This window comes from Pikeienuella sp., assembly GCF_046290545.1.
Lineage (GTDB): Bacteria > Pseudomonadota > Alphaproteobacteria > Rhodobacterales > Rhodobacteraceae > Pikeienuella.
In genome coordinates, this window is record NZ_JBKAGV010000001.1 from 1 (window position 1) to 88,707 (window position 88,707).

90 protein-coding genes, 2 tRNA genes and 2 pseudogenes are annotated in these 88,707 nt (G+C 69.5%); 49 read left to right on the forward strand and 45 right to left on the reverse strand.

Annotation, left to right across the window (positions count from 1 at the left end; all coding sequences use genetic code 11):
- The 4 genes and pseudogenes from ACE37J_RS00005 to ACE37J_RS00020 all read left to right on the forward strand — a co-directional run.
- On the forward strand, positions 1 to 355 hold a 355-nt coding region (locus ACE37J_RS00005; RefSeq protein ID WP_409705053.1), incomplete at its 5' end, for a hypothetical protein.
- Between the two features lie 233 nt (positions 356 to 588).
- A pseudogene (locus tag ACE37J_RS00010) lies at positions 589 to 1,161 on the forward strand (HupE/UreJ family protein); the annotation flags it as partial.
- A gap of 1 nt (position 1,162) precedes the next feature.
- Positions 1,163 to 2,101 (forward strand): GNAT family N-acetyltransferase, encoded by a 939-nt coding sequence (locus ACE37J_RS00015; RefSeq protein WP_409705056.1) that lies wholly within the window; start codon positions 1,163 to 1,165, stop codon positions 2,099 to 2,101.
- 40 nt (positions 2,102 to 2,141) lie between these two features.
- The gene (locus tag ACE37J_RS00020) at positions 2,142 to 2,516 is read left to right on the forward strand and encodes a hypothetical protein (RefSeq protein WP_409705059.1); all 375 of its coding nucleotides are present in this window, start codon (positions 2,142 to 2,144) and stop codon (positions 2,514 to 2,516) included.
- Positions 2,517 to 2,523: 7 nt separating this feature from the next.
- Here the strand turns inward: ACE37J_RS00020 and ACE37J_RS00025 are convergent, their stop codons facing one another.
- Both ACE37J_RS00025 and ACE37J_RS00030 read right to left on the reverse strand, forming a co-directional pair.
- Complete coding sequence (locus ACE37J_RS00025; protein ID WP_409705062.1) at positions 2,524 to 2,682, reverse strand: hypothetical protein; 159 nt, start codon at positions 2,680 to 2,682, stop codon at positions 2,524 to 2,526.
- Positions 2,679 to 2,936, reverse strand: coding sequence for a BolA family protein (locus tag ACE37J_RS00030; RefSeq protein WP_409705065.1), 258 nt, complete (start codon positions 2,934 to 2,936; stop codon positions 2,679 to 2,681). The genes ACE37J_RS00025 and ACE37J_RS00030 overlap by 4 nt, the downstream gene beginning before the upstream one ends.
- Before the next feature lie 80 nt (positions 2,937 to 3,016).
- Here ACE37J_RS00030 and ACE37J_RS00035 point away from each other — a divergent pair, with 80 nt between their 5' ends.
- Together ACE37J_RS00035 and ACE37J_RS00040 are read left to right on the forward strand one after the other, a co-directional pair.
- A complete protein-coding gene (locus ACE37J_RS00035; protein WP_409705068.1) occupies positions 3,017 to 3,664 on the forward strand; it encodes a molecular chaperone DnaJ in 648 nt (215 codons plus the stop codon).
- 27 nt (positions 3,665 to 3,691) lie between these two features.
- Positions 3,692 to 4,144: a low molecular weight protein-tyrosine-phosphatase gene (locus ACE37J_RS00040; RefSeq protein WP_409705070.1), complete on the forward strand. Its 453-nt coding sequence runs from the start codon at positions 3,692 to 3,694 to the stop codon at positions 4,142 to 4,144.
- A 71-nt stretch (positions 4,145 to 4,215) separates the two neighbouring features.
- Here the strand turns inward: ACE37J_RS00040 and ACE37J_RS00045 are convergent, their stop codons facing one another.
- From ACE37J_RS00045 to ACE37J_RS00055, 3 genes are read right to left on the reverse strand one after another with little or no spacing between them, the layout of a single operon-like run.
- Positions 4,216 to 5,391, reverse strand: a complete 1,176-nt coding sequence (locus ACE37J_RS00045; RefSeq protein WP_409705073.1) for an FAD-dependent oxidoreductase — start codon at positions 5,389 to 5,391, stop codon at positions 4,216 to 4,218.
- Positions 5,392 to 5,431: 40 nt separating this feature from the next.
- Entirely contained in the window at positions 5,432 to 5,758 is a 327-nt protein-coding gene (locus ACE37J_RS00050; protein ID WP_409705076.1) for an ArsC/Spx/MgsR family protein, read from the reverse strand.
- Position 5,759: 1 nt separating this feature from the next.
- On the reverse strand, positions 5,760 to 6,407 hold the full coding sequence (locus tag ACE37J_RS00055; RefSeq protein WP_409705079.1) for a pyrimidine 5'-nucleotidase: 648 nt from the start codon (positions 6,405 to 6,407) through the stop codon (positions 5,760 to 5,762).
- A 47-nt stretch (positions 6,408 to 6,454) separates the two neighbouring features.
- On the opposite strand from ACE37J_RS00055, the gene ACE37J_RS00060 reads away from it, so the two are divergent.
- Complete coding sequence (locus tag ACE37J_RS00060; protein WP_409705082.1) at positions 6,455 to 7,294, forward strand: class I SAM-dependent methyltransferase; 840 nt, start codon at positions 6,455 to 6,457, stop codon at positions 7,292 to 7,294.
- 7 nt (positions 7,295 to 7,301) lie between these two features.
- On the opposite strand, the gene msrB is transcribed toward ACE37J_RS00060, so the two are convergent.
- Positions 7,302 to 7,691 (reverse strand): peptide-methionine (R)-S-oxide reductase MsrB, encoded by a 390-nt coding sequence (gene msrB, locus ACE37J_RS00065; RefSeq protein WP_409705085.1) that lies wholly within the window; start codon positions 7,689 to 7,691, stop codon positions 7,302 to 7,304.
- Between the two features lie 101 nt (positions 7,692 to 7,792).
- On the opposite strand from msrB, the gene ACE37J_RS00070 reads away from it, so the two are divergent.
- Complete coding sequence (locus tag ACE37J_RS00070; RefSeq protein WP_409705088.1) at positions 7,793 to 8,545, forward strand: GNAT family N-acetyltransferase; 753 nt, start codon at positions 7,793 to 7,795, stop codon at positions 8,543 to 8,545.
- 7 nt (positions 8,546 to 8,552) lie between these two features.
- Here ACE37J_RS00070 and ACE37J_RS00075 read toward each other — a convergent pair whose 3' ends face one another.
- Both ACE37J_RS00075 and ACE37J_RS00080 read right to left on the reverse strand, forming a co-directional pair.
- The gene (locus tag ACE37J_RS00075) at positions 8,553 to 9,257 is read right to left on the reverse strand and encodes a VIT1/CCC1 transporter family protein (protein ID WP_409705091.1); all 705 of its coding nucleotides are present in this window, start codon (positions 9,255 to 9,257) and stop codon (positions 8,553 to 8,555) included.
- A gap of 51 nt (positions 9,258 to 9,308) precedes the next feature.
- Positions 9,309 to 9,971 (reverse strand): dimethylsulfonioproprionate lyase family protein, encoded by a 663-nt coding sequence (locus ACE37J_RS00080; RefSeq protein WP_409705094.1) that lies wholly within the window; start codon positions 9,969 to 9,971, stop codon positions 9,309 to 9,311.
- Positions 9,972 to 10,055: 84 nt separating this feature from the next.
- On the opposite strand from ACE37J_RS00080, the gene ACE37J_RS00085 reads away from it, so the two are divergent.
- Both ACE37J_RS00085 and ACE37J_RS00090 read left to right on the forward strand, forming a co-directional pair.
- On the forward strand, positions 10,056 to 11,000 hold the full coding sequence (locus tag ACE37J_RS00085; RefSeq protein WP_409705097.1) for an alpha/beta hydrolase: 945 nt from the start codon (positions 10,056 to 10,058) through the stop codon (positions 10,998 to 11,000).
- Positions 10,997 to 11,695, forward strand: coding sequence for a hypothetical protein (locus ACE37J_RS00090; protein ID WP_409705100.1), 699 nt, complete (start codon positions 10,997 to 10,999; stop codon positions 11,693 to 11,695). Before ACE37J_RS00085 ends, ACE37J_RS00090 begins: the two co-directional genes overlap by 4 nt.
- A gap of 1 nt (position 11,696) precedes the next feature.
- Here ACE37J_RS00090 and ACE37J_RS00095 read toward each other — a convergent pair whose 3' ends face one another.
- The 3 genes from ACE37J_RS00095 to ACE37J_RS00105 form a co-directional block, all read right to left on the reverse strand.
- Positions 11,697 to 13,397, reverse strand: a complete 1,701-nt coding sequence (locus ACE37J_RS00095; RefSeq protein WP_409705103.1) for a gamma-glutamyltransferase family protein — start codon at positions 13,395 to 13,397, stop codon at positions 11,697 to 11,699.
- A complete protein-coding gene (locus ACE37J_RS00100) occupies positions 13,391 to 14,389 on the reverse strand; it encodes an Ldh family oxidoreductase (RefSeq protein WP_409705106.1) in 999 nt (332 codons plus the stop codon). Before ACE37J_RS00100 ends, ACE37J_RS00095 begins: the two co-directional genes overlap by 7 nt.
- Positions 14,390 to 14,461: 72 nt before the next feature.
- Positions 14,462 to 15,310: a fumarylacetoacetate hydrolase family protein gene (locus ACE37J_RS00105; protein WP_409705109.1), complete on the reverse strand. Its 849-nt coding sequence runs from the start codon at positions 15,308 to 15,310 to the stop codon at positions 14,462 to 14,464.
- Positions 15,311 to 15,453: 143 nt separating this feature from the next.
- On the opposite strand from ACE37J_RS00105, the gene ACE37J_RS00110 reads away from it, so the two are divergent.
- The 8 genes from ACE37J_RS00110 (at position 15,454) to ACE37J_RS00145 (ending at position 26,173) form a co-directional block, all read left to right on the forward strand.
- The gene (locus ACE37J_RS00110) at positions 15,454 to 15,738 is read left to right on the forward strand and encodes a hypothetical protein (protein WP_409705112.1); all 285 of its coding nucleotides are present in this window, start codon (positions 15,454 to 15,456) and stop codon (positions 15,736 to 15,738) included.
- 47 nt (positions 15,739 to 15,785) lie between these two features.
- Positions 15,786 to 17,204, forward strand: a complete 1,419-nt coding sequence (locus ACE37J_RS00115; protein WP_409705115.1) for a cryptochrome/photolyase family protein — start codon at positions 15,786 to 15,788, stop codon at positions 17,202 to 17,204.
- Between the two features lie 13 nt (positions 17,205 to 17,217).
- The gene (locus ACE37J_RS00120) at positions 17,218 to 18,537 is read left to right on the forward strand and encodes an NAD(P)/FAD-dependent oxidoreductase (protein WP_409705118.1); all 1,320 of its coding nucleotides are present in this window, start codon (positions 17,218 to 17,220) and stop codon (positions 18,535 to 18,537) included.
- A complete protein-coding gene (locus ACE37J_RS00125) occupies positions 18,534 to 19,325 on the forward strand; it encodes a DUF1365 domain-containing protein (protein ID WP_409705121.1) in 792 nt (263 codons plus the stop codon). The genes ACE37J_RS00120 and ACE37J_RS00125 overlap by 4 nt, the downstream gene beginning before the upstream one ends.
- Positions 19,326 to 19,396: 71 nt before the next feature.
- The gene (locus ACE37J_RS00130; protein WP_409705124.1) at positions 19,397 to 20,602 is read left to right on the forward strand and encodes a class I SAM-dependent methyltransferase; all 1,206 of its coding nucleotides are present in this window, start codon (positions 19,397 to 19,399) and stop codon (positions 20,600 to 20,602) included.
- A 12-nt stretch (positions 20,603 to 20,614) separates the two neighbouring features.
- On the forward strand, positions 20,615 to 21,061 hold the full coding sequence (locus ACE37J_RS00135) for a TrgA family protein (protein ID WP_409705128.1): 447 nt from the start codon (positions 20,615 to 20,617) through the stop codon (positions 21,059 to 21,061).
- The gene (locus ACE37J_RS00140; protein ID WP_409705131.1) at positions 21,058 to 22,353 is read left to right on the forward strand and encodes an MFS transporter; all 1,296 of its coding nucleotides are present in this window, start codon (positions 21,058 to 21,060) and stop codon (positions 22,351 to 22,353) included. Before ACE37J_RS00135 ends, ACE37J_RS00140 begins: the two co-directional genes overlap by 4 nt.
- Before the next feature lie 130 nt (positions 22,354 to 22,483).
- Positions 22,484 to 26,173: a PAS domain S-box protein gene (locus ACE37J_RS00145; RefSeq protein WP_409705134.1), complete on the forward strand. Its 3,690-nt coding sequence runs from the start codon at positions 22,484 to 22,486 to the stop codon at positions 26,171 to 26,173.
- 13 nt (positions 26,174 to 26,186) lie between these two features.
- On the opposite strand, the gene ACE37J_RS00150 is transcribed toward ACE37J_RS00145, so the two are convergent.
- Positions 26,187 to 26,263, reverse strand: a tRNA-His gene (locus ACE37J_RS00150).
- Positions 26,264 to 26,369: 106 nt separating this feature from the next.
- Between ACE37J_RS00150 and ACE37J_RS00155 the strand changes: the two genes are divergently transcribed.
- Positions 26,370 to 26,585: a DUF6324 family protein gene (locus tag ACE37J_RS00155; RefSeq protein ID WP_409705136.1), complete on the forward strand. Its 216-nt coding sequence runs from the start codon at positions 26,370 to 26,372 to the stop codon at positions 26,583 to 26,585.
- Positions 26,582 to 27,907 (forward strand): sensor histidine kinase, encoded by a 1,326-nt coding sequence (locus ACE37J_RS00160; RefSeq protein WP_409705139.1) that lies wholly within the window; start codon positions 26,582 to 26,584, stop codon positions 27,905 to 27,907. Before ACE37J_RS00155 ends, ACE37J_RS00160 begins: the two co-directional genes overlap by 4 nt.
- 4 nt (positions 27,908 to 27,911) lie before the next feature.
- On the opposite strand, the gene ACE37J_RS00165 is transcribed toward ACE37J_RS00160, so the two are convergent.
- Genes ACE37J_RS00165 through ACE37J_RS00185 form a run of 5 tightly spaced genes read right to left on the reverse strand, consistent with a single transcriptional unit; the run spans position 27,912 to position 33,122 of the window.
- A complete protein-coding gene (locus ACE37J_RS00165; RefSeq protein ID WP_409705313.1) occupies positions 27,912 to 28,358 on the reverse strand; it encodes an MmcB family DNA repair protein in 447 nt (148 codons plus the stop codon).
- 49 nt (positions 28,359 to 28,407) lie between these two features.
- On the reverse strand, positions 28,408 to 29,127 hold the full coding sequence (locus tag ACE37J_RS00170) for a TlyA family RNA methyltransferase (RefSeq protein ID WP_409705142.1): 720 nt from the start codon (positions 29,125 to 29,127) through the stop codon (positions 28,408 to 28,410).
- Complete coding sequence (locus tag ACE37J_RS00175; RefSeq protein ID WP_409705145.1) at positions 29,124 to 31,304, reverse strand: RNA degradosome polyphosphate kinase; 2,181 nt, start codon at positions 31,302 to 31,304, stop codon at positions 29,124 to 29,126. Before ACE37J_RS00175 ends, ACE37J_RS00170 begins: the two co-directional genes overlap by 4 nt.
- A gap of 58 nt (positions 31,305 to 31,362) precedes the next feature.
- A complete protein-coding gene (locus ACE37J_RS00180; RefSeq protein ID WP_409705148.1) occupies positions 31,363 to 32,037 on the reverse strand; it encodes an HdaA/DnaA family protein in 675 nt (224 codons plus the stop codon).
- On the reverse strand, positions 32,034 to 33,122 hold the full coding sequence (locus ACE37J_RS00185; protein ID WP_409705151.1) for an AI-2E family transporter: 1,089 nt from the start codon (positions 33,120 to 33,122) through the stop codon (positions 32,034 to 32,036). Before ACE37J_RS00185 ends, ACE37J_RS00180 begins: the two co-directional genes overlap by 4 nt.
- Positions 33,123 to 33,272: 150 nt before the next feature.
- Here ACE37J_RS00185 and ACE37J_RS00190 point away from each other — a divergent pair, with 150 nt between their 5' ends.
- Positions 33,273 to 34,391, forward strand: a complete 1,119-nt coding sequence (locus tag ACE37J_RS00190) for an alpha/beta hydrolase (protein ID WP_409705154.1) — start codon at positions 33,273 to 33,275, stop codon at positions 34,389 to 34,391.
- On the opposite strand, the gene ACE37J_RS00195 is transcribed toward ACE37J_RS00190, so the two are convergent.
- From ACE37J_RS00195 to ACE37J_RS00210, 4 genes are read right to left on the reverse strand one after another with little or no spacing between them, the layout of a single operon-like run.
- Positions 34,384 to 35,193: a carbohydrate ABC transporter permease gene (locus ACE37J_RS00195; protein WP_409705157.1), complete on the reverse strand. Its 810-nt coding sequence runs from the start codon at positions 35,191 to 35,193 to the stop codon at positions 34,384 to 34,386. The genes ACE37J_RS00190 and ACE37J_RS00195 overlap by 8 nt on opposite strands.
- The gene (locus ACE37J_RS00200) at positions 35,190 to 36,059 is read right to left on the reverse strand and encodes a carbohydrate ABC transporter permease (RefSeq protein WP_409705160.1); all 870 of its coding nucleotides are present in this window, start codon (positions 36,057 to 36,059) and stop codon (positions 35,190 to 35,192) included. Before ACE37J_RS00200 ends, ACE37J_RS00195 begins: the two co-directional genes overlap by 4 nt.
- Positions 36,060 to 36,102: 43 nt before the next feature.
- Positions 36,103 to 37,377, reverse strand: coding sequence for an ABC transporter substrate-binding protein (locus tag ACE37J_RS00205; RefSeq protein WP_409705162.1), 1,275 nt, complete (start codon positions 37,375 to 37,377; stop codon positions 36,103 to 36,105).
- Positions 37,374 to 38,438 (reverse strand): ABC transporter ATP-binding protein, encoded by a 1,065-nt coding sequence (locus ACE37J_RS00210; protein ID WP_409705165.1) that lies wholly within the window; start codon positions 38,436 to 38,438, stop codon positions 37,374 to 37,376. The genes ACE37J_RS00205 and ACE37J_RS00210 overlap by 4 nt, the downstream gene beginning before the upstream one ends.
- Positions 38,439 to 38,722: 284 nt before the next feature.
- On the opposite strand from ACE37J_RS00210, the gene ACE37J_RS00215 reads away from it, so the two are divergent.
- Positions 38,723 to 39,715 (forward strand): MBL fold metallo-hydrolase, encoded by a 993-nt coding sequence (locus ACE37J_RS00215; RefSeq protein ID WP_409705168.1) that lies wholly within the window; start codon positions 38,723 to 38,725, stop codon positions 39,713 to 39,715.
- Positions 39,716 to 39,773: 58 nt separating this feature from the next.
- On the opposite strand, the gene ACE37J_RS00220 is transcribed toward ACE37J_RS00215, so the two are convergent.
- Positions 39,774 to 41,087 carry a DEAD/DEAH box helicase gene (locus tag ACE37J_RS00220; RefSeq protein ID WP_409705171.1) on the reverse strand — a complete coding sequence of 438 codons (1,314 nt, stop codon included), beginning with the start codon at positions 41,085 to 41,087 and terminating at the stop codon, positions 39,774 to 39,776.
- A gap of 672 nt (positions 41,088 to 41,759) precedes the next feature.
- Between ACE37J_RS00220 and ACE37J_RS00225 the strand changes: the two are divergent.
- The 4 genes and pseudogenes from ACE37J_RS00225 to ACE37J_RS00240 all read left to right on the forward strand — a co-directional run.
- Positions 41,760 to 42,125 (forward strand): annotated as a pseudogene (locus ACE37J_RS00225) (calcium-binding protein); the annotation flags it as partial.
- Between the two features lie 327 nt (positions 42,126 to 42,452).
- A complete protein-coding gene (locus tag ACE37J_RS00230; RefSeq protein ID WP_409705317.1) occupies positions 42,453 to 45,311 on the forward strand; it encodes a S8 family serine peptidase in 2,859 nt (952 codons plus the stop codon).
- A 4-nt stretch (positions 45,312 to 45,315) separates the two neighbouring features.
- Positions 45,316 to 45,693 carry a hypothetical protein gene (locus ACE37J_RS00235; protein ID WP_409705174.1) on the forward strand — a complete coding sequence of 126 codons (378 nt, stop codon included), beginning with the start codon at positions 45,316 to 45,318 and terminating at the stop codon, positions 45,691 to 45,693.
- 147 nt (positions 45,694 to 45,840) lie between these two features.
- A complete protein-coding gene (locus tag ACE37J_RS00240) occupies positions 45,841 to 46,431 on the forward strand; it encodes a LysE family translocator (protein WP_409705177.1) in 591 nt (196 codons plus the stop codon).
- 60 nt (positions 46,432 to 46,491) lie between these two features.
- Here ACE37J_RS00240 and ACE37J_RS00245 read toward each other — a convergent pair whose 3' ends face one another.
- From ACE37J_RS00245 to ACE37J_RS00270, 6 genes are all read right to left on the reverse strand, one after another.
- Positions 46,492 to 46,671, reverse strand: a complete 180-nt coding sequence (locus ACE37J_RS00245) for an RSP_7527 family protein (protein WP_409705180.1) — start codon at positions 46,669 to 46,671, stop codon at positions 46,492 to 46,494.
- Positions 46,672 to 46,801: 130 nt separating this feature from the next.
- On the reverse strand, positions 46,802 to 47,371 hold the full coding sequence (locus ACE37J_RS00250) for a sarcosine oxidase subunit gamma (RefSeq protein ID WP_409705183.1): 570 nt from the start codon (positions 47,369 to 47,371) through the stop codon (positions 46,802 to 46,804).
- Positions 47,364 to 50,381 carry a sarcosine oxidase subunit alpha family protein gene (locus ACE37J_RS00255; protein ID WP_409705186.1) on the reverse strand — a complete coding sequence of 1,006 codons (3,018 nt, stop codon included), beginning with the start codon at positions 50,379 to 50,381 and terminating at the stop codon, positions 47,364 to 47,366. Before ACE37J_RS00255 ends, ACE37J_RS00250 begins: the two co-directional genes overlap by 8 nt.
- Positions 50,378 to 50,686, reverse strand: a complete 309-nt coding sequence (locus tag ACE37J_RS00260) for a sarcosine oxidase subunit delta (RefSeq protein WP_409705189.1) — start codon at positions 50,684 to 50,686, stop codon at positions 50,378 to 50,380. Before ACE37J_RS00260 ends, ACE37J_RS00255 begins: the two co-directional genes overlap by 4 nt.
- A gap of 130 nt (positions 50,687 to 50,816) precedes the next feature.
- Positions 50,817 to 50,966, reverse strand: a complete 150-nt coding sequence (locus tag ACE37J_RS00265; RefSeq protein ID WP_409705192.1) for a hypothetical protein — start codon at positions 50,964 to 50,966, stop codon at positions 50,817 to 50,819.
- A gap of 142 nt (positions 50,967 to 51,108) precedes the next feature.
- Positions 51,109 to 51,945, reverse strand: a complete 837-nt coding sequence (locus ACE37J_RS00270; RefSeq protein WP_409705195.1) for a flagellar motor protein MotB — start codon at positions 51,943 to 51,945, stop codon at positions 51,109 to 51,111.
- A gap of 101 nt (positions 51,946 to 52,046) precedes the next feature.
- Here ACE37J_RS00270 and ACE37J_RS00275 point away from each other — a divergent pair, with 101 nt between their 5' ends.
- The 5 genes from ACE37J_RS00275 (at position 52,047) to pheS (ending at position 56,453) form a co-directional block, all read left to right on the forward strand.
- Positions 52,047 to 53,054 carry a FliM/FliN family flagellar motor switch protein gene (locus ACE37J_RS00275; protein WP_409705198.1) on the forward strand — a complete coding sequence of 336 codons (1,008 nt, stop codon included), beginning with the start codon at positions 52,047 to 52,049 and terminating at the stop codon, positions 53,052 to 53,054.
- 125 nt (positions 53,055 to 53,179) lie between these two features.
- Entirely contained in the window at positions 53,180 to 53,377 is a 198-nt protein-coding gene (gene rpmI / locus ACE37J_RS00280) for a 50S ribosomal protein L35 (protein ID WP_409705201.1), read from the forward strand.
- Between the two features lie 17 nt (positions 53,378 to 53,394).
- A complete protein-coding gene (gene rplT / locus ACE37J_RS00285) occupies positions 53,395 to 53,757 on the forward strand; it encodes a 50S ribosomal protein L20 (RefSeq protein ID WP_409705204.1) in 363 nt (120 codons plus the stop codon).
- A gap of 125 nt (positions 53,758 to 53,882) precedes the next feature.
- Complete coding sequence (locus ACE37J_RS00290) at positions 53,883 to 55,316, forward strand: NAD-dependent succinate-semialdehyde dehydrogenase (RefSeq protein WP_409705207.1); 1,434 nt, start codon at positions 53,883 to 53,885, stop codon at positions 55,314 to 55,316.
- A gap of 63 nt (positions 55,317 to 55,379) precedes the next feature.
- Positions 55,380 to 56,453, forward strand: coding sequence for a phenylalanine--tRNA ligase subunit alpha (gene pheS, locus ACE37J_RS00295; protein ID WP_409705210.1), 1,074 nt, complete (start codon positions 55,380 to 55,382; stop codon positions 56,451 to 56,453).
- A gap of 85 nt (positions 56,454 to 56,538) precedes the next feature.
- Here the strand turns inward: pheS and ACE37J_RS00300 are convergent, their stop codons facing one another.
- The gene (locus tag ACE37J_RS00300) at positions 56,539 to 58,104 is read right to left on the reverse strand and encodes a 5-guanidino-2-oxopentanoate decarboxylase (RefSeq protein ID WP_409705213.1); all 1,566 of its coding nucleotides are present in this window, start codon (positions 58,102 to 58,104) and stop codon (positions 56,539 to 56,541) included.
- A 181-nt stretch (positions 58,105 to 58,285) separates the two neighbouring features.
- Here ACE37J_RS00300 and leuB point away from each other — a divergent pair, with 181 nt between their 5' ends.
- The 3 genes from leuB to ACE37J_RS00315 all read left to right on the forward strand — a co-directional run bounded on the left by leuB (position 58,286) and on the right by ACE37J_RS00315 (position 61,101).
- Positions 58,286 to 59,389: a 3-isopropylmalate dehydrogenase gene (gene leuB, locus ACE37J_RS00305; protein WP_409705216.1), complete on the forward strand. Its 1,104-nt coding sequence runs from the start codon at positions 58,286 to 58,288 to the stop codon at positions 59,387 to 59,389.
- 20 nt (positions 59,390 to 59,409) lie between these two features.
- Positions 59,410 to 59,994, forward strand: a complete 585-nt coding sequence (locus ACE37J_RS00310; protein ID WP_409705219.1) for a GNAT family N-acetyltransferase — start codon at positions 59,410 to 59,412, stop codon at positions 59,992 to 59,994.
- Positions 59,995 to 60,348: 354 nt separating this feature from the next.
- Positions 60,349 to 61,101 (forward strand): class I SAM-dependent methyltransferase, encoded by a 753-nt coding sequence (locus tag ACE37J_RS00315; RefSeq protein WP_409705222.1) that lies wholly within the window; start codon positions 60,349 to 60,351, stop codon positions 61,099 to 61,101.
- Between the two features lie 56 nt (positions 61,102 to 61,157).
- On the opposite strand, the gene ACE37J_RS00320 is transcribed toward ACE37J_RS00315, so the two are convergent.
- Both ACE37J_RS00320 and ACE37J_RS00325 read right to left on the reverse strand, forming a co-directional pair.
- Positions 61,158 to 62,366 (reverse strand): ROK family protein, encoded by a 1,209-nt coding sequence (locus ACE37J_RS00320; protein WP_409705225.1) that lies wholly within the window; start codon positions 62,364 to 62,366, stop codon positions 61,158 to 61,160.
- Between the two features lie 3 nt (positions 62,367 to 62,369).
- On the reverse strand, positions 62,370 to 63,119 hold the full coding sequence (locus ACE37J_RS00325) for an SDR family NAD(P)-dependent oxidoreductase (protein WP_409705228.1): 750 nt from the start codon (positions 63,117 to 63,119) through the stop codon (positions 62,370 to 62,372).
- Between the two features lie 233 nt (positions 63,120 to 63,352).
- Here ACE37J_RS00325 and xylF point away from each other — a divergent pair, with 233 nt between their 5' ends.
- From xylF to ACE37J_RS00345, 4 genes are all read left to right on the forward strand, one after another.
- A complete protein-coding gene (gene xylF / locus ACE37J_RS00330; protein ID WP_409705231.1) occupies positions 63,353 to 64,375 on the forward strand; it encodes a D-xylose ABC transporter substrate-binding protein in 1,023 nt (340 codons plus the stop codon).
- Positions 64,376 to 64,482: 107 nt separating this feature from the next.
- Complete coding sequence (locus ACE37J_RS00335) at positions 64,483 to 65,769, forward strand: sugar ABC transporter permease (protein WP_409705234.1); 1,287 nt, start codon at positions 64,483 to 64,485, stop codon at positions 65,767 to 65,769.
- Positions 65,766 to 66,509: an ATP-binding cassette domain-containing protein gene (locus ACE37J_RS00340; RefSeq protein WP_409705237.1), complete on the forward strand. Its 744-nt coding sequence runs from the start codon at positions 65,766 to 65,768 to the stop codon at positions 66,507 to 66,509. The genes ACE37J_RS00335 and ACE37J_RS00340 overlap by 4 nt, the downstream gene beginning before the upstream one ends.
- Positions 66,506 to 67,384, forward strand: a complete 879-nt coding sequence (locus ACE37J_RS00345) for an SMP-30/gluconolactonase/LRE family protein (RefSeq protein WP_409705241.1) — start codon at positions 66,506 to 66,508, stop codon at positions 67,382 to 67,384. The genes ACE37J_RS00340 and ACE37J_RS00345 overlap by 4 nt, the downstream gene beginning before the upstream one ends.
- A 16-nt stretch (positions 67,385 to 67,400) precedes the next feature.
- On the opposite strand, the gene ACE37J_RS00350 is transcribed toward ACE37J_RS00345, so the two are convergent.
- From ACE37J_RS00350 to ACE37J_RS00375, 6 genes are all read right to left on the reverse strand, one after another.
- Entirely contained in the window at positions 67,401 to 67,856 is a 456-nt protein-coding gene (locus tag ACE37J_RS00350; RefSeq protein WP_409705244.1) for an N-acetyltransferase family protein, read from the reverse strand.
- A 45-nt stretch (positions 67,857 to 67,901) separates the two neighbouring features.
- A complete protein-coding gene (locus tag ACE37J_RS00355) occupies positions 67,902 to 68,474 on the reverse strand; it encodes a cytochrome b (RefSeq protein WP_409705247.1) in 573 nt (190 codons plus the stop codon).
- Entirely contained in the window at positions 68,471 to 69,034 is a 564-nt protein-coding gene (locus ACE37J_RS00360) for a YceI family protein (protein WP_409705320.1), read from the reverse strand. Before ACE37J_RS00360 ends, ACE37J_RS00355 begins: the two co-directional genes overlap by 4 nt.
- A 2-nt stretch (positions 69,035 to 69,036) precedes the next feature.
- A complete protein-coding gene (locus tag ACE37J_RS00365; RefSeq protein ID WP_409705250.1) occupies positions 69,037 to 69,615 on the reverse strand; it encodes a YceI family protein in 579 nt (192 codons plus the stop codon).
- A gap of 114 nt (positions 69,616 to 69,729) precedes the next feature.
- Positions 69,730 to 70,305, reverse strand: a complete 576-nt coding sequence (locus tag ACE37J_RS00370; protein ID WP_409705253.1) for a YceI family protein — start codon at positions 70,303 to 70,305, stop codon at positions 69,730 to 69,732.
- Between the two features lie 71 nt (positions 70,306 to 70,376).
- Entirely contained in the window at positions 70,377 to 71,252 is an 876-nt protein-coding gene (locus tag ACE37J_RS00375) for a 3-hydroxybutyryl-CoA dehydrogenase (RefSeq protein ID WP_409705256.1), read from the reverse strand.
- Positions 71,253 to 71,441: 189 nt separating this feature from the next.
- Here ACE37J_RS00375 and ACE37J_RS00380 point away from each other — a divergent pair, with 189 nt between their 5' ends.
- Positions 71,442 to 71,789 carry a RidA family protein gene (locus ACE37J_RS00380; protein ID WP_409705259.1) on the forward strand — a complete coding sequence of 116 codons (348 nt, stop codon included), beginning with the start codon at positions 71,442 to 71,444 and terminating at the stop codon, positions 71,787 to 71,789.
- Positions 71,790 to 71,865: 76 nt separating this feature from the next.
- Positions 71,866 to 72,675 carry an ion transporter gene (locus ACE37J_RS00385; protein ID WP_409705262.1) on the forward strand — a complete coding sequence of 270 codons (810 nt, stop codon included), beginning with the start codon at positions 71,866 to 71,868 and terminating at the stop codon, positions 72,673 to 72,675.
- Between the two features lie 49 nt (positions 72,676 to 72,724).
- Here the strand turns inward: ACE37J_RS00385 and ACE37J_RS00390 are convergent, their stop codons facing one another.
- Together ACE37J_RS00390 and ACE37J_RS00395 are read right to left on the reverse strand one after the other, a co-directional pair.
- A complete protein-coding gene (locus ACE37J_RS00390; RefSeq protein WP_409705265.1) occupies positions 72,725 to 74,722 on the reverse strand; it encodes a methyl-accepting chemotaxis protein in 1,998 nt (665 codons plus the stop codon).
- A 280-nt stretch (positions 74,723 to 75,002) separates the two neighbouring features.
- Entirely contained in the window at positions 75,003 to 76,142 is a 1,140-nt protein-coding gene (locus ACE37J_RS00395; RefSeq protein ID WP_409705268.1) for a mandelate racemase/muconate lactonizing enzyme family protein, read from the reverse strand.
- A 110-nt stretch (positions 76,143 to 76,252) separates the two neighbouring features.
- On the opposite strand from ACE37J_RS00395, the gene ACE37J_RS00400 reads away from it, so the two are divergent.
- Positions 76,253 to 77,053: an NAD-dependent epimerase/dehydratase family protein gene (locus tag ACE37J_RS00400; RefSeq protein ID WP_409705271.1), complete on the forward strand. Its 801-nt coding sequence runs from the start codon at positions 76,253 to 76,255 to the stop codon at positions 77,051 to 77,053.
- Between the two features lie 5 nt (positions 77,054 to 77,058).
- Here ACE37J_RS00400 and ACE37J_RS00405 read toward each other — a convergent pair whose 3' ends face one another.
- Positions 77,059 to 77,523, reverse strand: coding sequence for a DUF1348 family protein (locus tag ACE37J_RS00405; protein WP_409705274.1), 465 nt, complete (start codon positions 77,521 to 77,523; stop codon positions 77,059 to 77,061).
- On the reverse strand, positions 77,520 to 78,140 hold the full coding sequence (locus ACE37J_RS00410) for a pyridoxamine 5'-phosphate oxidase family protein (protein ID WP_409705277.1): 621 nt from the start codon (positions 78,138 to 78,140) through the stop codon (positions 77,520 to 77,522). Before ACE37J_RS00410 ends, ACE37J_RS00405 begins: the two co-directional genes overlap by 4 nt.
- Positions 78,141 to 78,231: 91 nt before the next feature.
- On the opposite strand from ACE37J_RS00410, the gene ACE37J_RS00415 reads away from it, so the two are divergent.
- Positions 78,232 to 78,834, forward strand: coding sequence for a TetR/AcrR family transcriptional regulator (locus ACE37J_RS00415; protein WP_409705280.1), 603 nt, complete (start codon positions 78,232 to 78,234; stop codon positions 78,832 to 78,834).
- On the opposite strand, the gene ACE37J_RS00420 is transcribed toward ACE37J_RS00415, so the two are convergent.
- The gene (locus ACE37J_RS00420) at positions 78,761 to 79,363 is read right to left on the reverse strand and encodes a TetR/AcrR family transcriptional regulator (RefSeq protein ID WP_409705283.1); all 603 of its coding nucleotides are present in this window, start codon (positions 79,361 to 79,363) and stop codon (positions 78,761 to 78,763) included. The genes ACE37J_RS00415 and ACE37J_RS00420 overlap by 74 nt on opposite strands.
- Positions 79,364 to 79,462: 99 nt before the next feature.
- Between ACE37J_RS00420 and ACE37J_RS00425 the strand changes: the two genes are divergently transcribed.
- Positions 79,463 to 80,302 (forward strand): hypothetical protein, encoded by an 840-nt coding sequence (locus ACE37J_RS00425; RefSeq protein ID WP_409705286.1) that lies wholly within the window; start codon positions 79,463 to 79,465, stop codon positions 80,300 to 80,302.
- Positions 80,303 to 80,346: 44 nt separating this feature from the next.
- Positions 80,347 to 81,252: an aminotransferase class IV gene (locus ACE37J_RS00430; protein WP_409705289.1), complete on the forward strand. Its 906-nt coding sequence runs from the start codon at positions 80,347 to 80,349 to the stop codon at positions 81,250 to 81,252.
- A gap of 32 nt (positions 81,253 to 81,284) precedes the next feature.
- On the opposite strand, the gene ACE37J_RS00435 is transcribed toward ACE37J_RS00430, so the two are convergent.
- Positions 81,285 to 81,358, reverse strand: a tRNA-Gly gene (locus ACE37J_RS00435).
- A gap of 339 nt (positions 81,359 to 81,697) precedes the next feature.
- Positions 81,698 to 82,582: a LysR family transcriptional regulator gene (locus tag ACE37J_RS00440; protein ID WP_409705292.1), complete on the reverse strand. Its 885-nt coding sequence runs from the start codon at positions 82,580 to 82,582 to the stop codon at positions 81,698 to 81,700.
- A gap of 103 nt (positions 82,583 to 82,685) precedes the next feature.
- Between ACE37J_RS00440 and ACE37J_RS00445 the strand changes: the two genes are divergently transcribed.
- The 5 genes from ACE37J_RS00445 (at position 82,686) to ACE37J_RS00465 (ending at position 88,006) form a co-directional block, all read left to right on the forward strand.
- The gene (locus ACE37J_RS00445) at positions 82,686 to 83,834 is read left to right on the forward strand and encodes an ABC transporter ATP-binding protein (RefSeq protein WP_409705295.1); all 1,149 of its coding nucleotides are present in this window, start codon (positions 82,686 to 82,688) and stop codon (positions 83,832 to 83,834) included.
- A complete protein-coding gene (locus tag ACE37J_RS00450) occupies positions 83,834 to 84,754 on the forward strand; it encodes a carbohydrate ABC transporter permease (protein WP_409705298.1) in 921 nt (306 codons plus the stop codon). The genes ACE37J_RS00445 and ACE37J_RS00450 overlap by 1 nt, the downstream gene beginning before the upstream one ends.
- The gene (locus ACE37J_RS00455; protein ID WP_409705301.1) at positions 84,751 to 85,686 is read left to right on the forward strand and encodes a carbohydrate ABC transporter permease; all 936 of its coding nucleotides are present in this window, start codon (positions 84,751 to 84,753) and stop codon (positions 85,684 to 85,686) included. The genes ACE37J_RS00450 and ACE37J_RS00455 overlap by 4 nt, the downstream gene beginning before the upstream one ends.
- 125 nt (positions 85,687 to 85,811) lie before the next feature.
- On the forward strand, positions 85,812 to 87,071 hold the full coding sequence (locus ACE37J_RS00460) for an extracellular solute-binding protein (RefSeq protein ID WP_409705304.1): 1,260 nt from the start codon (positions 85,812 to 85,814) through the stop codon (positions 87,069 to 87,071).
- Positions 87,072 to 87,181: 110 nt separating this feature from the next.
- Positions 87,182 to 88,006 carry a phosphodiesterase gene (locus tag ACE37J_RS00465; RefSeq protein WP_409705307.1) on the forward strand — a complete coding sequence of 275 codons (825 nt, stop codon included), beginning with the start codon at positions 87,182 to 87,184 and terminating at the stop codon, positions 88,004 to 88,006.
- 378 nt (positions 88,007 to 88,384) lie between these two features.
- Here the strand turns inward: ACE37J_RS00465 and ACE37J_RS00470 are convergent.
- A partial coding sequence (locus ACE37J_RS00470; RefSeq protein WP_409705310.1) for a hypothetical protein occupies positions 88,385 to 88,707 on the reverse strand: 323 nt, incomplete at its 5' end.

Genomic DNA, 88,707 nt, shown 5'->3' on the forward strand with positions numbered 1-88,707 from the left:
CCGCCACAGATCGAACTCCTCCTCGTTCATCATCATCATCATTATCTCTTACTTTGGCGCCTACTATGCTGAGATGATCTCGATGAGTTGCTTCGATTGTCTTGAGGAGCTCGGTGACCATTTCTGCTGTGACGAGATAATGATGATGATGATGAACGAGGAGGAGTTCGATCTGTGGCGGTTGTCCTATCCATCTCCATCATCCTATATGATTTTTTTTGTAGAGTGGCGCCTGTTATATTTTACCACAACAAGGACAAGCACTTCTCCTACCCTCGCAGAGTCACCGTTTACTCATCAACGCAAGGTAACCACCGCCTCTGGTGATGCCACGACGGCGGGCTGCTGCGGATAGGCTGCTCTGTACAAGTTCTTACTGGTGAATGTGTGGGTGTGGTGTGTCGAGTAAGCGTTGATAAAACCTTTTCGGGCTATCGGGCTTGCTCACATCTTTTGCATTAATTTGACGCTCATCTACCTACCTAGATACTACCTACGGTAGTTAGATTAGAGACGACTCTCTAGAGAGAGGTAGGTTCTTGTCTTGGGCCCGCCCTCGTTCTCCCCGCCCTCCTCGCCTTCCTAGCGCCCGGCGCGGCGCTGGCGCATCATCCGCTCGGCGGCGCGCCGATGGAGACCTTCGCCCACGGGCTCCTCTCCGGAATCGGGCACCCGATCCTCGGCTTCGATCATCTCGCCTTCCTCCTCGCCCTCGGCGCCGCGGCGGCGCTGACGGGGCGCGCTCTCGCGCCGCTCGCCTTCCTCGGCGCGATGGCGGCGGCGGCGGCGCTCCGGCTCGATCCGCCGTTCGGGGAGGGGCTGGTCGCGCTCTCCCTCCTCGCGCTCGGCCTCGGGCTCGTCCGCGGGCGGGGCCTCGGCGGCGGGGCGGCGCTCGCGCTCTTCGCGCTGGCGGGGCTCGCGCATGGCGCGGCTTTCGGCGCGGCCCTGACCGGAGTCGAGGGCGCGGCCCCGGCGCCCGTCCTCGCCGGTTATCTCATCGGCCTCGTCGCGACCGGCGGCGCGCTCGCCGGCCTCGCCGCCCTCGCCGCGCGCCGCCTTGCGCCCGCCGCGCTCCGCCTCCCCGGCGCCGCGCTGGCGGGGGTCGGCGGGTTCCTCCTCCTGGAGGCGGCGGAGGGCGCGCTGCTCTCCGCCCTCGCCTGACATGCCCGTCGCGATCCGCCCCGCCGCGCCGCGGGAGGCGGCGCCGCTGCTGAAGGCGAGCCATGCGCTGATGCGCTCGCTCTTCCCGGCGGAGGCGAACCATTTCCTCGACATCGACAGGCTCGCCGCGCCGAACATCCGCTTCCTCGTCGCCGAGGAGGAAGGCGCGCTCCTCGGCTGCGCCGCACTTCGGATCTCGCCCGAATACGGCGAGGTGAAGTCCATGTTCGTCGCGCCGGAAGCGCGGGGGAAGGGCGCCGGCGCCGCCCTCCTCGCCGCGCTGGAGGCGGAGGCGAAGGCGGCGGGCCTCCCCGCCCTGCGGCTCGAGACGGGAACCGGGCTCGACGCCGCGCACCGCCTCTACCGCGCCGCCGGATTCGTCGATTGCGGGCCCTTCGGCGACTATGAGGAAAGCCCCTACAGCCTCTTCATGGAGAAGCCGCTGCCCGCTCCGCCCGTCCGCCGCGCGGGGCCGGGGGAAGACTGGGCGGCGGTCCGCGCCCTCGTCGCCGAAGCCTTCGCCTATATGGAGGGGCGGATCGACCCGCCCTCCTCCCTCCATTGCTGGACGGCGGAGACCTTCGCCGCCGAGGCCGACGCCGGCGCCGCCTTCATCGCGGAGGCGGGCGGGCGGCCCGTCGCCTGCCTTTTCGCGAAGCCGGAGGGCGACGCGCTCCATATCGGCAAGGTCGCGGTCGCGAACGCCTGGCGCGGCCGCGGCCTCGCCCGCGTGCTGATCGAAGCGGCGGAGGCGGAGGCGCGGGCGCTGGGCCTCTCGACGCTGACGCTCGGCTCGCGGATCGAACTCGCCGAGACCCACGCCGCCTTCGCCGCCCTCGGCTTTGCGCGGACAGGGGAGAGCGCGCATCCCGGCTTCGACCGGCCGACCAGCATCTCCATGGCGCGGCCTTTGAATCGCCCTCCACTTCCCGTCACATAGAAAAAACGATTCGGGCGCCCGGCGCCGGGAGGGAACCGCCATGCCTACCTATGAATACAAGACCGTCGCCGCCCCGCGGCGCGCGCCGAAGGCTTCGGGCGCGAAGGGGCCGGAGGCGCGGCTCGCCCGCGCGATGCAGGATCTGATCGCAGCGGAGGCGCGGCAGGGCTGGGAATATCTCCGCGCCGATTCCCTTCCCGTGGAGGAGGGCGGCGGGCTTTTCTCCAAGTCGGCGACCGTCTGGCGCGCGGTGCTCGTCTTCCGGCGGGAGGCGGCCGCGCCGCGCCGGGCCGAGCCCGATTTCGCCGCCGCCCCCCGTGCGCCGGGCGAGCCGCGGGAACCCTTCCTCAGCGTCGCCGCCTCCCCCGCAGGGCCGGACCGGGCGGAGCCGCTCCCCGGCGCGCGGCGGGACTGAGCGCGGCTCAGTCCACCGCGTCCCCCACCGCCTCCACCGCGCCGACGGTCACATCGACCGCGCCGCCAACCACGGTCGTGGTCACGTCGACCGCGCCCTCGACCACGGTTCCGACGATGCAACCCGCCAGGAGCAGCGCCGCCAGCGCCGCCGCCGCGCGGCTCACTCGGAGAGTTCCAGCGCGAGCGCGTGGACCGGGCCGGCCAGCTCCGCCGCCAGCGCCTGATGCACCAGCCGGCTCCGCTGCACCCGGCTCACGCCGGCGAAGGAAGGGGCCTTCATGCGGACGCGGAAATGCGTCTCCCCCTCGGGGCGCGCCCCGGCATGGCCGGCGTGATGGTGCGATTCGTCGATCACCTCCAGCGCCTCGGGCGAAAAGGCGCCCTGAAGCTTCGCGCGGATCGTTTCCTGAACCTTCATCGCCATCCTCCAAAGTCTTTCGCCTTGGCCGGGCCGCCGCATGGGCTATGCTCTCCGGCTGACTCGCCCGAGAGGAGGCCATGAGCGCCCGATCGCCCCTCGACTATGACATCTCCGTCACCGCGGACAAGCGGCGGCGCGCCCGCGCGCGCGGCCTGACCGGGGAGACGGCGGCAGAGGCGCGGAAATGCGAGCATCAGGGCTGCCAGAATCCCGGCCTCTTCCGCGCCCCGAAATCGCGGGAGAACCTCTTCGACTATCGCTGGTTCTGCGAGGACCATATCCGCGAATTCAACAAGTCCTGGAACTATTTCGAGGGCTGGACGGAGGAGGCGCTCAACGCGCAGGCGCGGGCCGAGCGCGCCTGGGAGCGGCCGACCTGGAAGCTCGGCCAGCGCCCCGCCAACGGCGCCCATATGGACGGCCGCTCCTGGGCGCGGGAAGGCTTCTCCGACCCGTTCGAGGTGCTGGGCGAGAAGGCGACGCTCAATCCCGGCGCGGAGCGGCGCGCGGCGCAGCGCCGGCGCCTGCCGAAGAACGAGGAGAGCGCCCTCGGCATCCTCGGCTGCGGGCCCGAGACGCCGAAGGTAGATATCCGCAAGCGGTTCAGGCAGCTGGTGAAGGATCTTCACCCGGACATGAAGGGCGGCAGCCGGGAGGACGAGAACCGCCTGCGGGACGTCGTCTGGGCCTGGGACCAGATCAAGGGCTCGCGGAATTTTTCCTGAGAAACAACGGATTATGGGGGGATTCTGATGCGCATTCTCCTCGTCTGCCTCGGCAATATCTGCCGCTCGCCCATGGCCGTCGGCGCGCTTCGCGCCCATGCCGCGCGGGCGGGGCTTTCGCTCCATGTCGAGGGGGCGGGGACGGGGGGGCATCATGCCGGCGAGCCGCCCGACCGGCGGGCGGTCGCCGCCGCCGCACGCAGGGGCTTCGACATATCCGGGCTCCGCGCCCGCCGGGCTGAGGCGGCGGATTTCCGGCGCTTCGATCTCGTCTACGCGATGGACCGCGCCAACCTCGCCGCCCTCGCCCGGCTCCGGGGGCCGGAGGGCGCGCCCCTCGCGCTCTTTCTCGACGAGGCGGGCGGGGCGGCGGGGCGGGAGGTTCCGGACCCCTATTATGACGGCCGGTTCGAGGAGGCGCTGGACCTCATCGAGGCCGCCGCCGAGGGGCTCGCCGCCCGGCTGGCGCGCGCCGAATAAAATTTCGAAATTTTCGATTATCCAACCAGATCAGGGGGATGACCCCCCTGCTCACTGTGAGCACACGCCCCTCAGCGCACCCCCATCCCGAGCTTCATCGCCAGCCGCCGCGCCGGGCGGACGCGGATCAGCGCGCCGAGGCCGAGGCGGCGGAGGTCGCGCAGCGGCTGCGCCTCGGCCATCGCCGCCCGGTTCAGCGCGTCCACCCCGGCGACGCGGGCGGCGAGTTCGGGCCAGCGGCGGGCGTAGCGGGCGAGGGCTGCGGGCGCGCCCGCATCCCCCTCCCCCATCGCGGCGCGGAGCGCGGCGAGGTCGCCGAGGGACATGTTGAGCCCCTGCGCCCCGATCGGCGGCACCACATGCGCCGCCTCCGCGACGAGCGCGACGCGGGGCCCCGTCAGCCTCTGCGCCATCAGGGAGATCATCGGCCAGGCCGCGCGGTGGGAGACGACGCGGAGCCGCCCCAGAACGCCGAGGCTCCGCCCGTTCGCCGCCTCCTCGAATTCCGGCTCCGGGAGGCCGAGCAGCCGCTCCGCCTCCGCCGACCGCTCCATCCAGACGACAGAGGAGCGGGGGCCGTCCGGCCCGTCCGGCATGGGCACCAGCGTGAAGGGCCCGCCGGTGCGGTGGATCTCGGTCGAGACGGCGCGGTGCGGCTCCTCATGCGCAACGGTGAAGACGAGCGCCTTCTGCCCGTATTCCGTGCGCCGCGCGTGGATCCCCGAAAGCCGCCGCACCGCGCTCTCCCGCCCGTCCGCGCCGATGACGAGCCGGGCGCGGATCGTCTCCCCGGTCGAGAGCCGGGCGATGGCGCAATCCCGCCGCACGGTCAGCGCCTCCAGCGCCGCCTCGTTCAGGATGCACGCCTCCGGGAGCCCGGAAAGCCGCTCGCGGAGCGCGCGGCGCATCGCGGAATTGGGCACGTTCCAGCCGAAGCCGGGCTGGCCGAGTTCCGCCGCCACGAAATCCCCGATCTCGCGCGCCTTGTTCTCCCGCCCCCCGGCGTCGATCAGGCGCATCGTCTCCAGCGGCGCGATCTCCGCCGCGAGGAGGGGCCAGACGCCCGCCTCCTCCAGCAGGTCGACCGCGGGGCGGAGGAAGGCGGTCGTGCGGCTGTCCCGCATCCCGGCCTCCGCGCTCTCCCGGTCCGCCAGCGTCACGCGCCGGCCCGAAGCGGCGAAGAGCGCCGCTGCGGTGAGCCCGGCGACCCCGCCGCCGACGATGAGGATGTCTGTCTCGCTGTTCATGGCCGGCAATCTAGCGGCCCACCCGCCCGCCGCCAGCGCGTCAGAGAAGCGCGGCCCGCGACGCCGCGTCCCAGCCGACGAGCACCCGCCCCTCATGCTCGATCACCGGCCGCTTCACGAGCGCGGGATGGGCGAGGAGGAGCGTGGCGGGCGCCTGCGCCCGATCCGCTTCGGAAAGCCCGCGCCAGGTCGTGGACTTGCGGTTGACGAGCGCCTCGGCTCCAGCAGCCTCAAGCCAACGGGCGAGGCGCGCCGCGTCCAGCCCTTCGCGGATGTCGGCGATCTCCGCCTCCTTCCCCGCCGCCTGAATCTCCTTCAGCGCCTTGCGGCATGTGTCGCAGGTCTTCAATCCCCAGAGTTCGATCATCTCAGCCTCGCGTCACCATCTGGAGGAAGACGGAGAGGTCGTCCGTCGCCGCGTCGGCATGCTCGCCTTCCTGCTCCTCCGTGATCCAGAGCGTCCGCATCCCCATCGCTCGCGGCGCGGCGAGGTTGCGGTGGTCGTCCTCCACCATAGCGGCGCCGGCGGGCGCGAGCCCGTCCTTCGCGAAGACGGAGCGGAAGGCCGCCATGTCCGGCTTCGGAACGTAGCCCGCATCCTCCACGCCATAGCGCGCGTCGAAAAGGCCGGTCAGCCCGCGGGCGGCGAGCACCCGGTCCGCATGGCCGCGGCTGCCGTTGGTGTAGACGATCTTCCGCCCCGGCAGCGCGGCGATGGCCGCCGCCAGCGCGGCGTCCGGCGCGAGCCCGGACAGGTCGATGTCGTGCACGTCGTCGAGATAGGGCTCCGGGTCCGCGCCGTGGACGCGCATGAGCCCTGCCAGCGTCGTCCCGTGCGCGCGCCAGTACTCGGCGCGGAGCCGGTCCGCCTCCGCCGCCTCGACGGAGAGGAGGCGGGAGACATAGGCGGTCATCTTCGCCTCGATCTGGTCGAAGAGCCGCGCCGAGGCGGGATAGAGCGTGTTGTCGAGGTCGAAGACCCAGGCATGCGCGGAGCGGAAGAGATGGTGCGGCATGGCCGACGCCTATAGGAGATGGGGCGGCGGAAGCAAGGGAATCGCACATGGCGGGCAAGGAAGACTGGGCCGGCGCCCTCGGCGCGGAATGGGCGCGGAAGGCGGAGGCGACGGACCGGCTGCTTCGCCCGTTCGGCGGGGCGGCGATGGAGGCGCTGGGCCCCGTCGCCGGGCTCCGCGTGCTCGATCTCGGCTGCGGCGGCGGGGAGACGACGCTGGCGCTCGCCGGGGCGGGGGCGGAGGCGACGGGGGTGGACGTCTCGCCCGACCTCATCGCGCTCGCCGAGCGGCGGCGCGCGGAAGCGACGGGCCGGGCGGCGACGGCGCGCTTCCTCGTGGCGGACGCGGCGGAGGCCGTGTTCGAAGAGCCGATGCAGGCGCTCTTCTCGCGCTTCGGGGCGATGTTCTTCCCCGATCCGCCGGCGGCCTACGCCCATATCCGCGCGCAGATGGCGCCGGGCGCCCCGCTCGCCATCGCCTGCTGGCGCACGCCGCGGGAGAACGAATGGGCCTCCCTCCCCCTCATGGCCGCAAAGCCGCACCTCCCGCCCGCCCCGCCGGCGGACCGGCGCGCGCCCGGCCCCTTCGCCTGGTCGGAGCCGGAGGAGAGCTTCGCGCCCCTCCTCCGCGGCGCCGGTTGGCGGGACGTCGCCTGGGCGCCGGTGGACCGGACGATCCGCCTCGGCGAGGGGCGGGGCGACGACCCGGTAGAGGCGGCGACCGCCTATGCGATGGAGTTCGGCCCCCTCGCCTCCCGCCTCCGTTCGGAACCCGAGGAGACGGCGCGGCGCGTCGAGGCGGCGGTGAGGGAGGCGATGGCGGCGCGGCTGAAGGACGGCGCGGTGGAGGCGCAGGCGGCGGGCTGGGTCGTCACCGCCGCAGCCTGAACCACGCCTATTCCGCCTCGAACCGGAGGGCGACGCCGTTCATGCAATAGCGGAGGCCCGTCGGCGCCGGCCCGTCCGGGAACACATGGCCGAGATGCGCGTCGCAGCGGGCGCAGAGCACCTCCGTCCGGCGCATGAAAAAGCTCCGGTCCTCCTTCTCGTCCACCGCCCCGGGTTCGATCGGGGCGAAGAAGCTGGGCCAGCCAGTCCCGCTCTCGAACTTCGTTCCCGAATCGAAGAGCGGCGCGTCGCAGCAGACGCAGCGGAATGTTCCGGGCCCCTTCGGGAAATCCTCGTGGCTGCCGGCCCGCTCCGTGCCGTGACGGCGGGTGACCTTGTAGGCCTCGGCGCTGAGCTGGGCGCGCCATTCGGCGTCGCTCTTCACGATTTTCTCCATATCCGCAATACTCCCGCGAGGCGTCATGTTTCTGTGTCGCATCGCTATATAAGCGTTTGGTCGAGGCGGAAAAGCGCCTCGCAAGCGGGAGTGCGGGAGCCATGGTTCCTTTTTCGCGCGGCGCCCTGACGGCGCGACTGGCGGAGTGCCCCGCCGATATCGAGGCGGCGCAGCGGCTGCGCCACCTGACCTTCATGGAGCTGCGCGGCGCCGCCCCGCGGCCCGACGGGCGCGACGCGGACGCGCTCGACGATCTTTGCGAGCACATGCTAGTGGAGGATCGGCGCACGGGCCGGCTGCTCTGCTGCTTCCGGATGCTGCCGCTCGCCTCCGGCGCGGAGATCGACCGTTCCTATTCGGCGCAGTTCTACGACCTGGAAGCGCTTCGCACGTTTGAAGCGCCGATGATCGAGATGGGCCGCTTCTGCGTCCATCCCGAGGCGCGGACGGACCCGAACGTGATCCGCACCGCATGGTCAGCGATGGCGGCCTATGTCGAGTCGCGGGGGGTCGAGCTCCTCTTCGGCTGTTCGAGCTTCGACGGCACGGACGCGGACGCCTATGCGGACGCTTTCGCGCTCCTGAAGACGAAGCATCTCGCACCGAAGCGCTGGCTGCCGCGGGTGAAGGCGCCGCGCACCTTCCCCTTCGCGCGCCTCCTCCGCTTCCGCCGGCCGGACCTGAAGGCGGCGGCGGCGAAGATGCCGCCGCTCCTCCGCACCTATCTGATGATGGGCGGCTGGGTCTCCGACCATGCGGTGGTGGACCAGAACCTCAACACGCTGCACGTCTTCACCGGGCTCGAGGTGAAGCGCGTGCCGCCTTCGCGGGTGCGGCTGCTGATGGGCGGGTGAGGGGCGGTCAGACGCTGACCCCGAAGAGAAGGCCCACCCCGGCGGTGACGGCCATCGCGAAGGCGCCCCAGAAGACGACCCTGAGCGTCGCGCGAAGAAGCGGCGCCGCCCCCGCCCGCGCCCCGAGCGCGCCGAGAACCGCAAGCGCGACGAGCGTCACGACGAGGACGACGGGAATGATGGAGCCCGCCGGCGCCGCCAGCGCGGCGAGGAGCGGAACGGCGGCGGCGGCGCTGAAGGTCGCGGCGGAGACGAAGGCGGCCTGGAGCGGCTTCGCCGCATGGGCCTCGGAAAGCCCCAGCTCGTCCCTCACATGCGCGCCGAGCGCGTCCTTCGCCGTCAGCTCGGCGGCGACAAGCCGCGCGGTTTCCGCGCTCAGGCCCCGTTCTCGGTAGATAGCCGTCAGCTCCTCAAGTTCGGCTTCGGGCGTGGCCGCCAGGGCTTCGCGCTCCCGCGCGATGTCCGCCCGCTCCGTGTCGGACTGGGAGGAGACGGAGACGTACTCGCCCGCCGCCATCGACATCGCCCCGGCCGTGAGCGCGGCGAGGCCCGCTATGGCGATGGCGTCGGAAGAGGACCCGACGGCCGCGACGCCGACGATCAGGGACGCGACGGAGACGATCCCGTCATTCGCGCCGAGCACCGCGGCGCGAAGCCAGCCGCTGCGAAGAAGGTAATGCGGATCGTCGGGATGCGCGCTCGAGGCAGGCATGGCGGGCCTCTCCGGGTTCGCCGCAGCCGGGGCGGGCCGCTCCGCCCCGGCCTATTCCTTCCGCCTCGCCTTGCCCAGCACCATCTTCTGCCCGGCGAGCGAGGCCTGCGGCCCGAACCAGGCATAGGCGAGCAGCGCCGGCTCCCGGTCCGAAACCGTGATGCGATGGCTGTGGCCGGGCGGGTTGAAGATCAGCGAGCCCGGCGCCCAGACGCCGAGATGGTTCTCCGAAACGGCGCCGGAGAGGCAGACATAGCTCTCCTCGATATCGTCATGCGCATGGGCCGGATAGGTGCAGCCCGGCGCGAAGAGCACGACGCCGAGGACGACCTCGGAGGAGATCACCGGCCCGTTCGGCCCGGCGAATTCGGCGTAGGCGTAGGATCTCTCCAGCGCTTTCGGCAGTTTCTCGTAGCCGTAGCGCCAGATCAGCCGGTCCGAGAGGGCGTCGATCGCGCGGGCGACGGCGCCCGTCCGCTCCTGCCGCGCCTCGTCGAGCGCGCGGCGGAGATGGGCGGCGACGGGCTTTCCCTCCGGCGGGTCGAGCCGCAGCGGCGTGTTCGGCTTCATCAGCCGGCTCACCGCCTCCCGCACGCCGCGCTGGTGGCGGCGGATCACCTCGCTGCCGCCGGAGGGGAGGAAGCGATAGAGCTCGTAGAACTCGCGGAGGAGGTATTGCCAGTTCGGATCGTCGGCGATGCGCGCTTGGGTCATGCAGGTTCATTCCCCTTCAGCGCGCCGCCGGTCAAGCCGGGAAAAAGCGCTGGCGCGGGGCGCGGGCGCGGCTAATCTCCGGCCATGCTCAAGATCGACCCCGCGCTCTTCCGCCCCGAAGCCGTCTCTCCGGAAACCCGCGCCCATGTCGAGGCGCTGGAGGCCGCGCTCGCCGTCGCGCCGAAGCCGCACGAGACGCCGGTGGAGGCGAGCCGGCAGGCGCGGATCGAGGGGCGCGGGGTGTTTCCCCCCGCCGGGCCGCTGCCGGGCTCCGAATGGGTGAAGGCGCCGACCGTTCCGGGCCGCGCACGGCTGACCCCGGCGCCCGGCGCTCCGACCGGGCTCTACATCCACATCCATGGCGGCGGATGGACGCTCGGCCTCCCCGACCAGTATGACCGCTGGAACCAGCATCTGGCGCAGGAGACGGGCTGCGCCGTCCTCTCGATCCAGTATCGCCTTGCACCGGAAAACCCCTGGCCCGCCTGCGCGGAGGATTGCGAGGCGGGCGCGGTCTGGGCGCTGGAGGAGGCGGCGCGCATGGGCGCTTCCCGCGTCGTGATCGGGGGGGAGAGCGCGGGCGCGCATCTCTCCGTCGTCACGCTCCTCCGCCTCCGGGCGCGCGGGATGGCGGGGCGGATCGCGGGGGCGAACCTCTCCTACGGCGTGTTCGACGTCGGCCTCACGCCTTCGGCGCGGAACTGGGGGGCGCGGCAGTTGGTGCTCTCGACCCCGACGATGGACTGGTTCTCCGGCAATCTCGGGCCGGTGGACAAGACGTCGCCCGAGGTCTCCCCGCTCCGCGCCGACCTTTCGGGGATGCCCCCGGCGCTCTTCCAGGTCGGCACGGAGGACCCGCTGATGGATGACAGCCTCCTGATGGCGGCGCGCTGGGCCGCTTCGGGCGTGGAGGCGCGGCTCGAGGTGCATCCCGGCGGCGTCCACGGCTTCGACATGTTCGACATCGGGATCGGCCGCGCCGCGCGAGCGAATTCCGCCGCTTTCCTGAAGGCCTGCTTCGCCGCATGAGCCGCGCCGTCAACGCGCTGACGGCGCTGGCGGACCGGTTCGGCTCGGACAAGGGCTCGCGAAAGCACCGCTACACCGAACTCTATCACATGCTCTTTTCCCCGTTCCGGGATCGGGCGGTGACGCTGCTGGAGATGGGCCTGATGATCGGCGGGCCGGAGCATGGCGCTTCCGCCGACCGCGAAGTCGCCGAGCCGCCCTCCGTCGCCATGTGGCTCGAATACTTCCCGAAAGGGTGCGTGATCGGCCTCGACGTCTCGGACTTCTCCGCACATCAGACGGAGCGTTTCCGCTTCATCCGCTGCGACATGGACAGCCGGGCGAATATAGACCGCGCGGCGGCGGAGATCGCGGCCCTCGGCGCGCCCGACATCGTGATCGACGACGCGAGCCACGCCTCGGCCCACCAGCAGGACGCTTTCCTCGCGCTCTTCCCTGTGCTGAAATCCGGCGGTCTCTACGTGATCGAGGACCTGCGCTGGCAGCCCCCGGCCTACGAGGCGAGGCGCAAAGGCTTCACCAAGACGGCGGCGCTCTTCCAGTCCTTCCTCACGACGGGCGAATTCGCCCATGCGGACCCGGCCTATGCGACGGCGATGAACGCGCTTCGCCCCTCGATTTCCGGCTGCTTCGTCTTTCAGGCGCGGTGGCAGAAGGCGCGGCGGGATCAGGTGGCGGTGATCCACAAGCTCTGACCTACTCCCCGATCGTCACGCCCTCCCGCCGCGGGTCCGCCGCTCCGGTGAGCCCCTCGGGCGCGATCCGGAGAATCGCGAGGCCGGAATTGAGGTTGCGGATACGCGGCTCCAGGCCATAGGCGGCGAGGGTCTCCGCGAGAGCCGCCGCCTCCGTATTCTCCTCCAGATCGACGGCTGCGCCGAAGGCGGTCACATGCCCCGCCGAAGCGGCCTCCGCCGGGCTCATGCCCCAGGCCTCCATCGCGAGCAGCGCCTGCGCGACGTAAGGGATAATCCGCGCCCCGCCCGGCGAGCCGAGGGCGAGAACCGGCGCGCCCTCCCGCAGCGCGATGGTCGGCGCCATGGAGGAGCGGGGGCGCTTGCCCCCCTCCACCCGGTTGGCGACGGGCGCGCCGCCCTCCTCCGCCCGGAAGCTGAAATCGGTCAGCTCGTTGTTGAGGAGATAGCCGTTGGCCATGAGGCGGGAGCCGAAGCCGGTCTCGATGGTGGTCGTCATGGAGACGACGTTCCCCGCCGCGTCGCGGATCACGAAATGGCTTGTTCCGGGCCGCTCCGCCGAACGATCCGGCGCCCGGAGCGCGCCCTCCTTCCACGGCGGCTCGCCGGGCTTCGGCTCCCCCGCCCGCTCCGGCGAGATCAGCGCGGCGCGGCTGTCCATGTAGCCGGGGTTCAGCAATCCCTCCGGCATCGCCACGAAATCGGCGTCGGCCATGTAGAGGCCCCGGTCCGCGAAGGCCAGCCGCGTCGCCTCGGCGAAGACGCGCCAGCCCTCAAGCGAGGGGGCGTCGCCGATCCCCGCCCTTTCCGTCAGCATCAGGATCTGCCCGACCGTCAGCGCGCCGGAGGAAGGCGGGCCCATGCCACAGACCTCCATCGCCCGCCACGGCGCGCAGACGGGCGGGCGCGGCTTCGCCTCGTAGGCTTCGAGGTCGCGGCGGGTCATCACGCCCGGATTGACCACCGCGCCGCGCACGACATGGACGATGTTCGCCGCAAGGTCCCCCCGATAGAACGGCGCCGCCCCCTCCGCCGCGAAGCGCCGGAGGGTCGCGGCGAGCGCGGGGTTGCGGAGCGTCGCGCCCTCCGCCAGCGGCGCGCCGCCGGGGAGGAAATAGGCGGCCGTCGCCGGGAAGAGCGCGAGGCTCTCCGCCGCTTCCGCCACCGAGGCGGCCAGGCGGGGGGAGACGGGGAAGCCCTCCTCCGCCAGCCGGATCGCGGGCGCGGCGAGCCGCTCCCGCGGAAGAACCCCGTGCGCGTCATGCAGCGCCTGGAGGAGCGCCGGCGTCCCCGGCACGCCCACGGAGCGCCCGCCCGGCACGGCGTCGCGGAAGCCCATAGGCGCGCCGTCCCGCATCCAGTAATCCGGCGTCGCGGCCGCCGGCGCCGTCTCCCGCCCGTCCCATGTAGTGAGCGCGCGGGAGGCCGCATCCCAATGCAGCGCGAAGGCCCCGCCGCCGAGGCCGGAGCTTTGCGGCTCGACGAGCGTGAGCGCGAGCTGCACGGCCACCGCCGCATCCGCCGCCGAGCCCCCTTCGCGCAAGATTTCGGCCCCCGCCGTCGCCGCGAGCGGATGCGCGGCGATCACCATCCAGCGCGCGGCGGTCACATCCTCCGCCGCGCCGACCGCGAAGGTCCGCTCCGGCTGCGTCTGCGCGAAGGCGGCGACGGGGAGGAGCGCGAGAAGAAGCGCCCTCAGCATAGCGCGACCAGTTCCCGATGCAGCGAGGCGGGGATCGTCACGCCCTCCGTCGGCGTCAGCGGCCGCGTCGCCGCGCGGCGCATTCCGGGGAGGCGCACGCCCTCCTCCTCCAGCAGCGCACGGAAGAGCCGCCCGCCATGCGCCGCCGCGTCCGGCCCGCCGAGCCGTTCCGGAGCGAAGGCGAGGATGAGCTGCCCGCCGAGCGCGGGGCCCTTCCCGTCATCCTCCGCCTCGATCTCCAGCGAGGTCAGCTCCCCGATCAGCGGCCCGGCGAGCAGATCCACCATCAGCGCGAGCGCCGCGCCCTTGTAGCCGCCGAAGGGAGACTGCGCCCCGGCGAGGATCGCCTCCGGGTCGCGCGTCGGGGCGCCATCGGGGCCGATCCCGGCTCCCTCCGGCGCAAGATGACCGTCCCGCGCCGCGATCATCACCTCGCCGCGGGCGGTGAGGGAGGAGGCCTGGTCGAAGATCATCGGCGCCTGTCCGGGCCGCGGCCAGCCGAAGGCCATCGGGTTCGTCCCGAACACCTTCCGCCGCCCGCCCACCATGTGGACGTAGGGCGGCGAGGACGTGAAGGCCATCGCCGCGAGCCCCATATCGGTCAGCGTCTCGACCTCGGGCCAGAGCGCTGCGAAATGGAGGCAGCGGCGGATCGCGAGCGCCGCGACGCCCTGTTCCTTCGCCAGCGCGCCGAGCGCCGGGAGGCCCGTCTCATGCGCGACGGGGCAGAACCCCCTGTCCCCCTCCAACCGGATCACCGACCCCGCGGTTTCCGCGATGCGAGGCCGCGCCCGCCCGTTCGCCTTGCCGGAGCGGATCGCCCCCGCATAGCCCGCGCATCGGAAAAGCCCGTGCGACTTCGCCCCGTCCCGCTCGGCCCGCCACATGCAGCGGGCGATGGGTCCGGCGTTCTCCTCGTCCGCCCCCGCGGCGCGGAGGACGGAGAGGGCGAGGTCCATGACCTCGTCGAGGGTGAGGCGGATTTCGGTCATGCGGAGCTCCCGGCGTTTCCGGGAGCGTGAGGGGAGAGGCGCACGCGGTCAACAGCGCGCGCCCGCACCGCATCACCCCGGATACGCCACCACCTTCTGCTCCTGCACGCCGAGGCCGGTGACGCCGACCTTCATCACGTCGCCCGGCTTCAGCCAGCGGGGCGGCTTCATGCCGAGGCCGACGCCTTCGGGCGTGCCCGTGGCGATGATGTCTCCCGGCTGGAGCGTCATCAGGGAGGACATGTAGGCGACGATCTCCTTCACCGAGAAGATCATGTCGGAGGTGTTGGAGTTCTGCACCTTCTCGCCCGAAAGTTCGAGCCAGATGTCGAGCGCCTGCGGGTCGGGGATCTCGTCCTTCGTAACGATCCACGGCCCGGTCGGCCCGAAGGTCGGGGCGGACTTGCCCTTCATCCAGGTGCCGCCGCGCTCCGCCTGCCAGTGCCGCTCCGAGACGTCGTTGATGACGCAATAGCCCGAGACGACGGAGAGCGCGTCGGCCTCCGACACATGCTCGGCGGTCGCGCCGATGACGATGCCGAGTTCCGCTTCCCAGTCCGGCTTCGTCGAGCCCTTGGGGATGATGACGTCGTCATAGGGGCCGGAAAGCGCCGAGGTCGCCTTGGCGAAGAGGATCGGCTCGGTCGGCGGCGTCGCGCCCGTCTCCGCGGCGTGGCGGGCGTAGTTGAGGCCGACGCAGAAGAAGTTCGGCACGGAAGCGACGCAAGAGCCGATCCGCGTTCCGGCGGGAACGGCGGGCAGCGTGGAGAGGTCGATTCCCTTCAGGTTTTCGAGCGCGGCGATGGAGACGCCCTCACCCGCGAAATCGGCCGCGACGCCGGAAAGGTCGCGGATCGTCCCGCCCGCATCCAGCGCGCCCGGCTTCTCATGGCCCTTCGGCCCGAATCTCAGGAGTTTCATCCTTGTCCCTCTCTTGGCGTTTCCTGTGTGCGGAAGGGCATAGTCCCTCCCCGGAAAGGCGGCAAGCGGGGCGCATCGAATCTGGCGTTCCGCGCCGCCCGTGTTAACATCGCCGAAACGTTCAGGGCCAAGGGGAGGTCTCCATGAAGCGCATAGCCGCCATCGCCGCCGCCGCGCTCTTCGCCGCGACGGGCGCCCATGCCGACATGCTGAAGGTTCATGACGAGAAGGGCATGGAGGTGGAGATCGACACCGCCGCGCTCTCCGGCTGCATGATCGTCTTCGACAGCGCGGGCGCGCCGTTCGAGATCTGCCGCATGAAGAAGGTGGAGCTGACGCCGCCTTCCTCCACCCGCTCCCGCCCCGGCCATACCGAGGACGCGGCTGGAGAAGCGGCGCAGGTGATCTATGTGAAGGCCAACGAATAGGTCTTTCGCCCGGTCCCGCGGAGTGAAGGCCGCCGCGGGAGCCTTTTGTGACGTCCACGCCGACCCTTGTCTGGTTTCGCCGCGATCTCCGGATCGCCGACAACGCCGCCCTCTCCGCCGCCGCCGCGGAGGGGCCGGTCGTTCCGGTCTTCATCCTCGACCCGGTGATCGACGCGCATCTCGGCGCGGCGGCGCGGCTGCGGCTCGAAGCGTCGCTCCGCGAGCTCGGGCGCGGGCTTGACAGCGCCGGGGTTCCGCTTGTCTTCCGCCGGGGCGAGGCGCTGCCGACGCTTCTAGCGCTTGCGGAGGAGACCGGCGCGCGCACGGTGCGGTGGACGCGGCTGACGGACGGCCCCTCGCTGGAGCGGGACCGCGTGGTCAAGGCCGCGCTGAAGGACAAGGGCCTGAAGGTAGAAAGCCATGACGGCTTCACCCTGCTCGACCCCTGGGCGGTCAAGACCGGGGTGAATGAGCCCTATCGCGTCTTCACGCCGTTCTGGCGGGCGCTGATGGCGCGGGAGGTTCCGCGCCCCCTGCCCCGCCCCAAGGTGACGGGCGCGCCTTCGCCCGCCTCCGACCGGCTGGAGGACTGGCGGCTCGCCGCGCCGATGGGGCCGGCGGCGCCGCATCTCGCCGCCGCTTTCGAGGCGGGGGAGGCGGCGGCCTTCGCGCGGCTCGACGCCTGGCTCGAAGGCCCGGCGAAGGGATACGACCGGAACCGGGACCGGCTGGACATGCCGGACACCGGGACGAACCTTTCCGCCTTCCTCGCGCTCGGCGAGATTTCCCCGAGGCAGGTCTGGGCGGCGATGGACCGGGCGGAGGGCGCGCGGGGCGTGGAATCGGCGCGGCGCCAGCTCGTCTGGCGAGACTTCGCGCACATGCTCCTCTTCCACGATCCCGCGATGGAGCAGGAAAGTTGGCGGCGGGACTGGGCGGCCTTCCCCTGGCGGGACGACAACGAGGACGCCGAGCGCTGGCGGCGGGGCGAGACCGGCTGCGCCGTAGTCGACGCCGCAATGCGCCAGCTCTGGGTCACGGGCAGGATGCACAACCGGGCGCGGATGCTCGTCGCCTCCTACCTCACCAAGCATCTCCTGACGCACTGGCGCGTCGGCGAGGCGCATTTCCGCGAGACGCTGATCGACTGGGACCCGGCGAACAACGCCATGGGCTGGCAATGGGTGGCGGGCTCGGGGCCGGACGCCGCGCCCTTCTTCCGCATCTTCAACCCGGAGACGCAGGCGGAGAAGTTCGACCCGAAGGGGGCCTACCGCGATTTCTGGCTAAAGGGCGACGGCGCTGAAACCTTCCGGGCGATGCGCCCGAAATCATGGGGCGCGGCGCCGGCCCGCGCGAAACCGCTGGTCGATCTGGCGGCTGGGCGGAAACGCGCACTGGAAGCCTGGAGCGAGATGCGCGACAAGGCTGATGCGCCGGTCGCCGCCATAGCGGCCGAAGGGTGAGGGAGAGCAGTTCTTGAAAATCGCAGTCGTGGGTTCTGGCGCCGCAGGTCTGGGCGCGGCGCTGGCCCTTTCGGACCGTCACGAGGTCCTGCTCTTCGAAAAGGCGGAACGCTTCGGCGGGCACGCCAACACGGTGGACGTCGCCTTCGGGGGCGAGAATGTGGCGGTGGACACCGGCTTCATCGTCTTCAACGAGCGGAACTATCCCAATCTCTGCGCGCTGTTCGATCATCTCGGGACGCCGACGAAGCCTTCCGACATGTCCTTCGGCTTCTCGATGGGCGGCGGGCGGTTCGAATATGCCTGCGACAACATCGACAAGATCTTCGCGCAGCGGCGGAACGCGCTGAACCCGCGCTTCATCCTCGGCTTTCGCGATGTGATGAAGTTCGTGAGGCACGCGCCGAAGGACCTTGATTCGGGAGCGCTTTCCGGCCTCACGCTGGGCGAGTGGCTGGCCGAGCGGCGCTTCGGCTCCTGGTTCCGGGAGCGGTTCATCCTTCCGATGGGCGGAGCGATCTGGTCCACGCCGACGGAGCGGATGCTCTCCTTCCCCGCCGCGAATTTCGTGAGCTTCTTCGCCAATCATGACCTCTTCACCGGCCTCGCCGCGGCGATGCAGTGGCGGACGGTGGAGGGCGGCAGCCGCGTCTATGTCGAGGAGATCGTTCGTCGGCTCTCGAACAGGGCGCGGCGCGGCGTCGGCGTCGTCTCCTCGGAACGGGCGGACGGGCAGGTCAGGCTCCGCTTCTCCGATGGCTCGGAAGGGCTCTTCGATCAGGTCGTATTCGCCGGCCATGCGCCGGACACGTTCGGGATCATCGCCGATCTCGACCTTCGGGAGCGGGCGCTGCTCGGCGCCTTCCGCACCACGTCGAACCGGGCCATCCTGCATTCCGACCCGGCGCTGATGCCGAAGCGGCGCAAGGTCTGGTCCTCCTGGACGATGATGTTCGAGGGCGCGGAGCGCGGCGCGGCGGGCGAGCCCGTCACGCTTTCCTACTGGATGAACCGGCTGCAATCGCTGCCGGCGCGGAACGATCTCTTCGTCACGCTCAACGCCCGCCGCCTTCCGGCGCCGGACAAGACGCACGCCGTCTTCGACTACGCACACCCGCTCTATGACGAGGCGGCCTTCGCGGCGCAGGCGCGGATGGATGAGATCCAGGGCCAGGGCGGCTACTGGTACGCGGGCGCCTGGCTCGGTTGGGGCTTCCATGAGGACGCGCTGAAATCAGGCCTCCGGGTGGCGGAGGCGCTTCAGGCCCGCCCGGCATGGGCGCGCGATCTCGGCCCGCCGCTCGCCCGAGACTACGACCTGGCGGCGGAATGACCGGCGCGGCGGACGCGCACCGGCTCTATGTCGGGGAGGTGATGCACATGCGCCTCCGCCCCTTCCGGCACCAGTTCCGCTATCGCGTCTTCACCGCGCTCCTCGACATCGACTCGCTGGAGAGCGCGGAAAGCCGGCTGATGAAGGTGGACCGGTTCGGCCTCTTCGCCTTTCACCGGAAGGATCACGGGCCGCGAGACGGCTCCGCCCTCCGCCCCTGGGCGGAGCGGCTGCTGCGGGAGGCGGGGCGCCCGCGCCCGGCGCGCATCCGTCTCCTCTCCATGCCGCGGCTGCTCGGCTACGCCTTCAACCCGCTTTCCGTCTTCTTCTGCGAGGATGCTGAGGGCCGGCTCGAAAGCGTGATCTACGAGGTGAAGAACACCTTCGGGGACCAGATCCCCTATGTGCTCTCCGCCGAGCCGGGGGCGGACGGCGCGGTGCGGCACGAGCAGGCGAAGGAGATGTATGTCTCTCCCTTCATCGGCATGGACCAGACCTACCGTTTCACCATCCGCCCGCCGGACGAGCGGCTGGCGATCCGCATCCGCCAGCATGACGCGGAGGGCGACTGGCTGATCGCGACGCAGACGGGGCGCGCCGTCGCGCTGACCGACGGCGCGCTCTTCCGGCTCTCGCTCTCCCACCCGCTCTCAGCCTTCAAGGTGATCGCGGCGATCCACTGGCAGGCGCTCAAACTGTGGTTGAAGGGCGCACGCTTTACCCGCTATCCGGGCGCGGACGCCGCCTTCCGCGGCGTCGAGGGGCGCGAGGCGCGCACGGAGACTTGATTTCCGGGCCCGGACGACCACAAAATTTGCTTAACAAGTCGGAACGACAGCGGGGAGCGCCGGTTTCGGCGATGGCTATGGACAAGAACATGAAAGGGCCGACGCCGCGCTACTTCCAGGCGGCCTACGGCGTCATCAAGGGCGTCCGCGTCGGCTCGATGGCCTTCGCCCTGCCGGACGGGCGGCGCTTCGAGGCGAAGGGAACGGAGCCGGGGCCGCACGGGGAGATCGTGGTCCGCAACCCGGACTTCTTCGGGCGGCTGATCCGCGAGGGCGACCTCGGCTTCGCCGAAAGCTACATGGACGGTTGGTGGGACACGCCGGACCTTCAGGGCCTGATGGATGTCGTGCTCCTCAACAACGACAGCGTGGGCCGCGGCTTCCCCGGCATGTTCCTGCTCCGCTCCTACGAGCGGCTGCGGCACTGGATGAACCGCAACACGAAGGCCGGATCGGCGAAGAACATCTCCCATCACTACGACCTCGGGAACGACTTCTATTCGGCCTGGCTCGACGAGACGATGACCTATTCCTCCGCGCTCTTCCGGAAGGAGGGCGAGCCGCTTTCCGCCGCGCAGGCGAACAAGTACGATTCGATCCTGAACCTGATCGGCGCCCGCGAGGGCGACCATGTGCTCGAGATCGGCTGCGGCTGGGGCGGCTTCGCGGAGCACGCCGCGAAGGCGCGCGGCGCCCGCGTCACCGGCATCACCATCTCCAAGGAGCAGCACGATTTCGCCCGCGCCCGGATGCAGCGCGAGGGGCTGAACGAGAAGGTCGAGATCGTGATGCGCGACTATCGGGACGAGCGCGGCCGCTATGACGGCATCGCCTCCATCGAGATGTTCGAGGCGGTGGGCGAGCAGTTCTGGCCCGGCTATTTCGACACCGTGCGCGAGCGTCTGAAGCCCGGTTCCGCCGCCTCGCTCCAGATCATCACCATCGCGGACGACCTCTTCCCCGCCTATCGCAAGGGCGTGGACTTCATCCAGAAATACATCTTCCCGGGCGGCATGCTGCCCTCCCCGACCGAGCTTCGCCGCCAGATCGGGCGGGCCGGGCTCGAATTCCGGCAGTCGATCGAATTCGGGCAGAGCTATTCCGAGACGCTCCGGCAATGGCGCGGCGTCTTCAACGAGCGGTGGGAGGAGATACGGGCGCTCGGCTTCGACGACCGGTTCCACCGGATGTGGAACTACTACCTCGCCAGCTGCGCCGGAACCTTCATGGCGGGCACGACCGACGTGACGCAGGTGGCGATCCGCCGCCCCGCCTGAAAGGGGGCTGAAATGCTCACCGGCGGGCGCCTCGCCGCCGCCTTCCTGATGATGCTGGCGATGATCGGCGCGATGGTCACCTATCTCGACGACGCGCGCTTCTTCCGGGAGGACTGGCCGGCGCCCATCGTCGCCGCCGCGATCATCGGCTTCGCCGCGGGCTGGAGCCAGCTCGGCGGCGGACTCGGGCGGGACTTCCTCGCCTCCGGCATGTTCGGAATCGGCGCCGGCGTGGTCGCCATCGTCTTCTTCGCGCTTATCTACGGAATCAGAAGCGCGTGGATCACGCATTTCGGCGTGCAGTTCGACGCGCCGATCGACGTGGTGGCGCATATCATCACGACGGGGTTGACCGTGCTCGAATCCGCCATCGCCTCCCGCAGGACCCTCGCGGCGCTCATCCTCGGCTCGATGACCGCCGGGATCATCGCCGAATATTTCAACCGGATCTGGCGGTGAGCCTCCGCCGCAACGCCGGCTATGCGGCGCCAGCGCTGCCGCTCGCGGCGCTCTATTTCCCGGTCTATGTCTATGTCGCGCCGTTCTATGCGGAGATGGGCGTCAGCCTCGCCGCGCTCGGCGCGCTCTTCATCGCGATCCGGCTGATGGACGCGGTGACGGACCCGCTGATGGGCTGGCTCTCGGACCGGACGCCGGGCTTCATCGCGCGCCGGTTCGGGAGGCGGAAGCCCTGGCTCCTTCTCTCCGCGCCGCTCGTCGCGATCTCCTGCTGGATGCTGATGGTCCCGCCCGAAGGGGCGGGGATCGGCCATGTCGCGCTCTGGCTCTCGCTCCTCACCCTGTCCTGGACCGTGGCGCTCACGCCCTGGTTCGCATGGGGCGCGGAGATCTCCGGCGATTATGCGGAGCGGGCGACGATCACCGCCTGGCGGGAAGGGGCGACGCTGGTCGGCACCGTCATCGCTGTCATCCTCTATAACGTTTCGGAAGGGGCGGCGGAGGGGATGCGCGCCGTCGCGCTCTTCGTCGCCGCGCTGATGCCGCTTGCCGCGCTCGCCGCGGCGCTCATGGCGCCGGAGCCAGCGGACTACACGAAAAGCCGCATGGCGCTCCGCGCCGGGCTCCGCGCCGTGGCGGGCAGCGCGCTCTTCCGCCGGCTGCTCCTCGCCTATTTCGTCAACGGGCTCGCCAACGCCTTGCCGGCCGGGCTCTTCCTCTTCTTCATCGGGGACTATCTCGGCGCGCCGGAAGCGGGCTGGCTGCTCCTCGTCTATTTCCTCTGCGCCATCGCGGGCCTCCCCTTCTGGGCCTGGGCGGCGCGGCGCCTCTCGAAGCACCGCGCCTGGGGCCTCGCGATGATCTGGTGCTCCGCCGCCTTCGCTCCCGCCTTCTGGCTCGGGGAAGGGGACGTGGCGCTCTTCGCCGCGATCTGCGTCGCCACCGGTTTCGCGCTCGGGGCCGATCTCGCGCTCCCCGCCTCGATCCAGGCGGATGTGGTGGATTCGGACACGGCGGAGACGGGGGATCAGCGCACCGGCCTCTTCTTCGCCCTCTGGTCGGTGGCGACGAAGGCCGCGCTCGCGCTCTCGGGCGGCTTCGCGCTCATCGCGCTCGATCTTGCGGGCTTTCAGGCGGGGGGAGAGAACGAGCCGGGCGCGCTCCTCGCGCTTGCCGGGCTCTATGCGCTGGCGCCGGTGGCGCTGAAGCTCGTCGCCGTCGCGATGATGTGGCGCTTTCCGCTCGGCGCGGAGGAACAGCGCGCGCTCAGGGCGCGGATCGAGCGCGCCTGACTGCGCCTTCACGTGCGGCGGTAGGCCCGGCGTTCATCATCGGTTATGGTGAGGCTGATATGCGTTGCATTCTACCGATCCGGCGGCCATTGCGCCGCGTCGGCTTTGAACAAGGCGAACCGGCGGATTGATGCGACCAGCAGGCGATATCGAGGCAGCTACCCGGCCTGACGCTCTTGCCGACGGCGCGGACAGATCGCCCCCGGCCTTCGACCGGGCGCTGATCCGTGTTCTCACACGACTCGCACAGACGGAGCCTGAGACGGCGGACGAGGAGATCGAGTCCGCGCTCGCCGAGGTCGGCCGCGCGGCGGGCTTCGACAGGACATACGTGTTCCGCTTTCGCGACGCGACTCTCATGGACAACAGCCATGAATGGGCGGCGCAGGGCGTCGAGCCTATGAAGTCGCGGCTTCAAGGGTTGCCGATCGCCCTGATTGACCACTGGCGCTCAGCCTTCGACGCCGGGGCTCCTGTCCACATCCCGGACGTCCCCGGCCTGTCGCCAGACCGACCGGAACGCGACATCCTGATGGAGCAGGACATCCGCTCCATTCTTGCAGTTCCGATGATGAAGGCGGGCCGCCTTGTCGGCTTTGTCGGCTACGATGCGGTGCGTGAAGCGCGCCCGCTGCTTGACGACGACGTTTTCTTGCTCGAGTCCCTCTCCGCCGCCATTGCGGCGCTGCTGATCCGCCGTCGGGACGCGCTGGCGCTGCGAGAGGGAAAACACAGGATGGCGGCCGTGCTCGACGCCCTGCCCGACCTTGTTATGGAGACAAACGCGGAAGGCCGCTACATCGACTGGCACGGCTCCGATCTCGACTGGCTGGCGATTCCACCGGACGAGCTGGTCGGCAAGACCCCGGAAGAGGCGCTGCCGCCGGAGGCGGCAGACTCCGTGCGCGTGGCAATGGTCGAGGCGGACAAGGAGGGCCGCTCCCGCGTGCACCGCTACATGGTCGGGCCGGAGGCGCGCCCGCTCTGGCGCGAGTTCCGCGTGGCGCGCAAGCAGGATGGCGGGCGGCTCGTCGCCGTGCGGGACGCGACCGCGAGGGTCGAGGCGGAGCAGGCGCTTCGCGCCCGCGAGGCGCTTCTCGACGCTGTCTTCGCGGAGGCGCCGGTCGGCATGGTGCTCTCCGAGCTTGTTAGCGGCGTCGTTCTGGATACGAACGCCGCCTATCTCGCCTCTTCGGGCTATGACGTGAGGGCCCTCGCCGCGCTTCGCCTCGGCGATCTTGTCGCCCCGAAGGATCGCCCGGGCGTCGCCGACCTCTTCCGCGAGACACTCGACACCGGGCGGTATGGGCCCATCAGGGTCGAGCTCAGCCGGGCCGATGGCGGCTCCTTCCCCGCAGTGGCGCGGGGAGTCGCCTCGACCGACGCGGAAGGGAAGATGCTCGTCTGGAGCTTCGTCGAAGATCTCACGGAGCATGTCGCCCACCAGGCTGAGCTCCGCGCCCGCTCGGAGGAATCTGACGCCATGCGCGCGCGGCTGGAAGCCGCGATCGACGCGCTGCCGGACGGCTTCTCCTACTACGACGCCGAGGACCGGCTGGTGCTCTGCAACCGGCGCTATCGGGACTATTATCCGCGCTCGGCTTACGCGATGACCCCGGGCGCGCGGTTCGAGGACATCATCCGCGCCGGCCTCGCCAGGGGCGAATACGAGGCGGCGCTTGGTCGAGAGGAGGCTTTCCTCACCTGGCGCATGGCGGAGCATCGCCGGCGGCGCGCCGATTTCGAGCAGACGCTGGCGGACGGGCGTTGCCTCCGCGTGATCGAGCGCAGAACACCCGAGGGCGGCCATGTCGGCCTCCGAATCGACATCACCCAACAGAAGGAGACGGAGCGGCGGCTCCAGCATGTCATCGACGGCGCCCGCGTCGGCACCTGGGAATGGGACATCGAGACCGGCGCTAACATCGTCAATGCGCGCTGGGCGGAAATGCTTGGCCGCAGACTGGAGGATCTCGGGCTGGTCACGATCCGCGTCTGGGAGGATCTCTGCCATCCCGACGACGTTCAGGAAACGAAACGACGCCTCGGCGGGGTTTTTTCGGGAGAGGCGGACCATTTCGAGCATACGTTCCGAATGCGCCATGCGGAGGGCGGCTGGGTCTGGGTGCTATCATCGGGCCGGGTCGTCCGCCGGGGTCCGGACGGAGCGCCGGAGGCCATGTCCGGCATTCATATCGACATCAGCGAGCAGAAGGCGCGCGAACAGGCGCTTCGCGACGCGCGGGATGAGCTGAGCCGCGCGCTTAACGAGCGGGACGAAGCCGAGCGGCGCTTCTCCGATATCGCGGAGGTGAGCAGCGACTGGTTCTGGGAACAGGATGCGGAGCTGCGTTTCGCTTATCTATCGCCGGGATACGAACGCGCCGTTGGCGGAACCGACCAGATGATCGGCCGCCGGCGTGAGGAAAGCCTCGGGCCCAATCCGGTCGCGGAGCCTGGCCGCGGTTGGGACTGGCTGAGGGAGCGGCTTGACGCGCGCGAGCCCTACAACGACTTCGTATTCCGCCGCACGGCTCCGGACGGCCGGGAAGTGTGGCTGCGGATTTCGGGTGCGCCGATCTTCGATCGCGAGGGGAAGTTCGCAGGCTACCGTGGCGTCGGCTCGGACGTGACCGCGCTTGTCGCGGCGCGCGAACGGGCCGAGGCGGGGAGCCGCGCGAAATCCGAGTTCCTCGCCAACATGAGCCACGAGATCCGCACGCCGCTGAACGGCGTTCTCGGCATGGCGGAGCTGCTGGCGACGACGACGCTCCAGCCAAAGCAGCTGAAGATGCTGGCGACGATCCGCGAGAGCGGCGAGGCGCTGCTGACCGTGATCAACGACATTCTCGACCTTGCGCGGATCGAGGCGGGAAAGCTCCGGATGGAGGCCATCCCGTTCTCCCCCGCCACGCTCTGCGACCGGATCGAGGCGCTCCACGCCTACGAGGCGCGAAAAAAGGGCGTCGCGCTCCACGTCGTCCGCGGCCCCGGCGCGGAGCTGATGCGGCTCGGCGATCCGCAGCGGCTGACGCAGATCCTGCACAATCTCGTCGGCAACGCCGTGAAGTTCACGGAGGCCGGGGAAATCGAACTCTCTGTCGCCGCGCCGGCCGGCGCCCCGCTGCTCATCCGCGTGCGGGACACCGGCATTGGGATGAGCGCTGAGCAGCAGCAGCGCGTATTCGACGAGTTCGAACAGGGGGACGGCACGATCACGCGCCGATTCGGCGGCACCGGACTCGGCCTGCCGATCGTGCGCCGCCTGGTCGGCCTGCTCGGCGGCAGGCTGACCCTGGAGAGCGCGCCCGGCGAAGGCTCGACTTTCGTTGTCGAGATCGACGCGCCGGAGGCGCTCGCCGAGACGGAGACGCACGCCGCAGCCGCCGCCGCGCCGGACATCTCCGGCCTGCGCGCGCTGGCGGCGGAGGACAATGCGACGAACCGGCTGATCCTCCAGCGGATGCTGGCGACGCTCGGCGTGGAGGCGACAGTGGTGGCCGACGGGGCCGAGGCGGCGGCCGCATGGGCGCCGGGGCGGTTCGATCTCGTCCTGCTCGACATCGCGATGCCGGCGATGGACGGCGTCTCCGCCCTTGGGGCGATAAAGGCGCTTGCGGCCGAGGCCGGCGTCCCGGCGCCGCCGGCCGCCGCGGTCACCGCCCACGCGATGACCCACCAGCTTGAAGCCTATCGCGCCGCGGGCTTCGCGGCATGCGTGAGCAAACCGTTGCGGATGGACACGCTCGCCTGCGCAATTGCGCGCCTCGCAGGACGGCAGGCCGCCGCCGCCGATCTCCTAACCGGGCCGGCGGCATGAAGGAAAGCTGGGGTGGTACCGACGCCCCGGCTCGAACGGGGGACCCCCAGATCCACAATCTGGTGCTCTAACCAACTGAGCTACGTCGGCGACGCGCACCGTCTAGCCGCGGGCGCCGGTTTTTGCAAGCGGCCAGCGATGCGCGCTTGCAAGCCGCCGCGGGAACGCGCCATCTAGCGGAAAAATGGAGGCCGGAATGGGCATCGACAAGGAGAGCGCCGCAGACGCGAATCTGCAGATCGGGCCGACTACGCTCGGGATGGTGCGGATCTATGTCGAGAGCCGGGGAGTCGAGATCCCGATGGATTTCGAGCCCGAGGAGGCGGAGGAGATCGCGGAGGAATTGCGCGCGGCCGCGGCCCAGGCGCGAACGCGCGCGGGCGGAAAGGGGAGCGGCAAGGCGCGCCGATGAACGCCCCGACTCCCGCCGGCGCGTTCCTCTGGGACCCGCGTCGCCTTCGCATCGTCGAGGCGGACCGGGCCGCCCTCGCTTTCTGGGGGGAGGCGACGGAAGAGGCTCTTCGCCGCCGCGTCTTCGCGCCGGAAGACGCGAACGCTCGCGCGCTCTCCGCGGCGCTCGCCGCGCTCGGCGAGGCGGCGGAGCAGACAGCGCTCACGCTCCATCCCGGCGCCCTGCCCCGCGCCGTCTTCGCCCGCCTCTCGACCGAGGAGCGCGCGGGGGAAGGCCGCGCGGGCGGCCGGCGGCTTCGGGTGCGGATCGACGGGGCGGCGCCGGAGACCGCGCCCGCCGCGCTCGCCCTAGCCGGGTTCGAAGCCGCCCCGCGCCCGCTCGCCCTCTTTGCAAAAAACGGCGCGCCGGTCGCCCGCAACGCTGCGGACATCGCGGCCTTCGGGCCCGCGCCGGAGCCGCTCGCCGCCCGGTATACGGAGCCCGGCGCGGCCGAGGCGGCGCTCGCCGCCGCGCGCGCCGCAGGCGCCTTCAGCCACCCCGCCGCGCTCCGTGGTTTCGGCCCGGCCCGCGTCACGCTCCGCCTTCTTCCGGCCGAGGGGGGCGAAGCGCTCCTCCTCGCAGAAATCACGGAGGAGGAAGAGCCCGGCGCAGCCGGCTTCGTCGCCGCCGTCGCGCATGACCTGCGCGGACCGCTCGGCGCCATTCTCGGCATGGCCGAGTTCCTCGCCGCCGCGGGCGAGACGATGGGGCCGGAGCGCCGCGCCGCCTATCTCGCCGACATTCTCACCGCCAGCCGGCGGATGGAGGCGATGATCGAAGGTCTGGTCTCCGCCCCTGCCGCCGACGCCGAAGCGCGCTTCGACCTCCGCGCGCTGGCGGACGAAGCCGCACGCGGCCGCCAGCCCGTTGCGGAAGCCGCCGGAGTCGCCCTCTCGGTCTCCGGGCCGGAGGAGGCTGAGGCGCGCGGGGACGAGACCGCGGCGCTTCGCATCCTCGGCAACCTGATCGACAATGCGCTCGAACACGGCGCGCGGCCGGGCGGCGCGGTGCGCGTCACTCTCGCGCCCGGCGAGGGTGAGAACGGGCCGACGCTGGAGATCGCCGATGACGGACCGGGGCTGGACGAGACGGCGCTCGCCGTCGCGCTCACGCCCGGCGGGCGGCCAGGGGAGAGCGCGCCCGCACGGAGCGGCGGCCTGGGCCTTCCCAACGCCCGCGCGCTGGCGGAAGAGATCGGCGCAAGGCTCGACATCGAAACGGCGCCTGGCGCGGGCTTCGCGGCGCGGCTGACCTTCCCGCCGCCCGGCCCGCCGCCGGCCTGACGGCTCATCCTTCCGCCGGACCCGCCGCCCCCGGATCGAGCGCCATACGGAGCCGGAGCGCCGCCGCCCGCCCGAGACGAAGCGTCAACGCCTTCCGCCGCGCGGGCGCGAGCGGGCGGAGCGGCGCCTGGCGGAGGATCGCCGCGCCGAACCCGTCCGCCCGGATCAGCCCCTCCTCCTCCGGCAGCGCCTCCTCCGGAAAGCCCTCCGGCGTCGCGAAGAAATACCGGTCGCACCAGTCAAGATAGCCGCGCCACTTCCGGTCCGCCCGGAGATCGGCAAGGGAGGACTTGCACTCGATCACCCAGATCTCCCCGTCCCGCGCCAGGGCGGAGACATCCGTGCGAAGGCCCGGCGCCGGCGAAAACTCGGTCACCGGCGCGAAGCCCGCATCGACCAGAAACCGGCAAACGCCACGGGCGAGCGTGAAGCCGGGCGCTTCGTTCTCCATGAACATATGACGAACATCGCGCGGCCGCGCGCGCCCTGCAAGCGGAATCTCACCCCTTCCGCGCCGCGACGAGAAACTCCCGGTTCCCGTCCCCGCCGAGGATCGGGCTCTCCGCCTCCCCCGTCACCCGCCAGCCGGAGGCTTCGAGAAAGGCGCGGATGCGGGCGCGGACGGCTTGGTGGACCGCACCGTCGCGCACGATCCCGCCCTTGCCGACCGCCGCCGGCCCGGCCTCGAACTGCGGCTTCACCAGCGCGATGAGAACGGTGCCTGGCTTCGCGAGCGACAGGGCCGGCGGCAGCGCCTTCTCCAGCCCGATGAAGGCGAGGTCGGCCACGATCCAGTCCGGCGGCGGGACCAGCCCCTCGTTTAGGTCCCGCGCGTTCAGGCCTTCGAGGCTCCGCACCCGCTGATCTTCCGCGATCCGCGGCGCGAGCTGGCCATGGCCGACATCGACGGCGTGGACGCGCCGCGCCCCGCGCGCGAGCAGAACCTCGGTAAAACCGCCAGTCGAGGCCCCGAGGTCCAGCGCCTCCGCCCCATTGGGCGAGAGGCCCCAGAGGTCGAGCGCATGGAGCAGCTTCAGGGCGGCGCGGGAGACCCAGCGCGGCCCGGCCTCCACCGTGATTTCCGCATCAGCGTGCGGAACGAGCCCCGGCTTCGCCGCCCGAACCCCGTCCACCAGAACCGCGCCGTCGCGGATCAGCGCCTGCGCCTGAGCCCGGCTCGGCGCCAGCCCGCGCTCGACAAGCAGCCGGTCCAGCCTCACTCCGCCGCGCGCGGCACGAGGCGCGGCGCGTCGCCTATTCCGGCGCGGCCGCGGCCCGAAAGGGAGGGGTTGGCCATGAAGAAATCGTGGCAGGCGAAGGGCTCCGCCCCCTCCGGCAGGAGCGGCCGCCGATAGGCGCCGTCCGGCCCCAAAACCCAGCTCTGCGCCTCGTCCGCGAGGTTCGCCGCCATCACCTGCTCCACGATCTGCGCCTTCACCGTCGGGTTCTCGATCGAGACGAGCGTCTCCACCCGGCGGTTGAGGTTGCGGCCCATCAGGTCCGCCGAGGTGATGTAGATGCGGTTCGCCGCCCCGCCCATCGGCGCGCCGCCGCCGAAGCAGAGCACGCGGCCATGTTCGAGAAAGCGCCCGATGACGGACTTGACGCGGATCGTCTCCGAGAGCCCAGGCACGCCCGGCCGCACCCCGCAGATGCCGCGCACCACCATGTCGATCCGAACGCCCGCGCGCGAGGCGTCGTAGAGCGCGGAAATAAGCTCCGGGTCGATCACCGAATTGCACTTGATCCAGACGGCGGCGGGCCGTCCGGCGCGGGCATGGGCCGCCTCCGCCTCAAGATGATCGAGGATCGTCTGCTTCAGGTTGAGCGGCGAGAGCGCGAGCCGCTCCAGCCCCACCGGCTCGGCATAGCCGGTGATGAAGTTGAACATCCGCGTCGCATCCCGCCCCAGCGCCGGGTCGCAGGTGAAGAAGGAGAGGTCGGTGTAGAAATTCGCCGTGATCGGGTGGTAGTTGCCCGTCCCGAAGTGGGTGTAGGTCGCGAGCCGCCCCGCCTCCTGCCGCACGACGGAAGAGACCTTGGCGTGCGTCTTCCAGTCCACGAAGCCGAAGACGACCTGCACGCCCGCGCGTTCGAGCTGCCGGGCGAGGCGGATGTTCGCCTCCTCGTCGAAACGCGCCTTCAGCTCCACGAGCGCGGTGACGGACTTGCCCTCGTCCGCCGCCGCGCAAAGCGCGCGGACGATCGGGCTGTCCCGCGAGGTTCGATAGAGCGTCTGCTTGATGGCGAGCACGTCCGGGTCCCGCGCCGCCTGTTCGAGGAAGCGGACGACGATCTCGAAGCTCTCGTAGGGGTGATGAAGGAGCATATCCTTCTGCCGGATCGCGGCGAAGATGTCCCCGTCATGGTCCTTCACCCGCTCCGGCATCCGCGGCTGGTAGGCGGGGAAGAGAAGGTCCGGCCGTTCGACGCGCGTGAGCTCGGAAAGCCGCGCGATGCCGACGATCCCCTCGACCGGGATGACCTCGTCATCGGCCATGCCCATCGCCCCGGCGATGAGCGCGCGGAGCGGCGGCGGCGCGTCTGTCGTGATCTGCAGCCGGATAGCCTCTCCCCGCCGGCGGCGGCGGAGCGCCGTCTCGAACTCGCGCACGAGGTCCTCCGCCTCCTCCTCCACTTCGAGATCGCTGTCGCGGAGCACGCGGAACTCGCAGCGCCCTTCGAGGGTGTAGCCGGGGAAGATCAGCGGTAGATGCAGCTCGAGCAGCGTCTCCAGCGGCAGGAGCCGGGCCACGCCCTCCCGGTCCTCCAGCCTGAGGAACCGGTCGATCTGCGAGGGGATCGGGAGCAGCGCCTCCAGCCCCTCTCCGTCCCGCTCCCGCCGCAGCATGAGCGCGAGCGCGTAGCCGAGATTGGGAATGAAGGGGAAGGGATGCGCCGGGTCCACCGCCAGCGGCGTCAGGATCGGGAAGACATTGTCGATGAAGTGGACTTCCAGCGCCTCGCGGTCGAGCGCCGAGAGGTCTTCGGGGCGCGCAAGGATGATCCGCTCCCGCCGCAGTTCCTCCTGCAGGCCGGTCCAGATCCGGTCCTGCTCGGCCATCAGGCGGCGCGCCTCCGTCTCGATCAGCGTCAGCTGCTCCGCCGGCGTCCGGCCGTCATCCGAGGGGCGGGTGACGCCGGTGCGCGCGAGTGAGCGGATGCCGGCGACGCGGACGGTGTAAAACTCGTCGAGATTGGCGCCGGAGATCGAAAGGAACCGCACCCGCTCCAGCAGCGGGTGGCGCGGGTTCTGCGCCTCCTCCAGCACCCGCCAGTTGAAGGCGAGCCAGGAAAGCTCCCGGTTGAAGAACCGGTCGGGGCCCTCATGGTCGAATTCCGGAATCCGATCCTCCGCGAAGGGTTCGATCGGATGATTGAGGAAGTCGGCGCGCATGTCGGGTCCCGGTGGCGAAGCCCCCAATATGGGCGGCGCGTCGGGGCTTCGGCAAGGGTCAGAGGCCGAGAATCGCCTTGGCGAAGGGCCATGTGATCGGCTTTCCGGCGCGGAGCGCGGCGTCGTCCAGCCGGGCCGCGGCGGCGGCGGCGGCGGCGGCCGAACGCTCGATCCGCCGCGCGAGGCGGCGCGTGAGCTCCGAAGGCACGGCGAGGCGGCGATCCTCGAAATGCTTGTCGAGGAGCGCGGCGAGCAACGCCTCGTCCGGCGGGTCGAGCCGCACGGTCATCATCGCGGAAAGGCGTGAAGCGAGGTCCGGCGTCGCGATCGGCCATGCGCCCGCCGGCGCCCGCCCGGTGACGAGGAGGGCGGCCGCCTCCGCCCGCGCGAGGTTGATAAGGTGGAAGAGCGCGGCCTCCGCCGCCCGGTCCCCGTCGAGCCGGTCCGCATCCTCCACCGCTACGGCGCCGGCGGCCACAAGCGCCGGCGCGTCCTCCGCCCGGAGCGTGGCGGCGGAAACGCGCTCCGCCCCCGCCATATCGGCCCAGACGAGCGCGAGATGAGTCTTGCCGGAACCCTCCGGCCCCGTCAGCGCGAGCGCGCCGCCGGGCCAGCCCCGCCAGCCGTCAATCAGCCGCACCGCCGGCTCGTTCGAGGGCGAAACGCGGAAATCCGCCCTTCCCCGCGCCGGCCTCTTCGGCAGCGCAAGCGCGAGGGGCAACTGCGCGCTCACAGGTCGATGTCCTTCTCCCGCGCCGCCTCGCCCACGCCGCGATAGAGCCGGCCCGACTTGTACTGCTCGATGGAGAAGCGGAGGAAGACGCCGATCACCGCCGCCGCCGGCACCGCGATCAGGAGCCCGGTGAAGCCGAAGAGCGCGCCGAAGGCTGAAAGCGCGAACATCAGCCATACCGGATGAAGCCCGACCGAACCGCCGACGAGCTTCGGCGTCAGGAAGTTGCCCTCCACCGCCTGCCCGATGACGAAGACGAGCGCCACCGCGCCGATCCAGATCGGATCCGACCAGAAATAGAAGATCGCGACGCCGATGGAGAGCGCGCCGCCGAGGATCGAGCCAACGAAGGGAATGAAGGAGATGAGACCGGCGAAAAGGCCGATCAGCAGGCCGAAGGGCAGCTGGATCGCGATCAGCGCCGCCGCATAGAAGGCGCCGAGGATGAGGCAGACAGTCAGCTGCCCGCGCACGAACCCGGCCAGCACCCGGTCGGAGCGCCGGGCGAGCTCACGGATCGTCTCCGCATGCGGCCGCGGCAGGAGGTCGTCCACCCGCGCCACCATGTGGTCCCAGTCGAGGAGGAGATAGAAGGCGACGACGGGCGTGATGACCATCAGCGTCAGGAAGTTCACGCCCGCGGCGCCGATGGATAGAAGCTGCTGCAGCGCCGCCACCCCGAATTCCCGGATGCGCCCCTGCGCCTCCGCCAGCGCCTCCCCGACGACCTTGCCGACGGCGCCCTCCTCGTCGATCCGCGGCAGAACCTTGGTTTCGAGGAAGGTGCGGAGCCCGCCAACGATCTCGGGCGCCGCCTCCACGGCCAGCCGCACCTGGTTGACGAGCAACGGCACGAGGATCATCAGCGCGACGACCGCGACGACGATCACAACCGTTGTGATGATGACGGTGGAGGCGACGCGGCTGAACCCCCGCCGCTCCAGCCGGTCCGCCACCGGATCGGTGAAATAGGCGATGGCCGCGGCGAGCACGAACGGGAAGAGCACATTGGAAAAGAGGACGAGAAGCAGCACAAAGACTGCCAGCCCCAGCCCCCACCAACTCGCCTGTTCCCTCAAGGTCATCCGACGCCTCCTTGTGCAGCGCGAGAGATGCGGGTTCGCGAGGGCGGGGTCAACAGGCGCGACCTCTGCGCGCGCATGACATTTCGCGAGCGAATCCGGCCCGCTTGTGGTTAATTGACGATGTTCAAGAAGAACGAGGAGGAGGCGGGGATGAAACGCCGCATTTACTTCGCCAGCAACAGGGACTTCCGGCACGCCAGCTCCAAGTCAGGCGATGTATTCGGCGACCGGTTCAATGCAGACGGGCCCCAATGCTTTCGCGTGGGGCATGCGGACGTGACTTTGAAGGGCGGGGACCCGACGGACGATGACGCCTGGCGCGTCGGCCGGACGAAACTCTATCCCGAAACGCTTTCGGACGCATCGCCCACGAAGAAGAAACTCGGCTCGGCGACGCTTTTCGAGGATCTGCGCGCGCAGCTGAAGCAGGAAGACGTCGACGTCATCGTCTATCTTCACGGCTTCGCCAACAGCTTCGAAAGCTCGGTCATCCGCGCCGCAGCATTGCAGGACCTCTATGGCGACGGCGCGCAGAAGGCGATTGTCGTGATGTTCTCCTGGCCGTCGAACGGCAGCGTCCAGCCGGCCTGGCACTATTTCTCCGACCGGGAGGATGCGGAGGCTTCGGGCCTCGCGATGGGGCGGGCGCTGGCCCGGCTCGCCGAGTTCCTCGCCGAAATGCGCGCGGCCGACCGGGATGCGATCCTCGCCGCGCGGCGCGACGGCGCCGTGCCGAACCCCGCCGACCTCGTGCAATGCACGCGCCGCCTTCACCTCGTCGCGCATTCGATGGGCAACTGGGCGCTTCGCCATGCGATCCGGAAATTCGTCGAGCTGAGCGGCGGCCGGGCGCCGCGCATCTTCGACAACGTCTTTCTCATGGCGGCCGACGAGGACCATGACGCGCTCTCGCGGCCGGAAAAGCTCGCGCCGCTGGCGCAGCTGGCCAGCCGCGTTCATGTCTATCACGCCGCGAACGACGTCGCTCTGACGATATCGGACAAGACCAAGGGCCTGCCGGACCGGCTGGGCGCGGACGGCCCCACCAATCTCGACCTGCTGGACGAACGGATCGTCGCCATCGATTGCGGCGAGATCAGCAAGACGGCGCTGACGCACGGACGCCACCAGTATTACCGGCTGCGCCGCGAAGTGATCGAGGATGTCCGCGCGACCCTCGCCGGCGCCACGCAGGACGGGAGGCCCGGCAGGGTCACGGTGCGGGAGGGGCGAAGCTGGCGGCTGGCCGAGGCGCCGCGCCTCACCTGATCCCGGCGCGCATGAAGCTCTGCACGAAGGCGCGCTGGAAGAGCAGGAACCCGATCAGCAGCGGCGCCGAGGTCGCGAGCGCGGCGGCGGAGATCACCGCCCAGTCCACCCCCTGATCGACGGAAGCGAAGACCTGGAGGCCGACCGTCACCGGCCGCGTCGTCTCCGAGCTTGTCACCACCAGCGGCCAGAGGAAATTGTTCCAGTGGAAGCTGACCGAGACGAGGCCATAGGCGACGTAGACCGGCTTCGCCAGCGGCACATAGACCCGGAGCAGCACCTGCATGGTCGAAGCGCCTTCGATCACCGCCGCCTCCTCCAGCGCCTTCGGCACCTGCCGGAAGGTCTGCCTGAGGAGGAAGATGCCAAAGGCGGAGGCGACATAGGGCGCCGCGACGCCCGCGAGGCTGTCCACCAGCCCGAGCTTCGCGATGGTGGCGTAATTCTCCACCATCAGCACTTCGGGCGCGACCATGAGCTGCACGAGGATGAGGGAGAAGAGCACGCCCGCCCCGCGGAACTCGTAGCGCGCGAAGGCGTAGGCCGCGAGGGTGCAGAGCACGAACTGCGCCGCGAGGATGCCTGTCACCAGAATGGCGGTGTTGAGCATGTACTGCGCGAAGGGCGCCGCCGCGAAGGCCCGTTCGAAATTCACCAGCGTCAGCGGCGCCGTCAGGTCGAATTTCGTCAGATATTCCGGCGGATGAATCGCCGCCCAGAAGGCGAAGAGGATCGGCGCCAACCAGAGGAGCGCGAGCGCCCAGGCGGCGACAGCCTCAAGGGGGGGCGTGCGGCCGCTCATCGGTAATGCGTCCGCCGCTCGAGGAGGAAGAACTGCACCGCGGCGAGCGCGCCGAGGATGACGAGGAGGATCATCGTCAGCGTCGCGGCGCCGGCTGTGTCCCAGAACTTGAAGCCCGTCTCGTAGATATGGAAGAGGAGCAGGTTGGTCGCGTTGTTCGGCCCGCCCCCCGTCAGGATGAAGATGTGGTCGACGACGCGGAAGGCGTTGATGAGCGCGTTGACCGCGATGAAGAGCGTCGTCGGCGCGACGAGCGGGATGAGCACGCGCCGCACATAGCCCCATCGCCCGCACCCTTCGAGCCGCGCCGCCTCCCCGAGGCTCGGCGGCACGGCCTGGAAGGCGGCGAGATAGAAGATCATGAAGAACCCCGCCTCCTTCCAGACGGCGACGACCATCACCGCCCAGAGAGCGCTCCGGTCCGAGCCGAGCCAGTTGGTTGAGGGGATGCCGAAAAGGCCCAGCACCTGGTCGAGAAGCCCGAAGCCCGGCGTGTAGAAGAAGAGCCAGATATTCGCCGCGGCGACCATCGGCAGGATCGTCGGCGTGAAATAGGCGAGCCGCGCGAAGCCCCGCCCCGGCATCCGGTCATTGACCCAGAGCGCCATGACGAAGGCGAGCGCGATGGAGGCCGGGATCGTGACCGCCGCATAGAGCGCGCTGTTCCAGAGCACCTTCAGCACGATCGGGTCGGAGAGCGCGGCGGCGTAATTCTCCCCTCCGACGAAGACCGAGGGCCGCCGCCCGCGCGCCGTGGTGAAAAGGCTCGACCAGAAGGAGAGGATCGCCGGCCAGTGCGTGAAGGCCGCGAGGAGGACGAATCCCGGCGCGAGCAGCAGATAGGGGATGAGGGTGCGGCGCTTCATGGCGACGAGCGTGCGGCGGAGAAGGCGGGCCGCAGCCCCGTTCTCAGCGATAAGCTGAGAGGATGCGGTCCGCCTCCGCCTGCGCGTCCGCGAGCGCGGCGGCGGGCTCCTTCTGCCCGAGGAGCGCGGCCTGCAGCGCGTCGTTCAGAACGCGGGTGACGCGCTGGTTCTCGTGCGTCGAAAGCTCGGCCACAGCGAATTCGAGCTGGTCGCGGGCGACCGTCGCCGGCGGGAAGTCGGCGGCATAGGCCTTCATCGCCTCCGTCTCCCAGGCCGACGGGCTGACGGCGACATAGCCGGTCTTGATCGACCAGTCCGCCGCAATCTCCGGCGAGGTCAGGAACTTGGCGAATTCGAAGGCGGCCTTCTGCGTCGCCTCGTCCACCGCGTTGAAGATGAAGATGTTGCCGCCGCCCGTCGGCGCCCCGCGCCGCTTCTGCGCCGGCAGCATGGCGACGCCGAAATCGAAGGGCGCGTTGTTGCGCACGTTGGTGAGGTTGCCGGTCGTCGTCCACATCATCGCGCTCTCGCCCTCGAAGAAGGCCTGCGGGGTCGCGCCCCATTCGATGATCCCATCCTGCATCACGCCATGCTCCTTCGAGAGCGAGACGAGATATTCGAGCGCCTCGACGACGGCGGGATCGTCAAAATTCGTCTGGTTCCCGTCCGCGTTCATCAGTTCTACGCCGTTGGCGGTGGTGAGGCCCTGGAAGAGCCAGTAGGGGAAGCCCGAGGTCGGGATGCGGAGGCCCCAGTTGGTCACGGCGCCCGCAGCGTCCTTCTTCACGAGCTTCTTGGCGAACTCGACCTGCTCCGCCCAGGTCGCCGGCGGCGTCTCCGGGTCGAGCCCGGCCTCGGCGAAGGCAGCCTTGTTCCAGTAGAGCACGGGCGTGGAGCGCTGGAAGGGCAGGCTCCAGATCTTGCCGCCGACCTGCCCGTTGGCGAGGAAGGCAGGGTAGAAATCGGTGAGGAAGGCCTTCTCCTCGTCCGTGGTCGCGAGATCGTCGAGCGCCACGATCACGTCCTCGTCGTAGAGCGTGAAGGTGTCGACCGAGAGCAGCACCGCCATCGCCGGCGCGTCGTTCCCGCGGATCTGCGTCAGCGTCCGCGCGATCGTGTCCTGATAGGAGCCTGTATAGACGGGCGTGACCTTGATGCCCGGATTCTCGGCCATGAAGGCCTTGGCGTAGCCGTCGATGATCTCGGTCACCGGGCCGCCGACGGCGACCGGGAAGTTGAAGACGACCTCGGTCTCCGCCCGGGCGGAGCCGAGCGAGAGCGCGAGCGCGGAGGCTGCGGCGATTGCTGCGAGTTTCATGCGGGGTTCCTCTCTCCCATCAGTGAAGCGGCGGGCTCCGGTTCGAGCCTGCGCCCGTCCGCGGCGAAGAAATGCTGGTCTTCCGGCGACCAGGCGACAGCCCGGGCCGCCCCCGGCTCCGGCGCCCCAGCCCCGGCGAGCCGGACGGAAAAGCGGGCGGGGCCTGAGGCGCAAAGCGCCAGCGTCTCCGCGCCCAGATAATCACGCGCCTCGACGACCGTGGGGAGCCCGGCCTCCGCGAAGCGCATCGCCTCCGGCCTGACGCCGAGCCACGCGGCGCCGGAGGGCGCGCCCGGCGCTGCGAAGCCGGCGACGCGGCCCCGCTCGAGCGGCAGGAGGTTCATCGGCGGCGCGCCGATGAAGCGGGCGGCGAACTCATGCGCCGGGCGCGCGTAGAGCCGCTCCGGCGCGTCCATCTGCACGACGCGGCCAGCCTTCATAAGCACGATCCGGTCCGCCATGCTCATCGCCTCGGCCTGGTCGTGCGTCACGAAGAGGACGGTGAGGCCGAGCTTCCTCTGGAGGGCGCGAATCTCCTGCCGCATCTCCTGCCGCAGCATCGCGTCGAGATTCGAGAGCGGCTCGTCCATGAGCAGGACCTTGCGTCGCGCCACCACCGCCCGCCCGAGCGCGACGCGCTGCTGCTGCCCGCCGGAAAGCGCGTTGGGCTTCCGGTCGAGGAGCTGCGTCAGGCCGAGCAGCGCCGCGGCCTCCTCCAGCCGCTCCGCCTGCTCCGCCTTCGGCGCGCGGCGGACCTGAAGGCCGAAGAGGATGTTGTCCCGCACGGAGAGATGCGGAAAGAGCGCGTAGTTCTGGAACACCATTGCGATGCCGCGCGCCTCCGCCGGCGCTGCGGTCACGTCCCGCCCGTCGATGAGAATGCGGCCCGATGTCGGCTCGTCGAGCCCGGCGACGAGCCGAAGCGTGGTGGACTTCCCGCAGCCCGAAGGGCCGAGCAGCGCGACGAACTCCCCCGTCTCGACTTCGAGCGAGACGGAATCAACCGCGGGCGCCGCCTCGCGCCCCCAGATTTTCGTCACTGAATTCAGGGTAATGGACATCGCCGGTCGCCTAAGCCGCCACGGAGTAAGAAACGTCACAGTTTTGTGACAGTTTCGCAACCCGCGGCGGAAAGCCCGGTTGCATGCGCCGGCCCACGACGGCGGCGGAGACGCCTCGAGGCTGGGCGGAAGCATGCTTGTTGATGTTATGAGATAACATTACAGTCTCGAGTCGGCGGGCCCGCCCGCGTCAGCCGGGGGGCCCGACCGCTACACTCAGAAGACGATGCCCGGGAGGCGCTCAGATGATACGAACCCCAATTCCCGTTCCGCACGGCCTGAACATGAACCGACGTGGCCTGCTGCTTGGCGCGGCAGGCCTCGGTATCGCCGCCGCCGCCGGGGGCAGACTGATCGCTCCGACCCCCGCCGCGGCCGCCACGGCGCTGAATCAGGCCCCCTATTTCTACCGTTTCCGGGTGGGGGAAGCGATCGGCACGGTCGTCTCTGACGGCATCCTGCCGCTTGGCGACCCGACCGCCAGCTTCTTCGGCCCCACGCCCGAACAGATGCGCGCCATGCTGGAGCGCAACTTCCTGCCCACCGACAGCGCCGTGCTGGAGCAGAACATCCTCGTTCTCGATTCCGGCGACCGGCGGATCATCTTCGACACCGGCATGGGAGCGTCGCAGATGTTCGGCCCGACGCCGGGCAAGCTGATGGCCACGCTCGCCGCCGCCGGGATCGATCCGGCTTTGATCACCGACATCGTCTGCACCCATGCGCATTGCGACCATGTCTGGGGCATCATGTCCGAAGCGGGCGAGCGGCAGTTTCCGAACGCGCAGGTCTGGCTCTCCGAGGCGGATTTCGACTACTGGACCGATGAAGCGAAGCTGTCCGTCAAGGATCCCGCCTGGATGGCGCCTTTCGTCGAGGGCGCGCGGAAAAATCTTGTGCCCAACCAGGACCGCATGAAGTTCTTCAGGGACGGCGAGGAATTCCTGCCGGGCCTTCAGGCGCTTTCCGCCCCCGGGCACACGGTGGGCCACACCGCCTTCATCGCGACCTCGGGGAATGACAGCCTCGCGGTGATCGGCGACCTAACGCATCACCACGTCATCCTGCTGGAGACGCCGCTCACACAGTTCGCTTTCGACACGGACCCGGCGCAGTCCGCGAAGACCCGGGTTCGGGTGCTCGACATGCTCGCCGCGCAGCGGCTGCCGATGATCGCCTATCACTTCCCGTGGCCCGGCATCGGCCATGTGGAGAAGGTGGGAGGCGGCTTCCGCTATCACCCGGCTCCGCTTGTCATGCAGGAGTTGCCGACCTGACCGCGGCCTTGCCTGCGCCGGGGCGGTTCGCCGCCCCGGCGTCTTCAAGCGGCGATGGTCAGGCGTATTCGCGCCGCCGCCTCGGCTTGCCGGGCGCGCCCGCGCCAAAGCGTGCGCCGCGGCCCGCTCCGGGCTTGCCCTGCGCGCCGCCGCCCTGCGGCTTTCGCCCCTGCCCCTGCGGCCGGCCCTGCGGCCGCTGGCCGCCGCCGCCGCGAGCGGGCGGCGCCTCGTCCGGCCCCTTCGGCCCGTCGCCGACCACGGCGAGGGAGACGCCGATCAGCCGCTCGATGGCGCGAAGATAGCTCCGCTCGTCCGCCCCGCAGAAGCTGATCGCCTCCCCCTCCGCCCCGGCGCGCGCGGTGCGGCCGATGCGGTGGACATAGCTTTCGGGTTCGTTCGGCAGGTCGTAGTTCACCACATGGGTGACGCCGCCGATGTCGATCCCCCGCGCCGCGATGTCCGTCGCCACCAGCACGCGGACGGAGCCGGACGCGAAGCGCTTGATCGCGCGCTGCCGCGCGTTCTGGCTCTTGCCGCCATGGATCGCGTCGGCGACGACGCCGCCCCTCTCCAGGTCCTCCGCCACCTTGTTGGCGCGATGCTTGGTGCGGGTGAAGAGGATCACCTTGTCTAGGCTCCGGTCCTTCAGGAGGTCGAGCAGGATCGAAGTCTTCGCCTTGCCGTCCACATGACGGACGGACTGGAGTATGCGCTCCACCGGCGTCGCCTGAGGGGTGACCTCGACGCGCGCGGGCTCCTTCAGGAACTCGGCGGCGAGCGTGGCCACCTCGCCCTCCATCGTGGCGGAGAAGAGGAGAGTCTGCCGCGCCTTAGGCGTCGCCCGCACGATCTTCCGCACGTCATGGACGAAGCCCATGTCGAGCATCCGGTCCGCCTCGTCGAGCACGAGATGCGTGACGCCGGCGAGGGAAAGCGCGCCCTCGGCCAGATGGTCGAGCAGCCGGCCCGGCGTCGCGATCACGATATCGACGCCGCGCTGCAGCGCCTTGATCTGGTTGCCATGGCCGACGCCGCCGAAGATCACCGTCTGGAAGAGGCGCAGATGCTGGGCGTAGCTCCGCATCTCCTCCCCGATCTGGATGGCGAGCTCCCGCGTCGGCGCGAGGATCAGGGCGCGCGGCCCCTTCGCCCCGCGCTCAGGTCGCGCGGCGGCGAGCGCGTGGAGGATCGGGAGCGAGAAGGCGGCGGTCTTGCCCGTGCCGGTCTGCGCGATGCCGATCATGTCCCGCCCCTCCATGAGGGGGGGGATCGCCTGCGCCTGGATCGGCGTCGGGGTTTCATAGTCGCGCGCCTTCAGCGCGCGGAGAATGGGCTCGGCGAGGCCGAGCTCCTGAAAGGTCAGGTCTGACACGTGGGGTCCTTCTCCGCCTCTCGCCGCTTTTCTCGCGGTCGGGGCGGACGGCGCAGCTCCGGGCGCAGCCGGGCGGGCCAGTGATTCTGTGAGCCTCACCCGCGACCGGTCTCGTCGCACAGGCGACGGACGATGCGCCGCCGCGGGGTCTGACGTGCTTCCGTCAGGTGCGCCCTTCCACCGGATAAGTCAATGGTGCTGACAAAAAACACTGCGAAGGCGGCGGCCGAGGCCGCCCTGCGCTACGGTCTGGCGAGGCGGCGAGCGTCGTTGTATTCTTCCTCCACCGTCGATACCGCTTCCCCCTGCGGTGCATTGAAGCGGCGACCTGTTTCGGGGTGAAAGGATTTTTGGATGCGGCGCACGCCTCCGGCCGCCTGTCCGACGAGCGCGCGAGTGCGGGCTCCCTCAGTTGTTCCTCTTTGCGAAACGATTCATCCGCCCTTTGCGACGCCCACCGGCGGCGCGGTCATCGCGCCTCGCATGGGCGAGGATCCCCCCACGCCGGCGGCCCCATCCCCCCAGGACGCGCCCGAGGCGGCCGGATCCGTGCGCGACACGGCGCCCGCGGCGCTCGACCTGACCGGGCAGGGAGACAGGCGCGACCGGGCCGAGCCGATCGCCAGGAGCGCCGGAGACGACGAGAGTCGCCCCTTCACCGGGGGCGACGCCATGTCCGGGAGCGCCGGCGATCTCATATCTCTCCCTGGCGGCGGCGAAAGCTTCGAGGCCGGCGAGGTCTTCGCGCGCGCCGAGGCCGGCGGCCGCCTGCGCGGAGGAGGCGGCGACGACACCATTGTCGGCGGGCGCGGCGACGACGATCTCGCTGGCAGGCGAGGCGACGACCTGATCAGCGGACGCGGCGGCGCGGATACGATCAAGGGTGGCGCGGGCGCCGACACCCTCAAGGGACAGGGCGGCGCCGACCTGATACGCGGCCAGGGCGGAGCGGACCGCCTGATCGGCGGGGCCGGAACCGACACGCTGAACGGCGGGGCCGGCGCCGACACGCTGCTCGGTCGGGCGGGGGCCGACCGGCTCAATGGCGGCGCCGGAGACGACGTACTCACGGGCGGCGGCCGGGCCGACCTCTTCCTCTTCAAGAATTCGTTCGGCGCAGACCGCATAAGGGATTTCGACGGCGCTGCGGGCGACCGGATCGACCTTTCCCGAACCGGATTCTCTTTCCTGGACCTCGAGATCGGCGCGGCGCCGGGCCGGCCCGGCGCCGCGCGCATAGAGGTGGGCGTCGGATCGATAACGCTCGACGGCGTAGACCCGGCGTCCCTGACGCCGGACGCGTTCATCTTCGGGATCGGACCCGAGCAAAAGACAGGACCGCGCAATTCCGGAGACAACGGCAAGGTGGTGACGACGGGCGGCGGCGCGGACTTCGCCATCCAGTCCGTCGCCGGCGCGCAGCTGATCGGCCTCGACACGTTTCGGGGGGACCCGGGCTTCGCGGACTTCCGCGGGTCCGGCTACGCCGTGGTGGTGATCGACACGGGGATCGACCTCAACCACCCCGCCTTCGGCCGGGATGCGAACCGGGACGGGATCTCCGACCGCATTCTCTACGCGGAGGACTTTTCGACGGATCGCGACGGAACCGCCGATGACGTGAACGGCCACGGCACCAATGTCGCCTCGATCATCGGCTCGTCAGACCCCCGCTTTCCCGGCGTGGCGCCGGATGTCGGGATCATCGCGCTTCAGGCGCTTTCCAATTCCGGCGGCGGGCGCTCCACCGATATCGAGGCGGCGCTGGAATGGGTGGTCCGCAACGCCTCCGTCTACAACATCGTGGCGGTGAACCTGTCGCTCGGGCCAAGCGACAATGTCGCGGCGAACCGGCGCAACCAGAGCCTCGGGGACGAGTTCGCCCGCCTCGCCGAGGCCGGAATCATCACCACCGTCGCGGCCGGCAACAGCTATTTCGACTTCCAGACCCCAGGCGTCTCCAGCATTGCTGCCGACCCGAACGTCATCCCCGTCGGCGCGCTCTGGAGCGCGTCCTTCGGTTCGATCGAGTTCGCTTCAGGGGCGAAGGATTTCGAGACCGCCGCCGGGCGTGTCGCCTCCTTCAGCCAGCGGAGCGCGACGCTCGATCAGGTCTTCGCGCCCGGCGCGCTGATCACCGGGGCCGCGCCCGGCGGCGGCAGCGCGGCGCAGGGCGGCACGAGCCAGGCGGCGCCGTTCGTCGCCGGCATGGCCGCGCTCGCGCAGGAGATCGCGGAGGACCGGCTGGGCCGCAGGCTGACGCCGGAGGAATTCCACGACCTCCTTATAGACAGCGCGGCGACGATCCGCGACGGGGACGACGAGGTCGACAATGTCCGGAACCTCAACGCAAACCTGCCGCGGGTGGACATGCTCGCGCTCGCCCGCGCGATAGAGGCGCTGGGGGGGCAAGCGGGGCCCGCGCCGCAGCCTGCGCCAGGCGACGACTTCTCCGCCGACGCGGGCGGAGCGGGGCGCATCGCCGTCGGCGGAACGGCGCGCGGCGTCATCGAGACGGCGGGGGACAGGGACTGGTTCTCGCTCACGCTCGTCGAAGGCCGCACCTACGTGTTCGACCAGCGGGGCGCGCCGACGCGGAACGGCACGCTCACGGACACGCTGCTCGCGCTGGTCGACCGTGAGGGCGAGGTCGTCGCCACGAATGACGATGACGGCGCCGGGCTGAACGCGCGGATCGAGTTCACCGCGCAGGAGAGCGGCCAGGTCTTTCTCTCGGCCCAGGCCTTCGGCGCCACGACCGGCTCCTATGAGCTGCGCGTCAGGGATCTCGGCCCGCGGGGGGGCGACGACGCCGCCCCGAACGGTTCCACGACGTCGATCCTCGCGCCGAACGGCTCCGTGAAGCGGGGCGTGATCGAGGTGAACGGAGACAGGGACTGGCACCGCGTCACGCTTGAGGCGGGCGTCGCCTATGTCGTCGATCTCGCCGGCGCAGGCCGCGACGCGCTCGCCGATCCGTTCCTCCGGATCCGGGACGGTTCCGGCGCGCTTCTCGCCGCGAATGACGATGGCGGCGAGGGGCTGAACGCCCGGATCGAGTTCACCCCCGCGACGTCCGGCCGGTTCTTCATCGAAGCCGGCGCATTCGGGGAGGCGGGAACGGGTCGCTATGCGCTCACCGTCGCGCCTGTCCGCAACGCGGGCGACATCCCAGCCGACGCGACGACTGGGGCGACGATCGCGGTCGGCGGCTTCTTCCTCGGCGCTCTGGAGGAGGCCGGGGACCGGGACTGGGTGCGCGTGACGCTCGAAAGCGGCTCCGTTTACGACATCGCACTCGCGGGAGACGCCCGGAGCGGGTCGGCGCTCGCCGACCCCTTCCTGAGGGTGCGGGACGCGAGCGGGACCGAGATCGGCTTCAATGACGATTTCGACGGGTTTGATTCCCGGCTGGACCGGTTCTCCGTCTTTGAAACGGGAACCTATTTCATCGAGGCGGCGGCGTTCGGGGACACGGAGGCCGGCGACTATCGCCTCACCGTCGCGCGACTTCAGGGCTCGGCGGGGGACATTCCGGCCGACGCGCGAACCGCGGCGCGGGCGGAGCCAGGCGGGAGCTTCGAATCGACACTCGATTTCGTCGGGGACAGGGACTGGATCCGGCTCGATGTCGTCGCCGGGCGCAGCTACCGGATCGCGCTCGATGGCGCCGGGGCGGATGAGGTCGTCGATCCGCTCCTCCGGATCTACTCCTCCGGCGGAACCCTTCTGGCGACGGACGATGACAGCGGCGGGGATCGCGACTCGCTGCTGGTCTTCACGCCGGCCGCTTCAGGCCGGGTCTTCCTCGAGGCGGCGAGCTATCTCGACGGCGGCCAGGGCGGATACCGGCTCTCCGTGGCCGATCTCGGATCGGCGGACGATTTCGGCTCCGACCCTGTCTCCGCCGGGTTCGCGCTGGCGGGCCAGACCGTTCGGGGCGTTATCGATACGCCCGGAGACGAGGACTGGATCGGTTTCTTCCTCGAGGCCGGCGAATTCTACCGGTTCTCCCTTCGCGGGGCCGACGCCTCCGGCGGCGCGCTCGACGATCCCTTCCTCAGCATCCACGATTCTCTCGGCTTCCGGATCGCAACGGACGATGACGGCGGCCCCGGGCTCGACGCGCGGCTCGATTTCTTTGCGCCGGAGACAGACTTCTATTTCGTGGCGGCGCAGGCCTTCGGTCAGGGAACCGGGTCCTGGCTCCTCGAAACGGCGTGACCGGATGCGGCCGATCCTCCCCGCGCTCTGCCTTTGCCTCCTGTCCGCCTGCGGCGCCGGGCAGGCAATGACCGGCGATCTCTCCTCCGGCGGGACCTGGACAAGCCCGGCGCCCGACGCCGTCGCCTACGAGGCCGTGGCGATCGCGCCGGACGCCTGCTGGACGGCGACCGCCGCGGAAAGCCACGACGCCACAGGAGACACGCTCGCCATCTACCGGACGATGCGGCGGGAGCCGGGCATCTGCGCGGCGGTTCTGACCCGCATTGCCTTCGACGGCCTGATCGAGGGGCTCGCGGCCGCCCCCGCACGGGTGGAGATCGTCATTCTTGACGCGGCCGGCCGCGAGAGACAGCGCTTCGCCCTCACCCCCGGCGCATAGGGCGCCATCCGTCGACGCGCCTCCCCGAAGCGACAGCCGCCCCGGCGTCCGTTCCGCCCGGGTGTCCGTTCCGTCCGGGTCCGCCGGTCGAAGGTCGCGGGAAGATTAGCGCTGGCGAAGGCGGCGCGGCCTTTCTATCGTCGCCCGATGCTCACCTTCGCCCTCGCTGTCTTCTTCCTCCTCATCACCCCCGGCCCTGGCGTCCTGACTACGGCGGGAGTCGGCGCGGGGTTCGGCCGCACGGCGGGGCTTCGCTTCGTCGCCGGGCTCTTCGTCGGCACCAATCTCGTGGCGCTGGCGGTGATCTCCGGCCTTGCCGCCGTGGTCTTCTCCGTGCCGGAGGTGCGCGCCGTCCTAGTCTGGGCCTCGGCGGCCTTCTTCGTCTACCTTGCTGCGAAGATTGCGCTTTCCGGCGCGAAGGTCGCCTTCATGGAGACGGCGGCGGCGCCGGGCTTCATGGGCGGGCTTCTCCTCCAGTTCATCAATCCGAAGGCCTACGCCGTCAACAACCTGCTCTTCTCCGGCTACGCCTTCTGGCCGGAGAGCCTGACGGTCGAGGTCGCGCTCAAGCTCCTGATCGTCAACGCGATCTGGATTCCGGTGCACCTGATCTGGCTGACTGCGGGCGTGACGCTGAAGCGGCTGAATCTCGCGCCGGGCGCGCAGCGGGCGATCAATGTCGGCATGGCGCTTTCGCTCCTCGCCGTGGTCGCGCTGGCGGCCTTCTCGCAGGCCTGAAAGGCCGGAAAAGAAGAACGCCCCGGCTTTCGCCGGAGCGCTCCCTTTCGTTCGGCGGCGTCAGTTGGCGCCGATGCGCCCGCCGGCTGGCTTCGAGGTCAGCCGGGCCCAGCCGCGGGCCACGGCGCGGCCCAGCGCCGCGACCATCTCGCGCGTCGCCTCGGCGCGCAGCTTGTGGGCGCGGGCCGTGATCGCCCGCATCTCGGCTTCGGTCGGGGATCGATATTCGTTGCGGTTCATCGTCGGTCTCCTGCTCTCGGCGGCTCTGCGCCGTCGAGTGGGAGATAGGCGCGTGGCGCTATTGTTGCACCGCACCATTCATCAGTCCCGCCATGCAATCGCCGCATGGCTCGCCACGAAGTCTTAACCTTCAGAATCCCGCGGGCCGCGCCCCTGACGCAGCGGAAGCCTTCAGCCAGTCAAAGACATAGGCGCCGACGGAGCGGAAACAGACGAGCCGGAACGCCCCGTCCCGCCCCAGCCAGAACGCCGCGGCGACCTGGCCGAGCCGCGTGCGCCGCACGTCCCCCGCGCCGAAGGCGGCGGGCGCGAGGTCCACCGGCGCGCCCCGGGCGAGGAGCGCGCGCGCGCCCTCCCCCTCGATGCGGAAGGCGGCCCGCGCATCGGAGACGTTCACGGCGAGCGCATGAAGCCCGCCGAACGCGGCGCGGAGCCGCCCGGCCCGCGCCTCCGCCTCGTCATAGGGGCAGGTCAGCAGCCACTCGTCCGGGCTCATCCAGCAGAGCCCGGCCTCGGCTTCGCCCTCGAACCGCCGGACGGGCGGCAGGGCGAAGCCCGTCTCCGCCTGCACCGCTGCGGCGAAGGCCGGGTCCGCCGCCTCGCCGCGGATCGTGACCATGCCGAGCGGGCCGGGATCGGAAATCGCGCATTCGGGCCCGGCGAAACGGGCGCCGCCAGTCGCGGTCACGGGATCAGACATTCTGCCGCGCCCCTTCCTTGTCGTAGAAGACCGGATCGACGATCCGCGCCTTCATCACCTCGCCCTTCTCCAGCGGGAAGGAGATGACCTCCCCCATCCGCTCCGGCCCCCGCTTCACGAGGCCGAGCGCGATAGCGCGCCCGAGCGTCGGCGACATGTAGGAGGAGGTGACGCGGCCGATCACCTCGGGCGTCTTCGCCGCAGGGTCGGCCACCGCGTAGGCGCCGTCCGGCAGGCGCTTGCCGGGCTCCAGCGTCTCCAGCCCCACCAGCCGCTCCCGTTCCGGATGGGAGAGGAAGGGCCGCTCCTGCGCGCGCTTGCCGATGAAATCCGCCTTCTTCTTTGAGACAGCCCAGGAGAGGCCAAGTTCCTGCGGCGTCACCGTGCCGTCGGTCTCGTCGCCGATCATGATGAAGCCCTTCTCGGCGCGGAGCACATGCAGCGCCTCCGTGCCGTAGGGCTGGATTCCCTGCCCCGCGCCCGCCTCGCGAATCGCGTCCCATAGCGCGCGGCCGCGATGCGCCGGGGCGGCGATCTCGTAGGAAAGTTCACCGCTGAACGAAATGCGGAAGAGGCGCACGGGAATCCCCGCCATCTCCCCCTCCGCAATGCCCATGAAAGGGAGCGCGGCGGCGGAGAGGTCCATCGACGTCAGCGGTTGCAGGATCTCCCGCGCCTTCGGCCCGGCGACGGCGATCTGCGCGAACTGCTCGGTGAGGTTGGCGACGTAGACCTTCAGCTCCGGCCATTCCGTCTGGAGCCATTCCTCCATCCAGCCATGCACGCGCTCCGCCCCGCCCGTGGTGGTGTGGCAGAGGAAATCCCCGTTCGGCAGCCGCGCGACCACGCCGTCGTCGAACAGAAACCCGTTCTCGTTGCACATGAGGCCATAGCGGCAGGCGCCGGGCTTCAGCGTCGACATCATGTTGGTGTAGAGAAGATCGAGGAAGCGCCCCGCATCCGGCCCCGTCACCAGCAATTTCCCGAGCGTGGAGGCGTCCAGCATCCCCGCCGCCTCGCGCACCGCCCGCACCTCGCGCGTGACGGACGCCTCACGGCCCTCCCCTGCGCGGCGATAGGTGAAGGGCCGGCGCCATTCGCCGACCGGCTCCCAATCCGCCCCGTTCGCCTCGTGCCAGTCATGCATCGGCGTACGGCGCAGCGGCTTGAAGAGCGGCCCGAAATCCCGCCCGGCGATGGCTCCGAGCGAAAGCGGCGTCCAGGGCGGGCGGAAGGTCGTCGTCCCCACCTCCGGGATCGGCGCGGCGAGCGCGTTGGCGAGCGTCGCGAGCCCGTTGATGTTGGAGAGCTTGCCCTGGTCCGTCGCCATACCGAGTGTGGTGTAGCGCTTGGCGTGCTCCACGCTCTCATAACCCTCGCGCGCCGCGAGCTCCACGTCCGCCGCCGTCACGTCGTTCTGAAAATCGAGGAAGTGCTTGGTCCCATGCGCGTATTTCCCGACGGAGGGCGTGAACCAGAGCGGTTGGAGCGGCGCCATGCCGGGTTCCGTCACCGCCGGCGCCTCCGCCGCCGCAGCGGCGAAGCCGAGTTCGGCGGCGGCTCGCGCGCCCGCCGCCAGCGCATCCGCAAGCCCATCCGCCGTAGAAAGGAACCCGTTCGCCGCGCCGGCGACGAAGGTGTTGACCTCCCCCTCCGCCCCTGTCGGCGCGCCGCGTTCCGGCGCCGGGCGGAACATGGCCTGCGCCTCGTCCCAGGCCAGCTTGCCGCCGCAATGGGAGAAGAGATGCACGGCGGGGGACCAGCCGCCCGACATGGCGAGGACGTCGCAGCCGATCTCCTCCAGCGCCCCCGCGACGCGGCCATCCGCCGCCCGCTTCGCGACGAGGACGGATTTCAGCGCCTTGCCGCCCTTCGCCTTCGCGACGATCATCCCCGTCCGCACCGGAATCCCCGCCGCCCGCACCACCTCGGGCAAAGCGCCGGAAGCCTCCGCCCGGCAGTCGATCACCGCCTTGACCGTCAGCCCCGCCCGGCGCCCGGCGAGCGCGGTGCGATAGGCGTCGTCGTTGTTGGCGAAGACGACGATCTCCCGCCCCGGCGCGACGGCCCAGAGCGCAAGATAATCCCGCACCGCCCCGGCCAGCATCACCCCCGGCAGGTCGTTGTTCGCGAAGGCCAAAGGCCGTTCGATGGCCCCGGTCGCGATCACGATCCGCTTCGCCCGCACCCGCCAGAGACGGCGGGAGGGGCCGTCCCTCGGCTCCTCGTCCAGAAGCGCATAACCGTGGTCGTAGAGCCCGGCGCCCTGGCAGCGCGTGAGCAACGTGACATTCGGCATGGCGGCCAGCGCCGCCGCCTCCCCCGCCGCCCAGTCCGCGCCCGGCGCGCCCCCGATCTCGACATCGACCTCGGAAAGGAGCCGCCCGCCGGCGCGCGGCCCCTGCTCAGCGACGATCACCCGCGCACCCGCTTCCGCCGCAGCCCGCGCCGCGGCGAGCCCGGCCATGCCGGCGCCGATCACCAGCACGTCCGCGAAGGCGTGAAGATGCTCGTACTCGTCCGGGTCCACGCCTTCCGGCGCGGGACCGAGCCCGGCGGATTGCCGGATCACCGGCTCGTAGAGATGCTTCCACGCCACGCGGGGGAAGAGAAACGTCTTGTAATAGAACCCTGCGGAGAAGACGGGCGCGACTGAGGCGATGGCGGCGTTCACCGCGCCCACGTCCCATTCGAGCGAGGGCCAGTGGTTCTGGCTCCGCGCCGACATTCCGGGCGCGATCTCCACCATCGTCGCGCGCTGGTTCGGCGTCGCGCGCGGGCCCTCGCCCACGCACATGAGCGCGTTCGGCTCCTCGACGCCGGCGGCGACGAGGCCTCGCGGCCGGTGATACTTGAAGGAGCGGCCCATCAGCGTCCGCCCGCTGGCGAGGAGGGCGGCGGCGAGCGTGTCCCCCGCGAAGCCCTTCACGGGCTTGCCGTTGAAGCGGAACTCGACGGGGCGGGCGCGGTCGATCAGCAGGCCGCCGGAGGGGAGGCGATGGGCGGTCATGCCTTCCCCCGCGCCGCGATGCGGTCCAGTATCTCTTGCGGCGGCGCGGTCTCCGTCGCCTTGTAGGCACCGTAGATTTCCAGCGTCACGGTGTCCCGCGCCACGTGGAACCATTTCCCGCAGCCATATGCGTGCCGCCAGCGCTCGAAATGCGGGCCCTTCGGGTTCTTTCGGTAGAAGAGATAGCCGGCGAACTCCCCTTCGTCAGCGCCAGGCCCGAAGCGTTTCAGATGCGCCTCCCCGCCGGGGGCGAATTCGGTCTCCTCGCCGGAGACACCGCAATAGGGGCAGGTGATCAGGAGCATCGGCCGTCTCGCGATTGGGCCGGCGCGGAACGCCCGCGCCGGCCCGGTTTCTACGCCCTGATTGGCACAGCGGCGGCTCCCTACGCAACGCGGAGGCGACCGCCTGCGGCCCGCTTGCGACGCGCCGGCCTCAGTCGGACGTCGGCGCTGCGGGGGCCTCGGTCGCCGGGGCCTCCGTCGCTGCCGGGGCGTCGGCGGTCTGCCCGCCGAAATACCACCAGGCGACCGCGCCGCCGACGATGATGATCGCAACGGCGGCGATGATCGAATTCGTGCTCATCTGCGTCTCCTGTTCCCGGTTCACGAACCGGGCGAAGCGCCTTCTCGCGCACGCAGCCTCGGAAGGGCGCCCGCCCTTCCCCCTCGGGGGAGATATGGGGAGCGGCGCGATCCGACGCCAGCGCGGCGCGAAGCGATGCGCGCTAGCGATCCGAGCGCAGAAGGGTAAGCGTGACGCGCCGGTTGCGGGGGTCCGTCGGCGCTTCGGGAAGGGCGAGCGCGCGGTCCGCCTCGCCGGTGACGCGCAGGAACCGCTCCTCGGCCACGCCGCTCCCCGCGAGAACGCGGCGGGCGGCGCCGGCGCGGGCGGAGGAAAGCGACCAGTTGTCGTTCGTCCCCTCTGCGAAGGGAATCGCATCCGTATGGCCGGAAATCGCGACTGGGTTGGAAACGAGCTCGATCACGCCGCCGATCATCTCGAGGATCGCCTGCATCTTCGGCGTCGGTTGGTCGGAACCCGATTCGAAGAGCGGCCGCCCCTCCTTGGCGAAGATGTCGATGACGAGCCCCTCGTCCGTGACGCGCGTGACGATGTGGCTCAGGAGATCGTCCGCAACCTCGCTCTCACCCGACTTGGCGAGAAGGAGCGATTCAAGTTCGTCGAGCCGTTCTTCGTCCTCTGTGTCCTCGCCGCCAACCTCCGTCTTCTTCCCCTCGCTGACCTGGACCTCGCCCCCCGCGCCGCCGACATCGGATTTCGGCGCGGCCTGGGTGGAGAAGATCGTGTCGCCCTGCAGCACCCCGTCGCCGCCGCCGGAGACGGGGGAGATCGGGACGGTGGGAGAGAAATAGTCGGCGATGCCCTTCCGCTGGCTCTCCGTCGTCGCGTTCAGCAGCCACATCAGCAGGAAGAAGGCCATCATCGCGGTGACGAAGTCGGCGTATGCCACCTTCCAGGCCCCGCCATGATGGCCGTCCCCGCCCGAGACCTTCTTGCGCTTGATGATGATCGGCCTCACCGCGTTGGTATTGTCCGCCATCCCGTCCTCCGCCTTCGCTAAACGGCTTATCGCCGGGCGGCGTGAACAAAGGCTTGCGCGCCCGCCCTTAAGGGAATGGCAACGCCGCAACCTCTATGACCATGCGGACGGACAGGGCGTCGGTCGGGATGATGGGTGCGATGATTCACGAGACGCTGAAGCGGAAGATCGGAGAGGCCCGCAGCGCGCGGCCGCCGCTGCGCGACCCGAATTTCGTATCCGATCTCTTCGCGAGGCTGCTGGAGGAACGGTTGCGCGTCTCCTTCTCCATGCCGGTCGGCGTCGGTGTCGAAGTCGGGGACGCGGCGAAGCTCACGGAGGCGCTGAAGGCGGCGGGCGCCGTCGCCCTCTACGGCGTTGCCGAAACCCCGTCCGGGCGTCTCGGCGGCGTGCTCACCTTCTCCGCCCCGCTCGTTCACCGCGTGGTGGCGGCGATGACGGGAGCGACGCAAAAAGGCTCCGCCGACCCGGAAAGGATGCCTACGGCGATCGACGAGGCGCTGGTGCACGGTTTCGCCGGTGACGTGATCGATTGCTTCGAGCGGGCGGTGATCTCCGGCCCGCGTCCAGAGGCGGGCGTCGCGCTCTTCTTTCGTCGCTTCGCGCGCCGCGCGACCTCCCTCGCCGAGGCGCCCGATGCGATGGACACGATCGCCTTCCGGATCGAAATCGGCTTCGCCGATGAAACGCCGCCGATGATCCTCGACCTCATCCTCCCTCTTGCGGCGCTCGATCTCTACCGCGCGGCGGAGACGGACGCGGCCGCGCGGGCGCCGCGCGGCCGTGTGAACGCTTCGGGGGAGATCTGGGCCACCGCCATGCTCTCCGCAGCCCGGACGGCGGAATACCGCTTCGTCGGCGTTCTCGCGGAACTGACCCTCACGGTCGAGGAGGTCGCCGCGCTCGCCCCCGGCTCCGTCCTTCTCCTGCCGGAGGAGCGCAAGCTTGAAGTCAGCCTGAGAGTGGACCGGCCGGGCGGCGTCGCCGGCCGGGGCGATCTCGCCCGCGGCGCGCTCGGCGCCGCCGAGGGGCGGCGAGCGGTGAAGATCACAACGCCGCCGACGCCGGCCTTCACGGAGAACCTCATGCCCTATATGGCGGAGGACTGAGCGCAGCCCGCGCATCTTGCGGCGCCGCCCGCTTTCCCCTATACGCACGCGCTCTGAGCGGAGCCTCCGGCCGAAACGGGCTGCCGAGCGGCTTCTGAACGCTCTTCATTCGAGAGGAGATCGAAATGCCCAAGATGAAGACCAAGTCGGGCGCGAAAAAGCGCTTCCGGCTCACCGCGACGGGCCTCGTGCGCGGGCAGCAGGCGGGCAAGCGCCACGGGATGATCAAGCGGACGACGAAGTTCATCCGCAACGCGCGGGGGACGACGATCCTGTCGGAGCCCGACGCGAAGATCGTCAAGAAATTCCTGCCCTACGGCTGATCCGGGAGCGCTGAGACATGTCACGAGTAAAACGCGGCGTCACCGCCCACGCCCGCCACGCCGAGATCCGCAAGCTCGCGAAAGGCTATTACGGCCGGCGCAAGAACGTCATCCGCGTCGCCAAGCAGGCGGTGGACAAGGCGCAGGAATACGCCACGCGCGACCGCAAGGTCCGCAAGCGGACTTTCCGTGCGCTCTGGATCCAGCGGATCAACGCCGCCGTGCGCGCCCACGACGCCGACATGACCTATTCCCGGTTCATGAACGGGCTGACCGTCGCGGGGATCGAGGTGGACCGGAAGGTCCTCGCCGACCTCGCGGTGCGGGAGCCGGCGGCGTTCAACGCCGTCGTCGACCAGGCGAAGGCCGCGCTGGCCTGACCGGGCCGCAATGGACGAAATGAAGGCCCGCGCCGGAAGGCGCGGGCCTTTCGCGTCCCTGGGCCCGTTTGCGCTTTCCTGCGCCATGGCTACGGTCACGCGCAAGCGAATCGGAGGAGACGGCGATGGCCTACACGGATGCGAAACTGCTGATCGGCGGCGAATGGCGGCGGGGCGACGGGCCGGGGGAGGACATCGTCAACCCCGCGACCGGCGAGACGCTGGCGCGCTGCGGCCACGCCTCCCCAGCCGAGCTCGATATGGCGCTCGCCGCCGCCGAACAGGGCTTCCGCGTCTGGAGCGCGAAGACGCCGGTCCAGCGCCAGCAGGTGATGGAGAAAGCCGCCCGCGCGCTCGAGGCGAAGATCGACGAGGCCGCGATCAACCTCACGAAGGAGATGGGCAAGCCCGTCGGCGAGGCGAAGATCGAACTCGGCTTCGCCGTCGATCTCATCCGCTGGTATGGCGAGGAGGGCAAGCGCGCCTATGGCCGCCTCGTCCCCTCCCGCAATCCGGCCGCGCGGCAGATGGTGACCTCGGAGCCGGTCGGCCCCGTCGCGGCCTTCACCGCCTGGAACTTCCCCTCCACCAACGTGATCCGGAAGATCGCCGGGGCGATCGGCGCCGGCTGCTCCATCGTCATCAAGCCCTCGGAGGAGACGCCGGCGACGGCCGTCGCCATCGCGGAGGCGTTCCAGGAGGCGGGGCTGCCGGAGGGCGTGCTGAACGTCGTCTTCGGCGTGCCGGACGAGGTCTCCCGCCATCTCCTCGCCTCGCCGGTCTGCAAGAAGGTCTCCTTCACCGGCTCCATCCCGGTCGGCAAGCATCTGCAGAAGCTGGCGGCGGACACGCTGAAGCGCTGCACGATGGAACTCGGCGGCCACGCCCCCGTGATTGTCTTCGACGATGCAGACGTGGAGAAGGCGCTGGACGCCGTGGTCGGGTTCAAGTTCCGCAACGCCGGGCAGGTCTGTATCTCGCCGACCCGCTTCTACGTGCAGGAAAAGAGCTATTCCCGCTTCGTCGAGGGCTTCACGGAGCGGGCGGAGAAGGTGAAGGTCGGCAACGGGCTGGATGACGGCGTGTTCATGGGCCCGCTGATCGCGGAGCGCCGGATCGCGGTCATGGAGCAGTTCGTGAACGATGCGAGGGACCATGGCGCGGCGGTGAAGACCGGCGGCGCGCGCATGGCCAACGCCGGCTCCTTCTGGGCGCCGACCGTGCTCGCGGACGTGCCGGACGAGGCGATGATCATGAGGGAGGAACCCTTCGGCCCGCTCGCCCCGATCACGACCTTCAAGGGCGTGGACGACGTGCTGGAGCGCGCGAATTCCCTGCCCTTCGGCCTCGCCTCCTACGTCTTCACCTCCAGCGGCAAGACCGGCAAGATGATGTCCGAGCAGCTGGAGGCCGGCATGGTCGGCGTCAACAACGTCGCCGTCTCGACGGTCGAGACGCCGTTCGGCGGCGTTAACGAGAGCGGCTATGGCTCCGAGGGCGGGATCGAGGGGCTCGAAGCCTATCAGCGCACGAAGTTCGTGACCGAGATCGCCCTCTGAGCGCGGCCTTGCGATGATCGGCCGGGGCGGCTAACTCCCGCCCCGACCTTCAGGGAGACCGGCATGGACGGCCTGCGCGAAAAATATCTCTCCGAAATCGCCGCCGCGAGGGACGAGGCGGCGCTCGAATCCGTGCGCCTCGCCGCGCTCGGCAAGAAGGGGGAGATCAGCCTCGCCATGCAGGGCCTGCGGGACATGGAGCCCGACGCGCGGAAGGCGGCAGGCGCCGCGCTCAACGTGGTGCGGGACGAGGTGCAATCCGCCCTCGCCGCCGCGAAATCCGCGCTTGCCGACGCCGCGCTCGCGGAGCGGCTGAAGACCGAATGGCTGGACGTGACGCTCCCGCCCCGGCCCGTTTCGCAGGGCACGATCCATCCCGTCTCCCAGGTCACGGAAGAGGTGACGGCGATCTTCGCGGAGCTCGGTTTCGCCGTCGAGGAAGGCCCGCATATCGAGACGGACTGGCACAATTTCGACGCGCTCAACATCCCCGCCGAGCATCCGACGCGGACGGAGATGGACACGTTCTACATGGCCCGCGCGGAGGGCGACGACCGCCCGCCGCATGTGCTCCGCACCCACACCTCCCCGGTGCAGATCCGGGGGATGCTGAAGCACGGGGCGCCGGCGCGGTTCATCTGCCCGGGCCGCGTCTATCGCGCCGACTACGACATCACGCATACGCCGATGTTCCACCAGCTTGAGGGGCTGGCGATCGACAAGGACGTCTCGATGGCGAACCTGAAATGGTGCCTCGAGGAGTTCTGCCGCGCCTTCTTCGAGGTGGAAGGGGTGGAGCTTCGCTTCCGCGCCTCGCATTTTCCCTTCACCGAGCCTTCGGCGGAAGTGGACATCCGCTGTTCATGGACCGGCGGTCAGCTTCGCATCGGCGAGGGGGACGGCTGGCTGGAGATTCTCGGCTCCGGCATGATCCACCCGAACGTGCTCCGCGCGGGCGGGATCGACCCGGACCTCTGGCAGGGTTTCGCCTTCGGCATGGGGATCGACCGGCTGGCGATGCTGAAATACGGCATCCCCGACCTGCGCGCCTTCTTCGACAGCGACCTCCGCTGGCTCCGCCATTACGGCTTCGCCGCGCTCGACGCGCCGACGGCGCATGGCGGGCTCGGGGCCTGAAGGCGGCTCTGCTCACAGTGAGCAGAGGGGTCATGTATATGAATTTAAGAGATAATCGGAAAAACGGCTGCGCGTGTGCGCGCGGTCAGCCGAAGCGGAACTCCCCCTCCCGCATCTCGATCACGACAGGGCCGGACCGAACGGCGCGCAGGGCGGAGACCGCCTCCGCCACGCTTCCTGCGCGGGCGTAGCCGGCGCCGAAGCCCTTCGCCAACGCGGCGAAATCGACGGGAGAGAGGGCGACGCCCTCCGGCGCGACGCCCGCATCCTCCATCCACCAGCGGATCTCGCCATAGCCGGCATTGTTCCAGAGGAGGAGCGCGACCGGCGCCCGCGCCTCCGCCGCCGCGGCGAGCTCCGCGATGGTGAAGAGCGCGCCGCCATCCCCCGCCAGCGCGACGGCGGGCCGCCCCGGCGCGGCGAGCGACGCGCCGATGGCGGCGGGGAGGGCGTAGCCGAGCGTCCCGAACCCCGTGGCGGAGGAGGCCCAGAGGCCCGTCGCCGGCGGGCGCGCCGCGGCGTGGGCGGCGTAGGCGGGCTCCGTGCTGTCTCCGAAGATCATCGCCTCCGGCATTGCATCCCAGATCGCTTCGAGGAGCGGCAGGTGGCGGGCGATGCGCGGCTCCAGCCCCAAGCCCGGCGCCGGGAGCGGGCGCGGCGCGGCGGGCGCGCGGGCGACGAGCGGCAGGAGCGCGCGGGCGAAGCCCGCCGCCCCGGCATGGAGGGCCAGCGCCGCCGGCGGGCCGATGCGCAGCTGCGCGGCGTCGATGTCCACGCGGATCAGCGCCCCGCCGAATTCCGGGTCGGGCTCCCCGTTCCAGGCCCAGTCGGTCGGCCCGAACTCGCAGCCGAGCGCGAGCGCGGCGTCGCTCTCCGCCATCAGCCGCCGCGCCCCCACCGCGAAAAGCTCGCCCCCGGCGTTGAGCGGATGGGCGGGCGGCAGGAGCCCGCGCCCGTTCGCCGTCATCAGGACGGGCGCGCCGAGCGCCTCCGCGAGACGCCGCGCATCCGGCCCGAGCCCGCGCGCCCCGCCGCCGAGGATGAGGAGCGGGCGCGCCGCCCGGTTCAGGATCGCGGCCGCCTCCGCCAGCGCCGCCCCGGTCGCCGCCGGAGGCAGGACGGGCGCGCGGGGCGGCGGGGCGGCGCCCGCCTCCGCCGCGAGCCGGTCGATCGGGATCTGGATGTGGACGGGGCGGGGGCGGGCGGAGGCGAAGAGGTCCATCGCCGCATCGAGCGCGGAGGCGAGCCCCGCCGCATCCTCCGCCTGAAGCGAAAGGCCTGACACGCCGGAAAGCGTCGCCAGCTGATCCTTCATCTCGTGCAGCCCGCCGCGGCCTCTCGCCGCCTCCGGCCCGACGGAGGAGATCACGAGCATCGGGATCGAATCGCCATAGGCCTGCCCCATCGCGGTGGCGATGTTGGTCATGCCCGGCCCGGTGATGATGAAGCAGGCGGCGGGCCGCCCGGTCGCGCGCGCATGGCCGTCCGCCATGAAGCCCGCGCCCTGCTCGTGCCGCGGCGTGACATGGCGAAGGCCCGAATTGGCGAGCCCGCGATACATCTCCACCGTGTGAACGCCCGGAATGCCGAACACGGTGTCGAAGCCGCGCGCGGCGAGCATCGCCGGTATCAGGCCGCCAAGGGTGGTCATCTGCGTCGTCTCCGGCCCCGGACCCGATCCGGGGCCCCGATGAATGAAGCGCGAAAGGTCGCGGCGCGCCCAGCCGCGCGAGGCCCCGGATCGGGTCCGGGGCCTTGATCCCCCCGCCTCCGCTTGACGCACCGTGAGCGGATCGCTAGGCGAACCGCAACCCGGAAAGAGAGGAAATCCCATGTCCAACCCCAGTCTCCTGATCCTGCCCGGCGACGGGATCGGCCCCGAAGTGATGGCCGAGGTCCGCCGCGTGATCGACTGGCTGGCGCAAGAGAAGGGGATGGAGTTCGACGTCTCCGAGGATCTCGTCGGCGGCGCGGCCTATGACGCGCACGGGACGCCGCTCCATGACGACACGATGGCGAAGGCGCAGGAGGTGGACGCCGTGCTCCTCGGCGCCGTCGGCGGCCCGAAATACGATGTGCTCGACTTCTCGGTGAAGCCCGAGCGCGGGCTCCTGCGGCTGCGGAAGGAGATGGACCTCTTCGCCAATCTCCGCCCCGCGCAGTGCTTCGACGCGCTGGCCGAGGCTTCCAGCCTCAAGCCCGAAGTCGTCTCCGGCCTCGACATCATGATCATCCGGGAGCTGACCTCCGGCGTCTATTTCGGGGAGCCGCGCGGCATCTTCACCGAGGGGAACGAGCGCGTCGGAATCAACACCCAGCGCTACACGACCTCGGAGATCCAGCGCGTCGGCCGCTCCGCCTTCGAGCTGGCGCGGAAGCGCTCCAACAAGGTCTGCTCGATGGAGAAGGCCAACGTGATGGAATCGGGCGTCCTCTGGCGCGAGGAGATGCAGAAGGTGCGGGACGCCGAGTATCCCGATGTCGAGCTCACCCACATGTATGCGGACGCCGGCGCGATGCAGCTCGCCCGCTGGCCCAAGCAGTTCGACGTGATCGTGACGGACAATCTTTTCGGCGACCTGCTCTCCGACCTCGCGGCGATGCTCACGGGCTCGCTTGGCATGCTGCCCTCCGCCTCCTTGGGCCTGCCGATGGCGAACGGGCGGCCGAAGGCGCTCTACGAGCCGGTCCATGGCTCGGCGCCGGACATCGCCGGCAAGGGGATCGCCAACCCCATCGCCTGCATCCTCTCCTTCGCCATGGCGCTCCGCTATTCCTTCGACCGCGGGGACCTTGCGGACCTGATCGAGGGCTCGGTCAACGCCGCGCTCGCCGAAGGCTACCGGACGCCGGACCTGATGACGGTGGCGGGCGGAACGAAGGTCGGCACCACGGAGATGACCGACGCGATCCTCTCCAAGATGGCGGCCGCCTGACCTTCCGGGTCGAGGAAGGATTGCCGGAGCCGCTGCGGCCCGCGGCGGCTCGACTCTATCTCGAAGCCTTCGGGGCGAAACTCGGCCCCATCCTCGGTCGGGGCGCGCGGGCGGAGCGCTTTCTCGAAGGCGTGCTCCGCCCGGGAAACGCGCTTGTCGCCCTTTCGGAAGAGGGGGCGCTCCTCGGCCTCGCCGGATTCCATGACGAAGGGGGCGGCTTCGTCGGCGGCGGCGCTGCGGAGCTTCGCGCGGCTTATGGCGGCTTCGGCGCGCTCTGGCGCGGCGCTGCGCTCGCGCTTTTCGAGCGGTCGCCCGGCCCCGGCGAGTTGCTGATGGACGGGATCGTCGTGGCGCCCGGCGCGCGGGGCGGCGGGGTCGGCGGCGCGCTGATCGAGGCGATGGCGGCGCGGGCGGCGCGTCTCGGCCTTTCCGCGGTGCGGCTTGACGTGGTGGATTCGAACCCCCGCGCCCGCGCGCTCTATGCACGGCGGGGCTTCGCGGCGGGGGAGGAGACGGGCTCGCCCCTCCTCCGCCCGCTCTTCGGCTTCAGCCGTTCGCTGGCGATGCGGCGGCCAGTCTCGCCGCCGCCGCCAGATCGGGTGTGATCCCGTCCGGAGCCAGCGCACTGCCGGGCTCCAAGGCGTCGAGAGACCTGATCGCGGCCGGAAAGCCGCGCCGGAAGGAGCCGACGCGCAGCGCCCGCCCCGGGAACAGCGTAATTGCCTTCGCAAACCGACGCGGCTCACAAGGCCTTGAAATCAATCGGTTCATTTTCCGGCCGGCGCTCGAGAGAACAGCGCACCCTTGGACAACTTGCTTGACAGCCCCATCGATTAGGGGTGACACGAACACTAAACAAGCGGGTTGGCACCCTGCGAGCCGTTTGGGGAACGTCAGGACAATCTACCAAAACCTGGCTTTCGTGGGAGTTGAAGCGTAGTCCACATCACAAGGCGCAAATGACATTCGAAGAAGCATGCACCGTCATTGATTCCGCTGTAGCCGGGAGCAAGAGCCGAAAGGAACTTCTTCTCAATCTGTTCAAAGATCTTGGTGTCAAACGCATGGCCGAGATCGGGGTTTGGGAAGGCGATCTGTCTGAAACGATCCTGCAAAAGGTCGAGCAGATCGAACGCTATGTCTTGGTTGACCCATGGCGCAATCTTCCTGACTGGAACAAACCGCTGAACAAGTCGAACTTCGAATTCGAAAGCGTGCGAAGCAAGGCTTTGAAAAGAGTCGCGCCTTTCAAGGAAAAAGTCATTGAAATCCGCGCCACCTCAAAAGAGGCGAACACACAGATCGATGGCGCTTCGCTTGACCTGATTTACGTCGATGGCGATCATACGTTGCGCGGCATCACGATCGATCTCATCCTACTTCTACCCAAAGTACGTCGTGGCGGGTTTATTTGCGGCGATGATTTCAGCAAGACGATTTGGCAGCATACTACCAAATACGCCCCGACGGAAGTGTTCCCCTTTGCCCTGTATTTTGCGGAAGCACACGATCTTCCGATTTTTACATTGCCGTATAACCAGTTTATCATCTTCAACGAGCCGCGTGGGTTCGAGGTGATCGATCACGGCGGCTACGGCAGGCTCACTCCTGAAGATATCTATGCGCCACCGCGGGGCCGGTTGGCGGAGATGCTCGTTCGCAACACGCCGGGGAGCGTAAAGCGCGCTATCAAGCGATTCGTGGGCGGCTAGGCTGTCCACCCGACCCTTTTCCGCGCCTTGTCGGGAATGGAGGGTGAGGGGACATGTCAGCCGTTGGCTGACGATGTGGCGGCCAGCCTCGCCGCCGCCGCCAGATCGGGCGTGATCCCGTCCAGCGCCAGCGCGCCGGCGCCGCGGGCCCAGAGCGTGTCGCCCCAGCGATGCGCCTCCACTTCGGGCGGCGGCCGGTCGAGCGCCAGGATGTTCGCGGCCAGAGCCTCCCGAATCGCTTGGCGGAAGAGCGGTTCGTGCTTCATCCGCTCGCCGGAGAGTATGACGAGCGGCGGGTCGAAGAGGTTGACGAGATTGGCGAGGCCGAGCCCGAGCATGCGCCCGGCCCGACGGAAGACGGAACGCGCGGCCGGCTCCCCCGCCTCGGCCCGCGCCGCGAGCCGGTCCAAGGTCGCGGGCGAGCCGTCGTCCGGGCCCAGCGCCGCCGCCGCCTCCCGCGCGAGGGCATAGTCTGCGACGTAGGCCTCAAGGCACCCCCGCTGCCCGCAACGGCAGAGCGCGCCGTCCGTCTGCACCTTCACATGGCCGAATTCGGCGCCGACGCCGCGCGCCCCGCGAAAGAGCTTTCCGTCCAGCACCGCGCCCATGCCGAGTCCGTGCTCGATGGTGACGACGAGAAAATCCCGCCGCCCGCGCCCGAGCCCGAACCAAAGCTCCGCCAGCGTCGCGAGGTTGGCGTCGTTGTCCACAAAGACGGGGCAGGAGAACCGGGCGCGGAGCGGCGCGAAGAGGTCGATGGGCGCCGGGTCCGCGAGCACCGGGCTCCAGAGGCAGCGCCCTGTCTCCCCCTCCACGAAGCCCGGCACGCCGAGCCCGAGCGCGGCGATTTCCCCCTCCCGCAGCCCGGCGGCGGCGAGCGCGGCGCCGAAAGCGGCGTCGAGGCTTTCGAGCATCGAGGCCATGGAGGGCCGCCGCGCGGCGAGCGGCGCCTCCCCCTCCCCGGTGATACGCCCCTCGAAATCGAGGATGGCGACGGTCACCCGGCTGTCCGAGAGCTTCGCACCCGCCACATGGAGCGCCTCGGGGCGGAGCCGCAGCATCACGCGCGGCCGGCCGCGGGCCCCGGCGGGGCCGCCCGCGCTTTCCTCGATCAGGCCGGCGGCGATGAGGTCCGCCGTCAGTGCGGTGACGGTGGCGGGGGAAAGGCCCGTCTCCGCCGCCACGTCCACCCGCGCGGCCGCGCCCTGCCGGCGGATCTCCGCGAGGACGCGGCGGAGAGAGGCGGCGCTGTCGGGCGCGCTCACGGGTCAGATCGTCCCGCCGTCCACGATGAAGTCCTGCGCGGTGCAGCCCGCGGCGGCGTCCGAGGCGAGGAAGAGCGCCATCGCAGCGACATGGCCGCCGTTCAGCTCGACGGGGAGGCATTGCTGCGCCACCACGGCGTCAATGGAGGCCTGGTCCGGATACCAGAGCGCGCGCTGCTTCGGCGTCAGGATCGCGCCGGGGAGGATCGAGTTGACGCGGATGCCGTGCTTTCCGAGATCGCGCGCGAAGCTCTTCGTCAGGCCGCGCACGCCCGCCTTGCACATGTTGTAGACGGAGAGCGATTCGACCGTCACCTCCGGCGCGATGGAGCCGAAATTGACGATGACGCCCCTGCCCCTCGGCGCCATCAGCCGCGCCGCCTCGCGCGAGGCGACGTACATGTGGCGAAGGTTGACGTCGACTAGCCGCCGCCATGTCTCCGCATCCATGTCGGAGATCGGGCCCCGCCGGTCATTCGCCGCGTTGTTCACGAGGATGTCGAGCCCGCCCTGCGCCTCCGCCCGACCGATTGCGGCGACGAGCGCGGCATCGTCCGTCACGTCTGCCTCTACGAAATGCGCCCGCGCCCCGAGCGAGGCGGCGAGCGCAGCGCCCGCCGCGGCGTCGATGTCGCAGAAGACGACATGGCAGCCCTGCCCGTGGAAGGCGGAGACGAGATCGGCGCCGATCCCGGTCGCGCCGCCTGAGATGAAGACGGTCCTGCCGTCGAGATCGTCATATCTGGCCGCCATGCGCCCCCCTTGTCTCGCCATATAATTCGGAACGTGGTGAAATGTCACCGTCCGATCCGGGACGCCCCGGCGCAGGATTGCTGCATTGCAGCATTTCTGTGCAGACGAGCGTACATAATCCCTAGACATAGGTCAAAATAAATTTGACATCCGAATTAATTTAGGCGAGAAGCGGGGCGTCGAGGGGCGAATCCGCCCGCGGTCAAGATCAACAGCGATCCAGGGAGGATCACATGAAAGCCCGTTCCCTTCTCCTCGCAGCAGGCTTCGCCGCGCTTTCCGCGACCGGCGCCGCCGCGCAGGTCGTCGGCGTCAGCTGGTCGAACTTCCAGGAAGAGCGCTGGAAGACGGACGAGGCCGCGATCAAGGCCGCGCTGGAGGCTGCGGGCGCGACTTACATCTCGGCGGACGCGCAATCCTCCTCCGCCAAGCAGCTTTCCGACATCGAGAGCCTGATCGCCCAGGGCGCGGAAGCTCTCATCATCCTCGCGCAGGACGCGCAGGCCATCGGCCCCGCGGTCGAGGCGGCGGCGGACGAGGGGATTCCCGTCGTCGGCTATGACCGGCTCATCGAGGATGCGCGCGCCTTCTACCTCACCTTCGACAACATGGAGGTCGGCCGGATGCAGGCCCGCGCCGTCTTCGCCGCGGCGCCGAAGGGCAACTACGTCATGATCAAGGGCTCGCCGACCGACCCGAACGCGGATTTCCTCCGCGCCGGGCAGCAGGAGATCATCGACGCGGCCGTGAAGGCCGGGGACATAACCATCGTCGGCGAGGCCTATACGGACGGCTGGCTCCCCGCCAACGCGCAGAGGAACATGGAGCAGATCCTGACCGCAAACGACAACAAGGTGGACGCCGTCGTCGCCTCGAACGACGGCACGGCGGGGGGCGTCGTCGCCGCGCTGCAGGCGCAGGGCATGGCGGGCATTCCCGTCTCGGGGCAGGACGGCGACCACGCCGCGCTGAACCGGGTGGCCCTCGGCACGCAGACCGTCTCCGTCTGGAAGGATGCGCGGGAACTCGGCAAGGCCGCGGCGGAGATCGCCGTCGCCATGGCGAAGGGAACCGCGATGGCGGACGTGCCAGGCGCCGGCAAGTGGACCTCCCCCGCAGGCACGGAACTGACCGCGATCTTCCTCGCGCCGAACCCGATCACGAAGGACAGTCTCCCGGTCGTGGTGGACGCCGGCTGGATCACGAAGGACGCGCTCTGCCAGGGCGTGACGAACGGCCCCGCCCCCTGCAACTGAAGTTCACGCGGCCCCGGCCTCAAGCCGGGGCCCCGACGTTCAGCGCGCAGCGGATCGAGGCCCCGGATCAGGTCCGGGGCCGGGAACGACGAACCCCGGAGCCCCAAATGACCGACGCGACCGCCGACGCGCCGAAGCGGCGCAGCCTGACCGAGACGCTGGAGCTCGACACCCGCCTCCTCGGCATGGTCGGCGCCTTCCTCGTCCTCTGCCTCGCCTTCGACCTCGTGACGGAGGGGCGCTTCCTCACCCCCCGGAACATCTTCAACCTGACGATCCAGACCGTTTCGGTCGCGATCATGGCGACCGGCATGGTCTTCATCATCGTCTGCCGGCATATCGACCTTTCGGTCGGCTCGATCCTCGCCGTCTCCTCCGCCACGATGGCGATGATCCAGGTCGAATGGCTGCCGCAGCTGCTCGGGCTCGGGCATCCGCTCCTCTGGGTCGCGGCCTGCCTCGCCGGCCTCCTCGTCGGCGCGGCGGTCGGCGCGCTGCATGGCTGGCTCGTCGGCTTCCTCGCGATCCCGGCCTTCATCGTCACGCTCGGCGGGCTCCTGATCTGGCGGAACGCCGGCTGGTATCTGACGACGGGGCAGACGATCGGCCCGCTCGACCCGACCTTCCAGATCTTCGGCGGCGCGAACGGGACGCTGGGCGTCTTCTGGTCATGGGTCGTCGGCGCCCTCGCCGCGCTCGCCGCCGCGGCGGCGATCTGGGCCGCGCGGGCGCGGAAGGCGAAGCACGGCTTCGCTGTGAAGCCGCTCTGGGCGGAGGCCGCGCTCACGCTCCTCGCCGCCGGCGCGATCCTCGCCTTCGTCGCCACGCTCAACGCCTATGACGTGCCCACCGGCCGGCTGGAGCGCCTCTTCGAAGCGCGCGGCGAGGTGATGCCGGAAGGGTATTCCGAGGGCTACGGCCTCCCCGTCTCCGTCCTCATCCTCATCGCCGTCGCCGTAGCGATGACGGTGATCGCGAGGCGCACCCGCTTCGGCCGCTACGTCTTCGCCACGGGCGGCAACCCGGACGCGGCGGAGCTTTCAGGCGTCGACACGAAGATGCTGACCGTGAAGATCTTCGCGCTGATGGGCGCGCTCTGCGCGCTATCCGCCATCGTCGCCTCTTCCCGCCTCACCAACCATTCCAACGATATCGGCACGCTGGACGAGTTGCGCGTCATCGCCGCCGCGGTGATCGGCGGCACCGCGCTCTCGGGCGGAATCGGGACGATCCATGGCGCGATCCTCGGCGCGCTCATCATGCAGTCGCTGCAATCGGGCATGGCGATGGTGGGGGTGGATTCGCCGCTCCAGAACATCGTCGTCGGCGCCGTGCTGGTGGCCGCCGTGTTCATCGACATCCTCTACCGCCGCCGGACGGGAGCGCGCCAATGACTCCGCTTGTCGAGATGAGGGACATCTCCATCGCCTTCGGCGGCGTGAAGGCGGTGGACCATGTGAGCATCGACCTTCACGCGGGCGAGGTCGTCGGCCTCCTCGGCCATAACGGCGCCGGGAAATCGACGCTCATCAAGTGCCTCTCCGGCGCCTACCGCGCGGATTCCGGCGCCATCCTGATCGACGGGAAGGAGGCGCGGATCGGGAGCCCGCGGGATGCGCGGGCCTACAACATCGAGACGATCTACCAGACCCTCGCGCTGGCGGACAATCTCGACGCCGCCTCCAACCTCTTTCTCGGGCGCGAGCTGACCACCCCCCTCGGCTTCGTGGACGATGACCGGATGGAGGCGGAGACGCGGCGCATCATGGCCCGGCTCAACCCCAATTTCGCGAAATTCAAGGAGCCGGTGAAGGCGCTCTCGGGCGGGCAGCGCCAGTCCGTCGCCATCGCCCGCGCCGTCTATTTCAACGCCCGCATCCTGATCATGGACGAGCCCACCGCCGCACTTGGCCCGCAGGAGACGAAGATGGTGGCGGAGCTGATCCAGGAGCTGAAGCGGCAGGGCCTCGGCATCTTTCTCATCAGCCATGACATCCACGACGTCATGGCGCTCTGCGACCGCGTCTCGGTGATGAAGAACGGCCGGCTCGTCGGCACCGAGCGCGTCGGGGACGTGACGGATGATGAAATCCTCGCCATGATCATCCTCGGCAAGAACCCGGAGCGCGCATGAAGGCGGAATTGCTGGTCGACTCGAAATGCACGCTCGGCGAGGGCGTGCAGTGGAACGCCGACCATGCGCGGCTCTGGTGGACGGACATCCACGGGAAGGCGCTCTGGTCCTGCGACGAGGATGGCGGCGCGGTGGAGACGGTCCCCTGCCCCGAACGCCTCGGCTCCTTCGCCTTCGATGCGGAGAACCGCCTGCTCGCCGCCTTCGAGAGCGGCCTCTTCCGCTGGGACATAGAGGGCGGGCGGCTGGAGCGGCTTACGCATTTCGAGCCCGACCACCCGACCAGCCGCCTCAATGACGGCCGCTGCGACCGGCAGGGGCGGTTCCTCACCGGCGGGATCGACGAGGACGGGCTGAAGCCCACCTCCTCCCTCATCCGCTACGCCGATGGCCGGCAGGAGACGCTGGAGACGGGCATTTCCGTCACCAACTCGATCTGCTTCTCGCCGGACGGGCGCTGGATATATTTCGCGGACACGCCCACGCAGATGATCCGCCGCTACCCCTACGACACGGAGACGGGAGCGATGGGCGCGCCGGAGGATTTCCACGCTTGCGAAGGCAAGCGCAACTTCCCCGACGGCGCCTGCGTGGACGCTTCCGGCGCGCTCTGGAGCGCACGGTTCTGGGGCGGGATCGTGCAGGAGGTGACGCCGGACGGGCGCGCGGGCCGGCGGATCGAGGTCGAGGCGCCGCAGGTCACCTGCTGCTGCTTCGGCGGCAAGGCATTGGACCGGCTCTACGTCACAACCGCGCGGGAGCATTTCACGCCGGAACAGGAAGCGGCGCATCCGCTCTCCGGCGGGCTCTTCGTGGCGGAGCCGGGGGCGAAGGGCCTGCCGGAGACGCGGTTCGCGGGGCGGCTCTTCGGCTGAAAGCGCGCAGCGCCGCTCAGATCGGCCTACGAAGCCGCGGGCCGACCTCGGCAAAACCGTTCCGGAGATAGAAGTCGAGCGTCCGGCTCCATGCCGGCTGGGCGGGCGCGCCAACTTCGAGGCGCTTCCACCCCCGCCGCCGCGCGACGGCGCAGGCATGGTCCAGAAGCTTCTGCGCCACCCCGAGCGACCTCATTTCCGGCAAGACGTAGAGTTCTGAAATCTCGCCGAAGGCCCCGCCGGCATAGATTGCCGCGCATTCGTTCAGCGTCATGGCGCCGACCGGCTCTCCGTCGACGACGGCGAGCGCGGCGTGCACATCGGGCCTCGCAAGGACGGCGAGCGCCCGCTCGGCGACCTCGTTAACCGGCGGCGCCGCGCCCCCCGAAAGCTCGTCGAGGAGCGCGTGGACAAAGCGAGCGATAGTGTCCGCATCCTCTGCGCCCGCCTCGCGAACCATGATCGCCTGCAAGTCAGCCCCCTCCGCTACTTTTCGCGGCTGCTCCGCGACGGAGGGTTACCGCCCCGTGATCATCCGCGTCAACACATTGTCCCGGTTGACGAAATGATGCTTCAGCCCGGCTGCGGCATGGCCGAGCACCGTGAGTCCAAGCGCGATCCCGCACCAGAAATGAGCGGCGCGGAACAGGTCCTCCAGCGGCTTCGAGCCGGGAACGAACGGGTCCGGCAGCTCGAAGAGGCCGAAGACCATGTTCCGGATTCCGTATAGCTCCTGCAGCTCCGAGGCGGAGGCCATCAGCCAGCCGGTGACGGGCATCGCGAACATGAGGGCATAGAGCGCGAGGTGGCCGGCATGAGCCGCAGTCCGCTCCAGCCCGCCCATATGCGCGGGGAGCGGCGGCGCGGGGTTCACCAGCCGCCAGATCACGCGCAGCAGCGCCAGCGCGAACACGACGAAGCCCCAGCTCTTATGCGTCTGCACGAGGCCGAACTGCTCGAACACGTCCGGCACGAAGTTGGACATCCAGACGCCCAGCCCGAACATGAATAGGATCAGCCCCGCCATCGCCCAGTGCAGCAGGCGCGCCGGCAGGCCCCAGCCGGCATTGGTGTTCCGCAATCCCATCATCCGTCCTCCGGCGTCGCGACGAGGTCGAACTCGACGCCCACTTCATCCCCCACCTCGACGAAAAGCGCCGTAAATCCGATGCCGATTCCGTAGAGGCTGCGAGGAAAGGACGCAGCGCCCTCGGCGCCGGCGATCTCCCCCGCGAGGTCGAGCGAGAGATCGCCCGAAACGCTGTGCTCGACGCCGCGCATCGTCAGCCGGCCCTCGGCGCGGAAGCGCCCGTCGCCCAATGGCTCCATCCGGTCCAGCTCATAGCGCGCCGTCGGATGCGCGGCGACGTCGAACCAGTCGGACGTTTTCACGATGAAGGTGCCGAAGGGCTCGCCGACATCCACGCTGTCCATGTCGATCTCCAGCGTCAGCCGCGCCGCCGACACGTCGTCCGGGTCGAAACGGGCGGCACCGGAAAAGCGGCCGATCTCGCCCCGCCTCTGCTCGCCATTGATGAGATAGACGATGCCGATGCGGGACGCCTCGGCGTCGATTTCCCAGCGGAGAGGCTCCGCCCCTGCGGGGGCGGAGAGCGCGGCGAGACCGAGGAGGATCGCCGCGCCCCGCATCGTCACTTGGCCGGGCTGATTTCGAGGTCGAGCCGGAGCGGGATCACCGTCCCGATCGCTGGCGCGCCGTAGGACACGCCGTATTCCGTCCGGTCAAGCTCGCCCTCGACGACGAAGCCGGCGATGGTCAGCTCCGGATTGAAGGGCGAGGGCCCGATGCGCCGCAGCGTCGCGGTGAAGGTCTCCTCACGCGTCACGTCCTTGATCGTCACGTCGCCCGTCACTTCCGCGGTGTCGTCGCCGGTGAGGCGCACGGCCTTGGAGACGAACCGGATTTCCGGATAGGTCCCGACATCGAGGAAGTCCGCGCCCTTGATGTGATTGTCGCGCGCCTCCCAGAACGTGTCGATGCTCGCGGCGTCGATGGTGAAGGAGACGGATGCCGCCTCCATGTTCTCCGGGTCGAAGTCGATCACGGCGTCGAATTCGCGGAAGATCCCGCGGGTCAGCGAAAAGCCGAGATGGTCCACGCTGAAGGACACCGTGGCGTGGCTCTTGTCGATGGCCCAGGGCTGGGCGAGGGCGGGCGCCGCGAGAAGCGCGGCTGCGAGCGCGGCGGGGGCGGCGAAGGCGAGGCGCATGAAGGTCTCCTGTCGTCTCGTTGGAACGTGCCGGAGAGATAGGGCTTTCCGCTGACGCCACAATGAGGGCGCGCGACAACAGATTGTCTCCGGTTCATGAACCTGCGAGGCGATTCAGGACTTGACCGGATTCATCTGGATGTCGATCCGGATCGGCACCTCCACGCCGATCGCGGGCGCGCCGTAGGAGACGCCGTATTCCGTGCGGTCGATCACGCCCTCGACCGAAAACCCGGCGATCGTGTCGGCCGCGTTGAAGGGCGAGGGGCCAAGGCGGATCAGCTTCGCCGTGAAGACCTCCTCCTGCGTCACGCCGCGCATCGTCAGGTCGCCGGTGATCTCGGCCGTCCTCTCGTCGATGAGGCGGACCTTGGTGGAGCGGAACGCGATGGTCGGGAAGTTCGCGACGTCAAGGAAATCCTTGCTCTTCACATGCCGGTCCCGCGCCTTCGAATTGGTGTCGAGGCTGTCGGCGACGAGGGTGAAGGCGACGGAGGCCGTCTCCACATTCTCCGGGTCGAAATCGATCTCCGCGTCGAACTCGCGAAACTGCCCGTGCGTGACGGAAAAACCGATATTGCTTATCGTGAAGGTGACGTGGACATGGTCCTTGTCCAGCTTCCACGGCGCGGCCGCGGCTCCGGCTGCGACGAGAAGGGACAGCGCGAAGGCGGCGACTCTTGCGATCATGGCTCTGGCTCCTGTCCGGTTACGGCGCATCCCGCCAGATTCAACCGCGGCGCGCAAGGGCGGAGACGCGCTCAGCGCGTCGGCATCGGCCTTTCGCCCCGATAGTCGTAGAAGCCGCGCTGCGTCTTTCGCCCGAGCCAGCCCGCCTCGACATATTTGGTCAGCAGCGGGCAGGGCCGGTACTTCGTATCCGCCAGTCCTTCATGCAGCACGTTCATGATGGCGAGGCAGATGTCGAGCCCGATGAAATCGGCGAGCGCGAGCGGCCCCATCGGATGGTTGGCGCCGAGCTTCAGCGAGGTGTCGATGCTCTCCACCGTGCCGACGCCCTCGTAAAGCGTATAGATCGCCTCGTTGATCATCGGCATGAGGATGCGGTTGACGATGAAGGCCGGGAAATCCTCGGCGCTCGCATGGGTCTTGCCGAGCCTGTCCACCACCAGCTTCAGCGCCTCGTAGGTCGCCTCGTCCGTCGCGATGCCGCGGATGAGCTCCACGAGCTGCATCAGCGGCACGGGGTTCATGAAATGGAACCCCATGAACCGCTCCGGCCGGTCGGTGACGGAGGCGAGCCGGGTGATGGAGATGGAGGAGGTGTTCGTCGTCAGGATCGTGTCGGGCGCAAGATGCGGCACCAGCGCCTTGAAGATCTCGCGCTTGACCGCCTCGTTCTCCGTCGCCGCCTCGATCACGAGGTCAGTCGCGGCGATCTCCGGCAGCGCGGCGGCCGGCGCGATGCGGGAGATCGCGGCGACGCGCTCCGCCTCGGAGACCTGGCCCCTGGCGACCTGCTTCCCGATATTCTCCCCGATCCGGTCGATGGCCGCGCGCACCCGCTCCCCGTCGATGTCGTTGAGCTTCACCTCGTAGCCCGCCAGCGCAAAGACATGGGCGATCCCCGCCCCCATCTGCCCCGCGCCGATCACGCCGACCGTCTGTATCGCCATCCGCATCCCCTCGGCGGCTTGTCGCCCGCCTGTCTTATATTGCGCTGCGAAAGCCTAGGCGCGGGCGGGGCCCTAGGCAAGAGGCGGCGGACAGGGTGCTGCGGATTGCGGGGCGCCCCCCTGCGGCCTTGCGGCGGGCGGGCGAACCGGCGAGGCTCGCCCGGAGAAGCGGAGCGGAAAGGGCGCGCCATGACCACACGGATCCACGGCAAGGCGGCGGGGCGCTGCAGCGCCGTCGCACATGGGGGCCTCGTCTACGCCGTGGCGACCGACCCGGATTCGGGCCCCACCATCGAGGCGCAGACGAAGGGCGCCCTCGCCGCGCTGGAGCGGCATCTGAAGGCCGCCGGCAGCGGGAAGGAGGGCCTCTTGCAGGCCACCGTTTACCTGACCGACATGCGGAACAAGAAGGCGATGGATTCCGTCTGGGTCGAGTGGATCGGCCCGCGGGAGAACTGGCCGCAGCGCGCCTGCGTCGGCGCCGATCTTGAGCCGACCGACCTGATCGAGGTGGTGGTGACGGCGAAGGCGCTCTGAACTCCGCCTTCCCCTTCCTCCGCCGACCCTCTAGATTGCGGCGATCCCGACAACGCTTCTCCAGGGGAAGAGCAGCATGACGACCACCGCTTCCGACGGCGCCGGCTGGCGCGCCCGGCTCGAGGCGCGGCTCGAAAGCGCGCCCGTCCGCAATTTCATTCTCGCGGTGATCCTCGTGAACGCAGTGACGCTGGGGCTGGAGACCTCGTCCACAGCGATGGAGCGCGCCGGCCCGCTCCTTCTCACCGTCGACAGGATCTGCCTCGCGATCTTCGTCGTCGAGATCGGACTGAAACTGGCGGCGAAGGGCGGGCGCTTCTTCCGGAGCGGCTGGAACGTCTTCGACCTCCTGATCGTCGCCATCGCGCTCCTGCCCTCGACAGGCGGGCTCTCGGTGCTGCGCGCGCTGCGGGTGCTCCGCGTCCTCCGCGTGCTCTCCATCTCGCCCTCGCTCCGCCGCGTGGTGCAGGGGCTGGTGGACGCCCTGCCCGGCATGGGCTCGGTCTTCCTCCTCATGGCCATCGTCTTCTACATCGGCGCGGTGATGGCGACGAAGCTCTTCGGCGGCGCCTTCCCCGAATGGTTCGGAACGCTCGGCCGCAGCGGCTATACGCTCTTCCAGGTGATGACGCTGGAAAGCTGGTCCATGGGCATCGTCCGCCCGGTGATGGAGACCTATCCCTTCGCCTGGGCCTTCTTCGTGCCCTTCATCATGGTCACGACCTTCGCCGTCGTGAACCTCCTCGTCGGCCTTGTCGTCAACTCCATGCAAAGCGCGCATTCGGAGGAGGCGGATGCGGCGACAGGCGACTACCGCAACGAGGTGCTGGAGCGCCTGCGGCAGATCGAGGCGCGGCTCGCGGAGCGGGAGCGGCGGGGCGAGTGAGGCCCCGCCGCCCCGCAGGCCACCAGGGGAGCGTGTCCGCGGCTCCGGTTCAGGCCGCCATGAGGACGGGCGCGGGAGGCGCCGGGGCGACCTCCGCCCTATCCCCCTCGAACGCTCCGATCGTTCGCTTGAGCGCCGCCGCCTGATCCGAAAGGTCGCCGGCCCTCTGCCGCGCCTGCTCCGACGTCTCCGCGCTTTGCTGGATCACGGCCTGAAGCTCCCGGATCGCGGCGTTGATCTGCTCCGCGCCGATGTTCTGCTCGCGCACCGCCGCAGAAATCTCCTGCACGAGGTCGGCTGTCTTCCGGATGCCCGGAACCAGCTCGTCCAGCATCGAGCCTGCGCGACCCGCCTCCTCGACCGTCCGGGCGGAGAGTTCAGAGATTTCAGCGGCGGAGAGCCGGCTGCGCTCCGCAAGTTTCCGGACCTCGGAGGCGACTACGGCGAAGCCCCGGCCATGCGGCCCGGCGCGCGCCGCCTCCACCGCCGCATTGAGCGCGAGAAGGTCGGTCTGCCGCGCAATCTCCTGGATCACGCCGATCCTCTGGGCGATGTCCTGCATCGCCGCCACGGCGCCGGAGACGACCTCGCCGGTCGTCTTCGCCTTTTCGGCGGCGAGCGAGGCGATCTTCTCCGTCTGCGCGGCGTTGTCGGCGGATTGCCTCATCGTCGCCGTCATCTGCTCCATCGCGGCGCCGGCTTCGGTGACGGAAGACGCCTGGGTCTCGGCGCCGGCGCTGATCCGCTCCGAAGACGCCTGCAACTCGTTTGACGCCGCGTCCACCGAGACCGCGCTCTCCAACGCCTCGGCGAGCACCTGCTGCAGGTTGCCCTTCAGCTCTTCGGTCCTGCGCATGTTGTCGCGGAAAATCGCGAGCGCGGCGGCGAGCCGCGCGACCTCGGCGAGGTCGTCCGCGCGCCGGTCGATTTCCGCCTTGAGATCGCCGCCGGCAAGCTTCTCCAACGCTCCCGTCGTGGCCTCGAGCCGCCCGATCAGCCGCCGGCGAAGCTGCGACCAGGCGACGAGCATGGTCGCGAGGAGAAGAAGGACGAGGAGGATGTTCGCAACCAGCGAGAAGAGCGCGGCCGATTTCCGCTCCGCCCAATAGCGCACGAGCTCGGCGCCGGCGAGCTTGGAAAGCGCCGTCATGTGGTCAAGCGCGGCGTTGGAGCGCTCGAAGAACGCGGGAAAATCGAGGGGATAGTCAGGCGCGCCGTTCGTCACGGCGCGCGAGCGTTCCATCTTTTCCTCCGTCAGGGCGACGTATTCCTCGAAATAGAGCGGCTCGCCGACCTTGATCCGCTCCGCGATGGACTCGGGCGGCGCGCTGGCCGTCGCGATGTTCATCAGCGCCTCCCAGGCTGCGAGGGCGCGCTTCTCGTCCGAATCGATAAGGGCGAAATAGGCTTCTGGGATCCGTGCGCCGGAGAGCGTCGCTATTGCGTAATAGGTCCGGGCGCGGCCGCCGAATTCGCGCACCTCCCAGGCCCGGTCCTGAATTCCGGCGAGGGCGAGCGACTTGTCGGAGCTGATCTCATTCGCCGGCGACAGCAGCAGGCCGTCGTCCTTCATGCGGGAGATTTCCTCCTTGAGCTCGAAGGGGAGCGCCGCGGTCCTCGTGGCGTCGCGTTCCGACTTGGGAAGCGAGAGGAGCGCATCTACCTCCGCACGAAGCGCCGCCACGGCCTTCAGCGAGCCGGAGGAGGCGCCGAGAAAATCGTCCCGGCCGGGGGCGGCGGCCATTGCCTGCGCGCGGGCCACGGCCTCGTCGAAATACGCCCGGGCCTCTTCCCGCTGCCGGTCGATCAGCGCCCGGAACTCCGCCGGAATGGCCGTGTCGAGAGACAGGGCGACCTGCGTGACGCTGCGCTCCAGCGAGAGGGCGATGGCGCCGGCGGCCCAGACGGAATTGGCTTCGCTGGCCTCCGCCATCCGCGAGACAGAACGATAGTCCTGCCAGGCGCCCCCTACCGAGAGCGTGAACTTAGCGCCGGCGAAAAGTCCGATGGCCAGAAACGCCATCAGGACGAGTCGGGAAATTTTCATGTCACACCTTCACCACAGTACCCGTCGACCAAGCCGCCTCGCCCGGAGCTGCGGACTCGACGCTGCTAGTTTTTTAAGCTCGAAGCTCTTAAGGGCGGATTAAGTACTGTCCCTCCCGCTCATCGCCTGATGTCACGGTTTTTCTTGACAGATCGCCATTTCGGCCCCGCCGTCGACTGCGAACACCACCGAAAGACTCCTCGGACCATGTGGGGTATTATGATATTTTCTTAATTATACCAATAAGTTGAAACTCATGCACACTGTGTGCACTCGCCCGTTATCGCCGCACCGAAAACCGCTCCAGCGCCACCCGGTCGATCTCGAAGCCGAGCCCCGGCCCCTGCGGCACGGCGACCTCGCCCGCCTCGTGCTCGACGGGCGCGGCGAGAACAGCCATGCGGAACGGGTTCGGCGTCCGGTCGAATTCCAGCAACGGCGGGCGCGGCTCGTGTCGGGGCGGGCTGGGCGGCAGGGTCGCGAGCATCTGGAGCGCCGCCGCCACCGCCACCCCCGTCCCCCAGACATGCGGCACGACGCGAACGCCCGCCGTCTCCGCCATCGCGACGATCTTCCGCATCTCGGTGATCCCCCCGCAGCCGCAGACATCCGGCTGGAGGATGTCCACCGCCCCCGCCTCCAGTGCGGCGGCGAAGGCGGCGCGGCCGTGCCACGTCTCGCCCCCGGCGACGGGGATCGGCTGCCGCGCCCGCACCTCTGCATAGGCGCGGAGATGTTCGGGCGTCACCGGCTCCTCGAACCAGCCGATGTCGAGGTCGGCGACAGCCCGCCCGAGCGCGACGGCCTCCACAGCGTCGTAGCCGTGGTTCGCGTCCACCATCAGCGCGATCTCCGGCCCGACCGCCTCCCGCAGCGCCCGGATCGCCCGCGCATCCTCCGCCGCGCCGTAGCCGATCTTGATCTTCGCGGCGCGGAAGCCTTCGGCGACATAGCCCGTCACCTCCCGCACAGACGGCTCGATCCGGTCCCGCCCCAAGGGGCGGAAGCCGCCGGTCGCATAGGCCGGAACCTTCATGCGGTGCGCCCCGCCGAGGAGCCGCCAGACCGGCGCGCCAAGGTCCTTCCCCGTCGCGTCCCAGAGCGCGATGTCGATGCCCGAAAGCGCCGTCATCGTCAGCCCGCGCTGCCCCTGATCGCGGAACTCGTTGTAGAGGTCGAGCCAGATCGGCTCGATGTCCCGCGCGTCGCGCCCGATCATGCGCCCGGCCATCGCCTCCACGATGGCGGCGTTCGGCAGCGCCGGGCCGAGGCATTCGCCCCAGCCCGTGACGCCCCCCGCGCACTCGACCTCCACAAGGCAGGCCCATCGCTCCCGAAAGGTCGAGAAGGAGGACTGGAAGCGCTCCGCCTCAGGCAATTCGTGTCGCAGGACATGGGGGCGGACGGCGGCGATCTTCATCGGGGTTCCTCCGGTCTTTTCGCCATAAGAGCGCGGCGGCGCGCCGGAGGGAAGGGCTGGACCTTCGGGCGGGTTCATCCGACGCTCGGCCGCAAGAGGGAGGAAACGCCATGAAGCTCCGCCGCCTGCTCATCACCGGCGCCGCCGGCCATGTCGGCCGCATCGCCCGCGCCCGTCTCGCCCATCTCGCCGGGACGCTCCGCCTCTCGGACATCGCAGAGATGGCGCCGGCGGGCGCGGGCGAGGAAGTCATCCGCTGCGACCTCGCTGACCGGGAGGCGACCTTCCGCCTTCTCGAAGGTTGCGACGGGGTTATCCATCTCGGCGGCGTGCCGGTGGAAGCGGCGTTCGACGATATCCTCCAGGCCAATCTCCTCGGCCTCTACAATCTCTACGAGGCCGCGCGGAAGGCGGGGACGAAGCGCATCCTCTTCGCCAGCTCGAACCACGTCATAGGCTTTCACGAGCGGACGACGCGGCTCGACGCCTCCGCGCCGCTCCGCCCGGATTCGCTCTACGGCGTCTCGAAATGCTTCGGCGAGGCGGTGGCCCGGCTCTACTGGGACAAGTTCGGGGTCGAGAGCGCGCTGGTGCGGATCGGCTCCGTGCTCGACGCGCCGAAGGATCACCGGATGCTCGCCACCTGGCTCAGCCCGGCGGATTTCGCGCGCCTCGCGGAGGCTGTCTTCCGCGCGCCGCGTCTCGGCTGCGCCATCGTCTACGGCGCTTCCGCGAACGACGAGAGCTGGTGGGACAATTCCGCCTCCGCCTTCCTCGGCTGGCGCCCGCAGGACAATTCCGAGCAGTTCCGCATCATGCTGGACGCTGCCGGCCCGCCCCCGCCGCCGGACGATCCCTATAACCGCTGGCAGGGCGGCGCCTTCGCCACGGCGGGGCATTTCGAGGACTGAGCCGCTCAGAGCCCAAGCTGGGAGAGCCCCGGATGATCGTCCGGCCGCCGGCCGAGCGGCCAGCGGAAGAGCCGATCCTCCTCCCTTATCAGAACGTCGTTGATGCTCGCATGGCGCGCGCGCATCAGCCCCGCCTCGTCGAACTCCCAGTTCTCGTTGCCGTGCGAGCGGGTCCAGCGCCCCGCCTCGTCCCGGCTCTCGTAGACATAGCGGACGGCGATGCGGTTTCCGGAGAAGGCCCAGAGCTCCTTGATCAGGCGATAGTCGAGCTCCTTCGCCCATTTGCGCGCAAGAAAGGCCTCGATCTCCGCGCGGCCTTGCAGGAACTCGTCCCGGTTCCGCCAGCGGCTGTCTTCCGTATAGGCGAGGGCGACCTTCGCCGGGTCGCACCCGTTCCAGCCGTCCTCGGCGAGGCGGACCTTCAGGCGGGCGGAGGCTTCGTCGAACGGCGGGAGGGGCGGGCGGCTCATTGCGCGGCCTCCCCTTTCAGCGCGGCGTTCTCCGCCTCGAGGCGGGCGATCCGCGCCTGCATCTCGCCGAGGACAGGCTGAAGCTCCTCCGCGGTGAAACGCTGGGGGATATGCTGCGGGCAGTTCCAGTCGAACCCCGCCACGTCGATCAGCACCGCGCGCTCCGGCTTGCCCTTGCCGCCCGCATGAAGCCGGGCGACGAGCGCCGGGTCCTCCACCCGGTCCACGATCCGCGCGCGGCCGAAGAGCTTCAGCCGGGCGCGGTTGGGATAGTCCATGAAGAAGAGCGAAACGCGCCCGTCCGCCGTAAGGTTGCCAAGGCTCAGAAACTGACGGTTGCCCCGATAATCGGCGTAGCCGACTGTCCGCTCGTCGAGCGCGCGGATGAAGCCCTTCGGCCCGCCGCGGAACTGGACATAGGGCCAGCCCGTCTCGCTCACGCTCGCCTGATAGCACCCGTCTCGCGCCGCGATGAAGGCGGCCTCCTCCGGGCCCAGCCGGTCCCGCGGGTCGGCTTCGGGCGCAAGTTGCCCGGCGTAGGCGGCGCGAGAGCCCTCGCGCTCCTGCGCGGCGAGGACGGAAGGGGTGAAGCCGATCTCATAGAAGGTGCGGGCCATAGCTGCTCTCCTCAAACTGCACCGATCGGTGCTGATACTTGATAAATGGACAGATCGGTACGATTTACAAGGGGTGAGACGGGAGAAACCGATGAGACCTTCGAAACGGGACGAGATCGTGGAGCGGGCGCTCGCCGTCTTCGCGGAGGAGGGATATGGCCGCGCGGGGATGGACGCGCTCGCTGCGCGGATCGGCGTTTCGAAGTCCTCGATCTACAATCATTTCGAGAGCAAGGACGCCCTGATCCTCGCCGCCCTCGCGGTGCAGGAGGCGCGGATCGACGCCCTCGTCTCCGCCCGCGTCGCGGCGGCGGAGGGGCCGCGCGACGCGCTCCTCGCAGTCTTCGACGCGCTCGGCATCTGGTTCGCCTCGCCCGGCTTTCGCGGATGCCTCTTCCAGCGCGCGGCCGCTGAGTTCCAGGCGGCTGAGAGCCCGGTGCGCGCCGCGGCCCTCGCCCGGAAGCGAGCCTTCGCCGGGCGCCTGAACGATCTTGCGGAGGCGGCGGGCGCGCCGGGAGCCGGCCCTGCGGTTCACGCTCTTGCCGAGGGCGCGATCCTGCGGGCCGCTTTCGGCTTGACGACGGAAGCGGCGGCGGAAGCAAGGCGCGCGGCGGAAACCCTTATTGCGGCGGAAGCGCCCGCCCGACGATCTCCCGAAGCGCCGCCTCCCGCGCGGGGCCTTCGAGCGCCATGAGCGCGTTGGGCCGACCCGAGATCATCAGCTCCGAGAGGCCGTGGACCATCGCCCAGGCGGATACGAGATCGAGCCGCGCCGTCTCGTCTTCGGCCGGCGCGGCGCCGCGGAGCGCCTCCACGTTCGCGCCGAGAAGCGCGAAGACCCGCCCCCCGGCGGCGCAGAGCGCCGGATCCGTCCAGTCGAGCCTCGCCGAGGCGAACATCAGCCGGAAAAGCGCCGGATGCGCCAGGGCGAAATCGATATAGCCGAGGCCCGAGGCGATGAAGCGGCCGCGCGGCTCGGTCTCCCGCGCCATCCGCGCCTCCTTGGCGGCCATGAATCGCTCGAAGCCTTCGACGGCCAGCGCGGTGAGCAGCCCGGCCGTATCGCCGAAATGATGCGCCGGAGCGGCATGGCTGACGCCGGCGCGCTTGGCCACGCCGCGCAGCGAGAACGCCTCGACGCCCTTCTCCGCGAGTTCCGCCTCCGCCTCCCGGAGAAGCGCGGCGCGAAGATCGCCATGGTGATATCGTCCATCGCCGGCCATGACACTCCATACCCTCCCGTCTTTCCGCTGTCAAAATTCGCCTTGACACTGGGCGCCGGCAGCCTAACTTTACACTGTAAAGAGCATCGGGAGACCGCCATGAGCCTTGCCGAGGCCGCCACGCCCCCCTCCTCCGCCGGCTTCCTCGCAGAATGGCGCAGACGTGAGCCGATCTTCTTCGCCGCCGCGCTCGCGCACGCCGCCCTGGTCCCCCTTGCGCTCGCGATGATGGCGGTCGACGGGCGGACATATCTCGACCTGAACATCTGGGTGAAGCCGCTCAAGTTCCTCGTCTCGATCGCGATCTGGTTCGGATTCCTCGCCTGGGCGGCGGGCTGGCTTCGGGAGGGGATCACGCGGAGCCGCTGGTGGCGCCCCTTCACCCTCGTCATGGTCGTCAACGCGGCGCTGGAGATGATCTGGATCGGCGGCGCGGCGGCGGCCGGCGTCGGCTCCCATTTCAATTCCTCCACCCCGCTCTGGGCCTTCGGCTTCAGCATGGCGGCCTTCTCCGCGGTGATCCTGCTGGGCTCGGCGCTGGTCTACGGCGCAGCGCTCGCCCGTGGCGGCGCGCCGGGGCTTGATCCCGCCTTCCGCCTCTCGGCCACGCTCGGCTTCCTCGTTTCCGTCCCGCTGACGCTGGTCGCCGCGTTGACGCTCGGCGGGAACGGCGGGCATATCGTGGGCGGGTCGGCGACGGACGCGAACGGCCTCTGGCTCATGGGCTGGGCGCGGGGCGGGGGCGACCTCCGCGTCGCGCATTTCTTCGCCCTTCACGCCATGCACGCGCTGCCGCTCTTCGGCTGGCTGGCGGCGCGGACCTTGCCGGTGGGCGCGGCGCGCGCCGCAATATGGGCGGCGACCGGCGGCTGGATCTGGCTGACCGGGTTCACCTACTTTCAGGCCCTCGACGGGCGGCCTTTCCTCCCCTTCCTCTGAGCCCCTTCCTGCGCCATGCTGCGCGAGCGGACAAGGAGGCGGCGATGACGGACTGGACCAGAGGCGCGGCGTGGATGGGCGGGGAGATCATCCCCATCGAGGAGGCGAAGGTGCATGTGATGGACTGGGGCCTCACCCGCTCCGACATCACCTATGACGTCGTCCCGGTGAAGGACGGCGCCTTCTTCCGCCTCCCCGACTATCTGGACCGGTTCGAGGCGTCGATGGCCTCCATGCGCCTCGCTCCCGGCGTGACGCGGGAAGCGTTGCGCGCCGCGCTGCACGAAATGGTCGCGAAGACGGGCCTCCGCGACGCCTATTGCTCGATGACCGCCGCGCGGGGCGTTCCCCTGATCCCCGGCAGCCGGGACCCGCGGCGATGCGGCAACCACCTCTACGCCTGGGTCGTTCCCTACATCCATGTCGTGAAGCCCGACGTGCTCGACAGGGGCGCGAAGCTCTGGATCGCTAAGACGGTACGCCGCATCCCGGAAGACAGCGTGAACCCCCGCGCCAAGAACTATCATTGGGGCGACATGACCGCGGCGTTGTTCGAGGCGCTCGACGAGGGATACGATACCGTCGCGCTGCTGGACCATCAGGGCAACGTGACGGAAGGTCCGGGCTTCAACGTCTTCTGCGTCTCCGGCGGGCGGGTCGTCACGTCGGATCACGGCGTCCTGCACGGCGTGACGCGCAAGACCGTGCTGGACATGTGCGCGGAAATCGGCCTGCCGACGGAGACGCGCCCGCTCCCGCTCGAGGAACTGATGGAGTCGGACGAGGTGTTCCTGTCCACATCAGGCGGCGGCGTCGCGCCGATGGTTGAGGTGGCGGGCCGGATCTTCGGCAACGGCCGCCCCGGCCCTGTCTCCGAACAGCTGCACGAGCTCTACTGGGACTGGACGAAGCGCGCGCAGAACCGTGAAGAGATTGCGTATGCCGCGTAAGCGGAAGGGTTGGTCGACGGGAATGTGGAACGTGGAGCGGGTGAAGGGAATCGAACCCTCGTCGTAAGCTTGGGAAGCTTCTGCTCTACCATTGAGCTACACCCGCGACCGTTCCCGCCTTTAAGAGCGTACCCTGTTTGCGTCAAGGGGATCGTTCGCCGGCTCCGCTTCAAGGAACTACCCGGAAAGCCTCGATGCTCTCCAATGCCTCTAACTTGCCATCGATACTGCAGCGCCAGACGCGCACGGCCCAGAGCCAACCTTCTTGCTGACCGCCGCGAAGGTCCGGTTCGAGCCTGAAGGAACCCCATTCGCAGTCGCAGCAATTCATTGGGAACCGGCGGAGAGCCGACCTTCAGCGCGCGGGCGAGAATGACAGGCGCCGAAGGCTCGGCGCGCGAAGGGAAGGACCCAAGTCGCACGACGCACGACATGCCCGGCGTCTTCACGGCGGCGCAGCGCTCAGGTCAGCGACGACTTCGCCGAAGCGCCGGACCACGGCGAGGTCGCGTTTCGGCGAAGGGACGACGAGGTGGTTCGCGTAGGCCTCCTGCATCTCGTCGATCTCGAGGGTCGCGAGCTGGCGGGAGGGAAACAGGCTGTCCTCCAGCAGGATGCCGGCGCCGAGGCCATGAAGGACCGCTTCCTTGAGCGCGGCGAACGTGCGGATCTTCATGACCCTCGGGGCCTCGATCTCGTGCCGCGACAGCGCGGCGCGGAAGACACGCTGCGTGAAGCTGCCGTCCTCCGGCAGGACGAGGACATGCTCGGCGGCGACATCGCGCAACGACACCGACGGGCGTCGGGCCAGCGGATCGTCGCGACGCACGTGGAGCATGTAGCGGGTGGTTCCGACGCGGCGCATGTGAAGCCCCGCGCCGGCCGCCGGCTCGGTGATCAGCCCGGCATCGGCCTCGCCCTCCCGCAGCATTCCCATGGCCGTGGTCCAGTCGTGGAGGCCGAACTCGATCTCGACGCCAGGGTGGAGCTCTGCGAAGCGCGCGATCGCGGGCATGGCCGGGCGCGGGGCGTTGGCGATGACATTCAGGTGCCCGGTGGTCATGTCGCCGAACCGCGCGATCTTTTCGTGGACGGCGCGTTCGACGGTGCGCAGGCGGTCGCTCACGACGAAGAGGTCGCGTCCGGCGCGCGTCAGCTCCAGCCCGTCACTGCGGCGCACGAAAAGCTTCGCGCCGATCGCGCGTTCGAGCTTGGTGACATGCTGGGTGACCGAGGACTGCGTGACTCCCATGGCCTCGGCCGCGCGGGAAAAGCTGCGCTCGCGCGCGGCCTCAGTGAAAGCGGCGATCTGGTAGGGGCTTGGCTTCATCGTTCCGGATCAAGGTCAGGGTGGCATTAGCCCTGCTTATACGGCGTCACGAAGACGTGGCCGTGACGGCCGACCCTCGCGCTATGGAATCGCGGAGGGCGGCATGGCCTCGATCACGCTGGACGGTATCGAAAAGAGTTTCGGCGACACGCGCGTGCTCAGCCGCATCGACCTCGACGTGGCGCATGGCGAGTTCCTGACGCTTGTCGGCCCCTCGGGCTGCGGCAAGTCCACGCTTCTGCGCATCATCGCGGGGCTGGAGGCGGCGTCGGCCGGTACGGTGCGAATCGGCGAGCGGCGCGTCGACGGGATGCGCGCGGCCGATCGCGACCTCGCCATGGTTTTCCAGTCCTACGCGCTCTACCCGCATCTGACGGTGGCCGAGAACATGCTGACGCCGCTGCGCCTGCGCAATCTGACGGCGCGGGAGAGGCTGCCGCTGATCGGACCGTTGATCAGCCGCGCCAAGCGCCGCGAACTGGCCGAGCAGGTGAAGGAGACGGCCGGAATCCTGAAGATCGAGGCGCTGCTGTCTCGCAAGCCCGGCCAGCTTTCGGGCGGGCAGCGGCAACGCGCGGCGCTGGGCCGCGCGATGGTGCGGAAGCCCGCGGCGTTCCTGATGGACGAGCCGTTGTCGAACCTAGACGCGGCGCTGCGCGTGCATATGCGTTCCGAGCTGGCGGAGCTGCACCGCGCCCTCGGCGCGACTTTCATTTACGTGACGCATGATCAGGCCGAGGCGCTGACCATGTCTGACCGCATGGCGGTGATGATGGGCGGGCGGATCCTGCAGCTGGACGCGCCGCAAAGGGTATACGACGATCCGGCCGATCTGGCGGTGGCGGAGTTCGTCGGCTCGCCCAAGATCAACATCCTGCCCGGCGAGCTGGACGGCTCCGGCCGGGCGAGCTGCCTGGGCGTGGCGCTGTCGCGGCAGGTTGAGGGGCCGGCCGGGCCCGTGGCCGTGGGGCTGCGGCCCGAGCATCTCTCGCTGGTCGCGCCAAATGCGCCCGAGGGCTTCGACGGCCGCGTCGTGCATGCCGAGCACATGGGCGCGGACGTCTACCTGCATGTCGCAATCGCCGACGGCGAGCATCGCATCGTCGCCCGCGCCTTGCCGGCGGAAGATCCCGGCCTTGGCGGGATGGTGCGCATCGGGCGGCGGCGTGGCGAGGCGATGGTTTTTGCGCCCCATGGCCCGCGCCTGCGCCTGCGGGACGCTGCGGCCCGGGCGCCGGCCGAGGTGGCGTGATGCCCCGCTCCTTCACGCATATGTGGTTCATCGCGCCGGCGCTGGCGTTGATGTTCCTGATCCTGCTGCTGCCCATCGCCATCGCGGGCGTGCTGAGCTTCACCGACTATTCGCTCGGCGGCTCGTCGGTGGATTGGGTGGGGACGGAGAACTACGAGCGAATCTTCACCCGCTCCACCTACGAGAAGATGTTCGGCGCGACCTTCCGCTACGTGGCGGTGGTGGTGCCGGTGTCAGTGGGACTGGGCCTCGGCGCGGCGCTCCTGATCAGCTCGGTCAGGCGCTTCGGGGACGTCTATAAGACGATCTACTTCCTGCCGGTGATGGCCGCTTTGCTGGCCATGGCCATCGTGTGGGAGTTCACGCTGCACCCGACCATCGGGCTGGTGAACCGCGCGCTGGCGCTGGGCTGCGGCACGTGGCTCGAGGGTTCGTCGTTCTGGGCCCACGGATGCGAGCGCACCTTCCCCCTGTGGCTGACGGACCGCGACACCGCGATCTGGACTGTGGCTTTCATCGGGGTCTGGCAGGGCTTCGGCTTCAACATGGTGCTGTATCTGGCCGGCCTGACCTCGATCCCGCGGGAACTCTACCATGCGGCCATGATGGACGGCGCCAAGTCCGGCTGGGACCGCTTCCGCCTGGTGACCTGGCCGATGCTGGGGCCGACCACGGTCTTCGTGGTGACCATCTCGATCATCCGCAGCTTTCAAGTCTTCGACACGGTCGAGGCGTTCTATCCGCAGGGCGGCGGTCCGTCGAAGAGCGTCTACGTGATGATGTTCGCCATCTACGAGAAGGCGATCCAGCAGAACCTGATGGGCATCGGCGCGGCGATCACCATGGTTTTCCTGGGCTTCGTGATGGTGCTGACGCTGATCCAGCGGCGGCTTGTGGAACGACAGGTGCATTACTCATGACGGACGCAGCACTGCCCCGCGCCGTGGCGCGCGAACCCGCCGCTCTGCGCTTTTCGACCGGCGAGGCCATGAGGCACGCGGTGCTGATCCTTGGCGCGCTGATCGTGATCCTCCCGTTCTACGTGATGGTCACCTACTCGCTGAAATCGCCGGCGGAGATCATGCAGGGCACGGGCGGCGTCTTCGGCACGCAGGAGGCGTTCCGCGACGACTTCTGCGTCAAGCTCGGCAACGATCCCGAAGACTGCATGGTGACCCCGGCGCTTTACAACTACGTCACTGCTTTCGAGAAGGCGCCGCTGCTGCGTTACCTTTTCAACGGGTTGGTGGTCACCGTCTCGATCTTCTTTATCCAGGTGCTGGTGGCGCTGCCTTGTGCCTATGCGCTCGCCAAGATGCGGTTCTGGGGGCGGGAGCTGGTGTTCAGCCTCGTGCTGTTTTGCCTGCTGATCCCGGTGCACGCGATCGCGTTGCCACTCTACATCATGCTTTCGAAGGTCGGGCTGACCAACAGCTACGCGGCGCTGATCGTGCCCTGGACCATCTCGGTCTTCGGCATTTTCCTGATGCGCCAGTTCTTCATGACCGTGCCGGACGACCTGATCGACGCAGCGCGCATGGACGGGATGACCGAATTCTCGATCATCTGGCGGGTGATGCTGCCGACCGCGGTGCCGGCACTGCTGGCCTTCGCGATCTTCTCCGTCGTGGCGCACTGGAACGACTATTTCTGGCCGCGGATCGTGATCACCGGGAACCGCGACCTGTTCACCCCGCCGCTGGGCCTGCGCGAGTTCAAGGGCGACGCGGACGGGGACAATTTCGGTCCGATGATGGCGACGGCGACGGTGATCGTCACGCCGCTGATCGTCGCCTTCCTGATCGCCCAGCGCCGCTTCATCGAAGGCATCACGCTGAGCGGCATGAAGTGAGCCGGAGAAATTTCCGGGGCGAGCCGCGGCCCGCCCCGGAGCAGCCATCCCCAAGGGGATCATCGAAGGCGCGGTTCGGGTCAGCAAGCACGCCCGCGCCCCAACAAGCTGACGGGAGAAAGCTAATGCTTCGCAGCACCGCCGCAATGGCCCTCGTCTTCGCCGCCACGGGCGCCCTCGCCCAGGAGAAGACGGTCATCGAGTTCGCCTATCCCTACTCGCACCTCTTCGACGTGACCTACGAGAAGGTCCTGCCGAAGTTCTACGAGGCGAATCCGGACGTGGAAGTGAAGTTCCGCGCCACCTACGAGAGCTACGAGGACGGCACCAACACCATCCTGCGCGAGGCCGTGGCGGGCGATCTGCCCGACGTGACCATGCAGGGCCTTAACCGCCAGGCGATCCTAGTGGAGAAGGGCATCGCGAAGTCGCTGGAGCCGTTCATCGCGAAGGAAGTCGATTTCGCCAAGGACGGCTACCACAAGGCGATGCTCGACCTCGGCACTTTCGAGGGCGACGTGCACGGCCTGCCGTTCTCGGTCTCGCTGCCCGTCGGTTACTACAACATGGACCTGATGGCGCAGGCCGGCCTCGACGCCGACAGCCTGCCCAAGACGTGGGACGAGGTCGTCGAGACCTGCGCCAAGCTGCGCGAGGCGGGCGTCAAGAACCCGGTCTTCTGGGGCTGGAACATCACCGGAAACTGGTTCCTGCAGGCCCTGATGTGGTCGCAGGACAAGCCGACCGTGATCGGCGTCGACTTCCAGTTGGACGAGCCCGAGGGCCTCAAGGCGCTTGAAACGATGCACGGCATCTTCCGCGGCTGCGACATGCAGAACCTGGAGTGGAAGGCGGCGCTCGCCTCGTTCTCGGCCGGCGAGATCGCAATGATGTACTGGTCCACCTCCGCCCTCGGCGCGGTGGAGCGGGCGAAGGGCGATTTCACGCTGATGACCAACGAGTTCCCTGGCCTGGACGGCGCGCCCCATGGCCTGCCGGCGGGCGGCAACTCCGCCATGCTGGTTTCGGACAGCGACGATCCCAAGGTGCTGGACGCCGCCTGGCGCTGGCTGAAGTTCATCACCTCGGGCGAGGGCGCGGCCGACGTGGCCCGCACCACCGGCTACATGCCGCCGAACAAGGCCGCCAACGAGATCATCCTGAAGGACTTCTACACCGCCAACCCCAACAAGGAGACCGCCGTGCGCCAGCTGCCCCTGCTGCGCGAGTGGCAGGCCTATCCGGGCGACAACGGCCTGGCGGCGACGCAGGTGATCTATGACGCGCTCGAGGGCATCGTCTCGGGCGAGTACGACGACATGGAGGAACTGCAGGAGGAGCTGACCGAAGAGGTTCAGGCCCTGCTGCCCGCCGACCCCTCCTGAGCGCCGACCTCGGGAGCGGCCCGCGCGCCGCTCCCTCCCTTCTTCAACGTCCGGCGCAGCCAGGCGCGGCGCCCGGGCGGGTCGATGCGCGCCGACGGAACGAGGACGCCATGAAGCTTCTGCATTTCACTGACATTCACCTCACGACCCCGGGCGAGACCATCGGCGGCCGCGACCCCAACGCGAACTTCAGGCGCGCGCTCGACCACGCGCTGGGCCTGCATGCCGACGCCGAAGCCCTGGTGATCACGGGCGATCTTTCGGACTGGGGCGACCGCGCCGACTACGTCCGCCTGCGCGAACGCCTGAACACGCTGTCGATACCGGTGCGGCTGTGCATCGGCAACCACGACGACCGGGAGACCTTCCTGAGCGTCTTTCCCGAATTCGCGGACGAGAACGGCTTCGTCCAGCATGCCTTCCCGTTGTCGCGCGGCGTCGGTCTCGCGCTCGACACCTGGGCGCCGCGCACCCACGAAGGGCGCTTTTGCGAGACGCGGGCCGCGTGGCTGGACGCCCGGCTGGCCGAGGCGGACGGACCGTTCTGGCTGTTCCTGCATCACAACCCCACACCCACGGGCGTCGCGCCCGCCGACAGCATCATGCTCAAGGACGCGGATCGCCTGGGCGAGGTCGTGAAGCGGCATGCGGAGCGCTTGGCCCATATCTTCTTCGGCCATTGCCACATCCCGCTTTCGGGATCGTTCCACGGCGTTCCGTTGAGCGCGCCCCGCGGCACCAACCACGCCGGCTTCGCGAATTTCGCCGAGAGCCGGTTGCTCACCCGTTCGGAACTGCCCGAGGCCTACTCCGTCGTTCTCGCGGAGCGCGACCATGTGACGGTTCACATGGTCGAGTTCCGAGCCGAAGAGGCGCTCGCCGTCGAGGGATCGCCGGACTGGGCCGACTGGGATCGGGCGGAGATGTCTCGCTAGCGACTGCCGGGACGACCCCAAGCGCCTCCGGCGAGGACGCCGGAAGCTCGTTGACGCCCGGCGCAGGGCTCGCCGGCAAGCCTTGCGGAACCCTGCAAGAGCACGTCGGCCGAGAGCCCGTCGAACGACCGCAGAGGGCCGGTCATGTTGGTTGATGACGCTTCGGCGAGGATCCGTTCTGTCCGCACTTGAGACCTTGATGTGGAGTGCAGCGAATGACCGCTCTGTGCCCGTCTGTTGGAAAGCATGCAGGGCCCGATGCCGCCGTTTGGACTGAACATCCGATTCTGTGGCGGCGATCCGGATAGCCGCCGTTCGCCTCCAGATCGAGATAGCTCTTAAGCGGGAGGCCAGCCGTGTTTTGACGAAGGACGAGGATCATCCGACGCCAGTCGAAGCTCCCACACCAGGTTCAGACCTTGCCGGGTGAACTCGAGAGATTTGGCCCTCCCCGAGCAAGCTGGACCCGTTCGCCGAGAAGCTGTCCGCATCGCTGCGGATCGATGCGGGCCGGTCGCGCAAGCAGCGGCGCGCTGCGATGAGGAAGGTCGCGCTGGCGAGATCCCGCGAGCCCTTCTCAACCGTCCCCGGCAGCAATGCACCCCTCCGGAGACGACCATGCCCGAAGCCCGCTCCCCTGACGCAGACCTGCCCTTCGCCGCCCTGATCGAGCGGCTCCTCGACCGGCTCTTCGGCGCGGA

Coding starts and splice junctions, on each gene's coding strand:
- ACE37J_RS00070 (WP_409705088.1), top strand. CDS start 7,793: ATGGTTCCTTTTTCGCGCGGCGCCCTGACGGCGCGACTGGCGGAGTGC.
- ACE37J_RS00165 (WP_409705313.1), bottom strand. CDS start 28,358: ATGGAGAACGAAGCGCCCGGCTTCACGCTCGCCCGTGGCGTTTGCCGG.
- ACE37J_RS00185 (WP_409705151.1), bottom strand. CDS start 33,122: ATGACCTTGAGGGAACAGGCGAGTTGGTGGGGGCTGGGGCTGGCAGTC.
- rplT (WP_409705204.1), top strand. CDS start 53,395: ATGTCACGAGTAAAACGCGGCGTCACCGCCCACGCCCGCCACGCCGAG.
- ACE37J_RS00020 (WP_409705059.1), top strand. CDS start 2,142: ATGCCTACCTATGAATACAAGACCGTCGCCGCCCCGCGGCGCGCGCCG.
- ACE37J_RS00035 (WP_409705068.1), top strand. CDS start 3,017: ATGAGCGCCCGATCGCCCCTCGACTATGACATCTCCGTCACCGCGGAC.
- ACE37J_RS00365 (WP_409705250.1), bottom strand. CDS start 69,615: ATGCGCCTCGCCTTCGCCGCCCCCGCCGCGCTCGCAGCCGCGCTTCTC.
- ACE37J_RS00275 (WP_409705198.1), top strand. CDS start 52,047: ATGCGGACGGACAGGGCGTCGGTCGGGATGATGGGTGCGATGATTCAC.
- ACE37J_RS00440 (WP_409705292.1), bottom strand. CDS start 82,582: ATGAAGCCAAGCCCCTACCAGATCGCCGCTTTCACTGAGGCCGCGCGC.
- ACE37J_RS00385 (WP_409705262.1), top strand. CDS start 71,866: ATGACGACCACCGCTTCCGACGGCGCCGGCTGGCGCGCCCGGCTCGAG.
- ACE37J_RS00415 (WP_409705280.1), top strand. CDS start 78,232: ATGAGACCTTCGAAACGGGACGAGATCGTGGAGCGGGCGCTCGCCGTC.
- ACE37J_RS00395 (WP_409705268.1), bottom strand. CDS start 76,142: ATGAAGATCGCCGCCGTCCGCCCCCATGTCCTGCGACACGAATTGCCT.
- ACE37J_RS00125 (WP_409705121.1), top strand. CDS start 18,534: ATGACCGGCGCGGCGGACGCGCACCGGCTCTATGTCGGGGAGGTGATG.
- ACE37J_RS00405 (WP_409705274.1), bottom strand. CDS start 77,523: ATGAGCCGCCCGCCCCTCCCGCCGTTCGACGAAGCCTCCGCCCGCCTG.
- ACE37J_RS00335 (WP_409705234.1), top strand. CDS start 64,483: ATGACCGACGCGACCGCCGACGCGCCGAAGCGGCGCAGCCTGACCGAG.
- ACE37J_RS00455 (WP_409705301.1), top strand. CDS start 84,751: ATGACGGACGCAGCACTGCCCCGCGCCGTGGCGCGCGAACCCGCCGCT.
- ACE37J_RS00135 (WP_409705128.1), top strand. CDS start 20,615: ATGCTCACCGGCGGGCGCCTCGCCGCCGCCTTCCTGATGATGCTGGCG.
- ACE37J_RS00265 (WP_409705192.1), bottom strand. CDS start 50,966: ATGAGCACGAATTCGATCATCGCCGCCGTTGCGATCATCATCGTCGGC.
- ACE37J_RS00215 (WP_409705168.1), top strand. CDS start 38,723: ATGAACCGACGTGGCCTGCTGCTTGGCGCGGCAGGCCTCGGTATCGCC.
- ACE37J_RS00460 (WP_409705304.1), top strand. CDS start 85,812: ATGCTTCGCAGCACCGCCGCAATGGCCCTCGTCTTCGCCGCCACGGGC.
- ACE37J_RS00045 (WP_409705073.1), bottom strand. CDS start 5,391: ATGAACAGCGAGACAGACATCCTCATCGTCGGCGGCGGGGTCGCCGGG.
- ACE37J_RS00315 (WP_409705222.1), top strand. CDS start 60,349: ATGACATTCGAAGAAGCATGCACCGTCATTGATTCCGCTGTAGCCGGG.
- ACE37J_RS00340 (WP_409705237.1), top strand. CDS start 65,766: ATGACTCCGCTTGTCGAGATGAGGGACATCTCCATCGCCTTCGGCGGC.
- ACE37J_RS00175 (WP_409705145.1), bottom strand. CDS start 31,304: ATGCGCGCCGACTTCCTCAATCATCCGATCGAACCCTTCGCGGAGGAT.
- ACE37J_RS00160 (WP_409705139.1), top strand. CDS start 26,582: ATGAACGCCCCGACTCCCGCCGGCGCGTTCCTCTGGGACCCGCGTCGC.
- ACE37J_RS00250 (WP_409705183.1), bottom strand. CDS start 47,371: ATGTCTGATCCCGTGACCGCGACTGGCGGCGCCCGTTTCGCCGGGCCC.
- ACE37J_RS00235 (WP_409705174.1), top strand. CDS start 45,316: ATGCGGCCGATCCTCCCCGCGCTCTGCCTTTGCCTCCTGTCCGCCTGC.
- ACE37J_RS00105 (WP_409705109.1), bottom strand. CDS start 15,310: ATGAAACTCCTGAGATTCGGGCCGAAGGGCCATGAGAAGCCGGGCGCG.
- leuB (WP_409705216.1), top strand. CDS start 58,286: ATGTCCAACCCCAGTCTCCTGATCCTGCCCGGCGACGGGATCGGCCCC.
- ACE37J_RS00390 (WP_409705265.1), bottom strand. CDS start 74,722: ATGAAAATTTCCCGACTCGTCCTGATGGCGTTTCTGGCCATCGGACTT.
- ACE37J_RS00240 (WP_409705177.1), top strand. CDS start 45,841: ATGCTCACCTTCGCCCTCGCTGTCTTCTTCCTCCTCATCACCCCCGGC.
- ACE37J_RS00430 (WP_409705289.1), top strand. CDS start 80,347: ATGACGGACTGGACCAGAGGCGCGGCGTGGATGGGCGGGGAGATCATC.
- ACE37J_RS00030 (WP_409705065.1), bottom strand. CDS start 2,936: ATGAAGGTTCAGGAAACGATCCGCGCGAAGCTTCAGGGCGCCTTTTCG.
- ACE37J_RS00200 (WP_409705160.1), bottom strand. CDS start 36,059: ATGAAGCGCCGCACCCTCATCCCCTATCTGCTGCTCGCGCCGGGATTC.
- ACE37J_RS00110 (WP_409705112.1), top strand. CDS start 15,454: ATGAAGCGCATAGCCGCCATCGCCGCCGCCGCGCTCTTCGCCGCGACG.
- ACE37J_RS00050 (WP_409705076.1), bottom strand. CDS start 5,758: ATGATCGAACTCTGGGGATTGAAGACCTGCGACACATGCCGCAAGGCG.
- msrB (WP_409705085.1), bottom strand. CDS start 7,691: ATGGAGAAAATCGTGAAGAGCGACGCCGAATGGCGCGCCCAGCTCAGC.
- ACE37J_RS00145 (WP_409705134.1), top strand. CDS start 22,484: ATGCGACCAGCAGGCGATATCGAGGCAGCTACCCGGCCTGACGCTCTT.
- ACE37J_RS00075 (WP_409705091.1), bottom strand. CDS start 9,257: ATGCCTGCCTCGAGCGCGCATCCCGACGATCCGCATTACCTTCTTCGC.
- ACE37J_RS00095 (WP_409705103.1), bottom strand. CDS start 13,397: ATGCTGAGGGCGCTTCTTCTCGCGCTCCTCCCCGTCGCCGCCTTCGCG.
- ACE37J_RS00085 (WP_409705097.1), top strand. CDS start 10,056: ATGCTCAAGATCGACCCCGCGCTCTTCCGCCCCGAAGCCGTCTCTCCG.
- ACE37J_RS00130 (WP_409705124.1), top strand. CDS start 19,397: ATGGCTATGGACAAGAACATGAAAGGGCCGACGCCGCGCTACTTCCAG.
- ACE37J_RS00040 (WP_409705070.1), top strand. CDS start 3,692: ATGCGCATTCTCCTCGTCTGCCTCGGCAATATCTGCCGCTCGCCCATG.
- ACE37J_RS00465 (WP_409705307.1), top strand. CDS start 87,182: ATGAAGCTTCTGCATTTCACTGACATTCACCTCACGACCCCGGGCGAG.
- ACE37J_RS00400 (WP_409705271.1), top strand. CDS start 76,253: ATGAAGCTCCGCCGCCTGCTCATCACCGGCGCCGCCGGCCATGTCGGC.
- ACE37J_RS00270 (WP_409705195.1), bottom strand. CDS start 51,945: ATGGCGGACAATACCAACGCGGTGAGGCCGATCATCATCAAGCGCAAG.
- pheS (WP_409705210.1), top strand. CDS start 55,380: ATGGACGGCCTGCGCGAAAAATATCTCTCCGAAATCGCCGCCGCGAGG.
- ACE37J_RS00370 (WP_409705253.1), bottom strand. CDS start 70,305: ATGATCGCAAGAGTCGCCGCCTTCGCGCTGTCCCTTCTCGTCGCAGCC.
- ACE37J_RS00015 (WP_409705056.1), top strand. CDS start 1,163: ATGCCCGTCGCGATCCGCCCCGCCGCGCCGCGGGAGGCGGCGCCGCTG.
- xylF (WP_409705231.1), top strand. CDS start 63,353: ATGAAAGCCCGTTCCCTTCTCCTCGCAGCAGGCTTCGCCGCGCTTTCC.
- ACE37J_RS00190 (WP_409705154.1), top strand. CDS start 33,273: ATGAAACGCCGCATTTACTTCGCCAGCAACAGGGACTTCCGGCACGCC.
- ACE37J_RS00345 (WP_409705241.1), top strand. CDS start 66,506: ATGAAGGCGGAATTGCTGGTCGACTCGAAATGCACGCTCGGCGAGGGC.
- ACE37J_RS00445 (WP_409705295.1), top strand. CDS start 82,686: ATGGCCTCGATCACGCTGGACGGTATCGAAAAGAGTTTCGGCGACACG.
- ACE37J_RS00155 (WP_409705136.1), top strand. CDS start 26,370: ATGGGCATCGACAAGGAGAGCGCCGCAGACGCGAATCTGCAGATCGGG.
- ACE37J_RS00290 (WP_409705207.1), top strand. CDS start 53,883: ATGGCCTACACGGATGCGAAACTGCTGATCGGCGGCGAATGGCGGCGG.
- ACE37J_RS00255 (WP_409705186.1), bottom strand. CDS start 50,381: ATGACCGCCCATCGCCTCCCCTCCGGCGGCCTGCTGATCGACCGCGCC.
- ACE37J_RS00055 (WP_409705079.1), bottom strand. CDS start 6,407: ATGCCGCACCATCTCTTCCGCTCCGCGCATGCCTGGGTCTTCGACCTC.
- ACE37J_RS00300 (WP_409705213.1), bottom strand. CDS start 58,104: ATGACCACCCTTGGCGGCCTGATACCGGCGATGCTCGCCGCGCGCGGC.
- ACE37J_RS00090 (WP_409705100.1), top strand. CDS start 10,997: ATGAGCCGCGCCGTCAACGCGCTGACGGCGCTGGCGGACCGGTTCGGC.
- ACE37J_RS00410 (WP_409705277.1), bottom strand. CDS start 78,140: ATGGCCCGCACCTTCTATGAGATCGGCTTCACCCCTTCCGTCCTCGCC.
- ACE37J_RS00425 (WP_409705286.1), top strand. CDS start 79,463: ATGAGCCTTGCCGAGGCCGCCACGCCCCCCTCCTCCGCCGGCTTCCTC.
- ACE37J_RS00210 (WP_409705165.1), bottom strand. CDS start 38,438: ATGTCCATTACCCTGAATTCAGTGACGAAAATCTGGGGGCGCGAGGCG.
- ACE37J_RS00100 (WP_409705106.1), bottom strand. CDS start 14,389: ATGACCGAAATCCGCCTCACCCTCGACGAGGTCATGGACCTCGCCCTC.
- ACE37J_RS00245 (WP_409705180.1), bottom strand. CDS start 46,671: ATGAACCGCAACGAATATCGATCCCCGACCGAAGCCGAGATGCGGGCG.
- ACE37J_RS00450 (WP_409705298.1), top strand. CDS start 83,834: ATGCCCCGCTCCTTCACGCATATGTGGTTCATCGCGCCGGCGCTGGCG.
- ACE37J_RS00325 (WP_409705228.1), bottom strand. CDS start 63,119: ATGGCGGCCAGATATGACGATCTCGACGGCAGGACCGTCTTCATCTCA.
- ACE37J_RS00060 (WP_409705082.1), top strand. CDS start 6,455: ATGGCGGGCAAGGAAGACTGGGCCGGCGCCCTCGGCGCGGAATGGGCG.
- ACE37J_RS00260 (WP_409705189.1), bottom strand. CDS start 50,686: ATGCTCCTGATCACCTGCCCCTATTGCGGTGTCTCCGGCGAGGAGACC.
- ACE37J_RS00375 (WP_409705256.1), bottom strand. CDS start 71,252: ATGGCGATACAGACGGTCGGCGTGATCGGCGCGGGGCAGATGGGGGCG.
- ACE37J_RS00355 (WP_409705247.1), bottom strand. CDS start 68,474: ATGATGGGATTGCGGAACACCAATGCCGGCTGGGGCCTGCCGGCGCGC.
- ACE37J_RS00195 (WP_409705157.1), bottom strand. CDS start 35,193: ATGAGCGGCCGCACGCCCCCCCTTGAGGCTGTCGCCGCCTGGGCGCTC.
- ACE37J_RS00205 (WP_409705162.1), bottom strand. CDS start 37,377: ATGAAACTCGCAGCAATCGCCGCAGCCTCCGCGCTCGCGCTCTCGCTC.
- ACE37J_RS00380 (WP_409705259.1), top strand. CDS start 71,442: ATGACCACACGGATCCACGGCAAGGCGGCGGGGCGCTGCAGCGCCGTC.
- ACE37J_RS00360 (WP_409705320.1), bottom strand. CDS start 69,034: ATGCGGGGCGCGGCGATCCTCCTCGGTCTCGCCGCGCTCTCCGCCCCC.
- ACE37J_RS00080 (WP_409705094.1), bottom strand. CDS start 9,971: ATGACCCAAGCGCGCATCGCCGACGATCCGAACTGGCAATACCTCCTC.
- ACE37J_RS00420 (WP_409705283.1), bottom strand. CDS start 79,363: ATGGCCGGCGATGGACGATATCACCATGGCGATCTTCGCGCCGCGCTT.
- rpmI (WP_409705201.1), top strand. CDS start 53,180: ATGCCCAAGATGAAGACCAAGTCGGGCGCGAAAAAGCGCTTCCGGCTC.